Origin of the sequence: Streptomyces sp. NPDC096136, assembly GCF_044763325.1 — a bacterium.
Taxonomy (GTDB): Bacteria; Actinomycetota; Actinomycetes; order Streptomycetales; family Streptomycetaceae; genus Streptomyces.
Map to the genome: position 1 here is coordinate 1 of NZ_JBIWFZ010000017.1, position 115,343 is coordinate 115,343.

Below are 115,343 nucleotides of genomic sequence, written 5' to 3' on the forward strand. Positions count from 1 at the left end.
GGCACGCCGGTGGACTGGCCGGCGGTCCTGGCCGGTCAGGGTGCCCGCCGCGTCGACCTGCCGACCTACGCCTTCCAGCGCCGGCGCTACTGGCTCGAAACCCGGCCCGCCGCCGGGGACCTCGCCGGCGCCGGGCTGGGCTCCGCCGATCACCCCCTGCTGGGCGCCTCGGTCGAACTGGCCGACGGCGAGGGCCTCGTCCTCACCGGACGGCTCTCGCTCACGGCCCAGCCCTGGCTGGCCGAGCACCGGGTCATGGGAGCCGCCCTGCTCCCCGGAACGGCCCTGGTCGACCTGGCGGTCCGGGCCGCCGACGAGACCGGCTGCGACCGGGTCGAGGAGCTCACCCTCCAGGCCCCGCTGGTCCTGCCCGCCCAGGGCGCCGTACAGCTCCAGGTCACGGTGGCCGGCCCCGACGGGAACGGGCGCCGGAGCGTCAGCGTCCACTCCCGGCCGGACGGGAGGGGCCCCGACGAGCCCTGGTCGACCCACGCCGTCGGCGTGCTCGCCCCGCCGGCCGGCACCGCGGCCGCACAGGACCTGTCGCAGTGGCCGCCCGCCGACGCCCGGGCCGTCCCGCTGGAGGGCTACTACGAGCGGCTGACCGAGCTCGGCTTCGGCTACGGACCCCTGTTCCAGGGGCTCCGGGCCCTGTGGCGGCGCGGTGCGGAGGTGTTCGCGGAGGTCTCCCTCCCGCAGGACACCGCGGCCGACGGGTTCGGCGTCCACCCGGCGCTCCTGGACTCCGCCCTGCACGCCGTCGGCCTGGGCGGCCTGCTGCCCGACACCGGCCAGGGGCGGATCCCCTTCGCGTGGAGCGGTGTACGGCTGGAGGCGACCGGCGCGACCGCGCTGCGGGTCCGGCTCACCTCGCCCGCCCCGGACACGGTGTCCCTGTTCGCCGCCGACGGCACCGGGCGGGCGGTCGTCGCCGTCGACTCCCTCGGCCTGCGGACCGTGACGGCCGATCAGCTGCCCGCCGCCGGAGGCGTCGAGCACCAGGACGCGCTGTACCGTCTGGACTGGCCCGTAATGCCGCTGGACGCCGAAGGCGCTTCCCGGGAGACCGCGGCGCCCCTCGTCCGGGTCGAGGACCGGGCGGGCCTGCTCGCGCTGCTGGACGGCCTCGGCGGGGCCGACCGGCTCGCGGACACCGTCCTGGTCCCGGCACCCCGCGGCACCCGCGGCGCACCGGAAGCGGAGCAGGTCCACACGGTGACCCGGGAGGGCCTCGCGCTGCTGCGGACCTGGCTCGGCGACGACCGGACCGCGGGCTCGCGGCTGGTGCTGCTGACCCGGGGCGCCGTCGCCCCCGAGCCCGGGGCCGCCGTCACCGACCCGGCCCAGAGCGCCCTGTGGGGGCTGGTGCGCTCCGCGCAGTCGGAGAACCCGGGCCGCCTGGTGCTCGCCGACCTGGCCCCCGCGCCCGCAGGGGCGTCCGCACCCGCACTCCCCGACGCGGACGCGGAGGAGCGGCTGCTGGCCGCGGCGCTGGCCGGCGGCGAACCCCAGTTCGCCCTGCGCGGCACCACCGCCCGCGTCCCCCGGCTCGCCCGCCGGACCGCCGCCGACGCACTGCGCCCCGCCCCGGGTGCGACGGGCTGGCGGCTGACCACCGGCGCCGCGGGCACCCCCGGCGCGGCCGGCACCCTCGACGCCCTCGCGCTCACCGACAACCCCGCGGCCACCGCCCCGCTCGCCGAGGGACAGGTCCGCATCGCCGTACGCGCCGCCGGCGTCAACTTCCGCGACGCCCTGATCGCCCTCGGCATGTACCCGGGCGCGGCCACCCTCGGCAGCGAAGCCGCCGGCGTCGTCGTCGAGACCGGACCGGGCGCCGCCGGCCTGGCGGTGGGGGACCGGGTGTTCGGCATGATCCCCGAGTCCTTCGGGCCGCTCGCCGTCGCCGACCACCGGATGGTGGCGCGGATGCCGCGCGGCTGGACGTTCACCGAGGCCGCCTCCGTGCCCGTCGTCTTCCTGACGGCCTACTACGCGCTGGTCGACCTGGCCGGGCTGAAGGCCGGGCAGACGCTGCTGGTGCACTCGGCGGCGGGCGGCGTCGGCATGGCCGCCACCCAGCTCGCCCGCCACCTCGGCGCCGAGGTCCACGGCACCGCGGGGCCCGGGAAGTGGGCGGCCCTGGCGGCGGCCGGCGGCCTGGACGCCGGCCACCTCGCCTCCTCCCGCGACCTCGGCTTCGAGGAGCGGTTCCTGGAGGCGACGGCGGGCCGCGGCGTGGACGTCGTGCTCAACTCCCTCGCCGGCGAGTACGTCGACGCCTCGCTGCGGACCCTGGCCGACGGCGGACGCTTCCTGGAAATGGGCAAGACCGACGTCCGCGACCCCCGGCAGGTCGCCGCCGAGCACCGGGGCGCCGTCTACACCGCCTTCGACACCATCGAAGCCGGACCCGACCGGATCGGCGCCATGCTCCACGCGCTCGTCGCGCTGTTCGAAGCGGGCGCCCTGCGGCCCCTGCCCGTCACCTGCTGGGACGTCCGCCAGGCCCCCGCCGCCCTGCGCCACCTGAGCCAGGCCCGGCACATCGGCAAGCTCGTCCTCACCGTCCCGGCCGCACCCGACCCGCAGGGCACCGTCCTGGTCACCGGCGGCACGGGGGCGCTGGGCGGACTCGTCGCCCGCCACCTGGTCGCCGGACACGGCGCGCGCCACCTGCTGCTCACCAGCCGGCGCGGCGCCGCCGCCGACGGGGCCGGCACGCTGCGCGAGGAACTCCTCGCGGCGGGCGCGCGGACCGTCACCCTCGCGGCCTGCGACACCGGCGACCGGGAGGCGCTCGCCGCCCTCCTGGCCGCCGTCCCCGCCGACCGGCCGCTGACCGCCGTGGTCCACGCCGCCGGCGTCCTCGACGACGGCCTGGTCACCTCCCTCACCCCGGACCGGCTGGAGGCGGTCCTGCGCCCCAAGGTGGACGCCGCGCTCCACCTGCACGAACTGACCCGGGACGCGGACCTGTCGGCGTTCGTGCTGTTCTCCTCGGTCGCCGCGACCCTGGGCAGCGCGGGCCAGGGCAACTACGCCGCCGCCAACGCCTTCCTCGACGCGCTCGCCCAGCGCCGGGCCGCCGCCGGCCTGCCCGCCGCCTCCCTGGCCTGGGGTCCCTGGGCCGACAGCGGAATGGCCTCGGGCATGGACGCGTCCGGGCAGGAGCGGATGGCCCGCTCCGGTCTGGTCCCCTTCGGTGCGGCGGAGGGCCTCGCCCTCTTCGACGCGGCCCGCACCGGCGAGCAGGCCGTCGCCGTACCCGTGCGCTTCGCCACCGCGGCCCCGGCCGCCGCGGACCCCGACGCGGGGCGGTCCGTACCGGCGGTGCTGCGCGGCCTGCTGCGGCCGGCCGCCCGGCGCACGGTGCGGGAGTCCGCGCCCGGCGGCGGCCCGGAGGCCCTGCGCGAGCGGCTGGCCCGGCTGTCCGGGCCCGAACGGGACGCCGCCGTACTGGACCTGGTGCGCACCCAGGTGGCGGCGGTCCTCGGTCTCGGCGGTCCGCGCGAGGTGGACCGCGACCGGGAGTTCAAGCTGCTGGGCTTCGACTCCCTCACCTCGGTGGAGCTGCGCAACCGGCTGAACTCCGCCACCGGGCTGCGGCTCCCGGCCACCCTCGTCTTCGACTGCCCGACGCCCGTGGCGCTCGCCGCCCGCATCGGCACCGACCTCGCCCCCGCGCCGGCTCCGGCCCCGTCGGCCATGGCGGTCTTCGGGGAGCTCGACCGGCTGGAGCGGGTCCTCGCCGCCGTGGGGGCCGACGACGACCTCGTCCGCTCCCGGATCAGGACCCGCCTGCACGGTGTGCTCGCGGCCTTCTCGGAAGGCCCCGCGCCCACCGCCGCCCGGCCCGGCGGACCCACCCCCGACGAGACGTCCGACGAGCGGCTCCGCAGCGCCACCGTCGACGACATCTTCGCGCTCGTCGACCAGGAGCTCGACGGCTCCTGAGCACCCGGAAGAGCCCGGACCAGCAGGTGCACACCACCGCGGCCGCACCACCGCACCCTTTCCTGACACTTCTTGACGGGTGAAGAAACATGCAGAACGAGCAGAACGAGAACGAACAGAAGCTGCTGGACTACCTCAAGCGCGTGACGGCGGACCTCAAGCAGACCCGGCGCCGCCTGCACGAGGTGGAGGCGAAGGACCAGGAGCCGATCGCCATCGTCGCGACGAGCTGCCGCTACCCCGGCGGCGTCGACAGCCCCGAGGCCCTGTGGCGGCTGGTCGACAGCGGATCCGACGCGGTCACCGGCTTCCCCGACAACCGCGGCTGGGACCTGGAGGGGCTCTACGACCCCGACCCGGGCGTCCCCGGGAAGTGCTACACCCGCGAGGGCGGCTTCCTCCACGACGCGGGCCGCTTCGACCCGGGCCTGTTCGGCATGTCCCCCCGCGAGGCCCTGGCCACCGACCCGCAGCAGCGGCTGCTCCTCGAAGTGGCCTGGGAGGCCTTCGAACGGGCCGGGATCGCCCCCACCTCCGTCAAGGGCAGCCGCACCGGCGTCTTCGTCGGCCTCGCCTACCAGGGGTACGCGGGCAGCGGCGACACCCGCGAGGAACTGGAGGGCTTCCTGCTGACGGGCACCGCCCCCAGCGTCGCCTCCGGCCGCCTCTCCTACACCTTCGGGCTCGAAGGCCCCTCGCTGACCGTCGACACCGCCTGCTCCTCCTCCCTCGTCGCCCTCCACCTGGCCGTCCAGGCCCTGCGCCGCGGCGAATGCACCATGGCCCTGGCCGGCGGCGCCGCGATCATGGCGGCCACCGGCATGTTCACCGAGTTCAGCCGCCAGCAGGGCCTGGCCGTCGACGGCCGCTGCAAGTCCTTCGCGGCCGGGGCCGACGGCACCGGCTGGGGCGAGGGCGTCGGCATGCTGCTCGTCGAGAAGCTCTCGGACGCCCTGCGCAACGGCCACCCCGTCCTCGCGGTCGTCCGGGGCTCGGCGGTGAACCAGGACGGCGCCTCCAACGGCCTCACCGCCCCCAACGGCCCCGCCCAGCAGCGGGTGATCGAGCAGGCCCTGGCCAGTGCCGGGCTCTCCGCGTCCGACGTGGACGTGGTCGAGGCCCACGGCACCGGCACCACCCTCGGCGACCCGATCGAGGCGCAGGCGCTGCTGGCGACGTACGGGCAGGGGCGCTCGGAGGACCGGCCGCTGTGGCTGGGCTCGCTGAAGTCCAACATCGGCCACACCCAGGCCGCGGCCGGGGTTGGCGGGATCATCAAGATGGTCGAGGCCCTGCGCCACGGCGTCCTGCCCCGGACCCTGCACGCCGAGGAGCCCTCCCCGCACGTCGACTGGACCTCCGGCACGGTCCGCCTCCTCACCGAGCCCGTCCGATGGGCGGAGGACGGCCGGCTGCGCAGGGCCGCCGTCTCCTCCTTCGGGGTGAGCGGCACCAACGCCCACACCATCATCGAGCAGGCCCCGCCGGCCCCGGAGGTCCCGACCGAGCCCGTCGCGGCCGGCGCCCCCGGCCCGCTGCCGGTGGCCTGGACCCTCTCGGGCCGCGACACCACGGCCCTGCGCGAGCAGGCCGAACGCCTCCTGCGGCACGTCCTGGGCCTCGGCGACGTCAGCCCCGTCGACGTGGCGCACTCCCTGGCCGCCTCCCGGGCCGTCCTGGAGCACCGGGCCGCCGTGGTCGGCACCGAGCTGCCCGAACTCGTCGCCGGGGTCACCGCCCTCGCCGCGGCCGAGCCCGCCGCCCAGCTGGTCGAGGGCGCCGGCGGGCGCGAGAGCGCGACCGCCTTCCTGTTCTCGGGCCAGGGCAGCCAGCGCCTGGGCATGGGGCGTGAACTGTACGCGGCCCAGCCGGTGTTCACCGAGGCCTTCGACGCGGTGTGCGCCGCCCTCGACCCGCACCTCGAACGCCCCCTGCGCGAGGTGGTGTTCGGGCAGGACGCCGACCTGCTGGAGCGCACCGAGTACGCCCAGCCGGCGCTGTTCGCCGTCGAGGTGGCCCTGTTCCGGCTGCTGGAGTCCTGGGGGGTGCGCCCCGACTTCCTGGCCGGGCACTCCGTCGGCGAGTACGCGGTCGCCCACGCGGCCGGGGTGCTCACGCTCCAGGACGCGGCGAAGCTCGTGGCCCTGCGGGGCCGGCTGATGCAGGCGCTTCCGGCCGGCGGGGTGATGGTCGCCGTCCAGGCCTCCGAGGCGCAGGCGCGGGAGCTGCTCGCGGGCCTGGAGGACCGGGCCGGCGTCGCCGCCGTCAACGGGCCCGGGTCCGTCGTCGTCTCGGGCGCCGCCGACGCCGTGTCCGCGGTGGTGGACCGGCTCTCCGCCCAGGGCCGCAAGACCAAGGGCCTCGCCGTCTCCCACGCCTTCCACTCGCCCCTGATGGACCCGATGCTGGCCGGATTCCGGGCCGCCGTCGAATCCGTCGCCTTCGCACCCCCGACGCTGCCCGTCGTCTCCACCCTCACCGGCGGCCCGGTCACCGCCGAGGAGTTCTGCTCGGCGGACTACTGGGTCCGCCACGTCCGCGAGGCGGTCCGCTTCGGCGACGCCGTGGACCACCTCGCCGCCGAAGGCGCCGGCACCTTCCTGGAGGTGGGCCCCGGCGGAGTGCTGACCGCCCTCGCCCAGCACCTCCTCGACGACACCCGCGTCCTCGTCCCCCTGCTGCGCGGCGACCGCCCCGAGCACCTGGCCGTCACCACGGCGCTCGCACGGCTCCACGTCCACGGCACCCCCGTCGACTGGGCCGCCGTCCACGCCGGCCGCGGCGCCCGCCGCATCGACCTGCCCACGTACGCCTTCCAACGCCAGGACTACTGGCTCGAACCCGCCGCCCCCGCCGGCCGCCGGCCCGCGATCGAGGACTGGCAGTACGAGACCACCTGGAAGCCGCTGCCCGTCCCCGCCGCCGGCCCCGTCGACGGGCACTGGCTGCTGCTGGAGCCCGCCGACGGCGCCGACCCCGCCGCCGCGCAGCTCGCCGGCGCGCTGCGGGAGGCGCTCACCGCCCGCGGGGCCCGCACCACCACCCTCACCGCGGACCCCGCCGAGGACCGCGACGCCCTCGCGGCCCGGCTGCGGGAGGCCGCGGCCGGCGCCGCACCCCGTACCGTCGTCTCCCTGCTGGCCCTGGACGAGCGCCCCGCCGCCGGCCTGGCCGCCCTCGGCACCGGCGACGCCACCACCCTCACCCTGGTCCAGGCCCTCGGCGACGCCGGCGTCGAGGCCCCCCTGTGGTGCGCCACCCGCGGCGCCGTCACCACCTCGCCCCAGGACCCGCCGACGGCCCCGGCCCAGGCCCGGATCTGGGGTCTCGGCCGGGTCGCCGCACTGGAGCACGCGGCCCGCTGGGGCGGCCTCGTCGACCTGCCGGCGCACTGCGACGCCACCGCCCTGGACCGGCTGCTCGGCCTGCTCACCGCCGCCGGCCCCGAGGACCAGCTCGCCGTACGCCCGGACGGGGTGTACGCACGCCGCCTCACCCGCACCCCCGGCACCGAGGCGCGCAGCGCCGCCCAGTGGCGGCCCCGCGGCACGGTCCTGATCACCGGCGGGACCGGCGCCCTCGGCGGGCACGTCGCCCGGCTCCTGGCCGCCCGCGGCGCCGCCCACCTCGTCCTGGCCGGCCGCCGCGGCCCCGCCGCCGAGGGCGCCGCGGAACTGACCGCCGAACTGGAGGCGCTGGGAGCCCGGGTGACCGTCGCCGCCTGCGACGTCGCCGACCGGGACGCCGTCGCCCGGCTCCTGGGCGACCTGACCGGCCCGGACGCCGAACAGCCCCTCACCGCCGTCGTGCACACCGCCGGCGTCGACACCCCCGGACTGCTGGCCGACACCGACCCGGCCGCCTTCGACGCCGTCCTGGCCGCGAAGGCCGCGGGCGCCGTCCACCTCGACGCGCTCCTGCGGGAGCTGCCCGCCCGCCACCCGCTCGACGCGTTCGTGCTGTTCTCCTCCATCGCCGGGGTGTGGGGCGCGGGCGGCCAGGCCGCCTACAGCGCCGCCAACGCCCACCTCGACGCGCTCGCCGCCGCCCGCCGCTGCGCCGGCCTGCCCGCCACCGCCCTGGCCTGGGGCCCGTGGGCCGACTCCGGCATGGCCGCCACCCCCGAGATCGCCGAGAGCCTGCGCAAGCGCGGCCTGGAACCCCTGCCCGCCGAGGCGGCGCTCACCGTCCTCGACCGGGCGGTCGGCCGCGGCGCGACCGCCGTGACCGTCGCCGACGTCGACTGGGCCCGCTTCGCGCCCACCTTCACCATCGGCCGCCCCAGCCCCCTCCTCGTCGGCCTGCCCGAGGTCCGCGACGCCGGGAAGGGCCCCGCCACGGGCTCCGGCGGGGCCGACGACACCGCCCTGGCCCTGCGCCGCACCCTCGCCCAGGCCGACCCCGCCGACCGGGACCGCACCCTCGTGGAACTCGTCCGCGCCGAGGCCGCCGCCGTACTCGGCCATCCGGGCCCCGAGGCCGTCGAACCCGGACGCGCCTTCCGGGACCTGGGCTTCGACTCCCTGACCGCCGTGGAGCTGCGGGGCAGGCTGGTCCGCGCCACCGGACTGGACCTGCCCACCACCCTCGTCTTCGACTACCCCTGCGCCCTCGACCTCGCCGGCCGGCTCCTCGTCGAACTCCTCGGCACCCAGGAGCCGTCCGAGGACTCCGCCACCCGGACCCCCGCCGACGGGGAACCCGTCGCGATCGTCGCGATGAGCTGCCGCTACCCCGGCGGCGTCCGCTCGCCCGAGGAGCTGTGGCGGCTGGTCGAAGAGGGCACCGACGCCATGTCGGTCTTCCCCGACAACCGGGGCTGGGACCTCGACGCGCTCTACCACCCGGACCCCGACCACCCCGGCACCACCTACGCCCGCGCCGGCGGCTTCCTCTACGACCTGGCCGACTTCGACGCCGCGTTCTTCGGCATCTCGCCCCGCGAGGCCACCGCCATGGACCCGCAGCAGCGGCTGCTCCTGGAAACCTCCTGGGAGGCCTTCGAACGGGCCGGCGTGGACCCGGCGACCGCACGCGGCAGCCGCACCGGCGTGTTCGTCGGCTCCGGCTACCAGGACTACCTGCGGCGCGGCCTGGCCGTCCCCGAAGGCGTCGAGGGCTACCTCGGCACCGGCAACGCCGCCAGCGTGGCCTCCGGACGCATCGCCTACACCCTCGGGCTCGAAGGCCCCGCCGTGACCGTGGACACGGCCTGCTCCTCCTCCCTCGTCGCCCTGCACATGGCGGCCCAGGCCCTGCGCCAGGGCGAATGCGACCTGGCCCTCGCCGGCGGCGTCACCGTCATGTCCAGCTCCGGCGCCTTCGTCGAGTTCAGCCGCCAGCGGGCCCTGTCCGCCGACGGCCGCTGCAAGGCCTACTCGGCCGACGCCGACGGCACCGGCTGGGGCGAGGGCGTCGGCATGCTGCTCGTGGAACGGCTCTCCGACGCCCGCCGCAACGGCCACCCCGTCCTCGCCGTCATCCGCGGCTCCGCCGTCAACCAGGACGGCGCCTCCAACGGCCTCACCGCGCCCAGCGGCCGGGCCCAGCAGCTCGTCATCCGCCAGGCCCTCGCCAACGCCGGCCTGTCCACCGCCGACGTCGACGCCGTCGAGGGACACGGCACCGGCACCCGCCTCGGCGACCCCATCGAAGCCTCCGCCCTGCTCGCCACCTACGGGCAGGAGCGCGACGCCGACCGGCCCCTGTGGCTGGGCTCCCTGAAGTCGAACATCGGCCACACCCAGGCCGCCGCCGGAGCCGGCGGCATCATCAAGATGGTGCAGGCGCTGCGGCACGGCCTGCTCCCCAGGACCCTGCACGCCGACGAGCCCACCCCGCACGTCGACTGGACCGCGGGCGCCGTCCGGCTGCTCACCGCACCCGTCGCCTGGGAGCCCGACGCCGACGGCCGGCCCCGCCGCGCCGGCGTGTCCTCCTTCGGCATGAGCGGCACCAACGCCCACGTCATCATCGAGGAGGCGCCCCGCCCCGACCCCGCCCCCGCGGCGGAGACCGGCCCGGCCGCCGACCCCGGGCCCCGGCCCCTGCGCTCGGCCGCCACCGCGCTGCCGCTCGCCGCCCGCACCGTCGCCGCCCTGGAGGAACAGGCGGCCCGCGTCGCCGCCCTCCTGCGCGAGGACCCCGCCGCCGACCCGCGCCGGACCGGCCACGCGCTCGCCACCACCCGCACCCCCTTCGCCGAACGCGCCGTGGCCGTCGGCGAGGACCGCGAGGAGCTGCTCGCAGCCCTCGACGCGCTCGCCTCCGGCGCCTCCCACGCCGGGGCCGTCCGCGGCACCGCCGCCGCCCCCGCCCAGCCCGTGTTCGTCTTCCCCGGCCAGGGCTCCCAGTGGCCCGGCATGGCCGTCGGCCTCCTCGACACCTCCGAGGTCTTCCGCGACCGGATCGCCGCCTGCGGCCGGGCCCTGGCCCCGCACGTGGACTGGGACCTCGAAGACGTCCTGCGCGGCGCGGACGGCGCCCCGGCGCTGGAGACCCCCGACGTCGTCCAGCCCGTGCTCTGGGCCGTGATGGTCTCCCTCGCCGAACTCTGGCGCTCCTGCGGGGTCCGCCCCGCCGCCGTCGTCGGCCACTCGCAGGGCGAGATCGCCGCCGCCGTCGTCGCCGGATCCCTCACCCTGGACGACGGCGCCCGCCTCGTCGCCCGCCGCAGCGCCCTCCTGCTGCGCCTGTCCGGACAGGGCGGCATGGTCTCCCTCCCGCTGTCGGAGACCGAGGCCGGCGCCCGCATCGCCCCCTGGGACGGCCGCCTCGCCGTGGCCGCCGTCAACGGCCCCCGCACCGTGGTCGTCGCCGGGGAACGCGAGGCCCTGGCCGAACTCCTCGAAGCCTGCGCCGCCGACGGCGTACGCGCCAAGCGGGTCCGCGTCGACCTCGCCTCGCACTGCCCCCAGGTCGAATCCCTGCGCGAGGACCTCGCCGCGGAACTCGCCGCCCTGGCACCCGCCGCGCCCGCGGTCCCGTTCTACTCGACGGTCACGGGCGAACCCCTCGACACCCCGCCGGACGCCGCCTACTGGTACGGCAACCTGCGCCGCACCGTCCGCTTCGAGCGGACCGCACGCAGGCTGCTGGCCGACGGGCACCGGGTGTTCATCGAGATCAGCCCGCACCCCGTGCTGGTCTACGGGCTCCAGGACACCATCGACGACACCCCGGCCGAGACCCCGGCCGCCGTCCTGACGACCCTGACCCGCGCCGAAGGCGGCGCCCGCCGCTTCCTCACCTCCCTCGGCGACGCCCACGCGCACGGGGTCCCCGTCGACTGGACGGCCGTGCTGGGCGACGGCGTACCCGGAGACGGCCCGGCCGTGGCCCTGCCCACCTACCCCTTCCAGCGGCAGCGGTACTGGCTCGACGCACCCGACGCGGCCGACGCCCCGGCCCCCGCCGCCGGATCCGCCGCCGACGCCGGGTTCTGGGCGGCCGTGGAAGGCGGGGACCTCACCACCCTCGCCCGGGAACTGGGCATCGACGAGGACGCCAGCCTGCGCACCGCGCTCCCGGCGCTGAACGCCTGGCACCGGGGCCGCAGCGACGAGGCCGCCACGCAGGCCTGGCGCTACCGCATCGCCTGGAAGCCCGTCGCGGACCCGGCACCCGCCGCCCCGGCCGGGGTCTGGCTCGCCGTCGTCCCCCGCGACCTGCCCGCGGACCCCGCCGTGGACCTGGCCCTGGACTCCCTCGCCGCGCACGGCGCCCGGATCGTCCGCCTGGACGTGGCGGGCGACGCCGACCGGCAGGGCCTCGCCGACGCCCTGCGCGCGGCCGGCCGGGAGGCGACCGGCGTCCTGTCCCTGCTGGCCCTCGACGAACGGGCCCACCCGCGGCACCCGGCCGTCCCGCTCGGCCTGGCCACCACCCTGCTCCTCGTCCAGGCGCTGGGCGACGCGGGCCTGGACGCCCCCCTGTGGTGCCTGACCCGGGGCGCGGTCTCCACCGGCCCCGCCGACCCGGTCCGCTCCGTCCGCCAGGCACCCGTCGCCGCCCTGGGCCGGGTCGCCGCCCTGGAACACCCCGGCCGGTGGGGAGGCCACATCGACCTGCCCGACGGCGTACGGGCCACCGACGGCCGCACCGGCCGCAGGCTGGTCGCCGCCCTCACCGCCGGCGGCGAGGACCAGCTCGCCCTGCGGACCGACGGCCTCCTCGCCCGCCGGATGCTCCGCGCCGACGGAGCCGCCGCCGCCGACGCCCCCGCCTGGCGGCCGCGCGGCACGGTCCTGGTCACCGGCGGCACCGGCCACATCGGCGGCCACGTAGCCCGCTGGCTCGCCGGCGCCGGCGCCGCCCACCTGGTCCTGGCCGGCCGCCGCGGCCCCGACGCCGAGGGCGCCGCGGAACTCGCCGCGGAACTGGAGGCCCTGGGCGTCGGCGTGACGCTGGCCGCCTGCGACACGGCCGACCGCGAGGACGTGGCCCGCCTCCTGGACTCCCTCGACGCGCTGCCCCCGCTGAGCGCCGTGGTCCACGCCGCGGGCACCGGCACCCCCGCCATGCTCGCCGACACCACCGTCGCCGAACTCGACTTGCTCCTGGGGGCGAAGGCCGCCGGCGCCGCCCACCTCGACGAACTCCTCGCCGACCGGGAACTCGACGCCTTCGTGCTGTTCTCCTCCGGGGCAGCGGCCTGGGGCAGCGGCGCCCAGGCCGGGTACGCGGCGGCCAACGCCTTCGTGGACGCCCTCGCCGAGGACCGCCGGGCCCGCGGCCTGACCGCCACCTCCGTGGCCTGGGGCGCCTGGGGCGGCGGAGGCATGGTCGACCGGGCGGCCGAGGAGCGGCTGCGGCTGCGCGGACTCGACCCCATGGACCCCGGCCTCGGCGTGCTGGCCCTGCGCCGCGCCGTCGAACGGGACGACACCACCGTGGTCGTCGCCGCCGTGGACTGGAAACGGTTCGTCCCCGGCTTCACCGCCGCCCGGCCCAGCCCCCTGATCGCCGACCTCCCGGAGGTGCGCCGGCTCCTGGCCGCCGAGGACGGCGCCGGGGACGCCCCGGCCGACGGCGAACCGCCCCTGCTGCGCCGCCTCGCCGCACTCGCGGGGGCCGATCCGGCCCCGACCGTGCTGGAGTTCGTACGCTCCGAGGCGGCCGCCGTACTCGGCCACCCGTCCCCCGACGCGGTGGGGGAGCGGCAGGTCTTCCTGGAACTCGGCTTCGACTCGCTGACCGCCGTCCGCCTCGCCAAGCGGCTCGGCCGGGCCACCGGCATGAAGCTGCCCGCCACCCTGGTCTTCGACCACGCCAGCCCCACCGCCCTGACCGCCCGCCTCCTCGAACTGCTGGCCCAGGGCTCCGGCGGACCCGCCGCTCCGGCCGGGTCGGGCGGCGCCGCCGAGGCCCCCGGGGAGGACGTCCTGGTCGGCCTCTACCGCCGGGCGGGCGAACTGGGCCGCCTCGCCGAGGGCATCGAGCTGGTCACCGCCGCCGCCCGGCTGCGGCCCGTGTTCGACGCCGCCGAAGCCGACGCCCACCGGCCCGTCCCGGTCCGCCTCGCCCACGGCGACGAGGGCCCCCGCCTGGTCTGCTTCGGCCCCTACATGGCACCCTCCGGCGTCCACCAGTACGCCCGCTTCGCCGCGGCGTTCGGCGGCCGGCGCACCATCTGGGGGCTGCCCGAGCCGGGCTTCGCCCCGGGCGAGTCACTGCCCCGGGACGTCGAGGCCCTCGTCGAGGTCCACGTCGGGGCCGTCACCGCCTGCGCGGGACAGGAGCCGGTCGTCCTCGTCGGATACTCCTCCGGCGGCTGGGTGGCCCACGCCGTCGCCTGCCGGCTGGAACAGCTGGGCCGGCCCGTCGAAGGCATCGTGATGCTCGACAGCTTCACCCGCGCCCAGGGCATGGGCGAGCGGTTCCAGGCCGCGGTGGTACGGGAGCAGTCCGACCGCTTCGAGTTCATCTCCGCACCCGGCACCCAGCTCACCGCCATGGGCGGCTACCTCGCCCTCTTCCAGGACTGGGACGCCCCCGAGGCCGCGGCCCCCACCCTCGTCGTCCGCGCCGACGACCGGATGGCGCGGGACGCCGACCCGGCCGCCGACCGCACCGACGACCGGCCGCCGGCCCCCGAGCACGCCCAGACCGTCGCCGAAGTGCCCGGGAACCACTACACGCTGATGGAACGCCACGCCGAGTCCACGGCCACCGCCGTCGACGAGTGGATCCTCAAGCTGCCCTGATCGGCAGCCGCCCCTCCCCTTCCATTGAAAGGACACGGTCCGCTCCGTGAACACCCCGACCACCACCACCGACAGCAGCCTGTGGATCCGCCGCTTCGAACCGAGGCCCGACAGCTCCGTCCGGCTGGTCTGCCTGCCCCACGCGGGCGGCTCCGCCAGCTTCTACCTGCCCGTGGCCCGCGCCATGCCGGACTTCGCCGACGTCCTGTGCGTCCAGTACCCCGGACGGCAGGACCGGCGCGCCGAGCCCCTCGTCGACAGCATCCCAGAACTCGCCGACCAGGTCTTCACCGCCTTGCTGCCCTGGGCGGACCGGCCGCTGGCCTTCTTCGGGCACAGCATGGGCGCCTCCGTCGCCTTCGAGGTCGCCCGCCGCTTCGAGCGGGAGAAGGGCATCGTGGCGGCCGCCCTGTTCGCCTCCGGCCGCCGCGCCCCCTCCGCCTACCGCCACGAGACCGTGCACCTGCGCGACGACGACGGCCTGATCGAGGAGATGAAGAGCCTCAGCGGCACCGACAGCCGGCTCCTCGGAGACGAGGAGGTGCTGCGGATGGTCCTCCCGGCCATCCGCGCCGACTACCGGGCCGCGGAGACCTACGCCCCCGAGCCGGGGGAGCGGCTGCGCTGCCCCCTGCTGGCCATGGTCGGCACCGGGGACCCCAAGGTGACCGTGGCCGAGGCCGCGGCCTGGGCCGAGCACACCGACGGCCCCTTCGACCTGAAGGTGTTCTCCCCGGGCCACTTCTACCTGGTCCGCGACCACGCCGAGGTCATCGGGGCCATGGCCGACGCGCTGCGCACCTCCCTGGGCGGCTGACGGAGCGCCACACCTACGTCCTGACCTGCCCGTCCTCGAAGTAGGCGGCCAGCACCGGATCGAGCGGCGGGACCCTGCGCGGGGTCCCGCCGTCCCGCAGGGACTGCGTGGCCCCGTACCCCGCGGCCACCGCCATCCGCGCGGCGACCGGAGAGGTGTCCGTGGGCCCGCCCTCCCGGACGAACCGCAGGAACTCGTCGACCAGCAGCGGATCCGCCCCGCCGTGCCCGCCCCCCGAGGCGGCCTCCGGCACGGGATGGCGCTCGTCCGGTTCGGCCCGGTAGGACGAACGCCGGGTGTTCCAGACCCTGACCTCGCCGCCCGGGCCGTCCCCGAAGTTCTCCAGCCGCCCCGCGTCCCCGATGACGGTGTAGTTGCGCCAGTAGTCGGGGGTGAAGTGGCACTGCTGGTAGGCGGCGAGGACCCCGTTGCCCAGGCGCAGGTTCATCAGCGACACGTCCTCGACGTCGATCACCGGGTTCAGGTCCCGCTGGCTGCCCGGCGGCCAGTGCCCCGCGTCGGCGTACCAGTCGGCGGCCTTGGGCTCGCCCGGCGCCCGGCGGTGCGGGTTGGCGCCGTAGACCATCAGATCGCCCAGGGCCTGCACGTCCTCGGTGTAGGAGCCCGCCAGCCAGTGCAGGACGTCCAGGTCGTGGGCGGCCTTCTGGAGCAGCAGACCGTGGGTGAAACGGCGCTCCGCGTGCCAGTCCTTGAAGTACCAGTCGCCGCCGTAGCCCACGAAATGCCGGATCCACACCGTCTTCACGGTCCCGACCGCGCCCCGCGCGATCAGCTCCCGCATCAGCCGGACCACCGGCATGTGGCGCATGTTGTGCCCGACGTACAGGCGCGTGCCCGTCTCGTACGCCGTGCGCAGGACCTCGTCGCAGCGCTCCACGTCGATGTCGAGCGGCTTCTCGACGAAGACGGGCCGGCCGGCCCGCAGCGCCCGCCGCGCCAGCCCGGCATGCGTGTGGTCGGGGGTGAGGACCAGGACGGCGTCGATCCCGGGACCCTCGATCACCTCTCCCGGGTCGGCGTACGTCCGCGCGCCCGGGAACGCCCCGGCCGCCGCCGCGCGGGCCCGCGGGTCGGGATCGGCGACCGCGGCCACCACGGAGCCCCGGCCCGGCCGGTGGGCCGTCCGGGCCAGGGCTCCGCGCAGTCCGTAGCCGAGGACTCCGATGCTGAGGTCCGGCACGGCCGCCCCCTCCCTGCTGCTCCCCGACGGTCACGGGTTCCGGCAGCAGGTCTACCACTTCGCGCGGTGGGAACGACAGACCGCACGGGCCCCGCCGGGCGGTGCCGGGGCCCGTGCCCCGCTCAGCGGCCGGCGCCGCTCCGCTGGATCTCGAAGTGGTCGATCCGCTCGCCGGTCTCGGCCAGCGCGCTCACCTTCATCTTCGGGAAGCGCCCCGTCTCCACCTCCACCGCGAGGAAGGAGTAGTTCGTGTACCGCACCCGCGACCACTCCACCGTCTCCGGCGCCTTCGACGCGCCCTTGACCCACCGGAAGGTGTCCACGCTGTCGCGGTCGGCGACGTGCCCCTCGTACGAGTCGGGGACCGGGAAGGCGTACAGCGAGCGACCCGCCGCGCCGGCCGTCACGTACACGATGCCGTCCCGGGTGGGGTCCGTGCGCTCCCCGATCGGCACCTTGCGCCCGACCTTGTTGCCCTTGACGGCGTCGGTCCGCTCGTACACGTGGTTGTGGCCGTTGACGACCAGGTCCACCTGGTGCTTCTCGAACAGCGGCACCCACACGTCCCGCACCCCGCCCTCGGAGGCGTGCGCGCTCGTCGTGGAGAAGGCGCAGTGGTGGAAGAACACCACGATGAAGTCCACGTCGCGGTGGTGCCGCAGCTCGCCCAGCCGGCGGTCCAGCCAGGCGGTCTGCCGACCGCCGCTGATGCCGAAGTTGACGGGGATCTCGTAGGAGACGTCGTTCGCGTCGAGCGCCACCACGCCCACGTTGCCGTGCACGAAGGAGTACGCGCCCGGTTGGTTCACCGGGTCCGGGCCGTTGTCCGGCAGCGACCAGCGGGCCTTCTGGCCGCCGTAGCCCTGCGGCGAGTACCAGGCCTCCATGTCGTGGTTGCCGGTGGTCACCATCCACGGCACGGTCTTGGCGACCGTCTCCGTCTGCGCGAGGAACTGGTCCCAGGCGCGGGCGTCGTAGGTGTCCCCGGTGCCGCCCGCACCGGAGGAGTCGGCGTAGCAGATGTCGCCGGCGTGCAGGTGGAAGGCGGGGTTCTGGGCGAGCAGCACCGCGTCGTTGCCCAGCGCGTGGTAGCTGACGCCCTGGTCGCCGAAGGCGGTGAAGGTGAAGCCCTCGGGGCGCGCGGGAGCCGTGGTGAAGGTGCCCAGCGTGCCCAGGTTGCGGTGGTCGGCCGGGTCGAAACCGTCGTGCCCCACCCCGTAGTAGTAGGTCTGGCCCGGCCGCAGCCGGTCCAGGGCCGCGTGCAGGTAGAACTGCTCCGCCGCGGCGATCTTGCCGCCGTTCAGGACCGGGGTGCTCAGGTGCCGCACCTCCGCGTCGATCCTCACCCCGAGCGCCCAGGGGCTGGTGCCCACCCGCAGGTACGGCTTCTTCACCGCGAACGGCACCTGCCAGGAGACCCGCATCTGCGTCTTCGGGTCGGCCCCGTACTGCAGGTGCCGGCCGAACGGCGCGGCCAGCGAGCCGTCGACCCCGCGCCGCGCGGAGGAGGAGAGCAGGGCGGGGGCGGCGTACGCGGGCGAGGCCGCCCCCGCGCCCAGGCCCAGCCCCGCCGCGGCCGCCGTCACCGCACCGGCGCGCAGCGCACCGCGCCGGGTGAACTTCGCGCGCAGGTACTCGTGCTGCTCGGCCATGCTCATCCGGTCGGCGAGCTTCCGAGGGATACCGAAATCGGGTACGTCGAGGTCCATGGGGGCGAACTTCCTCTCCGGAGGCGACGGGCGGCCCACCAGCAGGTGAACGGCGGTGGTACGAACCCCCATGAGAGTCCACGGAATTGCCCCCGCGCCGCCGCCGCCCCGCCGCCCGCACCCGGCATTCGGTCCGTCCGCCCGGCCCCGGCGTTCCGGTGATACTGGCGCGATGGACGACCTCGTGCGGTTCCTGCGCGGCTGCCTCGACGACGACGAGGCCGCCGCCCGCGCCGCCCCCGACGGCACCTGGGGCGCGCCGCGCCTGCTGGCCCAGGTCCACGCGGCGCGGATGCTGCTCGACGCGTCGAACGCCTCCTGCCCGCCCGGGTGCGCGGTGGAGCACTGCTTCTCCCGGGGCTGCTCCCTCGGCCGGACGGGCCCGGTCCACGAGGCCGGCGGCGAGCGCTGGCTGTGCGACGACACCGGCCGCCGGTTCCCCGTACCGCCGGTGACCTCGGAGTGGGCCCTGCGCGTGCTGGCCCTGCCCTACGCGGGCCGGCCCGGCTACCGGCAGGCGTGGTGGCCCTGAACCGCCCCGCCCGCGGGCTGCGAGAATCGGCGGCATGGGCGAGCACGTCGGCGAGGGTGTGGGCGAGAGCGGCTACCTGCTGGACAACCGGCAGACCGAGGCGGGGGCGCGCTTCGCCGCGCTCGCCGAGCTGTTCGACCCGGTGACGTTCCGGCACGTGGACCGGCTGGGCATCGGCGCCGGGATGCGCTGCTGGGAGGTGGGCGCCGGCGGGCCCTCGGTACCGCTGGGGCTGGCCGCCCGGGTCGGCCCCGACGGGGCGGTCGTGGCCACGGACATCGACCTGTCCTGGACCGCGGGCCTCGCCGCACACGGCGTCGAGGTGCTCCGGCACGACGTGGCCGCCGACCAACCCCCGGGCGGGGAAGGCCGCTTCGACCTGGTGCACGCCCGGCTGGTCCTCGTCCACGTCACCGAGCGGGCCGAAGCCGTACGCCGGATGGTGCGCGCCCTGCGGCCGGGCGGCCGGCTGCTGCTGGAGGACGCCGACCCGGCACTGCAGCCCCTGCTGTGCCCGGAGGAGACCGGGCCCGAGCAGCGCCTCGCCAACCGGCTCCGCGCCGGGTTCCGCACGCTGATGGCCGAGCGGGGCGCGGACCTGTCCTTCGGCCGGACCCTGCCGCGGGTGCTGCGCGAGGCCGGCCTGGAGGACGTCGGCGCGGACGCCTACTTCCCCCTCACCTCCCCGGCGTGCGCCGAACTGGAGGCAGCGACCGTACGCCAGATCCGCACCCGCCTGGTGGCCGCGGGCCTGGCCACGGACCCCGAGATCGACGCCCACCTCACGCACGTCGCCTCCGGCCGCCTGGACCTGGCCACCGCCCCCCTGATCTCGGCCTGGGGCCGCAGGCCCTAGCGGGGCCGTCGGCCGGCGCCCTCGTCGCCGAGCTCCCGGACGACGTCCAGATGGCCGGCGTGGCGGGCGTACTCCTGCAGCACGTGGAACAGGATCCACCCCAGGGTGGGCCGCGCGGTTCCGTCGTCCGCAAAGCGGCCGCCCGCCGCGGCGACGGTGGACAGCGGTGTCCCCGACACGACCGCCCGGGTGTACTCGCCCCCCGCGTGCAGCGCGGCGAGCAGCCCGGTGGCCGTCTCGTCCGGGCCGACGTGCCAGCGGTCCGTCGGCCCGCGCTCACCCCAGGGCTCCGCAACCCGCTCGCCGCTGAAGCCCCAGCGCAGCCAGCGCCGCTCCATGTGCACGAGGTGCTTCAGCAGTTCGAGGGCGCTCCACCCGGAGGGCAGCAGGCTGACGCGCAGCTCCGCGTCGGACATCCCCTCGACCTTCCCGCCGATCACGGACCTGTAGTAGTCGAGGTAGTCGAGCAACAGCACGCCGGGATCGGAGAGTTGCCGGTCCGGCTCGGGCAGGGAGGAGTTCATGCCGCCGAGTCTGCCACCCCCCGGACCCGCCGATCGGTCGGGCGGGGCGGACTCCGGGGCGGACTCCGACCCATCCGCGGCACCGGACTCCCGACCCGGCGCCGGCCGGCGCGGAAGCGACGAGCGACAACCCCGCCCCGTCCCCGCGCCGCAGCAGAGCCCGCGCGGTGTGTGCCTCCTGCGCCACGAACGGGCCGACTGGGGTGCCGCCCCAGCCACCCGTCGCGGCAGGCGGGGCGACGACCGATGAGTTTTTCCGGCGCCGGCAGTCATAATCCACAGCCGGTGCAGCACGGCGGCACGCGTCACCGGAGCGTGCACCGGCCGGACCCGGGCAGACCCATACACGAGATACCGAGGACCCCACGATGCGTACCCTGATCAGCACCGCGTTCATCTCCCTCGACGGCGTCGTGGAGGCGCCGGGCGGCGAGCCCGGCTACCGCAACTCCGGCTGGACCTTCAAGGACGTCGAGTTCCTCCCCGAGGCGTTCGAGATCAAGGGCCGGGAGCAGCAGGAGGCCACGGCCATGCTGCTGGGCCGGGTCAGCTACGGGGCCTTCAGCCCCGTGTGGCCGGACATGGCGGACTTCGCCGGCTACAAGGCGATGCCGAAGTACGTCGTCTCCACCACCCTCGCCGAGGACGACCTGGTGTCGAACTGGGGCGAGACCACGATCCTGCGCTCCGTCGACGAGGTCGCCGCGCTGAAGGAGGGCGAGGGCGGCCCGATCATCGTCCACGGCAGCGCGTCCCTGAACCGGGCCCTCTCGGACGCCGGCCTGATCGACCGCTACCACCTGCTCGTCTTCCCGCTGCTGCTCGGCGCGGGCAAGCGGCTGTTCAGCGCCACCGACAAGGACGCCCAGAAGCTGAAGCTGGTCGAGCACGAGGCGTACGCCAACGGCCTCCAGAAGAACGTCTTCGACGTCGTCCGCTGACCCCCTCCCCGCACCCGGGGCCGGCGGAGACCGCCGGCACGAGGGAGTGCGGCGCCGGACCGTCCCTCAGGGGCGTTCGAAGGCCTGGAGCACGCCGCCGACCGAGAAGCACAGCGCACCGCACAGCGTGCCCCAGTTGGCGATGTCGGCGTTGACCAGGCTCCCGGTGGCGGGCCGGGTGAACGCGGCCAGCGCCGAGACCATGAACAGCACCGACCCGAGCTGGTTCACCGCCACCACCCACCAGCCCAGGCTGCGCGAGCGCAGGCAGGGCCGGGCCCGGTGGCAGATCTCGACGAACGCGAGGTGCCCCGAGGCCAGGAACAGCACGCATCCGACCACGTCCGGCGTCCAGATCAGCCGGTTGGTCTGCCGGACGCTCAGTCCCTGGAGGAAGGAGTCCAACAGGTTGACGCCGAACACGAGCGTCCCGACGAACAGCAGGAACGCGCTCAGCCAGGCCACGCGCATCGGCTCGTACGCCCACCACCGCCAGCCGGCGGTGACCAGGGGGCCGCCCCCGGGGGTGTGGCGGGGCGCGTTCAGCACCTGGAGGAGCGAGGCGTAGCCCCCGGTGTTGAAGAACAGGCCGCCCGCGAAGTAGACGGCGGCGCTCTCCAGGGGGTCGCCCGAGCCGAACTGGGCCACCGCGGCGCCGAGGGCGAAGAGCGCGCCCCCGATGACGAACGCACCCGAGGCGAGGGCGTTGAGCCGGCGCAGACGGCCGAGCGCTTCGGCATCGGCGGCCGGCGACAGCGTGAGGGAGTCTCCGGGCCCGCGCACCGCCAGCGCACCGCGCCGGCGGGCGACCCGCGACTCCCACACCACCGTCGCCCCTTCGGGGCGGTGCCAGGTGAGCCGGGTGGTGAACGGTCCCGCGCCTTCAGCGCGCTGCTCGGGCTCTCCCACGGCCCGAGCGTAGCCCCGCCGACGGCTCCCGGCGGCGCAGGCCCGCCGTGCCGTGTCCTGGCGCCGGTCGGGGACGGCGGGCTCGCGTCACCGGTTTCGGAATCTTCAATTCCGGGGACGGTGTCCCCGCATCCGCCCTGACCGATCTTGCGCCGTGACGGCGCCCGACAGGACAGCAGAGGGAAACGATGGGTCTGAAAGGCGCACGCCGGACGGTGACGTCGGCCGCTCTCGCCGCAGTGGCCGCCCTCGCACTGGCGGCCCCGCCCCCGGCCGCCGCCGCGCCCGGGACCGGCACCGCGGCCGTGCTGCAGGCGGCGGCCTCCCCGAAGCCGTCGCCGCCCCGCCTACCCCGCGACTTCCGCGGCAAGGGCAGGTGGATCGTGCGCGACCTGGGCATCACGGTGCCGTTCACCTGGGAGGGGAGGGGCGGCGACAGCCAGATGACGGCGGGCGGCCCCCAGTACCCGATCTGGTTCACCAACCTGATCCACCACGGCACGCTCTACACGCTGACGTACAAATGGCCCGGCCTGACCGAGCACCCCTGCTCGGTCATCCCGGGCTTCGACCTGGACGCGCTGAACGAGCTGCTCGCGAAGGCCCGGTTCGTCGGCCCGGAGACGCTGCGCCGCACCCCGCAGCGCAAGGTGAACCACTGGAGGGTGGGCGTCGTCCTGCCGGAACTGCCCCCCGGCAACCACCCCCGCCTACCGCTCGCGCTGGGCGACGTCTACGTCGACGAGAACGACCGGGGCACCTTCTGGCAGGTGCTGCAGTTCGGTGTCCAGAACCTCTACGACCCCGCGCTGGATGAGTGGCTGGTCATGGACACCTTCGAGCACCGGTCCGGGACCGTGACGCTTCCCCGGCGGTGCGAGCCGCCCCGCTGAACCCCGCACCGGCCGGCCGGGGCGTTCACCCGTCCGGGTCTCGCCCGCGAGGTTTCCCGGTACGGCCCGAGGGGAGGATCCCGCGCGAGGCGCACTGCCTCGGACCGGCGAGGAAGGGTGTGAGGGGTATGCCTCAGCAGGGGACCGTGAAGTGGTTCAACGCGGAGAAGGGGTTCGGCTTCATCGCCGTCGACGGTGGGGGCCCGGACGTGTTCGTGCACTACAGCGCGATCCAGTCCTCCGGCTACCGGTCCCTGGACGAGAACCAGCGGGTGGAGTTCGAGGTGACCCAGGGTCAGAGGGGACCGCAGGCCGAGGAGGTCCGCCCGCTCTGACCCTGCCGGAGGGGCCGACGCAGCGCCGGCCGGGGCCTCAGGGGCCGTAGACGAGCAGGTGGTCGCAGGTGTCCGTCCCGGAGGGGAGGGACGAGTCGCTGTTGAGGACGTAGAAGCTCCCCGCGAATCCCGCCGCCGTCATCTTGGGCACGACGATCAGGGTCTGGCCGGCCATGTCCAGCCCGAACCTCCGCACCACGTACAGGTTCACCAGGTCGAAGAGGTTCTGCGTGAGCGTGCCGAGCCGGAGGATCCGGTAGGTGCGGTCGCCCGATCCGTCCGCCCCCGTCATGAGTGCCCGGAACTGGGGGTCCCCCCACTGCGACGGCTGCGGGGCGACGCGCCCCGCCGCCTCGAGGTCCTGCAGCCGCCGCTGCGTGCCCGGCAGCACGCCGGCCATGTGGATGTGCAGCTGGTTCATGCGCCGGGCCGCCTGGGAGTTGATCCCCAGACCGATGTTGTCGTAGCGGACGGGGACGTCCCCTCCCCGGCGGGCGTTCTCCCAGGCGTCCTGCCAGTAGTTCGCGACGCTCGTCGTCACGAGGAACGGGCACTCGATGCCGGTGATCCGGCAGCTCGGCAGGAGCAGGTAGTCGTGCTGGTTCTCGGGCTTGCCGTGCAGCACCACGTAGTTGGGCGTCGTCTTGAGGCAGTCCGGCTTCTGCCCCGACGGCGGGACGATCCCCCGGGTGCAGTACTGCACGTCCTGCCACAGCGGGTCGGTGTCGGCGGGGCTGCCGCAGAGGTTCTGCAGGTGGGCGGGAGGACAGGGGTTCTGCCCGCCTCCCGGTGGCGCCGGATCCGTGGGACAGGGGCAGCACGACGCGTCCGCGGGGGCCGCTCCGGGGCCCGTCGCGGCGGACGCGCCGCCGCCGGCGCCGGTCAGCAGCGCGCCCGCGCCGAGGGCGCCGGAGAGTGCCACGAACCGGCGCCGGGGCATGTCGTTCGTCTTGCGGGTGCCGTTCACAGGTGAGCTCCGATGGTCGACGACCGCTGGTCCGCTCACACCGTAGGCGGTCGTCCGTCCTTTTCCCGGCAGGGAAAGGGGGGAGCGGCGGCCATTACCCCGGAAGGCGGTCAGGCCGGCGCCCCCGGGGAGCCCGCGGGGGAGACGGCCACGCCCCGGGCCGACAGGCGGGCCAGGAGGTGTGCGCGGTGCCGGGGGTCGGCGGCCAGGGCGATCGTGGTCCAGGCCATGGCCAGGCCGCCGTCCAGGACGGCCCGGTCGGCGCCCGCGCCGATGCCGTAGCGGGTGAACTCCGGGTTGTGCATGATCGCGTCGCCGCAGTCGTAGCCGATCATCGGGTGGATGGTGGGTACGACGTGGGAGACGTTGCCCATGTCGGTGGAGCCGCCCCTCAGGGTCGGGTCGCAGTCCTGGACGCGGCGGCCCAGGTCGCGGGCGGCCGCCAGGTAGTGGCGGCCGATCTCGAAGTCCTGGCGCAGGTCGGCGTAGTCGTTGCCGACGGTCTCCAGGGCGAGTTCGGCGCCCGTGGCCAGCGCGCCCGCCTCGAAGCAGGCCCGGACGCGGGCCTGGAGTTCGGCGAGCTCCCCGGCGGTGACGGCCCGGCAGTCGTAGTCGGCGCTCGTCCGGGCGGGGATCACGTTCGCGGCCTCGCCGCCGCCGGTCACCACGCCCGAGACCACGGCGCCGGGCCGCATCTGCTGGCGGTACGCGGCGATGGCCACCTGGGCGATCATCATGGCGTCGGCGGCGTTGACCCCGCGTTCGGGCATCGCGGCGGCGTGGGCGGCGCGGCCGGTGTAGCCGACCTTCCAGCTGCTGATGGCCAGCGAGCTCATCCCGACGGAGTCGGAGGGCGCGGCGTGGACCATCATCGCGGCGGCCACGTCGTCGAAGGCGCCCGCGCGGAGCATGTCGACCTTGCCGCCGCCGGACTCCTCGGCCGGAGTGCCGAGGAGCTTCACGGTGATGCCCAGCTCGTCGGCGAGCGGGGCCAGGGCCAGGGCGGCGGCGACCGAAGCGGCGCCGTTGACGTTGTGGCCGCAGGCGTGGCCGATGCCCGGGAGGGCGTCGTACTCGGCGCAGATCCCGATGACGAGGTCCCCGCTGCCGGCGGTGGCGTCGAGGGCGGTGGGCAGCCCGTACGCCTCCCGGGTGACGGAGAAGCCCCCGCGTTCGAGGAGCTCGGCGATCCGGCGGGCCGAGCGGTGCTCCTCGTAGGCGAGTTCGGGGTCGGCGTGCAGGGCGTGGCTGAGGCCGAGGACCTCGTCCTGGCGGGCGGTCAGCTGCGCGCGGGCCCGCTCGCGCAGGGAGTCGGGGGCGGTCATCGGGCGGACCTTCCGGTGGGGTGCGGGGAGCGGTAGAGGAGGCCGAGGGCGGCGCCGGCCAGGGCGACGGCGGTGCACAGGGTCCAGGAGGCGGTGTACGCGCCCAGCTCGGGGAGGGCCTGCCCGGCGGGGGTGCGGGCGGCGAAGACCGTCAGGACGGCCGCGGCGCCGATGGACCCGCCGACGTTGATCAGCAGTTCGTTGAGGCCGGAGCCGACCGAGGTCCGCTCGTGCGGTACGGACTCCACCGCCAGGGTGCGCGTGGAGTGCTGGAGGAAGCCCGTGCCCAGGCCCGCGACCGCCGTGCCGGCCAGGAACGGCGCCTGGTGGGCGTGGCAGGTGAGGGAGAGCAGGTAGCCGGCTGCCATCAGCAGGGAGCCGCAGACCAGCGTGAGCCGGTCGGTGACGGCGGAGGCGACGGCGGGTGCCAGGAGGGCGCCGAGGGCGAGGGAGAGCATGTTGGGCAGCATCGCCAGGCCGGTCGCGAACGGGTCCAGGCCGAGCCCGTAGCCGTGCTCGGCGGGGCTCGTCCCCATGAACACGGGGTTCGCCACCTGGAGGCCGATCATGCCGAAGGTGAAGGTGAGGGTGACCAGGGAGACGACCACGACGCCCCGGTGGCGGAACATCCTTACGTCGATCATCGGCTCGGCGGTGCGCAGCTCCACGCCCACCCACAGGGCGGTGACCAGGACGCCGCCGATCAGGACGGCGAGGGTGCGGGCCGAGGTCCACTCCCAGCCGGGGGTGCCGCCGAGGCCGAGGCCCAGCATCAGGGCGACCAGGCCGATGCAGAGGAGGAGGCCGCCCGCCCAGTCGATCCGGCCGCCGGGCCGGTGCGCGGAATCGGGCAGCAGCGGCCAGCTGACGGCCAGGGCGAGGCCGGTGGCGACGGCCGGCACCCACAGGGCGGCGGTCGGGCTGTCCACCGCCTCGGCGACGAACCCGCTGGCCACCAGGCCGAGGGCGATGCCGCCGACCAGGGCGGCCACCATCAGGCTGATGCCCCGGCGGCTCTCGCCCTCGCCCCCGCCGTCCACCCGGGCGCGGTTGCGCAGGATGCCCACGAGGAGGGGGAAGAAGCCCGCGAAGGCGCCCTGGAGGATCTGGCCGGCCAGCAGGGTGCCGAAGGAGCGGCTGAGGCCGACCAGGACCGAGCCGAGGAGGACGATCGCCAGGTTCCAGCGGAGCACGCGCCGGTGGCCGTACAGGTCGCCCATGCGCGAGAGCACGGGGGTGAAGGCGACGCTGGCCAGCAGGTTGGCGATGCTGATCCAGTTCAGGTCGGCGGCGGAGACGCCCAGGGTGTCCGTGAGCCCGCGCAGCAGCGGGGAGAGGAAGCCCTGGGTGATGCCGCTGGAGAGCTCGACGAGCGCGACGGAGGCGATCACGGCGGTGGCGGGGGTGGCGCGCACGGCCGGTCTGAGGGTGGGCGCGTCCTGGGCGTCCGGGTGCGTCATACGTACCACCTGTTCGGGGAGCGGCCTGGCGGGAGGCCGGGCAGGAAGGGGCGGAGGAAGCTCCGCCGGGGGAGGGGCCGCCGCACCCCCGTCGTCGGCCGGGGGAGCGGCGCAATCCGCACCACAATGTCCGGTGCGCGCCGCACCCCGGGCAATACCGGCCCCCATAATCGGGTGAACGAGGCATGCGGACGGGAGCCGACGGCGGATTCCGGCACCGGAGGCCCGGCCCGGGCGCGGTTCGGACACCCTGCGCGCACCGGTTCCGGCCTGCCGTACGGTCGCCCGGACGGGCCCAGCCCGTCCGCCCGTGCCGCCCGCGCCCGCCCGGCCCGCCCGCCCGCGCCCTGGAGGCAGCAGCCATGACCGTCGAACCCCTCCCGGTGCTGGACGACGTCGACCACCAGGTGCTGCGCGCCCTGCACCGCGACCCGCGGGCCGGGTTCGCCGAGGTCGCGGCCGCCGTCGGAGTGCACGAGCGGACGGTGGCGCGCCGCCTGGAGCGGATGACCGCGAGCGGGCACGTCCGGTTCAGCGCCGCCCTCGTCCCCGAGTACCAGGGCGAGGGGATCACCGCCGAACTGGCCGTCCGCTGCGCCCCCGGCCGGGTCCACGAGACGGCACTGGCCCTGGCCCGGCGGACCGAGACCCGGTCGGTGGAGGTGGCCACCGGCGCCCTGGAGGTCTACGCGGAGCTGCACGCACCCGACCACGAGGCCCTGCTCGTCCTGGTCGACACGGTGGTCGGCCGGCTCGACGGGGTGGTCGACATCCACTCCAGCGTCGTCCTGCGGCTGCTGCTCACCGCCGCGGACTGGGCCCCGTACGACGACGAGCCCACGCAGGCACGCAGGCTGGCGATGGCGGGCGTCCCGCAGCCCGAGCCCCTGCCCGTGGACGAGCTGGACCGCGCCCTGGTGGCACTGCTCCACCGCGACGCCCGCATGTCGACGACCCGCCTGGCCCGCGAGCTGCGGGTCGGCGAGAGCACCGCACGCCGCCGCCTGGCCCGGCTGATGACCTCGCACGTCCTGCACCTGCGCCTGCACGCGGATCCCGCCGTGCTCGGCTACCCCGTCGAGGCCCGCTTCCGCCTCGGGGTGGCCCACAGCCGCCTGGACGCGGCGGTCCGGCGGCTGGCACGGGAGCCGGCCGTACGCCACCTGGTGGTCACCACGGGCGCGGCCGCGCTGCTCGGCTACTCCAGCCACCGCGACATCGGCGACCTGCACGCCTTCACCACCCGGGCGTTCGCCGGGATCGAAGGCGTCACCTCGGCCGAGACGGCCCTGCTGATGCGGACGTACAAACGCGCGGGCATCACCGCCTGAGCCGACGCCCGGCGTCCGACGTCCGACGTCCGACGTCCGGCGTCCGACGTCCGGCGTCCGGCGTCCGGCGTCCGGCGTCCGGCGTCCGACGTCCGACGTCCGGCGTCCGGCGTCCGGCCGCCGACTGCCCGGCGAACGCGCCCCGGACGGAACGGGCCGCAATCAGAACCGCCCCGGACGGAACGGTCCGCGGACGCAACGGGCCGCGGACGGAATGGCCCCCGGACGGAGCGGTCCCCGGACGGAGCGGCCCCCGGCCGGAGCGGTCCCCGGACGGAGCGGGCCGCGGACGGAACGGGCCGCGGTCGTGCGACCAGGCGGGCAGGCCCCGCGTCGGCTCCGCTCCGCCGCAGGTCGCCCGAACGGCGCAAGCAGTCCGAGACCCCACCCGGCGCCGCGTTCCACCTGTTCAGGGGCCGGTCGGGGCGGTGGCCGGCCCGCTCCGTGCGGCACGGTCCGGGAGGTGGGGCGTTCCGGTCCGGCCCTACGCTCCGGTGCCATGAGCCCCGTACACGGCGACCCGCACGGCGGGTCCACGCGTCGCACGCTGCTCACCGCCGGCGCGGGAGCCGCCCTCCTGGCGGGCTGCGCCCGCAGCGGCTCCTCCGGAGCCCCGGCCGCGTCCTCCAGCAGCCCGGCCGCGCCCGCCGGAGCCGGCATCACCCCGGGCGCGATGACGCTGTTCAAGGACCCCGCGTACAACTTCAGCGGGCTCCTCGCACTCGGCGCCTCCGGCGCGGGAGCCGCGGAGGTCGGCGAGGTCCTGACGGCCGTGAACGCGATCAACGGAGCCGGTCTGACCGCGCAGTCGTACGTCAGGACCTTCCGCAGCCTCGCCGACCAGCTCGTGGCGCCGCCCCCGGGCGCCCCCGCCGACGGCCAGACCAAGCGGTTCCGGGCCCTGCGCGCCGCGCAGTACTACGCCCAGGCCCTGTTCTTCGTCCTGGGCTCGGACGACCCCGGCAGCGAGGAACAGCTCTACAAGGCGGGACGCGCCGCCTGGGACACCTTCTGCACCCTGTGCGAGCCGGCCCCGGTGAAGGCGAACGTGCCCTACGGGACCACCCCGCTGCCGGTGTGGTTCTTCCGGCCCGACACCTCGGGCACCGCGCGCCCCACGGTGATCCTGACCAACGGCAGCGACGGCCAGAACGTCGACATGTGGACCTACGGGGTCCCGGCCGCGCTGGAACGGGGCTGGAACGCGCTCGTCTACGACGGCCCCGGCCAGGGGCAGCTGCTCTTCGTGGAGCGCGTGGTGTTCACCCCCACCTGGGAACGGGTGGTCACCCCCCTCGTCGACTGGCTGACGGCCCGCCCGGACGTGGACTCCGGCAAGATCGCCCTGACGGGCCTGAGCATGGCGGGCGACCTCGCCCCGCGGGCCGCGGCGTTCGAGCCGCGCATCGCCGCCCTGGTGGCGATGCCGGGCTGCGTGGAGCCGTGGCTGGGCTTCCCGCCCGAGATCCGGAAGATCCTCACCCCGGACAAGCAGCGGACGAACGACATCTGGAACAAAGAGGTCGCCCCCGCCCTCCCCCCGGACGCGGCCGCCGTCATGAAGAAGCGGTTCGAACCGTTCTCCGCGGCCGCGATGCTCGAAGCCCGCCAGGGCAAGCTGTTCACCGACTTCTACACCCCGGCCACCCGCATCAAGGCGCTGGCCATCACCGACGTCATCGGCCGCATCAAAGCGCCGACCCTGGTGCTGGACTACGAGGGCGAACAGTTCTACCCCGGCCAGCCCCGCCGCCTGTACGACGCCCTCACCGCCTCCAAGGACTACCTGAAGCTGACGGCGGCCCAAGGCGCGCAGCTGCACTGTTCCCCCATGGCCCCGCAACTCCACTGCGAGGTCGTCTTCGACTGGCTCGCCACAACGCTCACGGCCTAGCGCAGGGCCGGGCGAGGCCCGCCCCTGCCCACGTCCCCCCGCCTCTGGCCGGAAAACGAACCGGCCCTCCGCGTCCGGCCGAGACTGGTGGAGGAAGACGATCACCAAAATGAGCAAGAGGCCAGGGCCCCCCATGAATCCGTACGCGTACGTGCCCGCCGACGACCCGCTCTTCGGCGCGGTCCGGATCCGACTCGACCACGAGGCCGGGACGCTGGACGTGAGCGGGGACGGTCTGCCGCCGGTCGAGATCCGGCGGGCCCCGCACACCGTGCCGGAGACCCATGTGCCGATCGGGACGCGGGACCCCGAGCAGCTCACTCTGCGCGTCGGCGGCGCGGAGGAGACCCTGCGGCCCTCCAAGGGATTCCTGACCCGGCGCTCGTACCGGGTCGAGGTCGTCTCCGGGGCGCGGGAGTGCCGCTACCTGCTGGTTCCGGACTCTCTCGGCACCAGTCGGCTGATGCGGGACGAGCGGCCGCTCGGCGTCTTCACCTCGAGCGGGGACGGGCGCGTGTCGGCCGACTGGGAGGCGGCGAGCGGGTCCGACGGAGCCCGGGACCCCTACGACGCCTCCGTGGGGTACGGGCTGGCCGCGGCATTCGGCACGGGCGCCGAACCGATGTGGCAGCTCACGCTGAACGCCGCGCTCGACCTGTGGCCGTGAAAGCGCCTCAGTCCTCCGTCGGGGGCAGCAGGTGGGAGCAGGTCGAGCGGGCCACGAACGCGATGCCGTCGTAGTCCTCGGCAGGGACGAGCGGGGCCGTGTTCCAACGGTAGGAGAACCGTTGCACGTGGGCGCCGAAGCTGCGCTGCGCGTGTGGGGCATGCAGCCAGGCCGCCCCGTCGGCGGGCGAAACCGCGGCGCGCAGGTCCGCGTAGAAGTCCCCGGGTACCGACCGCGCGAGCCGGGCCTCCAGGGAGCGGAACCCGGTGCCGACGCGGCGGCGGGCCGGCGGGTTCTGAAGACCGCCGCCGCGGCGGGCCGGGAAGGAGCCCTTGCCGAAGAGGAGGGCCAGCGCGTAGTAGGCGTCTCCGTACCGTTCGCGCAGACCGCTGCCGAGGGCCGGCACTCGATCCCCGTACGCGCCCTTCGCGATGTGCCCGTTGTGCGCCCAGACCATCACGCGCGCCCCGAGGTCGTCGTCCACGAGCCGTGCGACGGCCTCGGCCATGTAGCGGTCGCGCGCGGCGTACACACCCTCGTCCCCGGCCGGGGCTGCGAGGGGCCGGGTCACCAGATCGGCGGCGCGGACCATGATCCGCGCGTGTTCCAGAGCCTCGTCGGCATCGTCGCCGGATCCCGACCGCTCGACGTGGTCCGCGACGAGGCGGGCGACTTCCTCGGCGCGCCGCATCAGGGCCTGGTCCGGATCCGGAAGCGAGCCCGGGCGGGCCCGGGCCAGCACGTCCAGGGCGCCGACACGTCCGGCCCGATCGGGCGCCGTCCGGCGCAGGAAGGCGGCGACGGCCTCGACCGAGTCGCCGCAGAGCTGGGGGTCCGTTCCCACGAAGCGGACCCGGCGCTCCTCGGGCAGGTCGCGGTTGTGGGCGCGCAGCCACTCGACGAGGTCGACCATCTCGCGGGTGCGCCAGGTCCAGAAGCCCAGCCGGGAGACGAGCCGTCCGGCGGAACCCGCGCCGAACCGGACGTACGCGTCGAGCGCACGGGCGGCGGACTGGCTGGCCTCCATGGCGAGGGTGGTGAACCCCTCCTCACGCACCAGGAACTCCACGATGCGGTGCTTCAGCCGGAAGAACTCGCCCGTGCCGTGGGTGGATTCCCCCAGACCCACGTGTCCCCCGCAGGGCCTCGCCCAGGGGTTTCAAGTCCTCCACGGGCGCGCCGGGTGTCAGGGTCCTCAAGGAGTGGGCGTGCTCGTGTAGCCATCGGGCGATCTCGTCGGGCACCGTCTTCCCCCCTCCTCCCCGCGTGCGTCAGGGTGCACCCTGGCCTACCCCACCCCGCATAGATCAGTTCGTCACATCCCAGCAGGCTGCGAGGACCCCTGGGAGGTCCTGCACGGCGTCCGGCCGATCATGCTCGCACCGTCTACGCAGCGGACGCTACCTCCTGGTACAGGTACGAGGGGACGTCCGGGACCTGCGGATGACGGCTTGCGCAGCCCGGATCACGGACCGATCACCCCGACCACCCCCGTACTCGCCAGCCGTCTTCCTCCTCGGCCCAAGGAGACCGTGTTGAACGTGCGCCGCGCGAGCGGCGGCATTGGCTTCGCCTCTGCGCTGAAGATGACGCTCCCCGGCAAACAGAGGGGCGGCCCGAACCCTCGCCGGCGTGGCCCACGCGCTGGCCGACGCTCATGGCGTCGGGTCGAGGCGCAGGTGACGGGTTTCCAGGCCCTGCGGATCGCCGAGATCTGTGCCGCCCAGGACGTACGCTCTCCCGCCGTCCGAGAGCTGGTCGCCGACATGGCCGCGCGGGACCGCCGACGTACGCTGCCGGAGCTCCACCACTTCAGCCGCCGACTGGGAGTACCCGCGTGACCGAGCCGCAGTCCAAGCCCTTCCTGTACGTCATTGTGTGCGCCGCCGGTATCGCCGGCGACGTCGGCAGACTCATCACCGCGGCGCAGGAACGGGGCTGGGAGGTCGGGGTCATCGCCACCCCGCAGGGTCTGGAGTTCCTCGACGTCCGGGCGATCGAGGAACAGACCGGGTACCCCGTCCGGTCCGCCTGGCGCTCGCCCGGCGAGGCACGGACGTACCCGCGGGCCGACGCCATCGCGGTTGCGCCGGCCACGTTCAACACGGTCAACAAGTGGGCCGCCGGCTTCGCCGACAACCTGGCCCTCGGCATCCTCTGCGAAGGCCCCGGCATGGGCGTCCCCACGGTCCTGCTGCCCTACGTGAACACCGCGCTCGCCGCCCACCGTGCCTACCGGCGCAGCATCGACGAGCTCCGGGAGATGGGCGTGCTGATCGGCAGCTACGAGCCCCACCGTCCGAAGTCCGGCGGCGGGGCGGACCGCTTTCCCTGGGAGGAAGCCGTCGATCTACTCGCGCCACTCCTCCGTGCCGCGCCCGAGCCGCAATGAGCGTGTCGCCATCGCCGCTCGGGGCAGCCAGCCCATCCGAACCGGAGGAGCGACGTGGAGCAGCAGAACGCTGAGGGTCGTCCGGCCATCGCAGCGGCCGTCGTGGTACACGAAGGCGGCGTGCTGATCGTGCGGCGCCGGGTCAGCGAAGGGAGGCTCTCCTGGCAGTTCCCCGCCGGTGCGGTCGAGCCGGGCGAATCCCTGGATGAGGCCGCCGTACACGAGACCCTGGAGGAGACCGGCCTCACCGTGAAGGCGCTGACGGTGCTTGCGGGTTCACCCTGAAACCCGGCCGCTCGATGGCGCACACCGCCTGCGGGGTGGCCGGCGGCACGCGCACGTCGCGGACAGGACACGCACGAGCTGGCCGAGCTCGCTTGGGTGGCCCATGCCGACATCTCTGAGTACATCCCGTACCGCTTGTTCGAGCCAGTGCAAGAACACCTCGACGTCGTCCTGGACGCGGGCGGAGGCTCGACGGACCGCAATGAGCACGGCGAGGAGCTGGGCATCGGTGGTCTGAGCGCCAGAGGACAATCCTGAACGCCTTGCCCGGTCTCTTGGTGTCCAAAAGTCTGCGGGGAGGGCTGCCGCCTACGCGCCGCACCGTTCCAATCCCAAGGTCACGTCTGCCTGGTCCGGGCCGTCCTCGGTCGCCAGTAGTTCCCCCGCTGCGACGACGGCTGACCAGAAGTCGGTGGGCGGGCCCGGCCCAGGTTGGAATTGGGACTTCACGAAGAACAGGGAGAGCCCCCGTGAGCTCACCGCCACGAGACCAGGCGAGAGCAAGCTGCCGGGATAGCCCCCGCGGGCGCCGGCCGCCACCCACAACATGCCGCGGATCCGCTCACCGCGATCGTCCAGCATCCGGTCGCCGACGAATACCTGGCCGCAGGCGAACACTGAGCTGGCGCATTCCTTGAGGGCTGAGCGGGACCGGCCCTGTCCCGTGGCTTATGCCCTGCGGCGGCGGTGCATCAGACCTGCCCGGCATCGTCGGTCGCCTGCCCGCTGGCGGCTTCGGCCGCCCAGGCCTTCTCGCGCATCTTGCGCACCAGCTCGGCCTTCTTGTCGGCGGCGCCCTGGCGGTCGAGGTTGCGGTGCGGACCGTTGTTCTGCCGTTCGGCGCGGGACTGCCTCTTGCGCTGGCCGCCGCCCTGGCCCACGGGGTTGTTGATGTTCTTGCTGTCGGGCACGGGTTCTCCCAGTGGTGATGTGAAGGGACCTACGGATTCATCGGTGGGGGACGGGCCCGGCGACGTCTGAGTACGTCAGCGGGGGCCCGTCACGCTTTCACTCGTAAATCTTCTTATAGAAGGACATGACGAAGACGCTACCCGCTTCTGTCCGCCCCGCGCACCAAGCCTTGCGCCGCCCCGGCACCGGCCGGGTCTCCAGGAGGAGATCTTCTTGAAGTCGTCACCCTCACGGCGCTGACCTGCGGAAATCGCCTGCATAGGCGCCCCGACCTGCGGCGATCAGTCTTTCCGGCCCTTTCGGCGTGCTACCTGTTGATGCGCCCGAACCTCCCCAGCCGCTCCCCAACGGACCTTCATTCTCCCCAGGTTCTCCCCAGCGGCGGCTGCCTCGGATGGAGCGTCGCCTCGCTTCCTCGCCGCGAGCGCGCTTGTGATGCGCACCACGAGTCTGCATAGCCCCCGTTCGGGAGAAAGAGATCAAGTTGGCCGGACCTCGCGTCGTCGACTGAAGGCTTCCTCCCGGTCGGAACGCAATTGTGGGCACCTGGGGCCCCGGTTCGTCAGACATGCCGAGCCGGGGCTGGCGGCTACTGCTCGGTGGAGACCGGGGGGCGGTCGTCGATGATGATGCGGGTCCTGGTGGCATCCCCTTGTGCGGGGAGAGCGTCCGTGATGACGCTGGCTATCCGGCTGTAGTAGGTCGAGGCGAGCGCGCGGTCTTCCCGTGAGGTCGCGTCCGAGTGCTGGGTTGTGTGCAGAGCGCTGAGGACAGCGATCAGGGTACGGCCAGAGAGCGTCACGTTGGTCTGCTCGGCATCGTCACCGCTGGTGGCAAGACCCGGGACGCGGAAGTGAGCGTTTCGGGCACCCTGTTCCACGATGAAGGCCCATGCGTCACGGTGACAGATCAAGTCTGCAGCGCTGACGCCGGCTGCCTGCTCAAGTACGGCGTCCAGCGTCCACTGAATGGCGGGCGTGGAGGCTTGCACCTGAGGTTCGGAGTCTGGCGGGGCTTGCGCTGACCCCTTGTCCAGGACGGGCGGCTGCGCGGTGGTCATGTGCATGGCGGCGGGGACGGATGCCGCAACGGGTGGCATCGGGCCTTCCGCTCCTCCACCGGAAAATTCGGTTCGTGCTTCGGCGGCTTGACGACGTGCAGTCTCAAGCTCCAAGCGCAGAGATTCCGATTCGCGGCGGGCCTCGGTGATTGTCTTGTGGACATCGTTGAGCTCGCGGTGGAGGTCACGCAGTTCATCCCGGACATCCTGCAGGCCGCTCTCCAGCCTGGCGCCGAGCTGCTGGCGGAGGTCAGTGTTGAGGCCGCGCAGCTCGGCCAGACCGGTGCGCAGCTCCTGTCCGAATTCGGTGCGCAGCAGCGTGAGCTCCTCGGCTGTCTCGTCGCGCTGTTCATTGATGGGGCGGCGGAACATTGCCATGCTGGTCCCCCTTCTCGGTGCGTGGTTCGGCAGCCATCCAAGGATCGTGGCGCCGATACGGGTTGTGCGTGGCTTCCTCTAAGTGCTGGCCTGATCTCCCCGTGGGCAGTCCGAAACGCTTTCCATCGTGCCGAGCTCAGAGCTCGTGCCTCTAGATCCCCGCGCAGCAGCGGTCGGGATCGGTCACGGATCGAGAGTGACGGTCCACTCGGTGGCCAGGTTGCGGCTGGATGATGAGGCGCGGGCAACGACGCCCAGGCAGGGTTGAGGGCGGGCGTCGAGGATGCGGCCTAGCTCTGCGGCGGCCTCGTTGGTCATCTGATAACCGGTAAGAATGATCAGCGGCGTCCACAGGCCGTTCGTTGGGTCATGGAGGCGGGCGTCACGGGGATGAGCCAAACCCAGTGCGTCGAGCGCGGAGCGGGCTGATTCGGCGTGCGTACGAGTGGCTTCCAGCGCGCCCTGAAAGGTGGCGTGCTGTGTGATGTGTTGTCTGGCGTAGCCGATGTCCCGTGCAGGAACACCTAGGGCATGCACCTGCGTACGGCTGGAGCGGTACGTATTGGTGAGCCCGAAGGCCAGCGCGCCGAGGATGGGCTGGACTCGGTTGGCAGACCCTTCGATATTGACGAGTCCGACATGCTCGAGATCGGCGAGTGTGATCGTTCCGTCGGAGGTCCAGCCCAGGTGTACCAGGGCCGGGTACGGGGCCGATGGTGCACTCGTCTCGGGTCCGAGGGGAAGAACGTGGTCGCTGAGGCAGCGCCACATCGTGTCGGTTCCTTGTGAGCGGAACGGTGCGATGGCCGGAGCAGCGGTGGACAGGTTCAGCTCGACGGTGCCGTCCACGCGGAGGAGGATCGTATTCACAGCGGGGAGGGAACAATCGGACCTACGAGCCTCCTCCGCAAGGCAGTGCAGTGCCTGATCCATCCTCTGTTGTCTACGAGGGTCAGCGAAGGCCCCGCTCGATAACCGGAACCGAGCGGGAACCGGTTCTCGAGCGCCCGGGTGGGCCTTTGGAGGGAGGTGGAGCCTGAGGGAGGCCCGACGGCGACGCGTCTTTCGGACTGAGGGCAAAGGACTCAGAAGGTCGGAGCGTTCCTCGTGGTCCTCGGTGCCCAGGTGACCGGCGACAGAGGTGCCATTGTCGGCTTCGGGGGTGGTGGTATCCGGTGCCTCGCTACGGGGATTGGCGTCAAGCTCCATGCTGGTGGGCTCGGTGGGCTCGGTGGGCTCGGTGGGCTCGGTGGGCTCGGTGGGCTCGGTGGGCTCAGTGGGCTCAGTGGGGGCCTGAGGGGTGGGTGGGTCTGAGCACGGCGCGAGCTGGTCCAGGAGGGCTTCGATTCGACGGAGGTGGTCGGTGGAGTCATGCTCGTCGGCATGCGGCCGATTAGTGGCAGCAGGCTTGATGGCGTTCAGCCAGGTGATTGCATCACTTGGGGGAAGCTCGCTTGCGACATCGACTGCGGTGCCGAGGAGGATGGCTGGCGCAGCGGTCACAGCACGGGCGATGCTGTTGGTCAGGGCGGGCTGATGTGTGGTGGCGCGTGCGAGGACAGTCATGGCACGGTGCTGCTGGACGGTGGAGAGACCAGTGTCGGGAAGGATGCTGACGACTAACTCGCTGTCGCTGTCGTGGTCTGCTCGAGCAATCAGTTCAGCGGCGAGAATGTCCGGGCTCATTGCTCCCCAGCGTGCTCCGTCCGTCGCCGGGTAGAGATCGGCAAGCATCTGCTCGATACGACGCATCACCTCGTGATTCGGGAGCTGCGGACTGTCGAAGTCGCGGTCGTGGAAGCGAAAGGCTGCCATCACAGCGTTCAATGCGTCTCGGCGCTCTTGGGCCCCGACGATGCGTTGAACGGCGACGAGTTCACGTAGCAAACCCCGTTGGTGGTGGAAGACGTCGTCGAGACCGTGTGAGCGCACGCTGTGCCGCCAGTACCTGCTCTCATGGGCCAGGAGAACATCGACCGGGCGGACGATGTCGGTGGCGGAAGGAACAATGGCGTGTTCCAGGACCTGCGCGAGAGCAGCCATGTGGGTGGAGACGACGAGTTCCTCGGCCGGCCCTGCCGAGTGCTCTTCAGCTAGAGGTTCGGAGACTGCTTCGGGCTCATCGCAACCGGGCAACAGGTCCTCGACTGCGGCAAGGTGAGCGATGCGTTCGCGGAAGGCGTGGGTGGCAATTTCGAAGTTTCGCGCACTACCAGAGCGCGAATGCGCCGCCGCCGCAGTCAGTCGCACCACGGTACCCCTCTCCATCACCGTGGAGCCTTGCCAGTCCATTTGGAGATCCTTCCACCACTGCTGTGCAGATCTGGCTAGCAGCAGTATTCGGACCTTGTCATGGGTGTGACGCGCACCCATGCATAGACGCAGCGTTTCTTCAACCTGGTCCACTCGTGTCTCTGCATAGTCGAGAACCAGCAAGAGCGGCCATATGTTTGTCGTCAGCGATTCCAGCGACCCGCTGGCCCTCTGCACATCGGACAGGAACCCGGCCGTCCACGGTGAGCGCCGTTGGGTCATGCGCCGAATGAGCTCAGTTGCCAGCCTCGTCTTCCCGACACCTCCAGGGCCGAAGACCACGGCCACGTCCACTACTCGTCGGTTTGTGCACCAGGACGTCAGTTCGGCGATTTCCTTCTCCATGCCCATGAACGGCACGACCTCGGCCTGTGGTGAGAGTAGATACGAGGGTGATAAGTGAGGAACGGGAGGGGCGTGGAACAGAGGGCTCTGGTCTGCGGACTCCAAGTGTGGCGTGATGCCGCTGTGCGTGGTCACCGCGGCGGTGAAGGTGGGAAGCGCGAGCAGGCGCCGCACGGGCAGAGCCCATAGGGTTCGGCTTCTCCAGGCTTCTGGGACGGCCTCGACCAGGCCGATGAGGATTTCGTGGCAGAACAACCCAGCGCCCGACAGGCCACTCCAGCCGGTTTTGCCGCCTACATCGCCAGCTAGGGAGTTCGAGACGTCGATGTCGTACTTCGCAGCATTCAGGCTGGTCACCGCACTGACATGACCGACGACTTCCCGGTCGCCGTGCACCACGGATTGACTACCGTCTGGGCGGACGACCGTGCGCCACGCGGCCCGTGGAAAGCCGATGGCCGAGCATGTCGGCTGGACCTTCGGCCTCGAACAGGTCAGTTCGCCCCATCTCACTGGTGCCAGGTCCTTACCCAGCCGTCTCGGGTCTCCAGACAGGAGCACCGCATCCAGATCCCGGTCGCCGACCCACACGACCTCGACCGAATGTTCCTGTCGGTCACGCAGCACCCATACCCGGATCCGCCCACCGGGTGCAGGTGGTCTGTCACCAGCCTGCGCCACGACGTGCAACGCAGTCAGGACCAGACCTGGAGCGATCAAGGTGCCCGACCCGCAACCGCCGCCTGCGCCGAGAACCTCCACAGTCCGCGGCCAGCTCGCAGCCTCCACCGCGCGCCTCGCCTACTCGAACAGGTTCTCGCCGTCGGTTTCCCCGAAACTGGTGGCGTCTCCACTGATCAGCACGTGATCCGAGCCGTCAACCTCAAGATTCACTGTCAACCGATGGGTCCGGGCCCTCGACCACTCACCCTTAGCCTCGGTAGACACGACGAATGCCTTCACCCCGCCCGATGCTCCCCCAGCGGCCCGAAGCTCGATCCCGAGGTCCAAGGTGACCTCTTTGACCTTGAACCGGATCGCGGCCCCATCCCCTTCTTGCTGGGCGGCTGAAAGCCCTGCTCGTACAGCCTTGAGCGCCTCAGCAAGCTCGGTCCCGTCCTGCTCCATGAACCATCCCCCTTTGGTCACGTCCTGATCGATTGTGTGGCAGCAGACGCACCTGCCGCAGTCTTTTCACCGCTTTTCCTATCCGCCGCCAGCCCGAAGCGGCTACACAGCGTGTTTCTCGGGAGTCCGTGTCGCCTGCGAGCGAGAAGGAGGTGTAGTAGCGCCACCACTCCGAGGTCGACCATGAGGGTGGTGCCTCCCTTTGGGTGGCTCACCCCACCGGTCAGCGTCGCGGACGTCTCCGACCTCCCGCCAGCACACCAGGCCAAGAACATCACCCTGACCATCGTCGCCGAGTGTTTCAGCGTCTGGCCGGCCGTGATTTCCTGCTTCGAACGCGGTACACGCCGCGGCGATGACCTCGCGGGCACCTACCGGGACTGGCTCACCGTCACTTGGCTTCGGCAGCCCGACAACTCCTTGATCCCGAGACGTGGGAACGGAATCATGTGACTCGCACGGGTACTTGGCGTCCCTTCAGGAGTTGGGCCAGCGCGTCGATCTCCTCCTCGGGCAGGGCGATGGCGGCCAAGCGGCGGGCGCGGGTGACGGCGACGTACCAGACACGCAGCACCTCGTCGGTGGCCGGATCCGAGGTGGCCCATCGTTGGACACTTCCAAGGTCGGGCAGCAGTAGCAGGACCCCGTCGGCTTCGTCGCCTTTGAGCTGGTGGACGATGTTGGTGCGTACGCCGGTGGCCAGCTGGGAGCGGGCCAGGGTGGGCTTTCCTGCGGGGCGGCCCTTGCCGCCCTGCGGAGCGGCTCCGGGCAGAGGGGGCCAGGCCTTCATGGCCTGCCACACCTGTGGACCCCACTCCTTGTGGGGGGCAGGCAGGCTGTACAGGAACGCGAAGGCCGTGCGGTGGATCTGACCTGCCGATAGGCGGTGGGCAGCCATGATGCGGTCGAGGCCGCCCGTTTCGCCTGGATACCAGTAGCCGAACAGGGTACGTACGGCGATGGCGCAGGCCCGGGCGAGGTCGTCGCTGGAGGCGCCCGTGGTGTGGACAGTGGTTCGGGCCCAGGCCAGGCTGGTGATGGCGTTGGTGTTGGGCTTCTCCCGGGCAATTCCCGGCAGGGTGGCGTATTTGTAGGCGGTCACGAGGCAGTCCTTGGCCTCGATGGCGTACTCCTCGGCGCGTGCACGGAAGACATCGACGATGTTGTCACCGGTCGGAGAGTGCAGGTGACGGCTGCCGGAGGTGGCGAACCGGGTGGGCAGAAGCAGGACAGGGATGTCTTCGTCGCGCATGACGGACGTGTCCGGTGGGCGTTGTCCCGTGCGCAGGGTGGCCGCCAAGTGGCAGATGACGGGAGAGCTTCGCCAGTTGCCCGTCAGGCGGTGAGGAGTGTGGGACAGACGGGCTGCGAAGTTCCCCAGCGCGTGCGGTTCGGCGCCGCGCCAGGCGTAGATGGCCTGGTCCGGGTCGCCGACGAGGATCAGCGGTAGGCCGGCGTCGTGCAGTAGCTGGAGAATTGCCAGGTCGGCGGCTGAGCAGTCCTGGGCCTCATCGACGACGACTTCCGCGAACCGGGAGCGTAGCGGGGGCAGTAGCTTGGCTGAGGCCTCGGCGTTGTGCAGGTTCCACAGGGCCAACAACCGTGCCTCATGCCCGGTGAAGTATCCCTGCTGGCACAAAGACTTGCGGGTGGCGAAGATCTTCTCCTGCCAAGCCATGCGGTCGTAGGTGCTGGCTTCGATGAGCTGCCTGGTGTCGTAGTCGAGCTTGTTCCAGACCACCTCCTCGCGCGCTGGATCGTGCGAAGGGTGCAGGGCCATGGGGAAGCGGTGCAGTGAGATTTCGCGGTCTGTACCCTGCACCGGGGCCTTGATACTTGCCCATGAGTCCAGTAGCCGGGGCACGGGCTCGGCTGGACGCCGAGGCTTGACTAGGAACTCCCACAAGAACGAATCGAGCGTGCCGATGAAGTGTGGTGCCTGGACGAGGTCGGCGCGGCCCGCCTGGCGGCAGCGGCGGGCCATCTGATCCCGCGCTACCCGAGTAAATGAGATCAGTGCCCGGCCTTGGCGTAGCAGCCGTCTGGGCGACTGCAGATGGCGGTTGGTGATCACATGCGTCTTGCCCGCGCCTGGGCAGGCAGGTACGTAGGCCGGAGCGATCACCGTTGTTGCGGTGTTCTGCTGTGCCTCGGCGTCGGCTCGCACCGTATTCGTCTGCTCCGGCTCGCTCATGGCGTGATCACCCCGGCAGCGCTGTCGATGGCGACGATGAAGCGGATGGCGTCCGCCAGGTAGTCGGGCACGGTGAACCCAACTGCCGGATCGCCCAGCACATCGGCGAGCTCCTGGGCGAAGAGGCCCTTGGAGATCTCGGTGCCCTTCACGACCTGCTCGTCCGCGCCCGTGGCAGTCCGACTGGTCTTCGCGACGAACAACTCCCCGAATGCCAGGGCGGGGTCCTTTGCCTGGGCGACTTGCTCCCAGCGTTCCTTCGAGCGCGGCGCACACCGCAGGAACGCGGCCTTCAAGGCGGCGATGTTGTCGGCCGACCACAGCGCCGGTTCCAGCGTGCGGGGTGCCGCGGCCAGGTGTAGCTGACCAGGCGAACCCCAGCGGAGGGGAAGCGCCCGCAGTGACTGCAGCCGGCGCGGTTCCGGCTGGTCGGGTGCCACATCGGTGTCGGTGATCAGTGCCACCCGCCGTCCCAGGCTCATCCCGTCCACGGGTGCCAGAAGTACCCGCAGATAGACCTCGAATCCGACGCCGTCGACGATCACCCGGGTGGTGCCGAAGAAGCGTTCCAGTGCTTCGGAGGCTTCCCGGACTGCTCGTGCGTCTGCACCCGCCGGGGCGGCAAGGACCCGCTCGGCCAGGGCGGGCAGCAGAAGAAGCTCGGAAATGCCCTCCACCAGAATCGCTCGTGAGGCGAATAGCAGGGCGCTCTTCGTGGCATCCAGGTAGCGGTCCAGATGCCTTATCCGATCTGGGCTCAGATGCAGCCGGGGAATCGGCAAAGGATGTGCCTGCCAGCCGCTGGACAACCCGGCCGGGCACCGGGCCATAATCACCAGATTCTCCACACTGGCGGCAGCCGACAGGATCGGGGAATGGGTCGTGACCACCACCTGCAGATGCCCGGCCGGCTGGGACGGGTCACCGGCAGGCCGACAGCGCGAGGCCCGCGCCCGCTGCTGCAGGTAGCGCAGCAGCAGCGTCTGCAGTTGCGGATGCAGGTGCGCTTCAGGCTCCTCGACCAGCAGCAGGGTCAGGTCGGCGTCCGCTGCTGCGTCCAACTCTGCCATCACTGTGGCGATGAACAGGGCGTTGGAGTAGCCCAGCCCCGAGGCCGACAGCGGAAGAGGCTGGCCAACGGCATCACCCAACAGCACCCGCAGCGACCGGGCGATCGACGCAAAGGTAGGCTCAGCCAGGGCGAGTTGACTAGTCTGCGGGTGTGCGCCGATGGTCATGTTCCGCAGAGGGCCATTAATTTTCTCGCTGACTCTAGCCACGTCCGGATCCGCGGCCACCCTCTTCAGATCGCTGCCGATCCGTTCCACGAAGGCATCAACCTGCTCATCGTCTCCCAACAGCCCGCGAAGGATCATCCGCACCCGGTCCCCGCCAGCCGAGGCCAGCTCTCGCTCCGCGTCGCGCAATGCGGGCAGGTAGACATGCCGCACGCCCCCACGAGCGGGAGGATCGCCTGTGACGGGGAGGCCCACGCCCTGCGTCCAGACGGTACTTCCTCGGCGTCCGCCCGGCTGCGGTGGTGTCCAGGACACCTGCCACCGCGCGGTACGGTTATCGGGAGCTCCTTCGGGCAGGAGTGCCTCCAAGTACGCCCCACTGTGCTGCGGACCGATGCCTGCTACGTCCAGTTGCAGGAGAGGGCCGCCCTGCGTGGCCGCAGCCTGCAGGACGTCAGCTTCCTCGAAGTACCGTATTCGGCGCCCATCCAGGGGATCCATGAGCAGTCGGAGCGCGTCGATCACGCTCGACTTACCTGCGTTGTTCTCCCCGACTAGGACCGTAACTTCCGGCCGCAGCGGGATCTCTACCCGCTCGCATGATCGGAATCGCTCTACCAACGCCTTGGACGCGTACACCGCTCGCCCCACCCCTGATCCGTCACCCAGAGCAACAGTGATCATATGATGGTAGGTGTTGTGTGGCGTGATCTGACTGTTATCTCCAGCACTTGTTGCCGCAAGGGTCGAGTCCTGGCCGCGCTCGGCGATCGTTTCCCGGCGTGACATCCGTCGGCAGCCCGACCGGGAGGCCGCAAGCGTCTCCCGCTACGTGCATGCCGCCATGGCGGCACCTCGCTGTGAAGAATGTTGAACGATCATGCTCTCCGGGTTCGATGCGGCGAGGTGAACCCGGCCGTGCGAAAGGCGTTGCGGATCTCCGTCAAGGGTTCGCGGTCGCGGTTGAAGCGGAGCTTGTTGGTGAGGAGGACTGCCCAGCGGTCCTGGGCAGGGCTGATCCAGATGCCCGTGCCGGTGAAGCCGTAGTGGACCCAGACGTCTTCGGCGGGGTCGGTGCCGGGGGCAGGGTGCCAGAAGAGGCCGCGGGCGGGGGTAAGGGTGCCGGTGTGGATGCGGAGGGAGTCCGCGGTCCAGGTGTGGCCGAAGGCGGCCTGGGTGGGGGCGAGCATGTGGCGGAGGAAGAGGGCGAGGTCGTCGAGGACGGAGAAGGTGCCGGCGATGCCGCAGATGCCGCCGAGGAGGCGGGCGGAGAAGTCGTGGGCGGTGCCCTTGAGGTGGGTGCCGGTGGTCTCGTCGTACTCGGTGGGGGCGCAGCGGGCAGCTTCGGCGGCGGGGAGGGGGCCGAAGCGGGTGTGGGTCATGCCCAGGGGGTGCCAGATGCGGTCGGTGGCGAGCCGGTCCAGGGGCTGGCCCGAGAGGTGTTCGGCGAGGTAACCGAGGACGAGGGCGGCCCGGTCGGTGTACTCGACGGCCTCGCCCGGCGGGCGGTGGAGGGCCTCGTGGAGGACGCCGTCGCGGATGTCCTGGGGGTCGGTGCCGTAGAGGTTCTTCAGGTTGGCGCGCAGGGGCAGGCCCGCGGTGTGGGTCAGGAGCTGGTGGGCTGTGGCCCGGGCCAGAGGGTGGCTGGCGACCTCGTCCCAGAAGGTACCCAGAGGGGCGTGGAGGGCGAGTTTGCCCTCTTCGGCGAGGGTGCCAATCGTGGACCAGACGGCGAGGATCTTGGTGAGGCTGGCCACGTCGAATACGGTGTCCAGCCGCATCGGTTCGTCGGGCTGGTCGGGGTCGAGGAGGCCGACGGCTCCGCTAGCGCGGATGCCGTCGGCGTCACCAACCGCCCACACTGCGCCGGGGTGGACCTCCTCGCGAACGCCGGTCTGCAGGAGGTCTTCGATTCGGGCGGTGGAGGGCGTCGTCATGGTCTCCCGATCGTCGTACGGCCGCGGGTGGTCCGTCGGTCAGGGTAGTGAGGCCGCCAGGACTGTTCCGGCTCCGCCACGGGCGGAGTCAGGCGAGCTGGTGGCGGAAGCGATCTCGGCTCGCCTCTTCCTCCGACTCTCGGTGGGGATCTGGGTGACGAATTCGGGTGCGCGAATCGGGGTCGGCGTACCGTGCTGGGGGTGACGGATACGACTCGAGAAGATGCTCTGACGGCAGTGCTGCCTAGCCTGTCCGATGCGTTCGGGCTGGGCGCGGTGAGTGATCGGCGGTTCCTTGTCCACGGCCTGATGAACCGGAACTGGCGGCTTGTGACCGCTGCTGGTGTGTACGCGCTCAAGGAGATCACCGACGTTCCTCTGCCGAAGGTCCGCAGGAACCTTGCGGTCCTCCTGGACCTGGCTCGTGAAGGCATCCCCGTGCCGGCGCCGCTGAGCGCGGCCAACGGTGACCTCGTGGCGGAAGTCGGTGGCCACGGCTACTGCGTTCTGCCGTGGGTGGACGGTGAGCACCTTCAAGGGACGGACCTCCCGCTCGACCAGGTCCGCGATCTCGGTGCTCTCCTGGGCCGCTTGCACGAGGGCTTGCGGCGGCACGGGCCCGGCCCGGTCCCGGAACAGGAACCGGTGGCGAAGGTCCGCGATGTGGCCGAGGCAGAGCAGGCAGCTGCTGCGCTTCTGAGCCGCTTCCCGGCCGATCCGGTGACCGACTTCGACAAGGCCGCCGCCGAGGCTTTGTACAGCCGCCGAGGTCTCCTCGCCCGGTACGCCGATGCCCGGCCGGACGGCGAGGTGCCTGCCGGGCCGTACGGGTGGACGCACGGCGACTTCCAGTACCGCAACCTGCTGCGCCGCGACGGCCGGGTGGTGGCTGTCCTGGACTGGGACCGGCTCGGGGTTCGTCCGTACGGGGAGGAGGTGGCACGGACCGCGCAGGTGCAGTTCGGAGTCGGTGGCGTCTTCGACCTCGACCGTATCGCTGCCTTCTGCGCCGGCTACCGGTCCGTGATCGATCTGTCGGAGGAGGACCTCGCCGACGCCGTGAAGCGGTTGTGGTGGAAGCGGCTGACCGACTTCTGGCAGCTGGAGTTCTACCTCGACCGCCAGGACCCCACCTTCGGCGAGATGTTCCTGACGGACGAGGCACTGCTGAACTGGTGGACCGACCGCGCCGACGAGGTGCAGGCCGCCTACGCGGCCCGTTAGCCGGCGGCTGCTGCCGCCGGGATGAGTCCGGCGGCAGCCAGCTCGGGCAGGCACGGCCGGACCAGCGGCGCTGCCCCGGCGCGGGCCCTCGAGCGAAGGCCGGTCCGGTCGGCCGACTCGATCGCCTGCAGCCAGCCGTCCACGTCGTCGGGGTGGAGGATCACTCCGCCGTCCCTGACCGCCTCGGGAATGCCGCCGCGGGACGAGCCGATCGTGGGGACGCCGTGGAGCCCGGCTTCCACGATCACCCGGGGGAAGGCGTCCTCGACCTGGGAGGGCACGAGCAGCAGGTCGTTCGCGGCGTAGATCGGGCCCATGGCGTAGGTGCGCGGCACCCAGTGCACGTTTGGGTACGCGGTGAACTCGCTGGCCGTGTCCCACCAACCCTCGACGAGGGTGAACCGGAGGGCGGGCAAGCGGCGGATCAGCTGGTGCAGGAGGGCCGCGCCCTTGGCGGGGATGGGATTGACCATCAGCACGCCGCCGGGGACGCGGCCGACTGTGCCGCGCCCCGAGGCAATGAGGGGTCCGGCGCCTTCGGCCGCCGCGAACGGCGGGTAGAAGACGACTACCTTCGTGTCGGCGTGGGCCTGGGCCCGTCCCGCGACGAACTCCGATGTGGCGAGGGCGACGTGCGGTCGGCCGTGGAGGACTCCCATGCTGTTGGCCGAGACCGAGTGCAGCCATCCGGCGACGCGCGAGGACCGGCGGGCAAGTGCGGCGAGGTCGGCGGCCCGTTCCTGCGAGGTCACTACCAGGTCCGGCCGGGCCTCGGTCAGGAGGTCCTTGAGGGTCGCTTCCACCCTGTCCTGCGGCACGGCCCGGCACGAGACGCCGTTCCACCGGTAGCGGACCTCCCCGCCGGCCTCCTCCCACACGGTTCCGTGGGCCCGGAGGTGGGCGCGCAGGTGGCCGATCTGGGCAGACCCGTTCCAGGGAGCCTCGTGGCTGCCGAGGTAGACGACCTGCCACCCGGCCCGGACGAACTCTTCCGCCAGAAGCTGCTGAGAGACCTCCGCGCCCCCGATCAGTAGCGGTGGCGGGGTCCGCCGCCATACGAACACCACCGTCGGGCCGGTCACCGGACACCCGCCCAGTACGTGAAGAGGGCTTGCACGACGGCGGCTGTCTCCTGCCGGTCGCCGTCCCCGGAGGCGATGGCCAACTCCGCAGTCGCCGGGCGGTGGGCCGGGCGGCAGAAATAGTCGCGGAAGTGCGTGAGGAAGGCGGGGTCGTGGAGGAAGTATTCCGGCTCGACCTCGTGGTGTCCGGCGGCCTTGCGCCGCAGGTGTAAGAGCTCGGGCGTCACGTCCAGGTACAGGGTGTGGTCCGGCCTCAGGTGTGGCATCTCCTCGGCCAGACGGGTCAGTTCGGGCAGGACGTCGAAGCCGTAGATCTCGTCCATGGCGTGAGCGTGGGCGAGGAGGGTGTCGACGGTCCGGTCTAGGACGACCAGCCCGCCGTGGCGGCGAGCTGCGTCCACGCGGTTGTCCTCGATCTCCATGAACGTCATGAACGCCTCCACCTGCTCGTCTGCCGACCGGGTGGAGGGGGTGGGGATGTCCTCGCGGCGCGCGAACGACTTCACGTAGCAGGAGAAGAACAACGCGTCCTGCATTGCCGGCACCCCGCGTAGCCGCCCCAGGGCAGAGGTCTTGCCCCCGTACGAGGGGCCTTCCAGGCCGAGGATCATCACGACCCCCCGAGCCGGTAGAAGCGTTCCGCGAACTGGCCCCGCAGGCGGCTGTCCGGGTCGGGCAGCAGGTTGGCGGCGACGGTGTGGGCGTGCCGGATCGGCCGGTACATCTTCCGCGCGGGGTGCATCTGCGAGCCGTGCATGTGCAGCAGGGTCACCTTGTCCAGGACGGTGGCCGTGATGTCCTCCAGCTCCGGTTCGAAGACATCGCGTACCCGCTGCCGGAAGAGGTGTCGGTCGCATCCGGACAGCCTGTAGGTGGACCAGAAGGCGGCGTCCTCCCAGAACCACCGGCAGCCCAGGCGGCGCGCCGCCTCGTGGACGGCGAGGTGGTCCGGGTGGCGCGTAACGGCGGCCGGGGCGAGCAGCTCCGCGTCGTCCATCCCGTCCAGCACCTCGGCGAGTTCGGAGGTGATCCGGTCCACCTGGGCGGGCTCGGGTGCCCGATAGGGCTTCTCGGCGTCCTTGTGCCCCAGGCCAACCCGGGCCGCCCCCAGGGGCAACAGGGACTGGGCGGCTTCGCGGTCGCGGAGTCCGGAGACCGTCTCCACGCTGTTGTAGGTGCTTTCGAGGGAGGGGTGGACGCTGCGGGAGCGGGTGAAGACGGTGACCACGGTCAGCGGTCGGGGACGGGCGAGGAAGGTCCCGGAGGCGGACAGGACGAAGTCGTCGTGGTGAGGTTCGATGACGACCACCGGCCGCCCGGACGGCTTGCGCGGCTCGATCCAGTACGGCGCGAGGGTCAGAGGCGCCGTCAGCGTCATGATCTCCTTCGCCCGGGTCAGGGAGTCCATCCAGGACCGGTGCGCGGTCAGGAGGTCGGTGGGGAAGGTGTAGATGCCGTCGGCGTCCGGCAGGGGAAGGAGGGTCACCTGGGGTTCTCCAATCATCGGACGGTGGTGGCGTACCAGTTGCGCCAGAAGCGGGGCGAGGTCAGGCCGAGGCGGACGACCACGGGGTTCTGCCACCAGAGCATCCGGGCCGTGGACCAGGCGTCGTAGCGGCGGGTGGAGGGCCGCACGCGGAGGTCTTCGAGGACCGCGACCGGCCCGCCCGTGCGGTGGCCGTAGGCGGTCAGGCGGGCGAAGAACTCCATGTCCTCGCTCATGAAGTAGTCCGGCCGGTAGCCGCGTACCGCCTTGAAGGCGTCCCGGGTGCAGAACTGGTTGACGCCCTGGGCGCCCCCGTGACGGGAGCGGTGGTGGTCCCAGTAGGCGCAGAGCAGGCGGGCCCCGAACCGGGCGGGGGTGTAGAGCGGTGGGATCGCCCCGCCGACGGCTCCGGCGTCCATCGCGGCCACGGCGGCCGTGATCCCCTCCAGCGGCAGGGCTACGTCGGCGTCGACGAAGAACAGCATCCGCCCTTCGGCCTCGCGGGCTCCGGTGTTCCGGGCCAGGCCGATGCTGCGGACCAGCTCCGTCACCACCCGGGCGCCCAGGTCCTTCGCGACGGGGGCGGTCTCGTCGGTAGAGGCGTTGTCCACGACGATCACCTCTCCGCGCCGGCCGGAGCCTGCCTCCCAGGCGCGCAGGGACGCGAAGACGGTGGGCAGATAGCGGGGCAGGTACTTGGCCTCGTTGTGCGCGGGGATGATCACCGACAGATCGGGATCGGTCACGGGTCGGTCCTTCCTGGTTGCGGGGGCAGAGCAAGATGCAGGCGGGCGGCCCAGGCGTCGCGGTCGCGGCCTTCCGTGTGGGCGGCATAGGTCCAGCCGCGTACGGCCTGGAAGGCCACGTAGGCATCCAGGAGTCGGGTGTCGACGGGCCGTCCGTAGGCAGCGGCCACGAACAACCGGTCGGACGGCTCCAGGGCGTCGCAGGTCACGAGGGTCTGGGCGAGGTCGTACTCGGGGACCTCCACGGTCGCGGCCTCGAAGTCCACGAGGCAGTCGGGGAGGCGGGGCCGGCCGTGTTCGCCGACGGTGAGGCGTCGGTCGTCTCCGCAGATAACGTTCTCCAGGTGCAGGTCTCCGTGGCACCACACGAGTCGTTCCAGGCGTGCCCCGGCCGCGATGACCTCCAGGGCGGGCGCGAGCCGGACGAAGACCTGCTTGGGGCAGTGGGCGGCCAGAGCGCTGACCTGCTGGCCGATGCCTGGCGCCAGGGGGACCCCGGCCGGGGCCTTGACGCTATGGAAGGCAGCCATGAGCAGGGCGAGCCTCAGCAGTGCCGCCGGACGCGGCATCTGCCCGGCTCGGACGGCATCCCCCAAGGTGCTCGTTCCGGCATCGGTGGTGACCAGGGCAGAGACGGTCAGGCCGGGAACCGGCCCGTACCCGATCACGGTCGGCACCCGCACCCGCCCGGCGGCGGTGACGGCGGCCAGGAGGCGGGCCTCGTCGACAGCGCCGTGGGTGCCGTCGACCGCGAACAGCTTGACCACCACCGGGCGGCCGTCGGCGAGCCGGACCCGGTAGACGGCCGTCTTCGGCCCGCTGCGGACCCGGACCGTCTCGGCCGGAACCGACCCGGCCAGCTCCGCGCAGGCCCGCTCCACCGCCAGGATCGTGCCGCCGGTCACCGTGCACCCGCCCCGGCCAGGTGCCGCAGCGTGCGGTGCATCTGCTGCCGATAGGTGCGCACGTCCTCCGTGCCGGGGCAGGAACGCATCCACGGCTTCTGGCCCCCGACGAAGTGCACCACGTGCCCGTCCCGGCGGGTGACCGGGCGGCGGAGGACCCGGTGGACCCAGTCCCCCCGCTCGAGGAACCGGTCCACCTCGAACCGGTTGAACATTGGCCCGACCGGGTGCGCGGTCCCGGAGGACAGCAGCCACAGGTTCAGGGCGCACTGGTCGTTGTGCTTGATGTACTGCCGCCCGCGGACCAGGGCCCGCTGGACCCCGGCCCGCATGGGGGCGAGCATCGGCGCGGGGACCCACAGCATCCCGGCGTTGAAGTAGGTGCGCCCGACCAGGTGGGGCCAGCGCTCGGCGACGCCGGGCAGTGCCGGGCACTGGCCGACGGCCGGGTTGAACTCGTCCGGCACCGCGCCGATCCGGTCCGCAGGCAGTCCGTCCAGAGGTGCGGAGACGTCGGCGCGTACGTGTACGTCGGCGTCCACGTAGATCAGGAACGGCCGGTCGAGGAAGCCGGGGGTGAACCCGAACCTCAGGTAGGTGGCGACCGAGATGTAGGCGGCGTCAGCCAAGATGCTCTCGGGCGGCGGGGCCTGCCAGCGCAGGTCGAAGGAGCCGAACCCGCAGCGGCGGGCGAAGGACTGCATCACGGCGGCCTGCCCCGGGGACAGGCCGTTGGTCAGTACCCGTACCGCGCTCTCGCGGCGATCGGCCACCGACAGGTGGTCGGCGACCGACCCGAGTGTGACCAGGGCGGGCAACAGGTATTGGGCATCGACGCACATGCCGATCGCGTACACGCGGGTGCCTCCAGGGCGAGGTTCGACGGGACTGGCCGGCAGGGCCGGGGCATGGTGGCCGGCCCTTCGCCCGAATTCGGGGGAGCTGACCGCCTCACCGGTGTCGGCGAGGTGCTGCGGTCGCCTGCTGCGGCCGGGCAGGTGGAGGGCTTCCGGCGCCGACGCCCCAGGCAATCCGGCGCCGGAGGCGGTTCAGACAAGCCGCAGGAGGTCCGTGTTCCGGGCGAGGTGGGCCACCGACTTGGCCAGCAGCCGCAGCGCTATCGCCGGATCGCTCCCGCAATCCCGGGCGACCTTGCGGGCGAACCGCACGGTGCCGGCCGCGATGTCCTTCTCCCGGCTCTCCGGCAGCAGAGCCGCGTACCGTTCGGCGGGCACCGCGAGGGTGTGGACGTGCTCGCGCAGCCGCTCCCGCAGCCGTACGGCCACCTCCCCGGCCGGGTGGTGGTCGGCGAGGGTGAGGGCGGCCTCGACGTCCCCGGCCACGGCGGCAGCCGCGGAGGCGATCACGGTCTTCTGGTTGGCGGAGGTGACCGTGGGCACCTCCGCCGGGGCTGCCGCCATTTCGTGCGCGAGTACGGTCACGATTCCGCTCCCATCCGCCTGCTGCCGGTTCGGCTGTGCGGACAAGTAACCCGTGTCCGAGCCGTGTTGGACATGACGAATCCGCTCGCAGCTACTCGCGTGACCACTGACGAAAAGTCCCGACCTCCGCTACCTCGGATGGCGGCCCCACCCCTACCGTGACTGCATGGTGCGGAAGCGGAACGCGGAATTAGAGACCTGGATGAAGGAACACGGGCTCAGTGCGGGCGCTCTTGCCGAGAAGGTCAACGACGCCATGGCGGACCTCACCGGCCACCGCGGCGCAGTCACCGAACGGACCGTCTACCGGTGGCCCCCAGGACCGCCAGTGGCAGGCCCTGGAGGCCGTCTCCGGGCTTCCTGGGACCGATCTGGGGTTCGTGCCCCGTGCCCGCCCCCGCCCCGCAACGCCCTCAGCACGATTGGAGGACCCTGTGCTTGGCCGTCGAAGCTTCATCTCCGTAGCCACCGGCGCCGCCGTCGCCGTGTCCACCGGCACCGCGACCGCAGCCACCCGACCCACCGTCGGACACTCCGACGTCGACCGGCTGCGGGTCTTGCTGGCCGAACTGTGGCTCCTGGACGACCAGAACGGCGGCGGTCCCGTTCTGGAGAAGCGCGCCGCCGACCTCGCCGCCCGTACGCTCAGCCTCCAGCAGCACGGCTCCGCCAGCCAGCGCGTCCGCTCCCGCCTCTACGCCGTCGCCGCGTCCTTCACGGCCTTCGCCATGTTCTCCGCCATCGACGCCCGCCGGCTGGGGGAGGCCCAGCGCTACCTCGAGCAGTCCGTCACACTCGCAGGGCTTTCCGGAGACGGTCAGGTCCAGCACCAGACATGGCGGTACGCCGCCATGCTCGCCGGGCAGCGGGGCCGATACGCCGACGCCCTTGCCGCGGCCGAAGCCTGCACGGGCACCCGGGCGCACCGCACCGACCCCCTCTACGCCTCGCTGACCCACTCCCGCATCGCCCTGACCGCCGCCAGCCTCGGTGACAAGACCCGCGCCCTCCGAGCCCTGGACCGGGCCCACGGTGCCTACGACCGAGCCGACCCCGCCGAAGCCCGTCCGTCCTCCGTCGCCTTCTACACCCGGGGCGAGCTCCACGGCCTGACCGGCATCACCCATTACCGGCTCGGCGAGGCGGAGAAGGCCGAGTTCCATGCCCACCGGTGCATCGCCGACCTCCGCGACGACCAGCACCGCAACCGCGCCTACTACCTCTCCCAAGCGGCCCTCGCGCAGGTCGCGCAGGGCGATGTCGAGCAGGCCGTGGCCACCGCCACCCGCGTCATCGCCCCGACCGGCGCCGACGCCGGCCGGGTTCCCCACCTCCTGGGCAGCTTCACCTCCGCACTCAACCAGGCGGCCCCCAAGTCCGCCGTCACCCGCCAGTGGAACGACCGCACCCGCACCGCCTGAACCCGCACGCGACGAGGAGCATCATGCCCACCCCGGAGATCACCCTTCACCGCTACGGCACCGACCAGCTGCCCACCATCCGCCCCACCCTGGTCGGCGTGTACGCCGAGGTGTACGAGAAGGAGATCGGCGAGGACCCGTTCTTCTCCGTGGACCGCTTCGAGGGTCGTCTCACCGGCCACTCCTCCCGCCCGTCCTGGGAGGCCGTGGTCGCCTACGACGGTGGCGAGGCCGCCGGCTACGCCTACGCCGCGGCCCTGCCCCAGAACACCGGCTGGTGGGCCCACATGCTCCAGCCGCTTCCCGAGGCGGACACGACCGAGGACGGCACCCGCACCCTCGCCCTCTTCGAGATCATGGTCCGGGCTCCCTGGAGGGGCACGGGCCTAGCGCACCGGATCCACGAGGAACTGCTGGCCGGCCGCACCGAGGAACGCGTCACGCTGCTCGTCGAGCCCGGCCACCCGAAGGTGAAGGCCCTCTATGAGGGGTGGGGGTACCGGCACATCGGTGACCAGCAGCCGTTCCCCGACGCCCCGGTGTACACCACCATGCTCCGCGCGCTCAGGTGACGGCTGTACGTCTGCCGGGCGATCCTGATGCCGGGGACCGCCTTGTGGGTCGCTCGGGCGAGGAAGCTGGCGACGCCGACGATCGACGGCCCTGGCGGCGGTCGCGACGAGCGCGTGCTCGTAGTCGTGCAGACAGACGCTGCACGCTTTGGAGCGCTGGTCGTCTCTGTGGTGCGTCGTCGTGTACGCGCTTTGGCGGGGCAGCGGAGGTGACGCGGCTTCGCACGCAGGCTGCTGCTCATCCCTCGGCTGCGATCCGTCGTCGGTCGCTGCTTGGCGGACCGGTGCCCCCTGGCTCCGGTCCGCTCCCGCCACTCCAGGGGCGGGAGCGGCCGAGACGCTCTCACCTGACGGGGAAGAGCGTCTTGGCCGATAACTTGCTCCGTCTGGAGCTTGGGTAGGCGTCGCCTGCTTGGAGGTTGTGGGGATGCGTGGCAGTGGGTTCGTCCTGTAAAAGCGTGCCTCCTGTTGGTCGGGCTGGAACGGCTTCGGCGTTGAGGGAATGGGGCGGACGAACGCCAGCTCGCCCTGCGACGGATGCGCGGGGGAGCAATGTGACTTTCGGACGAGGCCTACGCGGCGTCCGCTCGGCCGCTGTTGAGTGCATCCTGGACCTTCCGGGTGATCTTGTTCCGGCGGTCCCTGCCGATGGGGAGGCCGCGAGCGCGGACAGCCGTCTCGATGTGGCGGCTTGACGCGCGTCCATCGCGTCCGAGCGGGGCGGTGAGGGCGATGGTGAAGAGCTCGTCGTCGGTGGCGGCGGGCTTGCGACCGGTGCGCTTCTTCGGCGGGACGTGGGCTTCCGCCACTTGGTCGGCCTCTTCCGCCACATCGGCGGATGCGCCCTGTACGGCGTCAGCCGGAGTGGGGCGGTCACCCTCCCAGCCCTCAAACCTTTCCGGGTCCGGACGCGGCGCTGTGGCGGATTGCGCGCGGGGACGATTCAGGCCTGCGGGATGCACTGTGGTCTCTCCTGCCGGAAGGCAATGGTGGCGGGAGTCGTCGGAGGCGACGTGGCGGTGGATCTGCCGCATGAGGACGCCGAAGGCGAAGAGCGCGGCTGCTGGTGGGACAGCGGCGACGACGTAGTCGAGGGCCGGGGCGGGGACGCCGTTGGTGCTGCTGACGCCGGCGACGTTGAGGGCGATGGAGCCCAGTGATCCGGCAGCGGTGAGGGCGATCGCCCACCCGTCGGTTTCCCGGCGGAGGCTGGCGCGGAGCATGAGCACTTCCCCGGCGACGATGAAGGCATCGAGCGTTGCCGGCCACGCCCACTGGCGGGCTGGGGAAGCGCTGAGGCCGTGCTGCCCCGCGACTTCGGCGAGATGGGCGTAGGAAAGCCAGAATTCTGCTGTGGTGAGCGCGACGATGACGCAGCCTGCGACGGCCAGGGCGCACCGCTCGGCCGTCTGCGTGCGGTGGGAGGTGGTGGTCAAGCGGTTGGTGCTCCAAAGGGTTGGCGTGTTCAAGCGCTAGGGAAGGTGCGGCGGCGGTCGGCGCCGTCGAGGATGACCCGGTGGGTCATCTCGGAGAGGCGGGAAGCGACGCGGTCGCCGAGGGCGGTGCGGAGCTGGGGGATGGGAAGGTTGGTCGTGAGCAGGGTGGGGCGCAGGTACTCGTACCGGTGGTTGATCAGCCGGTAGGTCAGCTCCTCCGTCCACTCGCTGCCCTTGGCGGCGCCGAGGTCGTCTAGGAGCAGCAGCGGGCAGCGGGCCAGGGTGTGCAGCTCACGTTCCGCGTCGAGCCCTGGGCGCGGCCTCAGGCGGGCGTACAGGTCGGCGGCCGTGACCGCCTCCCAGCGCAGGCGGACGCCGGCAGCGAGCAGGGCACGGACGGCCCCGTAGGCCTGGTGGGTCTTGCCGGTGCCCGTGGGACCAGCGATTAGGAGCGACGGCCCCTCTGCGATGCCCCGCGTCCCGCTCGGGCCGGGGCGCCCGGCGCACACGATCTCGTCCACCCAGGCGGTGACTTGGGGGTGATCGGCGCGGGCGTGCCGGTATCGCGGGGGGATCCGGGCGTCGGCCAGTTCCAGTGCGCTGACAGGCTCAGGCGTGGGCTCCGGTTCCTCCGAGCCGATGACGGGGTCCATGCCCCGGCGGGCCAGGATGCCCGCCACGGCCCGGACGGCCTGACCGGAGGGCTGGGGCAGGGTGGTGGCGGTCAGAGTGCACCCCCGTAGACAGCGGCGACGTCGGTGGGATTGGTCCAGGGACGGTGGGGGACGGCGATCGTGGGCGCCCCCGCGTTCATGACCTCGTGCACGACACTGGCCAGGGTCTTCGGGTGAAGGCCCTTGGTCCGGTGGCGGTCCAGACCGGCTCGTACGTGGGCGGGGTCGATGCCCTCGGCGAGGAGCTTGGCGGCTTCTCGTCCGAGCTGCCCGAGCACGCTCGTGGGCGGGCGGTGTTCGCAGGCCGCGGTGTACTCGGTGACGAGGTCCTTCGCCGAGACGGTCTGGGGCGCGGGGGCGCTCGCGCCCCCCAACGGGGTAGTTCCTAGTTCCCTGTTCCTAGGTCCTAGATCCGGACGCTGAGGGCTCACGTCAGGCTCCGTGAGCCCTTCCTCAACCGGCTGTGAGGGCTCACTGAACGGCCCTTGACCTGCAGATTTTCGGCTCACGGCAGGCTCTCCGTCTGCTGCCTGACCCGTCCTGGAGGCCTCCGTGATGACTCCGTGCACCGGCAGTGAGGGCTCACGCGGGACGCCGAGGTCGTGGTGCGGGCAGGACGGGATTCTGCTGATGCTGGGGCGGTTGATCTTCTGGTGGAGGGCGAAGGCGACGACGTGCAGGTACTGCCTTCCATCCTCGCCTTCGTAGCGGCAGATCAGGCCGGCCGCGTCGAGCTGCGTCAGATCCTCCTCGACCTCCACCGGGCCGTGTTCGCGGCGTAGCGACCACAGCTGCCCGGCGATGACGGCGGCCTGGTCGCGGATGCGGCCCTTGTCGTCGGCTTGGGTGAGCAGGCCGAAGAAGGTCCGCTCGGCGCTCAGGGACACGGCCGCCAGGGACTCGGAGGCGAAGGCCTCGGGCTTGATGGTGCGGATACGGGCGATGGAGATCGACCGCCTTTCGAAATCGGGGTAGTGAAACCGGCGGGGCCGGGGTGCGTGGACAACACAGCCACACCCAGGGTTCAGAAGTCCAGACTTGGCTCAAGCAGCCGTGAAAGGTTTTCCGGTCGCACGACCGTAAGCCCGAAACGCCGGTCGGCAAAATCACCCGCGATATTCACCGTCGGCACGGGATCGCTCACAGCAGACGGGGAATGCCTTCCCGAACCTCCGGCGGGCAAGCTACAACACACCAATGCCGCCACGCCCTCTCGAAATCGGACCCGCCGGACGCGCCGCCGCCTACGCCATCGAACGCACCCGCGTGGCCCGTGGCTACTCCCAGCGCCAGCTCGCCGCCCGGGTCACCGCACTCGGTCGCCCCATGACCTTCACTGCGCTCTCCCGCATCGAACGCACGGTCCGACGCTGCGACATCGACGACCTCGTCGCCATCGCGGCAGCCCTCGGAACCCATCCGCAGATCTTGCTGGCGACGGCGCCGGTCCACCCGGCTCCGGCCGGGGTGGGCGGAATATAGCCGACGATCCCCGGTTTCCGAAACCGGGGATCCTCCGGACCATTGGTTGTCCTGGACGTCATCGTCACCCATGGGTGGCAGGGCGCTTTCATTCCCTTCTTCTGCCTTAAGGATTCTCGCTTGTCTTCTATCGACGCGCTCTCCTCCGTCAGCGCTGCCACATTCCGTCGCCGCCCGGCTATCGGTCGTGCGTTTCTTGGAGTGCATGACGCAGCTGAATATCTCGGCATTTCACCCAAGATGCTTTACGTCTGGCGTCACCGGCGCCAGGGTCCGCCGAGTTTCCGCATGGGTGCCCGCGGGCGGGTGACGTACCGGATCGATGCGCTCGATGCCTGGATACGGGAGCAGGAGCAGGCGGATTCCCGATCCAACCCCGCTCTCAACCCCGTGAGCGCTGCACCGCAGCGGCGTGCCGCCTACTTGGCAACCGTCTGACGCCTCCCGGCCGCCCCTCCCGACCCCCTACCTGCAAGGAAGCACTTGGCCGGCTATATCGAAGACCGCTGGATCAACAAGAAGAAGGACCCCGTCACCGGCAAGCGCGAGCGCACCGCCCGGTACGGAAAGGGGAGTCGCTACCGGGTCGCGGGCATCCCGGGCGTCAGGGGCATGTCGTTCGACACCCTGGAGGACGCCAAGGCGTGGCTCAGGCGGGCGGGCACCGACAGCGAGCGGGGCGAGTTCGTCGATCCGCGCGACGGCTCCATCACCATCGCCGACTACGTCAGGCACCACTGGCAGGCGGGCATCCGTGGAGCACCGGGCACGGTCAAGCGGGTCGACGAGCGAGTTCGCCTCCACGTCCTTCCGCACATCGGCGAGGTGGCGCTGCGGGACGTCTCTGCGTCCGTCCTGCGCGGCTACATCGCCACGCTCGAAGGCGAGTGCGCACCGCGCTACGCCCGGCAGATCCTCACCACCCTCTCGAACGTCTTCGAGACGGCGATCGACGACAAGCGTCTGGTTCGCAATCCGATGCGCGCCAAGTCGGTGCGCTGGCCCAAGGCTCCCGAGGACCAGCGGGAGGCGTGGCTGCTGGAGACCGCGCAGCGGGTACGGGACGTCATCAACCAGCGGTACCGGATCGCTGTCGTCGTCGCCCTCGGCTGTGGGCTGCGCCAGGGGGAGGTCTTCGGGCTGTCGCCGGCGGACGTCGACTTCGAGCGCGGCCTCATCCGCGTCCGCCGACAGGTCCAGCTCCTGTACGGGCGCCTGTACTTCACCCTTCCCAAGGGTGGGAAGATCCGTGTCGTCGACATGCCGCCTTCGGTGGCCGGCGAGCTGCGCGCACACTTCCTGCAGCATCCGGCTGTTGAGGTCGAGCTGCCCTGGGGTGGCCCCGAAGCCGATCGGGAGAAGCGCTCCTTTCCGCTGGTCCTTGGCACGACCTACGGCAACGCGATCCGCGCCAACATCTTCAACGACGAGGTGTGGAAGCCCGCCCTCGCGAAGGCCGGCGTGATCCCCGTGCGGGAGAAGGGCCAGCGCTGGAAGGCGTCCCGCAAGGACGGCTTCCACGTCCTCCGGCACACCTACGCCTCGATCATCCTTGAGGCGGGCGAGTCCGTGGTCACCCTCGCCCGATGGCTCGGCCACTCCAGTCCGACCATCACCCTCGACCACTACGCCCACTTCATGCCGGAGGCCGGTGGCAAGGGGCGCGCGGCCATCGATGCGGTGCTCGACGTGGTTCCGGGGTATGCACCTGCGCGCCTCGTTACGTCGTGAACAACGGGCAGTACATGCTGTACCGCCTATTTCTGTTGTGTTCTGCAGCCATGAGTTGAGGAAGGACACCTATTTATCGACGACGGTCGGGGACGGCCAGGTGATCCACAGGCAACGGCCTACCCCCGTCCCAGCGGGGAGCACTGGTAGCGCAGGCCTCGGCTCACGATCCTGAATCGGTCACGCCCCTGTGCGGAGAAGGGATTCGGCAGTTCAAAGACCCTGCGGTCCTCGGGGGCGAGGGCGGAGGTGATCAGCAGGATGCGGTAGCGACTTCCGCGTGCGTAGCGGCGGGCCGTTTCCACCTCGGAGGGACCGAGCTCGAACTCCACCCGATCGGAGCTCGGTTCGCTCAGAGCCTTCACCTCGAAGAACCGGGTGGTGTCGCGCCACCCGACTTCGAAGTCGTAGCCGAGGGCGTCGGACGCGTCACCGTCGCCGTTGACGACCGTGGCGTATCCGGATGTCCAGCGCACGTCGGCGTACCGGCGCTGGAGCCATGCGCGGGCCGCCACTTCTCCCACGAGGCCGATGGCCGATCGCTGGTCTTCGTTGGTCTGGTTCATCTTCGCCACGACGATGCGCGGCTTGCGGGAACCCTGGCCGGTGCGCGGCCGGGGCACGTCGACCACGGTGTCCAGGCGTACCCTGCCACTCTGCGCGAGGAAGGTTTCGCCGATCGTCCTCGCCGCGAGGTCCGCGATGGCGGAGAGTTGATCGCGCCCTACGGTGACCTCGTCATGCCCGATGGTGATCGTGCGCGGCGGAGTGCTGCTGGGACCGCCAGAGCCTTGGGCTCGCTTCGTCGTGTGCGCCAGATGCGCGTGGTTCAGGCCCAATCGGGCGAGCTCCGTGGTCTTCGGCATGTCGTCAGGCCAGCCGACCGCGCGTTGTACAGCGTCGAGCAGCTGTTCTTCGATCAGCTCGACCAGGTCGCTCAGTCCGGTTCTGTCGATGCAGTTCTTAGACTCCATCAGTATGGCGCCGTGCCAGCCGGCAGGAGCCTCGACACCTTGCTGATGGCACCACGCGTGGACGAGGGGGATCAGGCGCTCCACGAGAGCGGAGATCGCGGCGGCATTGAGCTCGCGAAGCAGGCTGACGGGCTGGAGGAGCCCTGGCCTGCCCAAGTCGTCGTCGGCGTCGTGCTTGCGCAGCCATTCCTGTGCCCTGGCGCGCATCACCTCCAGTGGTGGAGTCATGTACAGGTCGAGCCAGTCCGGGTCCGGCAGGAGGCTGTGGAGCCCGCGGGCCGCCACGTAGGGAGAGAAATCGCCACCCTCCTCGGCCACGACTGCGTAGTGCTCGCGCAGCCGGTCGATAAGCACGTCGGCGTGGGCGCGTACGAAGTCACCGAAAGCCTGTTCGTGGCGGTCGGGGTAGGTGTATGGGGAGTATCCGGGGCCGAGTGTGGCGAGTGCGGCGTTGAACTGCCGGAAGTCGAGGAGCAGTTCGTCGCGGAGTTCGGCAGGTGTGGTCGACGTCCGGGCGAGGGACACGAGGTCGTCCGAGAGGACGGGCAGGTCCGGTGCGTACCGCTCGATGATCGCTCGGAGTTCGGACTCGTTCGCGGCACGAGCCAACAGGTGCTCCGCCTCCTCGTCCCAGCCGGCGGCGGTGACGCAGGCCAGGACAGGACGGATCAGCCGTACGGCGTCCTGGACGTCGCCGGTGAGGTGGCGTCTGATCTCGGTGACCTTCGCCTTGGTCGTGTCCAGGGCATGGGCGAGGGCGCCATCGTCGATCTGGTCGGGCAGGTGGCCGTCGAAGTGCCGATCCAGTTTCACCAGGACAAGTTCGAGTGCGTCCTGTAGCCAGGGGCGGCCGAGGAGTTGAGCGATGGCCGGCGTCGCCGCCTGGAGCTCGTCCCAGCCCCCGGTGCTCCTCCAGACCACCACGGTGGGGTGGTCGTCGTCGGGCAGTGGAAGCGCCCGGGTGGTCGACGGAGGTTCGGTCGGTGTACCCGCAATGGCGATCTCCACGTCCTCGGCCTGTACGACGCGGATGGTGCGCAGCCGCTCAAGTGCGGCGCGTACGCCGCGTTCGCTGCGCCGTACGAACGCTCCGGACTTCAGTTCCATGGCGAGTGCGACGACGGCGACCAGCCATTCCTTGCGTTCGACGAGTAGGGCAGCCTCTGCGGCGGGGGTGATCGGGGCGCCTTCGCTGTGCCGGACCTGAACGTGGGTGGCAGACGTGCGCTTCACCCTGAGCCCGTTCTCTTCGGCCATCTGGACGATGGCCCCACCGCACTCTGCCGGGGCGACGAGGAGGGGGTGACCAGCTAGCTCAATGAGGGCCTCCTTCAGCGGGTCCTCCTGGTCGCGGACGTAGAGCGTGGCTCCGTCGACGGAGGTGGAGGAGGAAGTTAGGGTGCCGAGCGCGTTGGTGCGGCTGACGGCCAGCCGGAGCTCCTCTCCGGGCACCCAGGGCCAGGTTCCCGTCTGCGCGACATGCGACCAGGCCCGCTCGTAGTGCCGCTTGAAAGAGACACTGAGGTATTCGGGGACCTCGCCGTTGCCAAGCACGTCCCCGAGCTGACGCACGGCCGCCCCTGCGTGCTGCGGATCGTCCCATCTACGCAGGCCGAGCTGCAGGAGGCGGTCGCCGACCGCCTTGTCGGCGAGGAGCCGCCGAATTGACAAGGGCAGTGCGGGGATGAAAGCGGGCAGTTCGCCGTCGGTACTGAACCACGCCTGACGGGGAGCTACGAAGACGGGACCGTCCGGGTATTCGGCTGGGAGCCACTCCAGGCCCCGGAGGAACGAGGCGAGTGGAGTCGGCCATACGTTTTCGTCCTTGAAGGGGTATGTGGGCCTGTGCACGACAAAGGTGAACAGCTCCCGACCCCAGGTGCGGAGTCCGTGGATCAGCAGTTCCGCGAACTCACGCCGTGCGGGATCGGTCAGCGCGGCAACCTCGCTTCCGCCCGCGAGATGGGCAGGTGCCCGCGTGAATTCGTACGGCGTCCACGGGTGGGCAAACTTGGTCCAGCATGTCCGGACGTCGGCGGTCCAGACGGCGGCGAGGCGGTCCTCCAGTCCGAAGCGCACCGCGAGGCTCAGGGGACCCAGGTCGTTGCCGTAGCTGGGCCTGATCCGCTCGCCTACACGGGTTGGCCGAAGGCCGTCGCACACGCCCAGGGCTTTGAGGAACTCGACCCAGCCAGTCCTGTCCTGGACGGCAACGGGCCAATCGTCCGGCTCGCTTATCCACCAGTCCCTCTGAGAGGCCAGTGCAGGTACCCGAGTCCCTCCTTCGTTGAGGAAGCGGTCCAACTTCAGTGCCCCCTCGGTGCCCCAAGCGGGTGAGAAGGAGCATCGCACCGCCTTGTCCCAGGCTTTGGTGGCCAGCGGGACCCGGAACGGAATGCGGCGCAGCCGCCTTCGCTGGGCCTCGGTGAGCACCGGGTACTGCCGGAAGGCAAAGGCGAGGATATCGCGGCTGAGTGCCTCGGAAGGCCGTTCGGACAGCAGGTCCTGCAACGCGTCGAAGACCCGGTCCGGCTCGTAGGGGCGCACGAGCCGGTGGCGCTGAAAGAAGTCGCGTCCCTGGATGTCCCAGGCGATTGCCGGGTGGGTGAAGGCGATGCGACGCCGCAGCGCCTTGAGGTCGCTGGGGACCTGGGCGGCGGAGTCGACGCCAGCCGTGTCGGGGTAGAAGAAGACGATCCCGCCCTTCTGCGGCGACTCGGTCGCGCCGCCGAGGGTGCTTCTCAGCCGCATGTTCTGATCGAGGATGATGCGGCGTCCTCGCAGCGCTTCCGGATCCCTGGCGAAGGCGACGGCGATGTCGCTGTAGAAATCGCCCCATAGGGGGCCGTCGGTCATCTCGTCATCGCGCGGCAGCGTCGTGGCCACGCGTTCGACCCATTCGGCCGTCAGCTGTGCCGGTGCGCGGAGCGGTGTGGACAAGAGTGTCCTGCACAGCTTGTCGAGTCGCGCGTGGCGGACGGGACCGACGGAGGCGGCGAGTAGGGGCGCCCCTGCCTCGGCGAGCGCGTCGGCGGTCAGTACACGCCAGGAGCGCTTTCCTTCCGGCCAGGCAGAGGAGTCCCGTAGGGAACTCCAGGTCTCCCGACCGTGCAGCGGGACGACCGGTTCGGTGCCGAGGTTTCCGTCCATGGCCGCGTTCAGCCGGTGTGGCGCGTCCCAGCTGACGAGGTCGACGACGAGGTCGGCGGCCACGAGGTGCGGCGCCTCGCAGCGAATCCGGCGCATCAGTTCCACCGTCAGGGCCGCGACCTGTGCGAGGAGGTGGTCGTTGAGGGCCACCGACTCGCTGATGTCGAGCCGTGCCAGTTTGGTGAAGAAGGGGGCGTGGACGTGACCGGGGAAGGGGGACCGGACGTCGGTGGCCATGGGGAGGAAGGTGTACATGCGGCCGTACGGAAGCTGAGTGTCCAGCCTGAGGGCAACCGCCACCCAGGCTTCGGCGTTCCAGTTTTCCCAGGCCGAGTCGATCTGCCGGGCTCGTACGCTGCGGCTGACCGCCTTGCGCAGGGAATCGGCCTCCAGGGAACGGCGCGCCAGCAGGTAACGGCCGGCGTCGGCGAGGTCGACCTCCGTGACCCAGTCCGTGTCGCGGGTCGTGACGAGATCCGAGGCGCGCTCGGTACGAGACAAGACCCGCGTGAACGCGTCCGGGGAGTCGTCGCGCACCTCCACGAGCAGTGCGGACACCCGGTCGAGGAAGAGCAGGAGCGGTGCCTCGCCGTTCACCATGTCGCTCATCTGCGCCACGGCGAGTCCCCAGGCGTGCTTGTCTCGCAACGGCAGCCGAACGACGGTCGAGAACCCCGCCGCGGCCAGCTCCTTGAGCAGGGGGTCCGTGGCGTCGGCGGGTACGGGCAGTGCGAGAGGAGAGATGTCCTCGATCGCCCTAGACGCGAGGGCCGGATCGTCCACCAAGGTGTGGACGTCCTCGGGGCGCGCGAACCGGAAGCAGTAGCCGTCGAAGACCAGGGAGTCAGAGGAGGCCTTCGAGTAGATCTCCGGCCAGTCCGTCAGCTGAAGCACACTGCGGAAACCGAGCCCCTTGTTGCCGATGCCCTCGCCCGCTGTCTTGCTCGACAGAGCCACCTCAGTGATGGCGCGGAAGTTCGTCTCGCCGAAGGCCGCGCCTTCGTTGGCGACATAAAGGACGCCGCCGGTCTTCTCGGAGACCGCGAGGACGGAGATGCGCCCCGGACGGTCGCCATCGAGTGCGTCGTGCCCGTTCTGGACGAGTTCGAGCACAGTGCGCCCCTCGTACTCTTGGGCAGTGTCCTCGCTGACGGACTTCAGGCTTTCGGCGAACCGCCACTCCTCGCCAGCGTTTTGGTAGATCTCGATCCGCCGTCGGGTAAGTGCGATCACGATGTCTCGGAAGTCGCTGCCCGCGGTGTCATGCGTCGATGTGATGGCGGTTCCCCTCGTTCCCACAGGCGCATCCGTTGCGTGTACCTGACCGGCGCCGAATCCGGTGGTGACATCAAACCGGATCGTGGATCACATCATCCGAGGATTCCGCATTCTGGCCTGCGGGTCGGATGCATCCGCGCACAGGTTGACTATTGCTGGTGGGGCTGGGGGCGGCAGTCCCTTCGCCGACAGCGACGGGGTGTAGGTGTAGTCGGCTTCGATGTGGCGGCATTTGGGCTGGGCATGGCGGAGTGGTGGGGATGGGGCGTCGTCCTTCCGCGGACGAGGGCGGCTCAGTGGAGGCTGTGGTCGTCGGGGACTGTGTGGACAGATGCGTGCCATACATGGTTGACGGGCGTGTGCGTTCGGTGAGGAGGCCCATGGGTTGCCCCATGAACTGGTTGAGGCGGTCGACGTGCTCAAGTCGCCGCCGGATCGTGGCTGCGGTGATCGAAGGGGTGAACAGGTGAGGGGTGGAGTGTCCCCCTCGCGGTGGCCGTTCGGGGTGCGCGAGCAAGCGGGTGGCTCCCCTACGTGCGAAAGGAAGGGGAGTGAAGCCATACCAGGGTGGAGGGCCCCGGTCGCCTGGACCCAAGAGGCGCGGCAGGTCTTGAGCAGCAGGTGGAGGGTGGAAAGGCTGCTCCTCAGGGACGCGCGTTCTCCCCAGATTCTCCCCAGGGCCTCGAAGGCAATGCTTCGTGATCTTCGCTGCTGTGAATTTGATCAATGGCCCCGATCTTGAATCTACAGCCAGTCTCGCCGCTTGAAGATGACGTACAAGCTCGTGCAGACCACTGCCATCAGCAGGATCGCGAAGGGGTAGCCGGCCGCCCAGTGCAACTCCGGCATGGTTTCGAAGTTCATGCCGTAGATGGTTCCCACCAACGTGGGTGCAAACAAGATGGCGGCCCACGACGAGATCTTCTTGATCTCACGTTGCTCGGCGCCTTCAATGCTGTCGGTCGACCGCCTTTGTGCTGTAGGTGGAGCGATCCGAAGTCGTGGGTGTTGACGTTGTGGATCGCATCGTGGACCCGGTCCGGGCTGGTGAGTGTGAACGGGGCGATCGGCCCCGGCCATGTCCTGGGCGCCCCGCGCCGGTGTACACGGCAGGAGACCTGCCGGTCGCGCCACCGGACCGCCGAAACGGCAGCCCTAGAAGATGCCGGCCGGTGTGTTGCGTGTGAGGTTGTTGGCGATCTCCCGGAGCCATGGGGTCCGGACGGCGGGTAGGCGGGCCAGGGTGTTCAGGAAGGTTCCCGAGTCGACTCGGAACGGGTGGTGGCAGCGCGGCGGGAGGGCCGGATAGTCGTCGGGGAGCATGCCCGCGGGTATCCGGCTCGTTGTCGTGGTGGTGGTCGGGTCCGGCTCAGGGAAAGCCAGTGACCGCCACACGCCGAACGGCAGCGGGACCCGGTATGCGGACGTGGCCGGGGCGTCGGGGGTCCAGGTCTGCCCGCTCTGCGGATGGGTGGGTACGAGAAGGATGCCCGCAGTCGTGTCGGGGGCCGGCAGGCCGGGGCCGGCGAGCACGGCCTGTCGGGCCGGCGGGCCCGCGGGCAGTAGGGCGTCGAGGGCGTCTTGGAACACTTCGGCGGTCAGGCCGTCCGGGACGGATACCGGCTGCCCGTCCGAGGCCACGAGGAGGTGGGCGAGGGCCCGGCCCGCCGCCGCTTCCCACGCGGGGCTCCACGACGACCACCACTTGACCGTCCCGGGCCCGCAGCCCCAAGGGTCGATGGACTCGAACGGGGGAGTGGCCTCCCGCGCCTCCATCAGCTCCGGCCAGGTGAGCGGCGGCGCTTCACCGCCACCGGCGGGGACGCGGCGCACGGCGACGGGGTCGAGCCACACCGCCTGCCAGAGCGAGCAGTCGTCGATCCGGGTCGCCACGGGCCGGCCGCAGGCCGCGCACCCCATGTTCGGGCCGCCCGCCCCGTCGAGGCCGCAGCAGGAACTGCTGCCACGGTTCTCCGGGATCAGGACGGTGCCGTGGGCCTCGCCGGGTGCGATGACGACCGCGCCGGGCGCGTTGTCGGAGAGCGCGTGGACGGGCGCGTAGATGCCGCGCGCCTGCGCCTCGCCCGGATCGATCTCCGCCCATCTCCTCCAGGGCGGTCCCCAGGGCTCCGGCTCCACGGCGAAGGTGCCGGGGTCCATCAGTACCGGGAGCTGGGCTCCGTTGCCGTACCGCTGGTGGGCGTGGACCGGCAGGGCGACGTGGGACAGCGGGGCGGTCAGGTCGGCGTCGCACCCTGCGCATACAAAAACGAACAAACGTCCTCCGTCCGGGAAACGTCGGCATCATCGCATGACCGGGCACGGCCGCCCCGCGTGTACGGTCGGCGAATGAGTGCCACTCCCCAGCCGGCTCCGGATGAGATCGAAGACCGTTTCGCTGCGCTCGTCGAGGGCCGGCTCACGCGGGACGAGGTGGACCGCTGGGCCGCGCGGTGGGTGGCACAGGACGAGCTGGACTGGGACGACCTCTCCTGGTGGGCACTGAACCTGCTGCACGGAATCGACCTTCCAGCGGGTCCGGGCGGCGGCTTCCTGCACGACGACGAGCAGGTGCGGCTCTGGCTCGCCGAGTTGAGGAGACGTCGGGCGGGAGTGCGAGACCGGCCCCGAGCCGGGGCGGGTGCCGCGCCGAGCCGGTCGTGAACAGGGCCGGAGAGGCCGGCCCGGTGAGGCGATATCGCGGCGGTGGCCCGGGTGTCGGGAGCGACCGCCCGCACCCTGCGCCACTACGACGAGATCGGCCTCCTGCGCCGGCACGCATCGGAGCCCATGGCCACCGCCACCACCGACGGCGCCAGCTGTCGCTCCTGCAGCAGATCCTCGTCCCGCGGGCGCTCGGCCTGGGGCTGGAGGACATCGGGCGGGTCCTGGCCGAGCAGCTCGACGAGGTGGAGGCGCTGCGCGCCCACCACCGGCGGCTGCTCGCCGAACGGGACCGGCTCGACGCCCCTGGCCGCCACCGTCCCCCGCACCGTCGCCGAACTGGAGCAGTCCAGGAAGGACGGCACGCCCATGACCGTCAACCGCCCCGAGAACCTCGTCGACGGCGTCGGGCCCGACCAGTACCAGGACAGCCTGCGCGGCTTCCCCGAGCACGCCGAACGGGTTGCCGACCGCGTCGCCGCCATGAGCCCGCAGGACATCGAGGCGGGACAGCGCGAGCCTACCGATGGGATGATCCGGCTCGCCGGGCTCATGACCATCGGCCACCCCGCCGACGGCGAGCCGGTGCAGAGCGAGATCGACGCCCAGTACCGGGCGGCATCGCGCCGGGCATCGGAGCCGTCCGGCGCGGAGACCGTTCCCCAACCGCCGGTCGGCGGAGGCCTCTCCGGCGTTCGTACCCCGCATAGGGTCGCGACGTCCCCGCGTCAGTGACCCCTCGCGTGAGAGGTCGCCGGGATGTGGGAGTGTCGTGTGCATGTCGTTCTGTACGTTCTGCCGGCTCATCCGCGAAGACCGTGCGCGCTGGGTGGCCCGTGGGCCCCGGGCCTGCGCGTTCACTCCGCTCGACCCTCTTGCTCCGGGGCACACCCTGGTGGTGCCGACGGCCCACTTCGCCGACCTCTTCGACACGCCGGCCGAGGTACTGGCCGAGACGACGGCGCTCGTCCGACGGGTGGCCGAGGCGATGCGCTCCGAGCTGGGCGCGACCGGCGTGAACGTCCTGAACGCCAGCGGCCCGGGCTCGGAGCAGTCGGTGCGCCACCTGCACTTCCACGTCGTCCCGCGGTGGCCACAGGACGGCATCTCCACGTGGCCGTCCGGCCGGTCGCTGCACCGGTTCGCCGGTGGTGATCCCGCCGCGCGGCTCGCCGAGGCACTGGCCACGGAGGAGAACCCGGAGAGCTGAGTCCGAGACCGGAGCCCGACACGGCTCCGGCGCGGACTTCACGGAGCGGCCGCGGAGGCCGGCGGGGTCCCGGTGTGTCCGGGGACGGGGGCCGGCGGCGTCCCGGTGTGTCCGGGGACAGGGGCCGGGAGGCTGCGCCCCTCGGCGTTCCCGCGTCCCGGTCCGCCGCGGCACCCGCCGCCCGGAGCGGCGTCCCGTCGAAACGGGCCGGGAGCGTGAGGTGGCTCACCTTCGCGTTTGCTGCGGTGAATGCCGGGCAGGCGGGCGCTGGAGCGGAACTCCGCGCTCCGGCTCTTCGGGCCGGCGCGGGGCGCGCACGGGCCGATCCCGTCCCGCTCCACGGCTCGCCGCCCCCCGGTCCTCCGGAAGGCGGCGAGTCGTTTCAGGTACGACCCGTGAGGTGTATGTGTCCACGCTCCAGACCGAGCACGTGTACAAGGTGTTCGGCAGGAACCCCGACGACTCGGCGTCCGCGGTCCGCGCGCTCGAAGGCGGCGCCGACCGCGAGGCGCTGCGCGCCGACGGCACGACGGCCGCCGTGATCGACGTCTCGTTCAGAGTGGAACCGGGTCAGATCTTCGTCGTCATGGGCCTGTCGGGATCCGGCAAGTCCACCCTGCTGCGCATGCTCAACGGGCTCCTCGAGCCCACCTCCGGGCGCGTCCTCTTCGACGGCGAGGACCTCACCGCCCTCGACCCGCGCGAGCTGCGCCGCGTCCGCTCCACCAAGATCAGCATGGTCTTCCAGCACTTCGCGCTGTTCCCGCACCGCAACGTCCTGGAGAACGCCGGCTACGGACTGGAGGTCCAGGGCGTCCCCCGGGCCGAGCGCGAGCGCAGGGCCGCCGAGGCCCTGGAGCTGTGCGGGCTCGGCGGCTGGGAGAATTCCTGGCCCGACGAGCTGTCCGGCGGGATGCAGCAGCGCGTGGGGCTGGCCCGCGCGCTGGCCACGGACGCCGACCTCCTCCTCATGGACGAGTCCTTCAGCGCCCTCGACCCCTTGATCCGCCGCGACATGCAGGACCAGCTCCTCGAACTCCAGCGCACCCTGAAGAAGACCATCGTCTTCATCACCCACGACCTCAACGAGGCGATGCGCCTGGGCGACGGCATCGCCGTCATGCGCGACGGCCGCGTCGTCCAGCAGGGCACCGCCGAGGACATCCTCACCCGCCCCGCCGACGACTACGTCGCCTCCTTCATCCAGGACGTCGACCGCTCGCGCGTCCTCACCGCCGACGCCGTCATGGCGCCGGCCCCCGCCGGCGCCGACCTGTGCGGCTGCCCCACCGTGAGCGCCGACACCCCGCTCGCCGACGTGTGCGCCGTCAGCGTCCGCGTCCCCCACCCGGTCGCCGTCACCGCAGCGGACGGCTCCGTCGTCGGCTCCGTCCCGCAGGGCCGCCTCGTCGGCTTCATCGGCGACGAGCGGCGTCCCCCGGTGCGCTGCACGGAGGTGGCCGCCTGATGCCCCGCCTGCACCTCGGAGCCTGGGCCGACAGCGGCGTCGACTTCCTCCAGCGCCACCTCTCCTGGCTCTTCGACGCCATCGGCTCCCTCGTCACCGGCCTCGACGACGGCATCGAAGCGGTGCTGTCCGCACCCGCCCCGCTGCTGTTCGCGGGGATCCTGGCCGTCGTCGCCTGGTGGCTGCGCGGCCTGCTCGCCGGTCTGCTCGCTTTCGCCGGTCTGGCGCTCGTGGACTCCCTCGGACTGTGGTCCGAAGCCATGTCCACGCTGTCCCTGGTCCTGGTCGCGACCCTCATCACCCTGGTGATCGCCGTCCCGCTCGGCGTCCTGGCCGCGCGCTCCGACCGGGTCAGCGCGCTCCTGCGCCCGGCCCTGGACTTCATGCAGACCATGCCGGCCATGGTCTACCTGATCCCCGGCGTCATCTTCTTCGGCGTGGGTGTCGTCCCCGGCATCATCGCCACGATCGTCTTCTCGCTGCCGCCCGGTGTCCGGATGACCGAGCTCGGCATCCGCCAGGTCGACGGCGAACTCGTCGAGGCCGCCGAGGCCTTCGGTACCACCCCGCGCGACATCCTGCTCCGCCTCCAGCTGCCGCTGGCCCTGCCCACGATCATGGCCGGCGTCAACCAGGTCATCATGCTGGGCCTGTCCATGGTCGTCATCGCCGGCATGGTGGGCGGCGGCGGGCTCGGCGGTGCCGTCTACCGGGCCATCGGCAACGTCGACATCGGCCTCGGCTTCGAAGCGGGCCTGTCCATCGTGATCCTGGCCATGTACCTCGACCGGATGACCGGCGCCCTGGGCCGCCAGGTCTCCCCGCTCGGCCGCCGCGCCCTGGCCAAGGCCCGGTCCGCCGCGGGCGGTGCGGCCCGGCTCTGGAGCCACCGCCCCCAGCCCGCCCACGCCGTGACCGGGGTCGTCGTCCTCGCCCTGGCCGCCGGCGCCCTCCACACCTTCGCCGGATCCGGGCAGGCCCAGGCCGGCCCGGCCGGGGCCGCGAACACCGGCAAGGGCCGCACCGTCTCCCTCGGCTACATCCCCTGGGACGAGGGCATCGCCTCCACCTTCCTCTGGAAGGAACTCCTGGAACAGCGCGGCTTCAAGGTCGACGCCCGCCAGCTGGAGGCCGGAGCGCTCTACACCGGCCTCGCCGGCGGCGGCATCGACTTCCAGACCGACTCCTGGCTGCCCGTCACCCACGCCCAGTACTGGCAGAAGTACGGGAACAAGCTGGAGGACCTCGGCTCCTGGTACGGCCCGACCTCCCTGGAGCTGTCCGTCCCCTCGTACGTGAAGGACGTGCGCTCCCTCGCCGACCTCAAGGGCAAGTCCGACCGGTTCAAGGGCAGGATCATCGGCATCGAGCCGAGCGCCGGCGAGATGTCGATCCTCAAGGACAAGGTCCTCAAGGAGTACGGCCTGGACGGCGAGTACCAGGTCGTCGACGGTTCGACCCCGGGCATGCTGGCCGAGCTGAAGCGGGCCTACGAGAAGAAGGAGCCCGTCGCCGTCGTGCTGTGGTCCCCGCACTGGGCGTACTCCTCCTACGAGCTGACCAAGCTCCAGGACCCCGAGGGCGCTTGGGGCAAGGGCGACGGCATCCACACGCTCGCCCGCAAGGGCTTCGCCGAGGACGAGCCCGAGGTGGCGCGCTGGCTGCGCGACTTCAAGCTCACCGAGGAGCAGCTCACCGGGCTGGAGGCGAAGATCCAGCAGACCGGCAAGGGCAAGGAGCAGCAGGCGGTCCGCGCCTGGCTGAAGGAGAACCCCGACGCCGTGAAGCTCTCCTGACGTCCGGCTGACGTCCGACCGGCATCCGGCCCCCGCAGACCGCTCCGACGGCGGCCGGTGCGCCGAGGGCGCCGCACGCGGGAACCCGTACGGGACCCGGGCGTGCGGCGCCCTCGCACGTACGGGCCGCCGCCGGACGCCGCCGCCCCGGCGCCTCGGCACCCCCGGCGGCTCGGCCCCCGGCGGCTCAGCGGCCCGCGGCCTCCGCCCGGCACTGCGGGTCGGCGGCCGCCCGGGTGCACAGGGATCCCTCGACCTTCTCCAGCAGCCGCAGCAGCTCGGCGCCCTCGGCGTCGTCGAGTCCGGCCAGGGTCTGGCGTTCCAGCTCCGCCCAGGCCTCCCGGACCTGCTGGAGCAGCTCGCGGCTGCTCTCCGTCGCCTCGACCAGGGAGGCCCGGCGGTCGGCCGGGTCGGGGCCCCGGCGTACGTGCCCCGCCTGTTCGAGGCGCTGGAGCATCTTCGTCACGGTGGACGGATCCAGGCCCATGCTCTTGATCAGCTCCGACTGGCGCACGGGCCCGTTGTCCCACAGGTGCATCATCACGAACTCCTGCCCCGGATGCAGGCCCAGGTCCCGCAGCAGCCGCCCGGCGGCGATGCGGTGCAGCCGGGCCACCCGGCTCACGGCGTGGCTGACCGGCCCGTCCCGTACCGCGCTCGGCGGACCCGGACAGGCCTGCGCCGCCGTGCCGCCCCGCTCCTGCGTGACGTGCGTCGTCATCGTTCGGCTCCTCGTCCCGTCGTCGGCCGTTCGCGTTCCGGGCTCCAGCATCTCCCACGCACCCTGGTCGGATTTTACCTTGGCCGACCAATGAATGGGTGTATGGTGAGCGTCGAGGTCAATCATTGGCCGACCAAATAATCTTGTGAGGGTAGACATGACCAGCGCATTCGAGTCGATCGGCCTCGGCGGCACCGAGCTCGCCAACCGCATCGCCATGGCCCCGATGACCCGCAGCCGGGCGGCCGCGGGCGGAGTCCCCACCGAGCTCATGGCCGAGTACTACGCCCAGCGCGCCTCGGCCGGGCTCGTCATCTCCGAGGGGATCCAGCCCTCGGTCGTCGGCCAGGGGTACCCGTTCACCCCCGGCCTGCACAGCGCCGAGCAGGTCGCGGGCTGGCGCCGGGTCACCGACGCCGTGCACGCCGCCGGCGGCCGGATCTTCGCGCAGCTGATGCACACCGGCCGGATCGGCCACCCGTCCCTGCTGCCGGAGGGTCTCGTGCCGGTCGGCGCCTCTCCCGTCGCCGCCACGGGCCGGGTGTTCACCGCCGACGGCCCCCAGGACTTCGTCACCCCGCGCGAGCTGACCGCAGCCGAGGTGCGCGAGACCGTCGCCGACTACGCGACCGCCGCCCGCAACGCCATCGAGGCCGGCTTCGACGGCGTCGAGCTGCACGGCGCCAACGGCTACCTGATCCACCAGTTCCTGGCCCCCGGCAGCAACCGGCGCACGGACGAGTGGGGCGGCACCGTCGAGAACCGCATCCGCTTCGCCGTCGAGGCCGTCAAGGCCGTCGCCGCCGAGATCGGCGCCGACCGCACCGCACTGCGCGTCTCGCCCGGCAACCGGTTCAACGACATCGACGAGCCCGACCCGCGCCCCGCGTACGAGGCCCTGGTCAAGGAGCTCGACCAGCTCGGCCTGGCATACCTGCACGTCATGGAGCCCGCCGGCACCCGCGAGATCACCCTGGCCCTGCGCGCGCAGTTCTCCGGCCGGCTGGTCCTCAACCCGGCCACCGAGGGCCCCACCGACCACCGCGCCCTCGACCTGATCGACCAGGGCGTCGCCGACGTCGTCGCCTTCGGCAGCCTCTTCATCGCCAACCCCGACCTCCCGGCCCGGCTGCGCGCCGAGGGCCCGTACAACACCCCGGACACGGCCACGTTCTACGGCGGCGACGCCCGCGGCTACACCGACTACCCCGCGCTGTAGCACGGCGCGGGCGGCACCGCCCGGGGGCCGGGGGAGCTCCTGACGGCCCGGCCCGGCCGCCCCGAGGGACACGGGAGGGCCCCACCGCCGCACGGTGGGGCCCTCGTGCCGCTCGTACCCGTACCCGTACCCCCGGGCGGGCCCGGTCGCGGTCGTCGGGAACGGGCCGCGGCCCACGCCGGCGCGGGCGGATCCGCCGTCAGGGGGTCAGGACGGCAGCCAGCCCGGCCACCACGGCGGCACGTTGTCCGGGCCGCACAGCCCGGACTCCCCGCGGTAGCCCGCCAGCGTGCCCTGGGCGGCGAAGTACCAGACGACCACCACCGCCAGGACCAGCACCACCGCCGCCACGCCCACCGCCGGGCTCACGCGCCCGGCGAGCAGCCAGACCAGGGCGGCGAGCACCGCGCAGCCCGGGACGAGCATCAGGACCATCTCGAGGAGCAGCTCGAACCGGCCGCCCGCCTCCCAGCCCGCGTCGCAGTAGGCCCGGGCGTTGGAGGCCAGAAGGTACGCCAGGAAACCGGCGAGGGCGCCGCCCAGCGCCGCCACCGCCACGGTCCACAGGCGCACCCGCTTCCCGGCCGCCGGGGCCGGCGGCTGAAGGGGTGGCGGGGGAACCGGCGGCCCGAATCCGAGCGGTGGCGCGCTCCGCGGGGGTGCGGCCTGCGGTGGCCCGGAGGGAGTTCCGGACGCAGCCCCGGGCGGAGTTCCGGGAGGAAGATCATTTCTTGTCACATCCGGTCGTGACGCACCCGCCGTCCGCCGCGGTTCCACGGACCGCTCCCCGATCTCCCGCAGCGGGTCCGGCAGTTCGGCCCGCCGCGTCCCCGGTGCCCCGGACGGCCCGGACCGCACGGCGGCCCACGGCCCCCGCCCGACCGTTCAGCTGCGCTCCACCGAGCCCGTCCGCGTGCCGGCCCCGCGGTGCGGCCAGGGCGCGGACGCGTCGGCGGGGTCCGGGTGGAAGCCCAGGCCGTGGAGTTGGTTGACCGCCATCATGGCGGTGAACACGGCGTTCGGGTTGGCGCCCCCGATGCCGAGGTCGGCGACGCTCCTCGCGTACGCCGCGGCGAAGGCGCGCGGCTCGACCCGGCGGGTTCCGCGGGTGACGTCCAGGGCCGCCCGCTGGAGGGCGACGGCCTGCGCCAGGAGCCCGTCGAGGTGCGCCACGGCCTCCGCGCCGCGGCGCACCGCGAAGGTGTGCCCGTCGGTCAGCAGCGCGGCCCCGCCTTCCTCGAACAGCCGCGCGACCGTACCCAGTACGGTCTGGATCTTCAGCTGGTCGGCGTCGGCCATCGCCCCGCACGCGCCGTTGTCCTCGTCGGACAGGTGGAGCACGCCGGAGTCGCGCAGGTGCACGATCACGTGCCCGGCGCAGTGGCCCTGGCTGCGCAGCACCCGCACCGCGCCGTCCGCGAAGGTCCAGCCGGAGAAGCGGAGCGAGCCGATGCGGATGTGTTCCGGCGGCAGCTCCTCGTACGTACGGGTCGACGCGCCGAACGGCCGCATCGGCTCGAACAGGGACAGCAGCCTCCGCGCCGCCCGCTCGGGCGGCGCGCCCGGCTCGGTGAACGGGGCGATCCGCTCGAAGGCCCGTGCCCAGTAGGCGACCGGGTCGCGCATCTGGTCCAGTTCGCGGGCCGGGACGTAGTGCTCGGCCGGGACGCCGAGCTCGTCCACGAGGTCGTTGTTGCCGATGTGGTCGGGGTGTCCGTGCGTGGTCAGGAGCAGCGCCCGGGACCAGGGTCCGACCCGGCGGGCCGCGTCCCGCAGGGCCGTGCGGAAGGGTTCGGTGACCCCGGTGTCGACGAGTACGACGGTGTCCCCCGCCCGGTGCACGAGCGCGTTGCCCACGTCCGGCCGGCCGTGCTCCACGTCGAGTTCCCGCCCCGCGACCAGCACGGTGCGGTCGTCGAGGTCGATCAGGTCACCGAGCGCGGTCATGGACCCTCCCGCGGTTCCGTCCGTCCGGGCCGATCCCCGGCCGCCCTGGGCCCCCTGCCGGCGAGCGTACGCCGCACGGGACCCGGCACCACCGCGACACCCGGCGGGGGGAGGGTCAGTTCCAGTTGAACGTGCGGGCCACGAACGCGAAGGTCAGCCGCGGGCCCTGGGGCTCGTGCGCGGCCTGCGGCGGCACGCTGCCGGCGGCAGCCGGCGGGACCGGCGCAGCCGGCTCCTCGACGGCGAACAGCGACTCCGCCCCCGCCGACTCGAAGAAGGTCACCTGCTTCAGCGCCTCCGCCACCGGCGCCTGCTCCCCACCCTGGTGCCGGTCGCACGGACCCCCACCTGAGGCGATCACGCACGGCCTTCCCTTGGCGTTGCGCACCCGGCAGCGGACCTCGGGGTCGTGGACGTGGCACAGCCCCGACGGCCGGGCCTCGACATGGCACCGGGTGCCCTTCTTCGTCGCCGCGCGGCACTGACCACTGCTCATGATCTTGGAGGCTACCCTGCCCGCGCCGGCTCCGCAGCCCCCGGGCGCGCGTCGGTCGCGGGCCGGGGATCCTGCGCCAGCCGGCATGTTCAGCACGTGTGGAACGTGCAGAGGCGCACGTCGACGACCCCGGGCAGCCGTCGGACCTGCTCCCTGAGCGCCTCCTGGCTCTGTCCTGCCGTGAAGTGCTCGGGCATCTTCACGACGAGTACGAGCCGGCCGGGCTCCGTCTCGACCATCTCGGCCCCGAGGGCCCCGAAGTCCCGCAGCCGCTCCTTGCGCCGGCCGAGTTCCCGGTCGTGGAACCGGTCCGTGGAGTCGAGCGCCGCGTGGAGCGAGGGCGGCGGTTCGTTCTCCGAGTTCGGACGGTGGGGCTGAGGGGTCAGGAGGGCTGCGGCCACGACGGCCGTGAAGGGCGCGATCACCGAGAACCAGGGGCCGGGCCGGTTGCCGGGGTTCGCGAAGGCGGCGACGAGCAGCAGGAGGGCCGCCGGAACGAACAGGAACATGCCCAGGGCGGCGGCGGCCAGCCCGAAGGTGAGCAGGCCCAGTCCGATGACGAGGCAGGCCCGGGCGAACGTCCGGGGGCCGTCCTGCAGCAGCATCGGCAGGGTGGTCGCGATCGCGGTGACCGCGAAGACCGCGAACAGCCTGTCCGGCTGGGCCTCGTGGACGATCAGGGAGGCGACCGCGCCCCACGCCGCCAATGCCCCGGCCGCCGCCCAACCTCGTTGCCGGACGGACACCTTTCGGTGTTCACTCATGCCGCCCCCTCCTTGAACGCGTTCAGTTGAACGTGTTCAAGGTACTGCATCGATGCGGGTGCCGGGCGAACTCCCTCACGATCAGGGCGACTCGGCCGCTTCGGCGGCCGGCCGGGGTGCGGATCGGTGGCGGACCAGGCTCGTCGTGAGGACCAGGGCCGCGGCCGAGCCGTAGGCGAGGTCGGCCAGCGTGGTGCGGTAGCCGAAGGACGGGCCGAGGACGTAGACGGCGGCGCCCGCCAGGGGGACGCCCAGCCATTCCCAGCGTCCGTCCAGGGCGACGAGCGCGATCAGGAGCAGGGCGTACCAGGAGTAGCCGGGGGTGAGGAGGAGGAAGGACCAGCCGGTGACCAGCAGGGCGCCGCTCCACGGGCGCCGCGGATCGCCCCGCCGCATCACGTACACGGAGACGGCCGCCACGACGGCGACCAGCACGGGCAGAGCCCAGCTGTCGGGCAGGACCAGGCGCAGGAGCGAGTACCGGGACCCGGCCGAGGGGTCGTCGTAGCCCTCCTCCGCCACGTAGCCGCCGAGGTAGCCGAAGACCGAGCCGTGCGAGAGGAGGACGTAGGGGAGGTAGGCGAGTACCGCGAAGGCCGCTGCGGGCAGCAGGACGGCGGCCGCGTCGCGGACGCGGCGGACGCCGGACAGGGCGCCGGGCAGGACGACGGCCGGCATCAGCTTCGTGGCGACGGCGGCTCCGATCAGTACGCCGCCCGCCGCCCGCCGGGTCAGGGCCCGGGAGGCGACGAGGCCCAGTCCGGCGACCGTGAGGAGGGTGCCCAGGACGTCGACGTGGGCGTTGTTGACCGCTTCCAGGGGGACGGCCGGGCACCAGGCCCAGTACGCGGCCCAGCGCGGGTTCCCGCCGCGGCGCCGGAGGATGAGGAGGAGCACGCCCGTCACGCCGAGCGAGGTCAGGGCGCCGCCGATCTGGACCGCCTTGTGCCGGGCGCCGGCGGGGGAGAGCCGGTCGACGGCCAGGAAGTACGCCTCGGCGACGGGAGGGTAGATGGTGTGGACGGCGGGCCTGTTGATGCGGGTGCACCGCGGTGTGCCGCCGGTGTGGGGGATCGGGGCGAGGTCGGGGCCCTCGCACTCGGTTCCGGAGGGGAAGAGCCAGGGGTCGCGCAGCCGGGCGAGGGCCGGGTCCTGCGGGGTGTGGTCGTACGGGGAGACGCCGGCGGACTGGACGCGGCCGTCCCAGACGTAGCGGTAGGAGTCGCTGCTGGTCCGGGGCGGACCCAGCAGCCCCGTCGCCGCGATCGCGACGGCACCGGCCGCGATCAGCGGAACGAGGCGGCGGGCCGGTGCCCTGCGCAGCACCGCCAGGGCGGCGGCGAAGAGCGCCCAGCAGGCCGCGTACCACCAGAACAGGGCGACGGGGTCGCGCAGGGAGCCGCCGTACCGGACGGTGAGGGCGAGTACCGCGGTGAGGGCGGCGAGGGCGAGGCCGGTGGCGGCCGAAGCGGTGCGAGGGGTGAGCGGCTTCACCTGCGAAAGCGTTCCAGACGACGGCCCTCCCACGGCCGCCGGCAGCGCGGGCGTCCGCGTTCCGTAAGGAGTTCGGGCACCCCGGGCGGGCCTCGTCCGGGTTGTGATGGAGGGTATGCGTCTCACCCTGCCTCCGGGGCCGCCCTTCACCTTCAAGGCGCGCCTCCACGATGCCCGTACGGCGACCGCGATCGGTCGCTTCCTCGGCCTGGCCATGGCCCTCTGCTTCGCCACCGGTGTCCTGAGCCACTTCCTCCAGCACCCGCCCGGATGGCTCGCCGACCGGTTGCCGAGCCGCCCCTCCTGGGGCTACCGGCTCACCCAGGGCCTGCACGTGGCGTCCGGGACCGCGGCGATCCCGCTGCTGCTGGCGAAGTTGTGGGCGGTCTACCCGCGGTTGTTCGCCTGGCCGCCGGTGCGCTCCGTGCTGCACGCCCTGGAGCGGATCTCCGTGGCCGTGCTCGTCGCGGCCGCACTGTTCGAGCTGTCCACGGGACTGCTGAACACCTTCCAGTGGTACCCGTGGCCCTTCGACTTCGTCGCCGTGCACTACGCCGTCGCCTGGCTCCTGCTCGGCTCCCTGCTCCTGCACCTGGCCGTTCAATGGCCGGCGATCCGCGCCCACTTGACCCGCCGCTCTCCCGGCACCCTGTCCCTGCCGGAGGCCGACGGGCCGGACCGGCGCCGGTTCCTCCTCGGCGTGACGGCCGCGGTCGGATCCGTGACGCTGACCACGGCCGGCCAGTCCGTCACCGCGCTCGGTCCGCTGGAGCTGTTCGGCCCGCGCAGCCCCGCCCACGGGCTCCAGGGGCTGCCGGTGAACCGGACGGCCGCCGCCGCGGGCGTCACCCGGGTCGCGCCGGCCGACTGGCGGCTGACCGTGGACGGGCCGCGCCCCTTCACCCTGACGCTGGCGGAGCTGCGCGCGATGCCCCAGTACGAGGCGACCCTGCCGATCGCCTGCGTCGAGGGCTGGAGCAAGTCCGCGCACTGGGCCGGGGTACGGGTGCGCGACCTCCTCGAACGCGCGGGGGGCGGCCCGGGCTCGCGGGCCCGGGTGGTCTCCCTGGAGGCGGCGGGTGCCTACCGGGTGATGGAGATGGGCCGGCTCTACGCGCAGGACCCGCTCACCCTGCTGGCGCTGCGGCTGAACGGCCGGGTGCTCTCCCTGGACCACGGCTATCCGGCACGGATCATCGCGCCGAACCGGCCCGGCGTGCTCCAGACCAAGTGGGTCGGCCGGCTGGAGGTCGTGTAGTGGGAGGCCGTGTGACGGGATGGCGGGGGGTGACGGGCGGGCTCGGGCTGGCGCTCGCCGGCTGGGGCGGGTGGCTGCTGCTCCGGCAGCCCGAGCCGTGGCGGATCGCCGTCTGGCTCGGGGGAGCGGTCGTGGTGCACGACGGGTTCGTCGCGCCGCTCGTGATCGCGATCGGCGCGCTCGCCGCCGCCGCGGGCCCGCCCCTGCGCGGGGCCGCGCGCGCTGCCCTGATCGTCGCGGGTTCGTTGACGGTGATCGCCCTCCCCCCGCTCCTGCGTCCCGGCGGCGTGGCCAACCCCACGGTCCTGCCGCTGGACTACCTGCGCAACTGGCTGCTGGCCATGGCGGCCGTCGCCCTGTTCACGGCCGTCCACGCGGCCGCGCGTGCCCTGCGGCGCCGAGCCGGCCGCCGGGCCTGACACAGGGCCCCGTGCCGGAGCCGTCGGGTTTGACGCGGCCCGGTGCCGGAGCCGTCGGGTTTGACGCGGCCCGGTGCCGGAGCCGCCTGGTCTGACGCGGCCGCGTGCAGGAGCCGTCTGGCCCGACGCAATGTTCCGTGTAGAAGCCGCCGGGGCCGGAATCCGCATCCCGTGCGGATTCCGGCCCCGGCGGTCGTCCGGCGCGCACCGGTCAGCGGGTGAGGTGCACGAACCGCCTCCCCGCGACCTGCCAGGTGTCGTACGGGGTCCAGCCCGCGTTCCTCGCAGCGGCGCACAGGGCGCGGGCGCCGAGCCTGGCCCACCAGAAGGAAGCGCCGCGGCCGCCGCAGCCGTCCTCGACGTGGACCTCGACGCGCTCGTCGACATCGGCGGTCGCCACCTCGACCAGCAGGGAGCCGCGGGGCACGGTCAGCTCGCCCGCCCGGCGCAGCAGCCTGCCCGGATCGCCGCCGATGCCGATGTTGCCGTCCATGAGCAGGACCGTGCCCCAGCCCCCTTCGCCGGGGAGCGGGTCGAAGACCGACCGGCACAGGGCGCTGCCCCCGGCCCGGACCGTACGGGCCACCGCCTCGGGGGTGACGTCCACACCGAGGGCGACGTGCCCGAGCCCGGCGAGGGCGGCCACCAGGCGGCCCGGTCCGCAGCCGACGTCGAGGACGGGACCGGTGCACCGGGCCAGCACCGTGTCGTCGGCCGTGTCGGGCCCGGCGCACCAGCGTTCGACTTCGAGCGGGAGCAGCCAGCCGTCGTGACGCCGCAGGTAGAGCGGTCCCCGGCCGGCGCGCAGCGCGTCGGCGTACGGGTCGGCCTGCCAGGCCCGCGCGGCCGGCCCGGTGAGCTGGGCCGTCATCGCGCGACCGCGCACAGGTCGGAGTGCAGTGCGGCGAAGCGGGTCCACGGTGCGGTGGCGGCGACCCGCCGCGCATCGGCGGGTGTGTCCACGTCGCAGAGCCCGGGCAGGTCCCGTACGGCCAGACCCGCACCGGTCAGCCGCCGGCGCTGCACCTCCCCGGTGTGCGCCGCGGACATGGGGACGCCGAGCAGGAGGGCCGGGTCGGGGTCGGCGAGGCCGAGGGCCCAGAACCCGCCGTCGTCGGCGGGCCCGTACCAGGCGTCCGCCTCCTGGAAGTCGAGGCCGGGCGCAAGGAGGGCGGGGGTGACCTGCGGGGTGTCCATGCCGATCAGCAGCGCCGGACCGTCGGCCAGGGCGAAGGCCGCGGCCAGCCGGACGTCCAGGCCGCCGGCGCACTGCGGGGCGACCTCGACGCCGGCCGGGACCCAGGGGCCCGGCTGCCCGTCCAGGACCAGGACCCGGCGGCGGGCCGGGGTGGCGAGGACCGCGTCGAGCGTGTCCGCGAGTGCGGCCGCGGCCAGGTCGGCCGCCTGCTGCGGGGTGAACCGCGTGGTCAGACGGGTCTTCACCCGCCCGGCGACGGGGGACTTGGCGATGACGAGGAGGGTGCTCATGCGGAGATCCCCCTCGCCGGTGCGGGCCGGGCGGCCGGCGGCTCGGCCAGGACCCGGCGCATGTCGCGGACGGCGTGCCAGGTGCCCCGCCAGGTCCCGGTGACCTTGGACTTCCCCGACCTGGGCAGGTACGGGACGTCCGTCTCGGCGACCCTCCACCCCGCGTCGGCCGCCCGTACGACCATCTGGAGCGGGTATCCGCTGCGCCGGTCGGTCAGCTCCAGGCCGAGCAGCGCCTCGCGGCGCGCGACCCGCATCGGCCCGAGGTCGTGCAGCCGCAGCCCGGTGCGGCGGCGCAGCATCCGCGCCAGGGCGATGTTCCCGGCCCGGGCATGGGCGGGCCACGCTCCGCGTCCCCGGGGGCGGCGGCGGCCCAGCAGCAGGTCCGCCTCGCCCGCGGCGACCCGCTCGGCCATGGGGGCGAGCTGGCCGGGGTCCATGGAGGCGTCGCAGTCGCAGAAGCAGACCAGCTCGGCGCGGGCGGCGAGCAGCCCCGCGTGGCAGGCGGCCCCGAAGCCGCGCCGGGTCTCGTGCACGACGGTGGCGCCGAGGCCGCGGGCGATGTCGGCCGAGCCGTCGGTGGAGCCGTTGTCGACGACGATGGCCCGCCATCCGGCCGGCACCCGTGCCAGCACCCAGGGCAGGGCCTCCGCCTCGTCGAGGCAGGGCAGTACGAGGTCCGCGCGGAGCGGACCGCAGGCAGAAGGAGTCACCCTCCCCACCGTAGGAACCGGACGGCCGCCACGGGCGGTCCGAGACCTTACGAAACGCGGACACCGCGCCGTACGGCGGCAGCCCCGGGGCCGCTCCCGGACGGTTGGGTGTCACCCTGGAGGCATGGCACCCAGCACCGAGGCCGTCCCCGGCCGTCCCTCCGCAGACATCACCGGCCGCGTCCTGGTGGTGGACGACGACCCGACCGTCTCGGAAGTCGTGACCGGCTACCTGGAGCGGGCCGGGTTCACCGTGGACCGCGCCGAGGACGGTCCCGCCGCCCTCGACGCAGCGGCCCGGCACCGGCCGGACCTCGTCGTCCTGGACCTCATGCTGCCCGGCATGGACGGCCTGGAGGTCTGCCGCCGGCTGCGGGCGAGGCCGGACGGGAGGCTTCCCGTACCCGTGGTGATGCTCACCGCGCGCGGCGACGAGGACGACCGGATCCTGGGGCTGGAGGTGGGCGCGGACGACTACGTGACGAAGCCCTTCAGCCCGCGCGAACTGGTCCTGCGCGTGCGTTCGGTCCTGCGCAGGGCGTCCGCGGCCGCCCCCGCCGAGGAGCCGCTGCTCGCGGCCGCCGGCCTGGCGGTGGACCCCGCCGCCCGCCGGGTGACCAAGGAGGGGGTCGAACTCCCCCTCACCCTCAGGGAGTTCGACCTCCTCGCCTACTTCCTGCGCCACCCGGGCCAGGTCTGCGACCGGGAGCGTCTGATGCGCGAGGTCTGGGGATGGGACTTCGGCGACCTCTCCACCGTCACCGTGCACGTCCGCCGGCTGCGGGCCAAGATCGAGGACGATCCGGCCGACCCGCAGCTGATCCGGACGGTCTGGGGCGCCGGGTACCGCTTCGAGGCGGGTCCGTACCCGTCCGTCCGGCCGCTGCCCGCCGCGGCCGGGAGCCGGGAGGAGGGCAGCCGTGCGTGACCTGCTGCTGATCGCCCTGTACGCCTTCCTCGGCGCGGCCGCCACCGGGCTGCTCGGCGCGGTCGCGCTGCGGGTACTGCGCCGGCGGAGCATCGCCGTGTCCCTCACGGTCGTCGCCGCCGTCGCCGTGTCCGCGATGCTCGCCGGGACCCTCTCCGTGGCCCGGGCGATGTTCCTGTCCTCCCACGACCTCGGCGTGGTGACCACGGTCGTGGCGATGGCCGCCGCCGTGTCGCTCGCCACCGCCCTGCTCCTGGGCCGGCAGGTCGTGCGGAGCTGCCGGGAACTCGTCGGCGCGGCCCGTGACTTCGGGCAGGACGGCACCTTCGCCGCGCCCGCCGCACCGGCCCCCGCCGAACTCGCGGCGCTCAGCCGCGAACTGGCCGCCACCGGCAAACGCCTCGCCGCCTCGCGCGCACGCGAGCGCGCACTGGAGAGCTCGCGCCGCGAGCTCGTCGCCTGGATCTCGCACGACCTGCGGACCCCGCTGGCCGGCCTGCGCGCGATGTCGGAGGCCCTGGAGGACGGCATGGTGGCCGATCCGGCCCGCTACCACCAGCAGATGCGCGCCGAGGTGGAACGCCTCAACTCCATGGTCACCGACCTGTTCGAGCTCTCCCGCATCCACGCCGGCGCGCTCTGCCTGAGCCCGACCCGGATGTCCCTCTACGACCTGGTGGGCGACGCGCTCGCGGGCGCCGACGCCCTGGCCCGCGCGCAGGGGGTGCGGCTGGTGGGCGGGGGAGTGGAACCGCTCCCGGTCGAGGTCGACGGCAAGGAGATGACGCGGGTGCTGTCCAACCTGCTGGTCAACGCCATCCGCCACACCCCGGCCGACGGCACCGTCGCGGTCGCCGCCGAACGCCGCGCGGACGCGGTGGTCCTGTCCGTCACCGACGCCTGCGGAGGGATCCCCGAGGAGGACCTGCCCCGCGTCTTCGACACCGGCTGGCGCGGGTCACCGGCGCGCACCCCGCCCTCGGGCGCGGGCCTGGGCCTGGCCATCGTCCGCGGCATCGTCGAGGCCCACTCCGGCCGGGCCGACGTCCACAACGTGCCCGGCGGCTGCCGCTTCGAACTGACCCTGCCGGCCCCCGCGTAGACGACCCGGCCCCGCCGCCCCGGCCCCTGCGTAGACGACCCGGCCCCGCCGCCCCGGCCCCTGCGTAGACGACCCGGCCCCGCCGCCCCGGCCCCTGCGTAGACGGCCCGGGGCCCCGCCGACCCGGCCCCTGCGTAGACGGCCCGGGGCCCCGCCGCCCCGGCCCCTGCGTAGACGGCCCGGGGCCCCGCCGACCCGGCGCCGCCGTTGCGGCCCCGGCCGACCCGGCTCCGCCCCGGCCGACCCGGCTCCGCCCCGGCCGACCCGGCTCCGCCGCGCCAGGTCGGCCGCTGGCGATGAAGCGGGGACGGCGTCAGCGGACGGCGCCCGCCGACGGACGCTGGCCGGCCCGGGCGAACGCGGCCATCCCTTCGGCGAAGCCCACCTCCGGACGCCACCCCAGCTCCTCGCGCAGCCGGGCGGAGTCGGCGGTGATGTGCCGGACGTCGCCGAGGCGGAACTCACCCGTGACCACCGGCGCCGGCCCGCCGTGCGCCGCGGCGAGCGCCGACGCCATCTCGCCGACCGTGTGCGGTTCCCCGCTTCCGGTGTTGTACGCCGCCAGCCGCCCGCCCGGCATCGCGCCGACCGCCTCCAACGCCACCACGTTCGCCGAGGCCACGTCCGCGACGTGGACGAAGTCCCGCCGCTGCGCCCCGTCCTCGAAGACCCGGGGGGCCTCGCCCCTGGCCAGCGCGGAGCGGAAGAACGAGGCCACGCCGGCGTACGGGGTGTCGCGCGGCATCCCCGGGCCGTACACGTTGTGGTAGCGCAGCGACACCGCACGGCCCTGCGTGCACCGCGCCCAGGACGCCGCCAGGTGCTCCTGGGCCAGCTTCGTCGTCGCGTACACGTTCCGCGGGTCCGCCGGCGCGTCCTCGCCGACCAGGCCCGGCTCCAGGTCCGCTCCGCAGTCGGGGCAGCGTGGCTCGAACCGGCCCGCTTCGAGGTCCGCGGCCCGCCGCGGCCCGGGGCGTACCGTTCCGTGGCGCCCGCAGGTGTACCGGCCCTCCCCGTAGACCACCATCGAGCCGGCGAGCACGAGTCGCCCCACACCGGCTGCGGCCATCTCCGCCAGCAGCACCGCCGTCCCGAGGTCGTTGCAGCCCACGTAGTCGGGGGCGTCCGCGAAGTCCTTCCCCAGCCCGACCATCGCCGCCTGGTGGCACACGGCGTCCACTCCGCGCAGCGCCGCCCGCACCGCGTCGGCGTCCCGTACGTCGGCGCGCACGAACCCCGCGTCGGGCAGGGGCGGGCTGCCGGGGTGGGCGGAGGGCAGCAGGGCGTCGAGGACCACGGGGTCGTGCCCGCGGGCCGAGAGGGCGGTGACGATGTGGGAGCCGATGAACCCGGCCCCTCCGGTGACGAGTACGCGCATGCCCCGGACGGTACGCAGCGCGGCGCCTCCCGGAGGCATCCCACGCGTGCACGTAAGACTTCCGTCATACGGGAGCCGACGGTACGGCCCCGCCCGCGCCGCGCTCGCCCCGCGGCGGGCGAGGAAGGCGCCGTGTCGTCGACGCGGCAGGTCCTCTCCGAGCGGGGATGTCTGGTACATCCTGGTATGCGGAATTCCAGGAGGTGTCGTGTGAATGCGGACGGCGGCAAGCCGGGCAGCGGGCCCCCACCCCCGGAGGCCGGTCCACCGGCCGCACCCGGAGCCGCCCCGCGCCCGGAACCGGGTACGGGCCCTCCCGGGCCGACACCGCCCGCCCGCATCCGCGCCGCCCTGGCACCCGCACGGCGGTTTGGGCCGCCGCCGGGACCGTCCCGTCCCCGGTTCTGGCGCAGCCCCCTGCGGGGGCCGTGGCTGACGGCGGTCCTCGGGCTGGTCCTGCTGGCCGGCATCACCGTCCTGTTCGTGACGGGCCTGCTGTCGTACGCCGCGTACAACCCGGATCTGGCGGCGGTGAACGACCAGACCCCGGACAAGGGGCTGCTCGGCTTCTACCTGTTCCCCTGGCCCACCTCCCCGTACTGGCTCTACCGGATCACCCAGGGAGTGCACGTCACGCTCGGCGTCGTGCTGGTGCCGGTGCTGCTGGCGAAGCTGTGGTCCGTGATCCCGAAGCTGTTCGAGTGGCCGCCGGTGCGCTCGCCCGCCCACGGCATCGAGCGGCTGTCCCTGCTCCTGCTGGTGGGAGGAGCGGGCTTCGAGTTCGTCACCGGCATCCTCAACATCCAACTCCACTACATCTTCCCGGGCTCCTTCTACACCCTGCACTTCTACGGGGCCTGGGTGTTCATCTCCGCCTTCGTGGTCCACGTGGTCTTCCGGCTGCCCCGGGCGCTGCACGCCGTACGCCGGCTGAGGCGGAATCCGCCGGCCGGTGCGCCGGAGGCCGCCGGACTGGTCTCCCCGCGCCCGGCGCCGCCGACGATCTCCCGCCGGGGTGCGCTCGGCATGGTGGGGCTGGGTTCGTTCGCGCTGCTCGTGGTGACCGTCGGGCAGAGCGTGGGCGGCCGGTTCCGGCAGACGGCCCTGCTCGCCCCGCACGGGCAGGACCCCGGCTCCGGGCCGAACGGCTTCCAGATCAACAAGACCGCCGCCTCGGTCGGCATCCGGCCCGGCGACATCGGCCCCGCCTGGCGGCTGACCGTACGCGGCGGCGGCCGGCAGGTCGACCTGACCTACGGCCAACTCCTCGCCCTGCCCCAGAGCGAGTCCTCCCTGCCCATCGCCTGCGTGGAGGGCTGGTCGACCCCGGACCAGCAGTGGAGCGGGGTCCGCCTCAGCGAGCTGGCCGCCCTCGTCGGGCTCGGCACGGACACCCCGCGGGTGCTGGTCGAGTCGGTGCAGCGCGGCGGGTCGTTCGCCTCCGTGGTCCTGCGCGGCAACCAGACCCGCGACGCCCGCTCACTCCTCGCCGTACGCGTCAACGGAGCCGCTCTCTCTCCCGATCACGGATACCCGGCCCGCGTGATCGTCCCCGGCGCCCCCGGTGTCCAGAACACCAAGTGGGTCACCCGCCTCACCTTCGGGGAGCCGGCATGAGGCTCCCGCACCCGGACGCGGGCGCCTTCCGACGCCGCTACGGCGCCTCCCCGCTCCATCTGCTCCTCGTCCTCGCCTCCTTCGCCCTCGCCCTCTACGCGGGCGTGCGACTCCTCACGGGGGACGCCGTCGGCGTGGCCCTGTGGTTCGTCGGCGCCGCGCTCCTGCACGACCTGGTGCTGCTGCCCCTGTACTCGGTGACGGACCGGGCGGTGCAGGCGCTCTTCGGGCCCGCCGCCGACGCGGGCGGACCCGGGGTGCGGGTGAGCGTCAACCACGTCCGCGTACCGGGGTTCATCGCCGGCGTCCTGCTCCTGGTCTGGTGGCCGCTGGTCCTGCGCCGGGTGGACCACTTCACCGTCACCACCGCTCTTCCCGCGGACGTGTTCCTGCCGCGATGGCTGCTGATCACCGCCGCCCTCTTCGCCGCCTCGGCCGCCGTCCTCCTCGTCCGCACGGGGTGGGGGACGAGGGGGAGCAGGCGGGCCGCACGCGCCCGGGCACGGGCGCGCAGGGCCACGGAGCGACGGCGCACGTAAGACTTTCGTCACCAGGTCGGAGCTGGTGCCGACGGTCGCCGGCCGCGTTGAATACGGGCGACGGACCGGCGAGGGAGGACAACCGCAGTGACCGAGACGAAGCGAGGCGGCCGGCGGTGGGCCGGGCTGCTCGTGGCGGCCGGGCTCGTACTGGGCCTGGGCGTGTACTGGTTCCGGCCCTGGAAGCTCTGGCAGGACGCGACCGTCCACGACGCCCTCCCGACGGCGGCGCCCACCGCCGCCGCACCCGGGCACAAGGCCCCCGCCGAGCCCCCGGGGACTCCGGCCGGCCCGCAGACCCTGGCCCGGGGCACCCTGATCAGCCACGAGCACACCACCACCGGCACGGTGAAGCTGATCCGGCTCCCCGACGGCTCCCGCACCCTGCGCCTGGAGGGCCTCGACACGAGCAACGGCCCGGACCTGCGCGTCTGGCTCGCCGACGCCCCGGTGAAGCAGGGGGTGGCCGGCTGGTCCGTCTTCGACGACGGCAGACACGTCAGCCTGGGCAGGCTCAAGGGCAACAAGGGCGACCAGAACTACGAGATCCCCGCCGACGTGAACCTGTCCGACTACCGCAGCGTGACCATCTGGTGCGACCGCTTCGACGTCTCCTTCGGCGCGGCCGCCCTCACCACCGCCTGAGCGCACGGAAGGCACCGGCGGCGGCACCCGCGGGCACCGGCGGCCGAAACGGGACCCTGCCGGCCGCCCCCGCAGCCGGGCCCCCGACTCCCGTGCGGCGGATCATGGTTGAATGCCGGGCGTGACAGAGTCCACCGGCCCCGCCGGAAAAGGGAGTTCACCGGTCAGGCCGCTGCGCCCCGGCGATCCGCAGAGCGTCGGCCCCTACCGGCTGGAGGGACGGCTCGGCGAGGGCGGCATGGGCCAGGTATTCCTCGGCACCTCGCCGGGCGGCCGCCGGGTCGCGGTGAAGCTCATCCGGCCCGAGCTGGCCGGCGCCCCCCGGTTCCGGGAGCGGTTCGCGCGGGAGGTGGAGGCCGCACGGCAGGTCGGCGGGTTCCACACCGCACAGGTCGTGGACGCCGACCCGACGGCCCAACCACCCTGGCTGGCCACCGCGTTCATACCGGGCCCGACGCTCCGGCACCTGGTGGACGCCGACGGCCCCCGTGACCCGGCGGCCGTGCTCCGGCTCGGCGCGGGCATCGCCGAAGGGCTGGCCGCGATCCACCGGTGCGGCCTGGTGCACCGGGACCTCAAGCCCGGCAACGTGATCGTGGCCGAGGACGGGCCGCGCATCATCGACTTCGGGATCGCGCACGAGGCGGGCGCGGACGCGCTCACCCGGACCGGATCGGTCATCGGGACGTACGCCTACATGTCACCGGAGCAGGTGAGGGGCGAGACCCTCTCGCCCGCCGGCGACGTGTTCGCCTTCGGCTCGGTCCTCGCCTTCGCGGCGACCGGCCGCAGCCCCTTCGAGGCGACCACCGTGCCGGCCATCGTGCACCGGGTCGTCACCGAACCGCCCCGGCTCGACGGACTGGCCTCCCCCTTGCGCGAGCTGGTCGAAGCCTGCCTCGCCAAGGACCCCGCCCGGCGCCCCCGCACCGACGAGGTGCTGGCCCGCCTCTCCGTCACCGGGCCGGGCCCGGCGCCCGGTGCGCCCGGCGGTGCCTCGGGGCCCGCGCCCGCCGTCGCGCTCCACGCCCTGGCGACGCAGCCGGCCACGCCACCACCGGGCCCGCCCGGCCCGCCCACCGCACCCCGGCCCGCCAAGGGCGTGTCCCGCCGTGGGCTGCTCCTCGGCGGGACGGGCGCCCTGGCGGCCGCCGTCGCCGTACCCGCCTACCTGTTCCGGGACTCCTGGTCGGGACCGGCCGCGGAGCAGGACCGGACCCGGCCCGTGGCCCGGCTCGAAGGGCACCCCCAGTCGCTGGAGTGCCTCGCCTTCAGCCCGGACGGCCGGACCCTGGCCGCCGCCGGCTCCGCCGGTGAGCTGTGGCTGTGGGACACCGTCACCCGCCGCGCGACCACCAAGTTCGCGGGAGAGCCCCCGCACGTCATCGGCCTGGCCTTCACCCCCGACGGGCGGACGCTGGTGGGCAGCTGCCGGGACGGAACGCTGCGGCGCTGGGACGCGCGGACCCGGACACCGATGCCCGCGGTCTCGGGGTTCGAGGCGTTCTCGGTCCCGACCCCGTACTCCCTCGCGGTCAGTCCCGACGGGGCGGTGCTCGCCGCCGCCGGCGGGGGCACGCTCCAGCTCTTCGACCTGGCGGGCGGACGCCGCACGAAGAAGCTCGACGCGGGCGAGCCCTCCGGCGTGCTGTTCAGCCCGGACGGCAAGGCGGTGGCCACCGCCTCCCGCCAACGCGTCCTGCTCTGGGACGTCGACGGCGCCGACCAGCCCCGGACCTTCACGGACGACTCCGTCGAGTTCCGCTTCAACCGGGTGCTGATCAGCCCGGACGGAAAGACCATCGGCGGCGCGGGACCCGGCGTCCACCTGTGGGACCGGGCGAGCGGGCGGCCCACCGCCACCCTCACCTCGCCGCACCGGCGCATCGAGGAGGCCGCCTACCGGCCCGGCCACCCGGTGATCGCGGGCGGCGGCTTCGGCCTCGGCCCCGGCGACGACGTCAAGGACCAGGCCCGGGCCGCCACCGGCGGCACGATCAGCCTGTGGGACCTCAAGACCGGGCGGGTCGCCCTGACCCTCACCGCCGACCTCCGGCAGGCGACCGCCGCCCCCCTGCTCACCGCCCTGGCGTTCAGCCCGGACGGCAGGACGCTCGCGGCGGCCTTCAGCCCCACCGACAACACCATCCAGCTCTGGCAGCTCGCCTGACCGGCACCGGCTGCCCCTCCCCACCTCCCGACGGACGGTACGCATGGACGCGTTGATGCCCCACGACCCGCGATGGGTCGGCCCCTACCGGCTGGAGGGACGGCTGGGCGAGGGCGGCATGGGCCAGGTCTTCCTCGGCACCTCACCGGGCGGCCGCCGGGTCGCGGTGAAGCTGATCCGCGCGGAACTGGCCGGCACCCCGCAGTTCCGGGAGCGGTTCGCGCGGGAGGTGGAGGCCGCACGGCAGGTCGGCGGGTTCCACACCGCGCAGGTCGTCGACGCCGACCCGACGGCCGAATCCCCCTGGCTGGTCACCGCGTTCATACCGGGCCCCACCCTCCACCGCGCGGTGGCCGAACACGGACCCCTCGGTCCCGCGGCGGCGCTGCGGCTCGGCGCCGGGCTCGCCGAGGGACTCGCGGCGATCCACCGGTGCGGCCTGGTCCACCGGGACCTCAAACCGGGCAACGTGATCGTGGCCGAGGACGGGCCGCGCATCATCGACTTCGGCATCGCCCGGGCCGTGGACGCGAGTTCCCTGACCGCGACCGGATCCGTCATCGGCACCTACGCCTACATGTCGCCGGAGCAGATCCGCGCCGACCGGGCCGGCCCCGCCAGCGACGTCTTCGCCCTGGGCTGCGTACTCGCCTTCGCCGCGACGGGCCGCGGCCCCTTCGACGCACCCTCCCTGCCGGCCGTGGTCCAGCGGATCCTGGACGAACCGCCCGCCCTCGACGGCACCGGCGGCGAACTCCGGGCCGTCCTCACCGACTGCCTCGCCAAGGACCCGGCCGACCGGCCCGCCGTCGAGGGCCTGCCCGCCCGGTTCACGGCCGCCGTCGCGGGTGCGGCGCGGGTCCGTCCGCCGGCCCACGAACCGACCGTGGCGCCGGCCCCACCCGGACGGACCACCCCGCATCCGCCCACGGAACGGGCCCGGGCCCTCAGCCCCGGACAGGCCGTGACCCCCGCACCGGCCACGGTCCCGGGCGCGGGCCAGGACCCGCACTCCCCGGCCGCGGCAGCGACTCGGACCCAGGCGCCACCGCCGGCCCCCGCGGCGCCGGAACCCGCCGCGGCCTTGAGCGGCCCCGGCAGCCCCCCGCCCGGGCGGGAGACCACCCCCGCGACCGGTCCGGCCCGCCGCGGGCCCTCGCGGCGTGCACTGCTCATCGGCGGCGCCTCCGCCGCCGCGGTCGCCGCGGTCGGCGTCCCCGCCTACCTGCTGCTGCGCGACGGCGACGCCCTCGACGGCCCGAGCAGCACCTACGAGCTCGCCTTCAGCCCCGACGGGACGACACTGGCCGCTGCCGGAGGCAACGGCGAGATCTGGCGCTGGTCACTGCCCGGCAGGAAAGCGGTCGTCACCCGGATCGGCATCGCCCCGTACATGCAGCCGCACGTCTTCAGCCGCGACCTCGGGACGCTCTACCGGGCCGAGGAGCACAAGATCCTCAAGTGGGACGTCGCCACGGGCCGCGCCGTCGGGACGTTCACCGGAGAGACCACGGGCCGGGCCCAGGACGGATTCGTACAGGGCCTGGGGCTCAGCCCCGACGGGAAGACGCTGGCCGCGAGCAGCGGCCGGGGCCTCTACCTGTGGGACACCGGCTCCGCATCCCGCCGCGCCCTGTACGAGGACGTGAAGTTCGGCCCGGCCGCCTACAGCGCGGACGGGGCGATGCTGGCCGCCGGATCTCCGCTCCAGCTGCGCAAGGGCACGGCCGACGGCGTCCTGGCCACCCTCGACGCCAGGATGGCGACCGGCGCGGTCTTCAGCCCCGACGGCCAGCTCCTGGCCTTCGGCGACCAGGGTGACGGCGTGCGCCTGTGGAACACCGCCACCCGCCAGGACGTCGCCACCCTCGAAGGCCACGCCTCCCCGGTCCAGGCGGTCGCCTTCCACCCGGACGGGACCACCCTGGCCACCGGTGACCGGGACGGCACCGTACGGGTCTGGTCCACCACCTCCGGCACCACCACCGCCACCCACGAGCCCGGCGCCTCCGTAGAGGCGCTGGCGTTCAGCCCGGACGGGAAGTCCCTGGCCGCCGGGTGCAGCGGCGGCACGAGCGCCAGGAGCAACGACACCGTCTGGCTGTGGCAGACCGGGTGATGCCGGGCCCGGGGCGGCGCGGGCCCGGGACGGCGCGGGCCCCGGGGCGTGCCTCAGCTCACCGCCCGCTTCACCAGGGCGGCGATCCGCGCCTCCACCTCGGCCGTCACCTCGGTCAGGGCGAAGCCGGCCGCCCACATCGGGCCGTCGTCCAGCTGCGCCCGGTCGCTGAACCCGAGCGTGGCGTAGCGCGCCTTGAACTTCTCCGCGGACTGGAAGAAGCAGACGATCTTGCCGTCCCGTGCGTAGGCCGGCATCCCGTACCAGAGCTTCGGCGCGAGGACCGGGGAGGCGGCGGTGACGACCGCGTGGACGCGCTCGGCCATGATCCGGTCCGAGTCCTGCATCTCGGCGATCTTCGCGAGGACGTCCTGCGCCTCCTGCGCCGCCTTGTCCGCCTTCGAGCCGCGGCGCGCCGCCGTCTTCCTGAGTTCCTGCGCGTGGTCCTTCATCGCGGCCCGCTCCTCGGCCGTGAATCCCTGGTGCGTGGTGACGTCGGTGCTGCTCATGGTGGATCTCCCTGGAGGTTGTGGAGGGGTGGACCTGGAGGTGCGGATATCGCCGGGCGGGGTGCTCGTCAGCCCTGGACCAGTCCGAGGAGGTTGCCGTCGGGGTCGATGACGGTGGCCACCAGGCGGCCGCCGCCGACATCGTGCGCGGGCTCCTTGGCCGTGGCGCCCGCGGCGGTCACCTCGGCGACCTTCGCCTCGACGTCCGGGACGTGCCAGTAGGCCACCGGCGTGGTCAGGCCCTGCGGTCCGCCGCCCGGGAGGAGGCCGATGTGCTGGCCGGCGACGTCGAAGCCGACGTAGTGGGGCCCGTCGGTCTGCGGCTCGACACCGAGCAGCGCGGCGTACACCGCCTTGGCCTGGGCGAGGTCGGACACGGGGTGCAGCACGGTCTTGACGCCCTGGGTGGAAGAGGCGGTCACGGTCACTCCTGTCATCGCGGGTTCGGGTCGGCCCGGTGGTCGCCGGGCCGTTCCCTGTGACCACAGCTTCCCCCGGCCGCGGTACGGGACGCCTCCGTGCCGACCACGGAAAGGACCACGGAAAGGACCACGGAGGGGACCGCGGAAGGACCGTGGAAGGACCGTGGAAGGAACACGGAAGGACCGCGGAAGGACCGCGGAAGGACTGCGGGAAGGAGTACGGATAATGACCCGGTGGCCACTCCAGTGATCTCTGCCCGGGAAGCCGACGTGCTCGCTCTGCTCGGGGAGCACCTGAGCAACGCGGAGATGGCCGCGCGGCTCTTCATCTCCGTGCGGACGGTCGAGTCGCACGTCTCCTCGCTGCTGCGGAAGTTGGAGGTGCCGGACCGGCGGGCCCTGTCCCGTCGGGCGCCCGGACCGGCGCGCGCCGAGCGGGCCCGCCCGGCACCCGTTCTTCCGGCCCCGCTGACGGCGTTCGTCGGCCGTACCCGGGAACGCGCGGACCTGGCAGCGGCGGTGACGGGGCGTCGGCTGGTGACCGCCGTCGGCCTGGGCGGGGTGGGCAAGACACGGCTCGCCCTGACGGTGGCGGCCCAGGTGGCCGACGAGTTCGCCGACGGGGTGTGCTTCGTCGACCTGGTCCCGGTCACCGACCCCGGGCGGGTGGGCGCCGCGGTCGCCGCGGCCATGGGCGTGGGCGAGCAGCCCGGACGGGACATCGACGACGCGCTCACCGCCGCGTTGACGGACCGCCGGGCCCTGCTGGTGCTGGACAACTGCGAGCAGGTGCGCGACGGGGTGGCGCCCTTCCTGGAGCGGCTCCTCGTGGCCTGTCCGGGGATACGGGTGCTCGCGACCAGCCGGGCCCGGCTGATGGTGCCGTTCGAGTGGGTCTTCCCCGTGCCCCCGCTCTCGCGGGTCGGCGGCGGCGGGTCGGAGGCGGTCGCCCTGTTCCTGGAGCGGGCGGCGGCGGTCGGCCGGGCCCCCGGTCCGGCCGAACGCGACCGGATCGCGGCCCTGTGCGAACGGCTCGACGGCATGGCCCTGGCCATCGAACTGGCGGCGGCGCGGTGGTCCACGCTCGGTCTGGACGGCCTGACCGCCGGCCTCTCCGACCAGCTGCGGATCCTCGCCGGCGGCCCCCGCGCCGACGGCAGGCACCGGTCGGTGCGGGCCGTCCTCGACTGGAGCCACGACCTGCTCGCACCGCAGGACCGGGCCCTGCTGCGACGGGTGTCGGCGTTCGTCGCCCCCTTCACCGCCGAGTCCGCCGCCGAGGTGGCCGGGTTCGCCCCGCTGGAGGCGGCCGCGGTCGCCGACGGGCTCGGCCGGCTCGCCGAGCAGAGCCTGCTCGCCGTGACCCCCTCCGGGACCGGCACCCGCTACCACGCCCTGGAGACCCTCCGCCAGTACGGCACGGAGCGGCTCACCGACGCCGACGAGCTCACCGGCGTCCGAACACGCCATCTGGCCTGGTGCCTGGCCGGTGCGGCCGGCCTCGAGGACGCGGGCACCCCGCACTGGCGGGCCCGGTTCGACGCGGTCGCGGAGGACCTGCGGGCGGCCCTGAGCTGGGCCGCGGACCGGCCCGAGCAGCGCGCGGACGCCTACCGTCTCGCCCTGTCCCTGGCCGGACTGTCCTTCACCCGCAACCTGCTGGGCGAAGCCCAAGAGCGCTACGAGCAGGCGGCCTCGCTCGCCGCCACCGACACCGGGGCCGCCGCCGCACTGCGACAGGCCGCCGGGGTGGCCGGTTGCCGCAGGCTCGGCGACGACATGTACCGCCTGCACCGGGCCGCGGCCGAAGCCGCCCTCCGGGCCCGCGACACCGCCGGGGCTGCCTGCGACCTGGCGGCCGCCGCCACGGCCGCGTACCGCTTCTCCAGCACCTTCGTCCGGGTCCCGCCCGTGGACGAGGTGACCGGCCTCCTCGCCCGGGCGCGCGAGCTGGCCGGTCAGGACGACCCGGCCGCCGTGGCGGCCGTCGCGCTGGCCGAGGCGGCGGTGACCGCCGACGCGTTCGGCGCCGTCCAGGGCGCCCCGGACAACGCCGCGCCCGACACCGTCGCCTCCGCCCGACGGGCCGTCGAACTCGCCCGGCGCGCGGGCGACCCGGTGGCACGGTCCGCCGCCCTCGACGCGCTCTCCGGCGCCCAGAGCTGGGCGGGTGACACCTTCGCCGCCGCGGCCGCCGCCCGGGACCGGATCGACGTCCTGGCCCCGGCGCCGAGCACCCCCGCCCGGACGCACGAGCTCATCGACGCCCTCGCCATGGCCGCCGCGACCGCCGTCGGCGCGGGCGAGCTGACGGCGGCCCGCCGCTGGGGCGCCCGGCTCGCGGACCAGCCCCAGCTCGCCGACGTGGGGGACCACGCCACCTCCTGGCTGCTCGTCGCCGACGCCTTCGCGGGCCGCGCCGACGAGGTGCTCACCGCCGGCGTGCGCTTCCTCGACGGCTGGGAGCGCACCGGCCGGCAACGCTCGTTCTCGCTCGGCCCGGCGGCCGCCGCCGTCGCGATGGTCCACGGCCTGCGCGGGGACGACGAGGCCCGGGCGACGTGGCTGGCGATCGCCGACCGGACGGCCGGCGAGGAAGACCGCCTCCTCGGCCACGGCGCCGTCTTCGACGCCATGGTCCTGCTCCATCAGGGGAACGCACGCGCGGCCCTCGACCGCGTGGCGCCCGACGCGCAGCAGGTGTGGAAATGGGTCTGCTGGGTCTGGCTGCACTGGTACGAGGCGCTCCGCGCGGAGGCGGCCGCCCTGGCCGGCCACCCGGACGCCCGCGCCCGGATCACCGCCGCCCGCGCCGTGGTCACAGGGAACCCGGTCGCCACCGCCCTGGTGGAACGCGCGGAGGCGCTCCTCGACGGCGACCGGCCGCGCCTGCTGGCCACCGCGGCGGCGTTCGACGCGGCCGGCTGCCGCTACCAGTGGGCGCGCACCCTCCTGCTCGCCGGAGGCGAACACACCACGACCGGGACGTCCGCCCTGGCCGACCTCGGACTCGCGCCCATGACCGTGGCCCCGGGGCGAGGTGCGCCGCGGTTGTAGGGTCTCCCCGTGGACGTCAACGGCTGGTTCGAGGTGGAGGACCCGGAAGAGTACGGCGAGGAGCCCTGGGACTTCGACGAGGCCGAACGGGCGTTCCTGGCAGCCGTGCGGGCCCGGGCCGCCGACTGGCGGGTGCCGTGGGCGCCCAGTCAGGTCGGACGGCCCGAGGACGGGTCGTCGTTCCTCCTCCACATCGGCCTGCTCGATGAGCAGCACCGGCTGGTGCTCGGCGAGTGGGCCGTGCACTTCCACGGCACGCACGTACTGGCCGGGAAGGTCCGCGACCAGCTCCTCAGTCTGCACGGGCCGCCCCAGCCCGGCTCCTTCCGGGCTTCCGGAACCGTCGAGGAGCTCGCGGAGCGGTGCGCCGGATGGTTCGAGGGCCTGCTGGGCCGCCCTGTCGTCCGCGTGGAATGGCCGCTGAAGGACGGAAGGTCCGCGACCCACTGGGAGTTCGCCGACACGGGCGAGGTCCTGGCGGTGCGCGGCTCCGTCCCCGCCGACGGCTCGTCCCCGGCCCACCGCATCCCGGTCCGTCCCTGATCCGCCGGGCGGTCTCCCCGTGCCGCAGCACGGCCGGCCGCACCGGAGCGGGTCGGCCGCGGCGCGCCCACTCCTCGGCCGGCGTGCGGATGCTGCACACCCAGGGCGCGCATCCGGTGGCGAGCTCGCGGGCCGCATTGCCGTCCTCCGCAGCGCTGACCCCGTGCATCGGCGGTGGGGCCGTCCACCACCGAGGGCACTCCAGCGGCTTCGACAAAGCACCGGCGCCTTCCGCTCCAAAGCCGTCTGACCCCGCCCACCGCCGCCCGGTTCCGCCCGCCGGCCGGGCTCCCTCAGGCGCCGGCGGTGAGCTGGAGGACCGCGATGCCCGCCAGGACGGCGACGCTGGCGGTGATGCGCCGGTGGCCGAGGCGTTCGCGGAACACGACCGCGCCGATCAGGGCGCCGAAGACGATGCTGGTCTCGCGCAGTGCGGCGATGGTGGAGAGGTCGCCGCGGGACTGGGCCCAGACGACCAGCCCGTACGCCAGCAGCGAGAGCAGTCCGCCGGCCAGGCCCCGCCCGCACAGCGGCCGCAGCGCGGTGAACAGCGAGGGGCCCCGGCGGGCCCAGGCGACGAGCGGGAGGACGAGCCCCTGGCAGAGGAAGAGCCAGGCGATGTAGCCGAAGACGCTGCCGGAGACCCGTACGCCCGTGCCGTCGACGAGGGTGTAGGAGGCGATCATCACGCCGGTGCCGAGAGCGGCGGCCAGCGCGGGCAGCTGGGCGCGGCCGGGTATGCCGTCCGCGAGGGCGAGCCCGGCGAGCCCGCAGGCGACGACCGCGATGCCGAGGGCCTGGCCGGCGGGCAGGGAACGGCCCAGGAGGGTGGTGGAGACCAGGGCCACCACGACGGGGGAGGTGCCCCGGGCGGTCGGGTACATCTGGCCGAAGTCGCCGAGCTGGTAGGCGCGCAGCAACAGGACCTGGTAGGCGGCCTGGAGCGCGGCGGAAGCGGCGATGTACGGCCAGGCCGCCGGGGCGGGCAGCGGGGCGAGCCAGACGAGGACGGCTCCGCAGCCGGCGGAGGCGAGGCTGATGAGCGTGAAGCCGGCCAGCTTGTCACGCAGGCCGTGGGTGAGGGCGTTCCAGACGGCGTGCAGCACCGCCGAGGCGAGGACGACGACGGGTACGGAATTTATTTCCATACTAGAATCATTACATGGAACAGAATTCCGCCATGAGGGGCGGGCTCGCCGCCCACATCCGCGCCCACCTGTCCGAGCTGCGGGACACCGAGGCCAGGGTCGCGCAGATCGTCCTGGACAAGGGCGAGGACGTGGTGCACCTCAGCGTCAGCGATGTCGCGGCGCTGGCCGGCACCGCGCCGTCCTCCGTCGTACGGGCCTGCCAGCGGCTGGGGTTCCGCGGGTTCCAGGAGCTGAAGATCGCCGCCGCCCGGCAGGCGCCCGCCCAGGAACCCTCCCGGGAGCGCGACCCGGCGGCCCGCGCCCTCGCGGAGACGGTCCGCGCCGCCCGGGAGGCCCTGGACGGGCTGGCGGCGACGGTGAGCCCGGAGCGGCTGCGCACCGCGGCAGGACTGATCGACGCGGCCCCGCGGGTGCTGGTGGTCGGCGCCGGACTCTCCGGCGCGGTCGCCCTGGACACCGCCTACCGCCTGCGCGCCCTGGGCTGCGCGGTCGACGCCCCGGCCGATCCGCTCACCGCCCAACTGGCCGCCGCGCAGCTGACCGCCGCCGACGTGTGCCTGGCCATCAGCCATACCGGCGCCACCCGCACCACCGTGGACATCGCCCGGGGTGCGCGGCGGGCCGGGGCCCGGGTCCTCGCCCTCACGAGCTACGCCCGCTCGCCCCTGAGCGAGTCCAGCGACTGCACGCTCGTCGCGGGCGGCCAGGACCTGGTGTTCGGACTCGAAACCGTCGCCAGCCGGCTGGCCCACCTCACCGTGGTCGACGCCCTCACCCTCACCCTGCTGGAGCTGCGCGGAGCCCCGGCCGAAGCGGCGCTGCGCCTCTCGGCCGACGTCACCGTCGACCACTCGTACTGACGGCCCGTACTGACGGCTCGTACTGGCGGCGGACCCGGCACGCCGTGGCCGCCCGCACCGGGGGACCCCGCGCGGCGCGTACACGGTGGCAGGCCCGCCGACGGCGGAGGATGGTGGAGGTGTGGACGACCCCCTGCTCGGGTCCGTGCTGGCCCGCCTGCTGGAACGGTGCCACGACGCCGCCCCCGGCGAGCTCTCCGACCTCATCGAGGGGGCGGCGCGTGACCTGGGCCTGGCCCGCGCCGTGGTCTACCTCGCCGACGTCCAGCAGATGGACCTCGTCCCCCTCCACCGGCAAGGCGGCACGGGGGAGGCGCTGGCCGTGGACGGCACGCTGGCCGGCTGGTGCTACCGCACCCGATCGCCGCGCCTGGCCGAGGACCCCCCGCACCTGGTGCTGTGGCTGCCCCTGGTCGACGGCATCGAGCGCATGGGCGTCCTCCGCCTCGCCGCGCCGGCCCTGGACCCCGGCGCGCTCGAACGCGCCAGAGCGCTGGCGTCCCTGACCGCCCTGCTGGTGGTGTCCAAGACGCCCTACAGCGACGACCTGCTCACGGCGGTGCGGACCCGCCCGATGACGCTGCAGGCCGAACTCGCGTGGGCCTTCATGCCGCCGCGCACGCTGGGCACCGCGGCGGTGACCTCCAGTGCCGTGCTGGAGCCCGCCTACGAGATCGGCGGCGACGCGTTCGACCACGCGCTCGGCGAGCGGAACCTGCACCTGACCCTGGTCGACGCCATGGGCCACGACACTGCCTCCGGCCTGTGCGCGGCACTCGCCCTGGCCGGCTGCCGCTCCACCCGCCGCACCGGCGGCAGCCTGGCCGACATCGCCCCCGTCGTCGACGAGGCCCTGTCCCGCTGGGTCCCGGACCGGCTCCTGACCGCCGTCTTCGCCGACCTCGACCCCGTCACCGGAGAGCTGGAGTGGGTCAACTGCGGCCATCCGCCGCCGCTGCTGATCCGCCACCAGCACGTGGTGGCCGGCGCCCTGGCCCGACGGCCCCACCTCCCCCTCGGCCTCGGACCCGGCCAGGCGGGCCCCGCCCCGCCGGTGGAGCGCTTCCAGCTCGAACCCGGGGACCGGATCCTCATCCACACCGACGGGGTCACCGAGGCCCGTTCCCCGGCCGGAGGGTTCTTCGGGGAAAGCCGCCTGGTCGACACCGTGGTCCGCGCCACCGCCGCGGGCGAGCCCGCACCCGAGGCGTTGCGCCGGCTCCTCCACGACATCCTCGCCCACAGCGGGCGCCTCACCGACGACGCCACCATCCTGCTGGCCGAGTGGCACCCGTCCCGCAGCCCTGACGGGCGTACCGGGGGAGGGGCCTGACGGTCCGTCCGGTCAGCGGTGGTCGGGGCGCAGCCGCGCGGCGGCTGCGGAGACGAAGGCCGTGGCCGCTTCCTTGGCCGCGTGCCGCAGGGTGTCCAGTTCGGCGCGGCTGGTGGCGTTGCGCAGCGCGTACGTCGCATCGGCGGCCCGCTGGGCGGCGCGGGCCAACTCGGGGACCAGGACCTGGAGGCGGACGTGGGGCGCGGTGACCGCCGTCCGCGTGTCGTGGGACTTGGTCTGGGCCTCCACCTCGTGCTCGGTGCCGGCTCCGAGCAGGGTCAGGCGCTCGCGGTGGAAGAGCGCCGAACGGTGCGCGTCCAAGGCGGCGGCGAAGTCGGTGACGGCACCGAGCTGGTCCCGGCGGTGGTCGTCGGCGCGCTGCTCGGCACGTGCGGTGCGTGCGGCGCGCTGCTGGAGGAGCCCGGCCGTGAGGGCGCCGGCCAGGGTGCCGAGTACGGCGATGATCGAAGTCCACAGGGGCACGGGCTGTCGGGTCCTCTGCGGGTTCGGTCCGGTCGGACGGCCCGGCGGGGCGGCGGAGGGGGCGTGCAGCGAACTGTAGATCAACACACCGGATCGTGGGACGGCTTCGGCACACGGGGACGGCCCCCGGCCGGCCCCGTCCGCTTGCGCGGTTCCCGGTCGACACCTGGCGGTGGCCGGGGGACGATGGACGGAGCGGGCCCCCCGGGGACGTACCCGGCCGCCCCGCTTCCCCCCCCTCCTTTCCTCCGCCCGTCTCCCCGGATGGGAGTTTCCTGATGCACGGACGTACTCGGCGTGCCCTGGTGACCTCTCTTCTCGTGGCGTGCGGCGCCGCCGTCACACCGCACGCCGGCGCGGCCGCCCTGCCCGCCGCGAGTTGTACGGTCAGGCCGTCGCCGGACGGAACCTCCGTAACGATCTCCGGCGAAGGGTTCAGCGCACCCCGCAACCTGAACGACGGCGAGACCACCGAGCGCCTGAACGTGGACGCGAACGGTACGTTCCTGCTCAAGCGGTTCCAGAAGAACGCGCACTACACGGTGCTCGCGGTCAACGAGGACCAGGACTTCGTCTTCGTGAACTGCAAGGTGGTCAACCCGAACACGCCCACCCCGGTCCCCAGCCCCCACCGCTTCGGCTCCCGGCAGGACCGCGTGCAGGGGCTGCAGGACGGCGCCCAGGCGGGCCTGGCGGCAGCGGCCGACAGCTGTTCCGCTCCGCCGGTGGCGGACAAGAGCGGCGCGCAGCGCAGTGACGCCTACTGGCAGTCCTGGACCCGGGCGGCCGACCGCGTCTTCCACCGGGCCTGCGGCGGCTGAGGGCCGGGCCCGGCCGCTCCGCCGTGCGGGTGGAAACCGCCCCGCCTAACCTGGGAAGGACTCGATGCCCCGGTCGGGTAGGAGGCAGACGTGAGCCATGCAGACAAGCGACAGCGCCTCTACCGGACGGCCTGCGTAGGGCTCGCCACGGCAGGCCTCCTCGCCCTCCCGGCCGCCGGCGCCGTCGCCCGCGCCCCGCAGCCCGCCCCGCAGCCGACCGCCTCGGCGCCCCCCTCGCCCGCAGGCGGCTTCCCCGTCCTCGACGACGCGATGGACGCCCGACTGGACCGGACCGTCCAGGACGTGCTGAAGAAGACCGGCGTCCCGGGCGCCATCGTCGGCATATCCGCACCCGGCAAGGGCGAGTACACCCGCGCCTTCGGCGTCGCCGACAAGGCCACGGGACAGCGGATGACGCCCGGCCTGTACTCGCGGATCGGCAGCGAGACCAAGACGTTCACGGTGACGGCGCTGCTCCAGCTCGCCCAGCAGGGCAAGGTGGGCCTCGACGACCCCATCGGCAAGTACGTCACGGGCGTCCCCAACGGGGACAAGGTGACCCTCAGGGAACTCGCGGGCATGCGCAGCGGACTGCTCAGCTACACGGCGACGCAACCCTTCTACAAGGCGTTCACCAGCGACCCGACGCGGCACTTCTCCCCCCGGGAACTGCTGGACTACGCCTTCGACGCACCCCAGCCGGTGATCTTCGCACCGAACGCGAAGTTCAACTACTCCAACACCAACCTCATCCTGCTCGGCCTCGTCGTCGAGAAGGCGTCCGGGCAGCCGCTCTCCGCGTACATCCACGACCGGATCCTGCGCCCCGCCGGGATGGACCGCACCAGCTTCCCCGACGACGCCGCGTTCCCCAGCCCGCACGCCCAGGGCTACACCCAGCAGACCGCGTCCGGGAAGACCGAGGCCGCCACCGACTGGAACCCCTCCTGGGGCTGGGCCGCCGGAGCGATGATCTCCGACCTGCACGACCTGCGGATCTGGGCCAGGACCGTGGCCACGGGCGTCTTCCCCGACGGCACGCGCATGGTCAGCCCGGAGATGCAGAAGCAGCGGCTCACCACCCCGCCCACCGCCATCCCCGGCGCGGGCTACGGCCTGGGCATCTTCGACGTGCAGGGCTGGATCGGCCACAACGGTTCGCTGCCGGGCTACCAGTCCCTCACCATCTACCTGCCCGAGCAGCGGGCGACCATGGTCGTGCTGCTCAACACCGACATCCCGTACGGGCCCCAGCAGGAGGAACCCAGCACGGTCTTCGGGCAGGCGCTCACCGAGGTCGTCACCCCCGGACACGTCTACGACCTGCCGGCGGCGGCGCAGAAGGACACGACGCCCGCGCCGACGCCCTGACGCGCCCGGACCGGCGCCTCAGGCCCGGTGGGCGTACAGGTCCCGGAGCAGGCAGACCTCCGCCCCGTGGTGGATCACCTCGCGGTTGACGTGCAGGACGAGCGTCGCCATCGACTCCCGCGCGTACGCCCCCTCGGCCTCCCCGCACGGCCGTGCCAGCCCCCGCGCGCCGAGACCGCGCACCCCGCCGACCCAGCGCGCATGGGCCGCGTCGAGCCGTTCCAGGGCCTCCGCCGCGGTCCGCGGATACGGGTACGTGGCGTAGTCCACGGGCGGCCCGCCGAAGTGCGAGGCGCTGCGCGCGCCCAGCACGCCCACGAGGACGTGGGCGAGGCGCCAGGCGATCGTCGTGACCGGCGCGGGAACCGGCTCCGGACGGGCCCAGTCGATCGCGAAGCCACCGGAGAGGCCCCCCACCGGGTCGGTGCCGCCGCCGCGCGGCCGTACCGACCAGCAGTCCGGTACCGGCTCCCAGAAGAGCTCGTCGTCGCTGAGGCCGTCCAGACGCGCGCGCAGCTGGTGCCGCCAGTGCCAGTCGAGCTGATCGGCGAGGAGCGAGCTCCAGTCCAGTGCCATGGCCCCCACGCTAGGGCGCGACCGCGGGCGTCGCCGGTGTCCGTGTGGTCCCGATCCGCCGCACGGAGCAACCCCGCTGGCCGCGCGGCCGCCCGGTGCGAACAGTGGCGGAGACGGCTGGAGCGACGCAACGCCACGGCGCGGACCTGGCGGGGAGTAGGGGAGCACATGGCGCAGGCACGTCGGTCGAAGGCGGCCCGGACGGAGATCGCCGCGGCCAACGAGGCGGTACGCGTGCGCTACCCCTTCGACGACACCCGGGACTTCGACGACGCGGCACGCGGCTTCCTCGGATCGCCGGACGACAGCCGCATTCCCGGTCCTCAGGGCGAGAGCGTGTGGGACCTCGACGCCTACGCGTTCCTGGGCCAGGACTGCCCGGAGACGGTCAACCCGAGCCTGTGGCGGCAGGGACGGCTGGTGACCCGCCACGGCCTGTTCGAGGTGACCGAGGGCATCTACCAGGTCCGCGGCTTCGACCTGTCGAACATGACGCTCGTCGAGGGGGAGCGCGGCGTCCTGGTGATCGACCCGCTGGTCTCCGCGGAGACCGCGGCGGCCGGACTCGCGCTCTACCGCGCCCACCGCGGCGACCGCCCCGTCACCGGCGTGCTCTACACCCACAGCCACGTCGACCACTTCGGCGGCGTCAGGGGCGTGGTCACCGACGCCGACGTGGCGGGCGGCGTGCCGGTGATCGCCCCCGAGGGCTTCCTCGCCCACGCCGTGAGCGAAAACGTCTACGCCGGGACCGCCATGGCCCGCCGCGCCGCCTACATGTTCGGGGCGGCCCTGCCCAAGGGGCCGCAGGGCCAGATCAGCGCCGGCCTCGGCCAGACCGCCTCGACCGGGTCGGTGGGACTCATCCCGCCGACCCTCACCGTGGCCCGCACCGGGCAGAGCGAGAGCGTCGACGGCATCCGCATGGTGTTCCAGATGACCCCGGGCACCGAGGCCCCCGCCGAGCTGAACATCCACTTCCCCGACCGGGCCGCCCTGTGCATGGCGGAGAACGCCACGCACAACCTCCACAACCTGCTGACCCTGCGCGGGGCCGAGGTCCGCGACGCACGCGTCTGGGCGCGCTACCTCACCGAAGCCATGGAGCTGTACCTGGCCGGGACCGACGTCGCGTTCGCCTCGCACCACTGGCCGGTGTGGGGCCGCGAGCGGGTGAGGGAGTTCCTGTCCGAGCAGCGCGACACGTACGCCTACCTCCACGACCAGACCCTGCGCATGCTCAACCAGGGGCTCACGGCGCCGGAGATCGCCGAGCTGATGGAGATGCCGCCCGCGCTGGAGCGCGCCTGGCACACCCACGGGTACTACGGCTCGGTCAACCACAACACCAAGGCCGTCTACCAGCGCTATCTCGGCTGGTACGACGGCAACCCCGCCCGCCTGTGGGCGTACCCGCCGGTCGAGTCCGCCCGACGGTACGTGGAGTTCATGGGCGGCGCCGACGAGGTCCTGCGCCGGGCCGGCGCCTCCTTCGCCGAGGGCGACTTCCGGTGGGTCGTCGAGGTCGTCAACCACGTGGTCTTCGCCGACCCCGACAACGCGCAGGCCCGCGCCCTGCAGGCGGACGCCCTGGAACAGCTCGGCTACGGCAGCGAGAACGGCACCTGGCGCAACTCCTTCCTGATGGGCGCCCTCGAACTGCGCCACGGCCCGGTCGGCACCCCCACCGTGGCGGTCGTACCGGACCTGCTGGCCGCCCTCACCCTCGACCAGCTCTTCGACGCCCTCGCCATCCGCGTCGACGGCCCCGGCAGCTGGGACAAGGAGGTCACCGTCCGCTGGAACCTGGACGACGGCCGGCGCGTCACCCAGTGGCTGCGCAACGGGGTCCTGGTCCACAGCTTCGGCGACGGCGGCCAGGACCGGGACCCGGACACCGAGATCACCCTGGCCGAAGCCGACCTGCGCGCGGTCCTGCTGGGGACGCTGCCCCCGCCGGAGCTCGCACGGCACGCCCGGATCACCGGTGATCCGTCCAAACTCGCCGAACTGCTCGGCTGCCTGACCGAACCCGACCCGGACTTCGCGATCGTCACGCCCTGACGGCCCCCCGTGTGCCGTTCTCCCAAGGAGGAGATCATGACCAGCAAAGCCGCCATCGTTTTCGCCCACGGACTCTGGGCCGACGGATCCTGCTTCGGCAAGCTCATCCCCACGCTCCAGGCCGAAGGCCACGAGGTCTTCAGCTCGCAACACGGCCTCGACTCGCTCGAAGGCGACGTCGCCTGCGTCACCCGCGCCATCGACCACGTGTCCGGCCCGGTCGTCCTCGTCGGCCACTCCTACGGCGGGACCCTGATCACCAAGGCCGGCGTCCACGACCGCGTGGGCGCCCTGGTCTACATCGCGGCGCTCGCCCCGGACGAGGGCGAGACCTCGCAGGACCAGCAGGAGAAGTTCCCCCGTACCCCCCTCTTCGACCACATCGAGGTCGCCGACGGCCGCATCTGGCTCCTCGAATCGGGCATCGGCGACTTCTGCGGTGATCTGCCGGCGGCCGAGCAGAAGCTCGTCCTCGCGACGGGCGCCGTACCGGTCCCCGACCTGTTCAACCAGCAGGTCCCCGGCACCGCCTGGCACACGAAGCCGAGCTGGTACATCGTCGCGAACGACGACCGCACCGTGCACCCCGACCTGGAGCGGGCGGCCGCCGAGCGCATCGGCGCGAAGACCTACGCCGTCGACAGCAGCCACGTCCCCATGCTCTCCCACCCCGACTTCGTACTGGACGTCATCCGCGACGCCGCGAGGACCCTCGAGGCGTAGGGCCGCCGCCGGCCCGGTCCAGGACGCGGACGCCGACAGAAGTGGAGGAGCATGGCCGAGTTCAGCACCCGGCAGGTCGGTGACCTGTCCGTCACCGTGGTCGACGTCACCGGCACCCTGGCCTGCGGGGCGACGGGTACCGGGGCGCTGACGCGGGTCGTCGCCGGGCTCCTCGAAGAGGGACGGACCAGGATCGTGGTCAACCTCGTCGAGGTCACCGAGGCCGATCAGCACGGGTTCCGCGAGCTCGCCGACTGCTACGTCCTCGCCTCCCGCGGGGGTGCCCGGCTGAGGCTGGCGGCCTTCGACCCGCAGGTCCGTGAGCTGCTCGCGGCCGGCCACTTGGGCAGCATCTTCGAGGTCTTCGGTTCCGAGGAGGCGGCCGTCGGCAGCTTCGTCTGAAGAGCCCCCGGCCGCGCTCCGGGATCCGGTGGGTCACCGGTGGCGTGCCGTCAGCTGGCCCTGTGCGTAGGGGTCGGCGTCGGGGGTGTACGGGCCGCCGTGGCCGGCTAGCACCTCGGTGATCCGGTGCCATTCCGCCAGGGCCGCCCGCGCGGCGGCGTCGGCCCCCGCCGTGGGGCCGACCGCGTCCAGGACGCGTTCGAGGGCGGCGGCCGCCTGATGGTGGGTCATCCCCACGGCTTCGCTCCGCACCCGGTCGCGGGCTTCGACCTCGTCCGGGGACGGCTCGTGCGGTTCCAGAGCGGCCTCGACGACGGCCTCTGTTTCCTCGGACATGGCGCCTCCTGTTCCCTCTTCCGTGGCCGCCCTTACCCCGGGGGCGGCCCGGCAACCCCCCTTCCGGCGCGCGGCGCCGGCCGGTCGACCCCGCGCCGGCCGGCGGCCCGACCCGCCGGCGTACGGTCACGGCGACCGCCGGGCCGGCCGCACCGGCCCACCGAGGGGTCAGGAGGACAGGGCCGCCGAGACGACCGAGCGCGCCGCTTCCTGGACCTCGGCGAGGTGTCCGGGGCCCCGGAACGACTCCGCGTAGATCTTGTAGACGTCCTCCGTGCCCGAAGGGCGGGCCGCGAACCAGGCGTGCTCGGTGGTCACCTTGATCCCGCCGAACGCCGCGCCGTTGCCCGGGGCGCTGATGAGCACGCCGGTGACGGCGTCTCCGGCCACGGTGTCCGCGGTGACCTGCTGCGGGGACAGCCGGCCGAGGACGGCCTTCTCCTCCCGGGTGGCCGGTGCGTCGACGCGGGCATAGGCGGGCGTGCCGAACCGGGCGGTGAGGACGTCGTACCGCTCGGAGGGGCTCTGCCCCGTGACGGCGAGGATCTCGGAGGCGAGCAGGGCGAGGAGGATGCCGTCCTTGTCGGTGGTCCACACGGAGCCGTCGCGGCGGAGGAACGAGGCCCCCGCGGACTCCTCGCCGCCGAACCCGAGGGTGCCGCCGGCCAGGCCGTCGACGAACCACTTGAACCCGACGGGGACCTCCACCAGTTCCCGGCCGAGGTCGGCGGCCACCCGGTCGATCATCCCGGAGGACACCATCGTCTTGCCGATGCCCGCGGACGCCGGCCAGCCCTCACGGTGGCGGTAGAGGTAGTCGATCGCGGTGGCGAGGTAGTGGTTGGGGTTCATCAGCCCGCCGTCCGGGGTCACGATGCCGTGCCGGTCGGCGTCGGCGTCGTTGCCGGTCGTGACGTCGAACCGGGCCCGGCCTTCGATCAGCGAGGCCATGGCGTGCGGGGAGGAGCAGTCCATCCGGATCTTCCCGTCCCAGTCCAGCGTCATGAACCGCCAGGTGGGGTCGGTCTCCGGGTTGACGACCGTCAGGTCGAGCCGGTGCTCCTCGGCGATGCGCCCCCAGTAGGCGACCGACGCCCCGCCGAGCGGATCGGCGCCGATGCGCACGCCGGCCGCCCGCACGGCGTCCAGGTCGAGGACGGAGGGCAGATCGCGGACGTAGGCCCCGAGGAAGTCGTACGCGGCGGTGGTGGGGGCCGCGACGGCCCGCGCGTACGGCAGCCTCCGGACCCCCTTCAGCCCGTCGGCGATGATCTCGTTGGCCCGGTCCTGGATCCAGCCGGTGGCCTCCGACCCGGCGGGCCCGCCGTGGGGCGGGTTGTACTTGAACCCGCCGTCTCCGGGCGGATTGTGCGAGGGGGTGACGACCACGCCGTCGGCCAGGGCGCCGGTGCGCCCGCGGTTGTGGGTGAGGATGGCGTGGGAGACCGCGGGCGTGGGGGTGTAGCCGTCCTCCGTGTCGACGAGGACGTGGACTCCGTTGGCGGCGAACACCTCGAGCGCCGTCACCCGGGCCGGTTCGGAGAGCGCGTGCGTGTCGGCCCCGAGGAACAGCGGGCCGCCCACGCCCTGCCGGGCCCGGTACTCGCAGATGGCCTGGCTCGTCGCCGCGATGTGGTCCTCGTTGAACGCGGTGGCCAGGGACGAGCCGCGGTGCCCCGAGGTGCCGAAGCCGACCCGCTGGGCCGGATCGGCGGGGTCCGGGTGCAGGGCGTAGTACGCGGTCACCAGCCGGGGCACGTCGACGAGGTCATCCGCCCGCGCCGGCCGCCCCGCTCGCTCGTTCGACATCCGTCCGTTCCTCCATACCGCTCGGGACCACCGATGGGGTCAGTGCCGTGCCGTGTCGTACCGTGCCGTGGCCGTACCGCAGACGGGAGCGACCGTGCCCCCGCCCGCCGCTACGATCCTCCTGCCCGTACGGCCTACCCAGCGGGGACCGCTCTTATCGGCCAGACGTCTCTAGCCGCTCCGGCGGGCGGTGAGGAGCAGGTATTCCCACTCCATGGCGCCGTCGCGCAGCGCGCCGGCCGCCAGGTCGGTGAGGGCGTCGTCCAGCTCGGCGGTCCGCCCGGGGTCGTCGGCGATGCTCCGGTAGACGGCGATGGTGGGCCCGTAGGCGGCCTTGAAGAAGTCGCGGAAGGCCTCCGGCTCCTCGAAGGCGTCCACGCGGATCGTCCGGCGGCGCGCGTCGACGTCGGTGACGCGGTCGCCGAGGAGCGTGCGCACGTGCTCCTCCTGCCCCCACAGGGGCGGCGGCTGGGCTCCGGGGGGAGGCGGCGGTGCGTACGGCTTCATGGTCGCGAACATCCGTCCGATGAAGCCTTCGGGGGTCCAGTTGAGCAGGCCGATGGTGCCTCCGGGCCGGCAGACCCGCACCAGTTCGTCGGCGGTGGCCTGGTGGTGCGGGGCGAACATGACCCCGACGCAGGACATCACCGTGTCGAAGGCGCCGGTGTCGAAGGGCAGGGCCTCGGCGTCCGCCTCCCGCCAGTCCAGTGTGACGCCGTGCGCCCGGGCCGCTTTGCGCCCCTCGGCCAGCAACTCGGGTGTGAGGTCGGAGGCGACCACGTGGCCGCCGGCCAGGGCGGCCGGGATCGAGGCGTTCCCGGACCCGGCGGCGACGTCCAGCACCCGGTCGCCGCCCTTGACGGCGCAGGCCTCCACCAGGGCGGGGCCGAGCGCCGCCACGACCTGTGTGGCGACCGCCGGGTAGTCGCCGAGCGCCCACATCGTCCGGTGCTTGGCCTTGAGCGCGAGGTCGGCGTCCCGTGCGTCCGATGTTCCAGTCACCTTTAATGCCCTTCACTGCGCTATGTCCTGGTTTGTTCTCCTGAGAGCATAGGGCTCGGTGCCGTCTTCTGCGTACGCTTCCACCAGAACGGACGCGGTGGGGGCGGTGCACATGAAATCGGAAGCAGCAGAACACCGGTGGGAGTCGACTCTCGATTCGGTGGTGGTGTACGCGCAGGGCGCGCTCTGCAGGCGCCTGGCCCGCGGCAGTGTGCCGCCCGACGGCAAGGTGCGGGTCACGGGACTGCCCCGGTCGCTGGAGCCGGGCTCGCTGCGGGCCCGGGTCCTGGGCGCCTCCGGAGCGCGCGTCACCGAGGCGCGGGTGGAGGTCGAGGCCGGCGCGCCCGGTGCGGGGACGCCCGACGGGCTGCGCCGCGAGGTCGAGCGGCTGACCGAGGCCCACGCGGCGGCGCAGGCCCGCCGGGACCGCCAGCTCGGCCTGATCGCCGAGGTCGGGGGCCTCAAGCCGGTGGCCCCCGCACGGAGGGAGGACGACCCGCCGCACCGCCGCACCCCGGTCGACGCATGGCTCGGCCTCGCCGACTTCGTCGACGAGCGGCTGGAACGCCTGCACGCCCGCCTCGCCGAGCTGGAGCAGGCGCTGGACTCCGTCGCGCACGAGCTGGCCGTCGCCGGCGACCGCCTCGCCCGCGCGTCGACCGACGCGCCGTCAGCACACGTGGGGACAGCGGTCTGCGCGGTCCTCTCCCTGGACCTCGCCGGGGGCGTGAAGGAGGAACAGGAAGCGGAAGCGGAACCGGCGCCGGACGTACGGCTGGAACTGGAACTGGAGTACGCGGTCCCGGGGGCGCTGTGGGTGCCGGCCTACCGGCTCAGTTGCCACCAGGGCGACACCGACGGCCGTCTTCTGATGCGTGCCTCGGTCGCCCAGCGCACCGGCGAGGACTGGTCCGGCGTACGCCTCGCCCTGGCCACCGCCGACCTCCGGCGCGGCAACGACCTGCCCAGGCTCCGCTCGATCCGCCTCGGCCGCCGCCAGGCCGCACCCGCGCCGTCCGGCTGGCGCGAGCCCCCCGCCGGGCTGGCGGACCTGTTCTCCGGATACGACGCGGCGGGCCCCCGCCCCCGTCCCCGCGTCCCGGGGCGGCCGGCCGCCGCCGCGGGCACGCCCGCCGGCTTCGGGGCCCGGCCCGGGGCAGGCGCCCCCGCGCCGACGCCCGCCCCGCCTGCGGCCCCCGCGCCGCCCCCCGCCCCCGCCGCTCCGGGCGGGGCCGCCGCTGCGCCGCCCGAACTCCCGCCGTCCGCCGCCCCGTCCCCGCAGCCCCCGGCCCCGCAGGGCTACGGCGCCGCGCCCGGCACCGCGCCGCGGGCCCGCTCGGCGCGGCCCGCGGGCCGCCCGCGCGCCGGCGGCGCCGCCGCCTCCTTCGCCGGGGCACCCGCCCCGGCGGGGCCGCCCGCGGCCCCCGGCGGCTCCCCGGTACCTCCAGCGCCCCCGGCCCCCGCGGCCGGACCGCCGCGGCCCGGCGGCGCCGACCTCGACTACGCGGCCCTCGTCCTCAGCGGACCCGACGAACGGGGCGCACGCCGGGGCCTGCTGTTCCCGGGCGCCCCCTCCGACCCGGTGGCTCAGGCACACCGGCGACGCGCCGAGGAGGTGGCCTCGCTGCCGCTGCCCGGCCACGCGGTGCGGCCCCGCGAGTCGGCGGGCTCCTTCGACCACCGGTTCGACGCCGCCGCCCGCACCGACATCCCGTCGGACGGCACCTGGCACACGGTCACCGTCACGGAGATCCCCGTCGGGCTGCGCACCGAACACCTCGCGGTGCCCTCCGTGGAGCAGACCGTGTACGCGACGCTGGTGCTGTCCAACGCCACCGACCAGGCCCTCCTGGCCGGCCCGGTCGAGGTCACCGTCGACGGGGAGTTCCTGCTGACCACGGCCCTGCCCACGCTCGCCCCCGGCGCCGTCCGCCGCGTCGGGCTCGGCCCCGCCGAAGGCATCCGGGTCACCCGCCGCACCCATCTGAACGAGTCGACGTCGGGCCTGCGCAACAACACGACCGTGCTCGACCACCGCGTCCACGTCGAGCTGGCCAACGGACTCGCCGGGCCCGTCACCATCGAGGTGCGCGAACGGATACCCGTCACCTCGGAGCCGGACGTCCGGATCGAGGACCGGGCCGACTGGAAGGCACCCGAGCCGGGCGCCGGGCCCGAGCACCACGCCCCCGGCACCCGCCTCTGGCGGCTCGACCTGCCCGCAGGCGCCACCGCCGCCCTCGAAGGCCGCTACGAGATCCGCATCCCGACCGGCAAGGCCCTGGCCGGCGGCAACCGCAGGAGCTGACCACCGCCATGACCACGGCCCCGAAGCCCATCGCCCTCCCCGTCACCGCCGTCACCTGCCTGGAGGACCGCGCCCACGTCGAACGGTCCGCCGTCCTCGACCTGGAGGCCGGCGTGCAGAAGCTGCGCCTCGGTCCCGTCAGCGCGCTCGCCGTCGACCGGACCCTCCACGCGGGGCTGACCGCCGACTTCCCCGCGACCGTGCTCGACGCGCGGATCGTCCGGACCTGGACGCCCCGCGGGCCGCTGCCGTCGGCCGGGGAGGATTCCGCCCTGCGCCTGCGCGTGCACGAACTCGAAGAGGAACGCAAGGACCTCGACCTGCAAAAGGACCGGTTGCACGCCCGCCTCGACGCACTCGGCCACCTCGCCGCCGACCTCCTGCGGGACATCTCCGAAGGCGCCGGCACGGGCGAGACCGACCCGGCCCGCTGGGCCGCCGAACTGGACCGCGTGGACGCTGAGCGCGACACCCACGGAGAGCGACTGCACACCCTCCAGGCCCGGTTCACCGCACTCGAATCCGAACTCGGCGCCACCCGGCGCGCGATGCTCCTCGCCGAGAAGGAGCCCGCGGAGCTGGTCGGCCACGTCGAGCTGACCGTGCACGCCGAGACCGCCGGCCGGGCCGGGCTGCGCCTGACGCACCTCTCCCCGTGCGCCATGTGGCGGCCCGCCTACCGGGCCGTGCTCGACGGGGACTCCCTGACGCTGGAGACCGACGCGATGGTCTGGCAGCGCACCGGCGAGGACTGGTCCGGCGTACGGCTGACCCTGTCCACGGCCCGTTCGGCGCGGACGACCACGCCGCCGCGGCTGGGCGAGGACAGGCTCACCCTCACCGACCGCTCCGCGGCGGAGCGCCGCACGGTCGACGTCGAACTGCGCGAGGAGGAGATCGCCGACCTCGGACCGACGCCCGTACGGGGCCTTCCGGGTGTCGACGACGGGGGCGAGACGCGCGTACTGGGCGCCCCCGCGCCGGTGTCCGTGCCCGGGGACGGACGCGCCCACCGGGTGCCGCTCTCCGCCTTCACGACGGGCACGGGCAGCGAGTACGCCTGTTCACCCGAAGCGGCGCCCCTGGTCACCCAGGTGGTGCGGTTCGACAACCTCTCCGGTCACGCCCTGCTGTCCGGTCCCGTGGACCTGGTCCGCGCGGGCGGGTTCACCGGCCGGGGCACGCTCGACATGACCGCGCCGGGAGCGCCCGTCGAACTGGCCTTCGGCAGCCGCGACGACCACGCGGTGGTCCGGCGCACCGAGGAGACCCGGGACACCACCGGGATCCTGCAGAAGACCGTGGTCACGCGCACCGTGCGGGTACACCTGTCCCGGTTCTCCGCACCCGGCGAGCAGGGCGACCGGGTGGTGGTCCTCCGCGAGCGGATACCGGTCTCCGAGGTCTCCGCGGTGGAGGTCCGGCTCCGCGAGGACGCCTGCTCCCCGGCCCCCGACACGGTCGACGCCGAGGGCATCGTCCGCTGGGCCGTCCCCCTCCCGCCCGGCGGCCGCAGGACGGTCACCCTGGTGTACGAGCTGACGGCGAACTCCAAGGTCACGGGGGTCTGAGCGGCCCGACCCCGGATGCGGCCCGCCTCCCACCAGCAGGGGCGGGAGGCGGGCCGGTACGGCCGCACGGGGCGCTTCCCGGTGACCCCGGCGGTCTACCTGGGTGCGACCGCGATGACGGCCCGTGTTCGTGCGCCACCCGCGTCGTGCGTTCCCCGCCTGTCGCTGGCTGACCGTGTCCGAGGCTTTCCCCGCGGAGACCCGCGCCGTGGCCATCGCGGAGCGCCGCTCGCTGGAGGACGTCGCCGAGCCGCCGTCGGCGGCGCAGCCCTCGGAACGGCACCCGCTGACACCGCGCGTACGGTTCGCCCGCGCCGCGGCGGACTACCGCCGCAGGCCTGCGCCCCTCCGCGCTCCGGGCGTTCGGCGTACGGATTCATCCCATCGGTGCTCGATATCCCGCCGGATCAGAAGCCGTCCGCATAACGCGATCAACCCCGGGGAGGTCTCGCGCGTAGTGCCACCACGGAAGGGAAGCACGACTCGTGACGACTGCACGACGCGCAGGCAGCAGGCTGAAGATCTACAACGACCACGTCTACGTCCACACCACGCTGGTCCGTCACCAGGGCACCACCGTCGCCCTCGCCCTCGACTCCGCGCGCCGCCTGTACTACAGCGTCCTGGACCTCGATGCGGCCGCCGCCCTGCCCGCCGGCGAGGACGAGAGCGGCAATCCCGACCTCGACGTCCGGCACTGGGCGGAGGACCCGAAGGAGCTGCCGTTCCCCCAGGAGATCACCCGTGCCGGCTACGCGGCGCTCGGCGCCGACCTGCTGCCGTGCGTGCGCAAGGGCAGCCGGGCCGAAGAGGGCGAGGACGACTACTTCCTGGACGAGGAGATCGACCCGTTCCTGTCCTCCACGGCCCGGCTCACCGCTGCCGTGCCGTTCCAGGCCCTCTCCGACGGCCGCCACGTCTTCGTCTTCCGGCAGGCCGTCGCGGCCTCCCATTCCGACGCGCTGCACCGTACTCCCGACGGTGACGTCACCGGAACCCCGGACGGCAACCTCGACATCGCTGCGGACGCCCTGCTCTGTGACCGCTTCGTCCTCGCCGGCGGCGACCTCAAGCCGGTCCAGGAGGTGCGCTACCGCCGCAGCCGGCACCGCGACCGCCCGGAGTCGGCCAAGGACAGCCTCGGCATCATGGACATGGACGGCAAGCCGTTCCTTGAACCCACCCTCGAACTCGGCTTCGTCGGCCGGATCACCGAAGGCCGGTTCTCCGCGCTGCTGGTCCCCACCGCCGTCGCCGATGTCCGGCGCTGGCAGTTCTTCGTCCACAACGCCAAGTCCCAGCGAATCGACGCGATCAACGTCGAGCAGGGCGAGGACGGCCTCTTCCACACCCAGGGAACCCGCTTCCACACCAGCCCCGACCCCCAGTACCAGGACTCGGTCCTCGAACGCTCCCCGGGCACGTGCCCCTTCACCGGCAAGCCCCTGATCCAGGTACCGGTCAAGGCCGAGTTCGCCGAATCCGCGATGAAGTTCTGGCGGTCGACGACCGATCCTTCGAAGAACACGGCGCACCTCG

At 73.2% G+C, this 115,343-nt stretch carries 89 protein-coding genes and 5 pseudogenes (1 of these 94 running past the window's edge); 47 read left to right on the forward strand and 47 right to left on the reverse strand.

The features are described 5' to 3' along the window. The 3 genes and pseudogenes from ACIRBY_RS28305 to ACIRBY_RS28315 all read left to right on the forward strand — a co-directional run. Positions 1-3,957: SDR family NAD(P)-dependent oxidoreductase (locus tag ACIRBY_RS28305; RefSeq protein WP_403905593.1), on the forward strand; the 3,957-nt coding region annotated here is incomplete at its 5' end. A 146-nt stretch (positions 3,958-4,103) separates the two neighbouring features. After that, a pseudogene (locus ACIRBY_RS28310) lies at positions 4,104-14,162 on the forward strand (type I polyketide synthase); the annotation flags it as partial. A 46-nt stretch (positions 14,163-14,208) separates the two neighbouring features. Further along, positions 14,209-14,979, forward strand: coding sequence for a thioesterase II family protein (locus ACIRBY_RS28315; protein ID WP_403905595.1), 771 nt, complete (start codon positions 14,209-14,211; stop codon positions 14,977-14,979). A gap of 13 nt (positions 14,980-14,992) precedes the next feature. Here ACIRBY_RS28315 and ACIRBY_RS28320 read toward each other — a convergent pair whose 3' ends face one another. Both ACIRBY_RS28320 and ACIRBY_RS28325 read right to left on the reverse strand, forming a co-directional pair. After that, positions 14,993-16,180 (reverse strand): Gfo/Idh/MocA family protein, encoded by a 1,188-nt coding sequence (locus ACIRBY_RS28320; protein WP_403905598.1) that lies wholly within the window; start codon positions 16,178-16,180, stop codon positions 14,993-14,995. A 122-nt stretch (positions 16,181-16,302) separates the two neighbouring features. Then, on the reverse strand, positions 16,303-17,889 hold the full coding sequence (locus tag ACIRBY_RS28325) for a purple acid phosphatase family protein (protein ID WP_403905601.1): 1,587 nt from the start codon (positions 17,887-17,889) through the stop codon (positions 16,303-16,305). A gap of 172 nt (positions 17,890-18,061) precedes the next feature. Here ACIRBY_RS28325 and ACIRBY_RS28330 point away from each other — a divergent pair, with 172 nt between their 5' ends. Beyond that, complete coding sequence (locus ACIRBY_RS28330; protein WP_403905603.1) at positions 18,062-18,421, forward strand: DUF6221 family protein; 360 nt, start codon at positions 18,062-18,064, stop codon at positions 18,419-18,421. Positions 18,422-18,455: 34 nt separating this feature from the next. Beyond that, entirely contained in the window at positions 18,456-19,277 is an 822-nt protein-coding gene (locus ACIRBY_RS28335) for a methyltransferase domain-containing protein (protein WP_403905606.1), read from the forward strand. Here ACIRBY_RS28335 and ACIRBY_RS28340 read toward each other — a convergent pair. Then, entirely contained in the window at positions 19,274-19,801 is a 528-nt protein-coding gene (locus ACIRBY_RS28340) for a DinB family protein (protein WP_403905608.1), read from the reverse strand. The two genes, ACIRBY_RS28335 and ACIRBY_RS28340, sit on opposite strands and share 4 nt — an antisense overlap. Before the next feature lie 368 nt (positions 19,802-20,169). Here ACIRBY_RS28340 and ACIRBY_RS28345 point away from each other — a divergent pair, with 368 nt between their 5' ends. Beyond that, positions 20,170-20,742 (forward strand): dihydrofolate reductase family protein, encoded by a 573-nt coding sequence (locus ACIRBY_RS28345; RefSeq protein WP_403905610.1) that lies wholly within the window; start codon positions 20,170-20,172, stop codon positions 20,740-20,742. 66 nt (positions 20,743-20,808) lie between these two features. Here the strand turns inward: ACIRBY_RS28345 and ACIRBY_RS28350 are convergent, their stop codons facing one another. Continuing rightward, positions 20,809-21,651, reverse strand: a complete 843-nt coding sequence (locus ACIRBY_RS28350; protein ID WP_403905613.1) for a hypothetical protein — start codon at positions 21,649-21,651, stop codon at positions 20,809-20,811. A 215-nt stretch (positions 21,652-21,866) separates the two neighbouring features. On the opposite strand from ACIRBY_RS28350, the gene ACIRBY_RS28355 reads away from it, so the two are divergent. Next, positions 21,867-22,544, forward strand: a complete 678-nt coding sequence (locus ACIRBY_RS28355; protein ID WP_403905616.1) for a hypothetical protein — start codon at positions 21,867-21,869, stop codon at positions 22,542-22,544. Between the two features lie 128 nt (positions 22,545-22,672). Further along, positions 22,673-22,879 carry a cold-shock protein gene (locus ACIRBY_RS28360; protein ID WP_390690784.1) on the forward strand — a complete coding sequence of 69 codons (207 nt, stop codon included), beginning with the start codon at positions 22,673-22,675 and terminating at the stop codon, positions 22,877-22,879. A gap of 37 nt (positions 22,880-22,916) precedes the next feature. Here the strand turns inward: ACIRBY_RS28360 and ACIRBY_RS28365 are convergent, their stop codons facing one another. The 3 genes from ACIRBY_RS28365 to ACIRBY_RS28375 all read right to left on the reverse strand — a co-directional run bounded on the left by ACIRBY_RS28365 (position 22,917) and on the right by ACIRBY_RS28375 (position 26,631). Then, positions 22,917-23,846: a CDP-diacylglycerol diphosphatase gene (locus ACIRBY_RS28365; RefSeq protein ID WP_403905619.1), complete on the reverse strand. Its 930-nt coding sequence runs from the start codon at positions 23,844-23,846 to the stop codon at positions 22,917-22,919. Positions 23,847-23,956: 110 nt separating this feature from the next. Beyond that, entirely contained in the window at positions 23,957-25,171 is a 1,215-nt protein-coding gene (locus ACIRBY_RS28370) for an amidohydrolase (RefSeq protein ID WP_403905621.1), read from the reverse strand. After that, complete coding sequence (locus ACIRBY_RS28375) at positions 25,168-26,631, reverse strand: MFS transporter (RefSeq protein ID WP_403905624.1); 1,464 nt, start codon at positions 26,629-26,631, stop codon at positions 25,168-25,170. Before ACIRBY_RS28375 ends, ACIRBY_RS28370 begins: the two co-directional genes overlap by 4 nt. A 362-nt stretch (positions 26,632-26,993) precedes the next feature. On the opposite strand from ACIRBY_RS28375, the gene ACIRBY_RS28380 reads away from it, so the two are divergent. From ACIRBY_RS28380 to ACIRBY_RS28390, 3 genes are all read left to right on the forward strand, one after another. Then, a complete protein-coding gene (locus ACIRBY_RS28380; protein ID WP_403905627.1) occupies positions 26,994-27,962 on the forward strand; it encodes an Lrp/AsnC family transcriptional regulator in 969 nt (322 codons plus the stop codon). 499 nt (positions 27,963-28,461) lie between these two features. Continuing rightward, positions 28,462-29,856 (forward strand): alpha/beta hydrolase family protein, encoded by a 1,395-nt coding sequence (locus ACIRBY_RS28385; RefSeq protein WP_403905630.1) that lies wholly within the window; start codon positions 28,462-28,464, stop codon positions 29,854-29,856. Positions 29,857-29,965: 109 nt separating this feature from the next. Next, the gene (locus ACIRBY_RS28390) at positions 29,966-30,523 is read left to right on the forward strand and encodes a hypothetical protein (RefSeq protein WP_403905633.1); all 558 of its coding nucleotides are present in this window, start codon (positions 29,966-29,968) and stop codon (positions 30,521-30,523) included. Between the two features lie 7 nt (positions 30,524-30,530). Here the strand turns inward: ACIRBY_RS28390 and ACIRBY_RS28395 are convergent, their stop codons facing one another. After that, entirely contained in the window at positions 30,531-31,652 is a 1,122-nt protein-coding gene (locus ACIRBY_RS28395) for an erythromycin esterase family protein (protein WP_403905636.1), read from the reverse strand. Positions 31,653-32,202: 550 nt separating this feature from the next. Between ACIRBY_RS28395 and ACIRBY_RS28400 the strand changes: the two genes are divergently transcribed. The 3 genes and pseudogenes from ACIRBY_RS28400 to ACIRBY_RS28410 all read left to right on the forward strand — a co-directional run. After that, positions 32,203-32,364: a hypothetical protein gene (locus tag ACIRBY_RS28400; protein WP_403905639.1), complete on the forward strand. Its 162-nt coding sequence runs from the start codon at positions 32,203-32,205 to the stop codon at positions 32,362-32,364. After that, complete coding sequence (locus tag ACIRBY_RS28405; RefSeq protein WP_403905641.1) at positions 32,361-32,915, forward strand: flavoprotein; 555 nt, start codon at positions 32,361-32,363, stop codon at positions 32,913-32,915. Before ACIRBY_RS28400 ends, ACIRBY_RS28405 begins: the two co-directional genes overlap by 4 nt. A gap of 54 nt (positions 32,916-32,969) precedes the next feature. Next, a pseudogene (locus tag ACIRBY_RS28410) lies at positions 32,970-33,380 on the forward strand (NUDIX hydrolase); the annotation flags it as partial. A gap of 512 nt (positions 33,381-33,892) precedes the next feature. Here ACIRBY_RS28410 and ACIRBY_RS28415 read toward each other — a convergent pair. The 8 genes and pseudogenes from ACIRBY_RS28415 to ACIRBY_RS28450 form a co-directional block, all read right to left on the reverse strand. Then, positions 33,893-34,111, reverse strand: coding sequence for a DUF6243 family protein (locus tag ACIRBY_RS28415; protein WP_403905644.1), 219 nt, complete (start codon positions 34,109-34,111; stop codon positions 33,893-33,895). Positions 34,112-34,701: 590 nt separating this feature from the next. Continuing rightward, the gene (locus ACIRBY_RS28420; protein WP_403905646.1) at positions 34,702-35,550 is read right to left on the reverse strand and encodes a hypothetical protein; all 849 of its coding nucleotides are present in this window, start codon (positions 35,548-35,550) and stop codon (positions 34,702-34,704) included. Between the two features lie 183 nt (positions 35,551-35,733). Beyond that, positions 35,734-38,997, reverse strand: coding sequence for a trypsin-like serine protease (locus ACIRBY_RS28425; protein WP_403905649.1), 3,264 nt, complete (start codon positions 38,995-38,997; stop codon positions 35,734-35,736). 12 nt (positions 38,998-39,009) lie between these two features. Beyond that, positions 39,010-39,336, reverse strand: coding sequence for a trypco2 family protein (locus ACIRBY_RS28430; protein WP_403905652.1), 327 nt, complete (start codon positions 39,334-39,336; stop codon positions 39,010-39,012). 445 nt (positions 39,337-39,781) lie between these two features. Next, complete coding sequence (locus ACIRBY_RS28435) at positions 39,782-41,530, reverse strand: UvrD-helicase domain-containing protein (RefSeq protein ID WP_403905654.1); 1,749 nt, start codon at positions 41,528-41,530, stop codon at positions 39,782-39,784. Continuing rightward, positions 41,527-42,981, reverse strand: a complete 1,455-nt coding sequence (locus tag ACIRBY_RS28440) for an ATP-dependent nuclease (protein WP_403905914.1) — start codon at positions 42,979-42,981, stop codon at positions 41,527-41,529. The genes ACIRBY_RS28435 and ACIRBY_RS28440 overlap by 4 nt, the downstream gene beginning before the upstream one ends. Before the next feature lie 291 nt (positions 42,982-43,272). Continuing rightward, positions 43,273-43,557 (reverse strand): annotated as a pseudogene (locus ACIRBY_RS28445) (AAA family ATPase); the annotation flags it as partial. An 89-nt stretch (positions 43,558-43,646) separates the two neighbouring features. Continuing rightward, positions 43,647-44,705, reverse strand: coding sequence for a serine hydrolase domain-containing protein (locus ACIRBY_RS28450; RefSeq protein WP_403905657.1), 1,059 nt, complete (start codon positions 44,703-44,705; stop codon positions 43,647-43,649). 201 nt (positions 44,706-44,906) lie between these two features. Between ACIRBY_RS28450 and ACIRBY_RS28455 the strand changes: the two genes are divergently transcribed. Continuing rightward, positions 44,907-45,929 (forward strand): phosphotransferase, encoded by a 1,023-nt coding sequence (locus ACIRBY_RS28455; protein WP_403905660.1) that lies wholly within the window; start codon positions 44,907-44,909, stop codon positions 45,927-45,929. Here the strand turns inward: ACIRBY_RS28455 and ACIRBY_RS28460 are convergent. From ACIRBY_RS28460 to ACIRBY_RS28490, 7 genes are all read right to left on the reverse strand, one after another. Then, positions 45,926-47,011 (reverse strand): glycosyltransferase, encoded by a 1,086-nt coding sequence (locus ACIRBY_RS28460; protein ID WP_403905663.1) that lies wholly within the window; start codon positions 47,009-47,011, stop codon positions 45,926-45,928. The two genes, ACIRBY_RS28455 and ACIRBY_RS28460, sit on opposite strands and share 4 nt — an antisense overlap. Next, complete coding sequence (locus ACIRBY_RS28465; protein WP_403905666.1) at positions 47,008-47,547, reverse strand: hypothetical protein; 540 nt, start codon at positions 47,545-47,547, stop codon at positions 47,008-47,010. The genes ACIRBY_RS28460 and ACIRBY_RS28465 overlap by 4 nt, the downstream gene beginning before the upstream one ends. A gap of 74 nt (positions 47,548-47,621) precedes the next feature. Continuing rightward, positions 47,622-48,515 carry a PIG-L deacetylase family protein gene (locus ACIRBY_RS28470; protein ID WP_403905668.1) on the reverse strand — a complete coding sequence of 298 codons (894 nt, stop codon included), beginning with the start codon at positions 48,513-48,515 and terminating at the stop codon, positions 47,622-47,624. Then, entirely contained in the window at positions 48,512-49,243 is a 732-nt protein-coding gene (locus ACIRBY_RS28475) for a glycosyltransferase (protein WP_403905671.1), read from the reverse strand. The genes ACIRBY_RS28470 and ACIRBY_RS28475 overlap by 4 nt, the downstream gene beginning before the upstream one ends. Beyond that, a complete protein-coding gene (locus ACIRBY_RS28480; RefSeq protein ID WP_403905674.1) occupies positions 49,240-50,148 on the reverse strand; it encodes a phosphotransferase in 909 nt (302 codons plus the stop codon). The genes ACIRBY_RS28475 and ACIRBY_RS28480 overlap by 4 nt, the downstream gene beginning before the upstream one ends. Continuing rightward, the gene (locus ACIRBY_RS28485; RefSeq protein ID WP_403905678.1) at positions 50,145-51,005 is read right to left on the reverse strand and encodes a glycosyltransferase family 8 protein; all 861 of its coding nucleotides are present in this window, start codon (positions 51,003-51,005) and stop codon (positions 50,145-50,147) included. Before ACIRBY_RS28485 ends, ACIRBY_RS28480 begins: the two co-directional genes overlap by 4 nt. A gap of 192 nt (positions 51,006-51,197) precedes the next feature. Beyond that, positions 51,198-51,590, reverse strand: coding sequence for a hypothetical protein (locus ACIRBY_RS28490; protein WP_403905681.1), 393 nt, complete (start codon positions 51,588-51,590; stop codon positions 51,198-51,200). A 434-nt stretch (positions 51,591-52,024) separates the two neighbouring features. Here ACIRBY_RS28490 and ACIRBY_RS28495 point away from each other — a divergent pair, with 434 nt between their 5' ends. Together ACIRBY_RS28495 and ACIRBY_RS28500 are read left to right on the forward strand one after the other, a co-directional pair. Continuing rightward, entirely contained in the window at positions 52,025-53,011 is a 987-nt protein-coding gene (locus ACIRBY_RS28495) for a hypothetical protein (protein WP_403905683.1), read from the forward strand. A gap of 23 nt (positions 53,012-53,034) precedes the next feature. Beyond that, on the forward strand, positions 53,035-53,583 hold the full coding sequence (locus ACIRBY_RS28500; RefSeq protein ID WP_109777612.1) for an N-acetyltransferase: 549 nt from the start codon (positions 53,035-53,037) through the stop codon (positions 53,581-53,583). Between the two features lie 572 nt (positions 53,584-54,155). Here ACIRBY_RS28500 and ACIRBY_RS28505 read toward each other — a convergent pair. The 3 genes from ACIRBY_RS28505 to ACIRBY_RS28515 all read right to left on the reverse strand — a co-directional run bounded on the left by ACIRBY_RS28505 (position 54,156) and on the right by ACIRBY_RS28515 (position 56,637). Continuing rightward, on the reverse strand, positions 54,156-55,019 hold the full coding sequence (locus ACIRBY_RS28505) for a DUF2637 domain-containing protein (RefSeq protein ID WP_403905687.1): 864 nt from the start codon (positions 55,017-55,019) through the stop codon (positions 54,156-54,158). Between the two features lie 29 nt (positions 55,020-55,048). Further along, positions 55,049-55,672 carry an ATP-binding protein gene (locus ACIRBY_RS28510; protein ID WP_403905917.1) on the reverse strand — a complete coding sequence of 208 codons (624 nt, stop codon included), beginning with the start codon at positions 55,670-55,672 and terminating at the stop codon, positions 55,049-55,051. Positions 55,673-55,743: 71 nt separating this feature from the next. Beyond that, positions 55,744-56,637: a hypothetical protein gene (locus ACIRBY_RS28515; RefSeq protein ID WP_403905919.1), complete on the reverse strand. Its 894-nt coding sequence runs from the start codon at positions 56,635-56,637 to the stop codon at positions 55,744-55,746. Between the two features lie 253 nt (positions 56,638-56,890). Here ACIRBY_RS28515 and ACIRBY_RS28520 point away from each other — a divergent pair, with 253 nt between their 5' ends. The 3 genes from ACIRBY_RS28520 to ACIRBY_RS28530 all read left to right on the forward strand — a co-directional run bounded on the left by ACIRBY_RS28520 (position 56,891) and on the right by ACIRBY_RS28530 (position 58,906). Further along, positions 56,891-57,175 carry a helix-turn-helix domain-containing protein gene (locus tag ACIRBY_RS28520; RefSeq protein ID WP_403905689.1) on the forward strand — a complete coding sequence of 95 codons (285 nt, stop codon included), beginning with the start codon at positions 56,891-56,893 and terminating at the stop codon, positions 57,173-57,175. Between the two features lie 120 nt (positions 57,176-57,295). Then, complete coding sequence (locus tag ACIRBY_RS28525) at positions 57,296-57,613, forward strand: helix-turn-helix transcriptional regulator (RefSeq protein ID WP_403905691.1); 318 nt, start codon at positions 57,296-57,298, stop codon at positions 57,611-57,613. 45 nt (positions 57,614-57,658) lie between these two features. After that, positions 57,659-58,906 (forward strand): tyrosine-type recombinase/integrase, encoded by a 1,248-nt coding sequence (locus tag ACIRBY_RS28530; protein WP_403905693.1) that lies wholly within the window; start codon positions 57,659-57,661, stop codon positions 58,904-58,906. Between the two features lie 119 nt (positions 58,907-59,025). On the opposite strand, the gene ACIRBY_RS28535 is transcribed toward ACIRBY_RS28530, so the two are convergent. The 3 genes and pseudogenes from ACIRBY_RS28535 to ACIRBY_RS28545 form a co-directional block, all read right to left on the reverse strand. Beyond that, entirely contained in the window at positions 59,026-64,329 is a 5,304-nt protein-coding gene (locus tag ACIRBY_RS28535) for a sacsin N-terminal ATP-binding-like domain-containing protein (RefSeq protein ID WP_403905696.1), read from the reverse strand. Between the two features lie 723 nt (positions 64,330-65,052). Next, positions 65,053-65,244, reverse strand: a pseudogene (locus ACIRBY_RS28540) (CorA family divalent cation transporter); the annotation flags it as partial. Positions 65,245-65,463: 219 nt separating this feature from the next. Then, positions 65,464-66,585 (reverse strand): hypothetical protein, encoded by a 1,122-nt coding sequence (locus ACIRBY_RS28545; protein ID WP_403905699.1) that lies wholly within the window; start codon positions 66,583-66,585, stop codon positions 65,464-65,466. Between the two features lie 72 nt (positions 66,586-66,657). Here ACIRBY_RS28545 and ACIRBY_RS28550 point away from each other — a divergent pair, with 72 nt between their 5' ends. The 5 genes and pseudogenes from ACIRBY_RS28550 (at position 66,658) to ACIRBY_RS28570 (ending at position 71,446) form a co-directional block, all read left to right on the forward strand. Next, entirely contained in the window at positions 66,658-66,972 is a 315-nt protein-coding gene (locus tag ACIRBY_RS28550; RefSeq protein WP_403905702.1) for a hypothetical protein, read from the forward strand. Between the two features lie 33 nt (positions 66,973-67,005). Continuing rightward, positions 67,006-67,590: pseudogene (locus ACIRBY_RS28555) on the forward strand (MerR family transcriptional regulator); the annotation flags it as partial. A 160-nt stretch (positions 67,591-67,750) separates the two neighbouring features. Next, positions 67,751-68,182 (forward strand): HIT family protein, encoded by a 432-nt coding sequence (locus tag ACIRBY_RS28560; protein ID WP_403905705.1) that lies wholly within the window; start codon positions 67,751-67,753, stop codon positions 68,180-68,182. A gap of 406 nt (positions 68,183-68,588) precedes the next feature. After that, complete coding sequence (locus ACIRBY_RS28565) at positions 68,589-69,650, forward strand: glycine betaine/L-proline ABC transporter ATP-binding protein (RefSeq protein ID WP_403905708.1); 1,062 nt, start codon at positions 68,589-68,591, stop codon at positions 69,648-69,650. Continuing rightward, a complete protein-coding gene (locus tag ACIRBY_RS28570; RefSeq protein ID WP_403905711.1) occupies positions 69,650-71,446 on the forward strand; it encodes an ABC transporter permease/substrate binding protein in 1,797 nt (598 codons plus the stop codon). Before ACIRBY_RS28565 ends, ACIRBY_RS28570 begins: the two co-directional genes overlap by 1 nt. A 187-nt stretch (positions 71,447-71,633) precedes the next feature. Here ACIRBY_RS28570 and ACIRBY_RS28575 read toward each other — a convergent pair whose 3' ends face one another. Next, positions 71,634-72,167 (reverse strand): MarR family winged helix-turn-helix transcriptional regulator, encoded by a 534-nt coding sequence (locus ACIRBY_RS28575; protein WP_403905713.1) that lies wholly within the window; start codon positions 72,165-72,167, stop codon positions 71,634-71,636. Between the two features lie 157 nt (positions 72,168-72,324). On the opposite strand from ACIRBY_RS28575, the gene ACIRBY_RS28580 reads away from it, so the two are divergent. After that, positions 72,325-73,386 carry an alkene reductase gene (locus ACIRBY_RS28580; RefSeq protein WP_403905715.1) on the forward strand — a complete coding sequence of 354 codons (1,062 nt, stop codon included), beginning with the start codon at positions 72,325-72,327 and terminating at the stop codon, positions 73,384-73,386. A 207-nt stretch (positions 73,387-73,593) separates the two neighbouring features. Here ACIRBY_RS28580 and ACIRBY_RS28585 read toward each other — a convergent pair whose 3' ends face one another. From ACIRBY_RS28585 to ACIRBY_RS28605, 5 genes are all read right to left on the reverse strand, one after another. Continuing rightward, the gene (locus ACIRBY_RS28585; RefSeq protein WP_403905717.1) at positions 73,594-73,959 is read right to left on the reverse strand and encodes a hypothetical protein; all 366 of its coding nucleotides are present in this window, start codon (positions 73,957-73,959) and stop codon (positions 73,594-73,596) included. A gap of 312 nt (positions 73,960-74,271) precedes the next feature. After that, entirely contained in the window at positions 74,272-75,333 is a 1,062-nt protein-coding gene (locus tag ACIRBY_RS28590; protein ID WP_403905719.1) for an MBL fold metallo-hydrolase, read from the reverse strand. 115 nt (positions 75,334-75,448) lie between these two features. Further along, positions 75,449-75,829 carry a hypothetical protein gene (locus ACIRBY_RS28595; protein WP_403905721.1) on the reverse strand — a complete coding sequence of 127 codons (381 nt, stop codon included), beginning with the start codon at positions 75,827-75,829 and terminating at the stop codon, positions 75,449-75,451. Between the two features lie 89 nt (positions 75,830-75,918). Beyond that, the gene (locus ACIRBY_RS28600) at positions 75,919-76,593 is read right to left on the reverse strand and encodes a hypothetical protein (protein ID WP_403905723.1); all 675 of its coding nucleotides are present in this window, start codon (positions 76,591-76,593) and stop codon (positions 75,919-75,921) included. Positions 76,594-76,674: 81 nt separating this feature from the next. Next, on the reverse strand, positions 76,675-78,087 hold the full coding sequence (locus ACIRBY_RS28605; RefSeq protein ID WP_403905725.1) for a glycosyltransferase 87 family protein: 1,413 nt from the start codon (positions 78,085-78,087) through the stop codon (positions 76,675-76,677). A gap of 115 nt (positions 78,088-78,202) precedes the next feature. Between ACIRBY_RS28605 and ACIRBY_RS28610 the strand changes: the two genes are divergently transcribed. Next, entirely contained in the window at positions 78,203-79,345 is a 1,143-nt protein-coding gene (locus ACIRBY_RS28610; RefSeq protein WP_403905728.1) for a molybdopterin-dependent oxidoreductase, read from the forward strand. A gap of 11 nt (positions 79,346-79,356) precedes the next feature. Next, positions 79,357-79,764: a hypothetical protein gene (locus ACIRBY_RS28615; RefSeq protein ID WP_403905730.1), complete on the forward strand. Its 408-nt coding sequence runs from the start codon at positions 79,357-79,359 to the stop codon at positions 79,762-79,764. A 211-nt stretch (positions 79,765-79,975) separates the two neighbouring features. Here ACIRBY_RS28615 and ACIRBY_RS28620 read toward each other — a convergent pair whose 3' ends face one another. The 3 genes from ACIRBY_RS28620 to ACIRBY_RS28630 are packed head-to-tail and all read right to left on the reverse strand — an operon-like array spanning position 79,976 to position 81,965. After that, positions 79,976-80,635 (reverse strand): methyltransferase domain-containing protein, encoded by a 660-nt coding sequence (locus ACIRBY_RS28620; RefSeq protein WP_403905921.1) that lies wholly within the window; start codon positions 80,633-80,635, stop codon positions 79,976-79,978. Further along, on the reverse strand, positions 80,632-81,252 hold the full coding sequence (locus tag ACIRBY_RS28625) for a DUF2064 domain-containing protein (RefSeq protein ID WP_403905732.1): 621 nt from the start codon (positions 81,250-81,252) through the stop codon (positions 80,632-80,634). The genes ACIRBY_RS28620 and ACIRBY_RS28625 overlap by 4 nt, the downstream gene beginning before the upstream one ends. Then, positions 81,249-81,965: a glycosyltransferase family 2 protein gene (locus ACIRBY_RS28630; protein ID WP_403905735.1), complete on the reverse strand. Its 717-nt coding sequence runs from the start codon at positions 81,963-81,965 to the stop codon at positions 81,249-81,251. The genes ACIRBY_RS28625 and ACIRBY_RS28630 overlap by 4 nt, the downstream gene beginning before the upstream one ends. A 124-nt stretch (positions 81,966-82,089) precedes the next feature. On the opposite strand from ACIRBY_RS28630, the gene ACIRBY_RS28635 reads away from it, so the two are divergent. Next, positions 82,090-82,893: a response regulator transcription factor gene (locus ACIRBY_RS28635; protein WP_403905737.1), complete on the forward strand. Its 804-nt coding sequence runs from the start codon at positions 82,090-82,092 to the stop codon at positions 82,891-82,893. Then, positions 82,886-83,995 (forward strand): sensor histidine kinase, encoded by a 1,110-nt coding sequence (locus tag ACIRBY_RS28640; protein ID WP_403905740.1) that lies wholly within the window; start codon positions 82,886-82,888, stop codon positions 83,993-83,995. Before ACIRBY_RS28635 ends, ACIRBY_RS28640 begins: the two co-directional genes overlap by 8 nt. A 313-nt stretch (positions 83,996-84,308) precedes the next feature. Here the strand turns inward: ACIRBY_RS28640 and ACIRBY_RS28645 are convergent, their stop codons facing one another. Further along, positions 84,309-85,373 (reverse strand): NAD-dependent epimerase/dehydratase family protein, encoded by a 1,065-nt coding sequence (locus ACIRBY_RS28645; protein WP_403905742.1) that lies wholly within the window; start codon positions 85,371-85,373, stop codon positions 84,309-84,311. Between the two features lie 339 nt (positions 85,374-85,712). On the opposite strand from ACIRBY_RS28645, the gene ACIRBY_RS28650 reads away from it, so the two are divergent. From ACIRBY_RS28650 to ACIRBY_RS28670, 5 genes are all read left to right on the forward strand, one after another. Next, positions 85,713-86,990: a molybdopterin-dependent oxidoreductase gene (locus ACIRBY_RS28650; protein ID WP_403905923.1), complete on the forward strand. Its 1,278-nt coding sequence runs from the start codon at positions 85,713-85,715 to the stop codon at positions 86,988-86,990. Next, positions 86,987-87,529 (forward strand): hypothetical protein, encoded by a 543-nt coding sequence (locus tag ACIRBY_RS28655; protein WP_403905744.1) that lies wholly within the window; start codon positions 86,987-86,989, stop codon positions 87,527-87,529. The genes ACIRBY_RS28650 and ACIRBY_RS28655 overlap by 4 nt, the downstream gene beginning before the upstream one ends. Before the next feature lie 87 nt (positions 87,530-87,616). Continuing rightward, positions 87,617-88,174, forward strand: coding sequence for a DM13 domain-containing protein (locus ACIRBY_RS28660; protein WP_403905747.1), 558 nt, complete (start codon positions 87,617-87,619; stop codon positions 88,172-88,174). Positions 88,175-88,295: 121 nt separating this feature from the next. Continuing rightward, the gene (locus tag ACIRBY_RS28665) at positions 88,296-90,344 is read left to right on the forward strand and encodes a WD40 repeat domain-containing serine/threonine protein kinase (RefSeq protein ID WP_403905750.1); all 2,049 of its coding nucleotides are present in this window, start codon (positions 88,296-88,298) and stop codon (positions 90,342-90,344) included. A gap of 43 nt (positions 90,345-90,387) precedes the next feature. Beyond that, positions 90,388-92,463 (forward strand): protein kinase, encoded by a 2,076-nt coding sequence (locus ACIRBY_RS28670; RefSeq protein WP_403905753.1) that lies wholly within the window; start codon positions 90,388-90,390, stop codon positions 92,461-92,463. A gap of 53 nt (positions 92,464-92,516) precedes the next feature. On the opposite strand, the gene ACIRBY_RS28675 is transcribed toward ACIRBY_RS28670, so the two are convergent. Continuing rightward, the gene (locus ACIRBY_RS28675) at positions 92,517-92,972 is read right to left on the reverse strand and encodes an iron chaperone (RefSeq protein ID WP_403905755.1); all 456 of its coding nucleotides are present in this window, start codon (positions 92,970-92,972) and stop codon (positions 92,517-92,519) included. A gap of 68 nt (positions 92,973-93,040) precedes the next feature. After that, positions 93,041-93,394: a VOC family protein gene (locus tag ACIRBY_RS28680; protein WP_403905757.1), complete on the reverse strand. Its 354-nt coding sequence runs from the start codon at positions 93,392-93,394 to the stop codon at positions 93,041-93,043. A 234-nt stretch (positions 93,395-93,628) separates the two neighbouring features. Between ACIRBY_RS28680 and ACIRBY_RS28685 the strand changes: the two genes are divergently transcribed. Both ACIRBY_RS28685 and ACIRBY_RS28690 read left to right on the forward strand, forming a co-directional pair. Continuing rightward, the gene (locus ACIRBY_RS28685; protein WP_403905760.1) at positions 93,629-96,451 is read left to right on the forward strand and encodes an ATP-binding protein; all 2,823 of its coding nucleotides are present in this window, start codon (positions 93,629-93,631) and stop codon (positions 96,449-96,451) included. Between the two features lie 9 nt (positions 96,452-96,460). Further along, entirely contained in the window at positions 96,461-96,994 is a 534-nt protein-coding gene (locus tag ACIRBY_RS28690) for a hypothetical protein (protein ID WP_403905762.1), read from the forward strand. Between the two features lie 293 nt (positions 96,995-97,287). On the opposite strand, the gene ACIRBY_RS28695 is transcribed toward ACIRBY_RS28690, so the two are convergent. Then, a complete protein-coding gene (locus ACIRBY_RS28695; RefSeq protein WP_403905764.1) occupies positions 97,288-98,142 on the reverse strand; it encodes an EamA family transporter in 855 nt (284 codons plus the stop codon). A gap of 14 nt (positions 98,143-98,156) precedes the next feature. On the opposite strand from ACIRBY_RS28695, the gene ACIRBY_RS28700 reads away from it, so the two are divergent. Together ACIRBY_RS28700 and ACIRBY_RS28705 are read left to right on the forward strand one after the other, a co-directional pair. After that, positions 98,157-99,005, forward strand: coding sequence for a MurR/RpiR family transcriptional regulator (locus tag ACIRBY_RS28700; RefSeq protein ID WP_403905767.1), 849 nt, complete (start codon positions 98,157-98,159; stop codon positions 99,003-99,005). A gap of 121 nt (positions 99,006-99,126) precedes the next feature. Beyond that, complete coding sequence (locus ACIRBY_RS28705) at positions 99,127-100,338, forward strand: PP2C family protein-serine/threonine phosphatase (RefSeq protein ID WP_403905769.1); 1,212 nt, start codon at positions 99,127-99,129, stop codon at positions 100,336-100,338. 12 nt (positions 100,339-100,350) lie between these two features. Here the strand turns inward: ACIRBY_RS28705 and ACIRBY_RS28710 are convergent, their stop codons facing one another. Further along, complete coding sequence (locus ACIRBY_RS28710; protein ID WP_403905772.1) at positions 100,351-100,821, reverse strand: protein kilB; 471 nt, start codon at positions 100,819-100,821, stop codon at positions 100,351-100,353. Between the two features lie 278 nt (positions 100,822-101,099). On the opposite strand from ACIRBY_RS28710, the gene ACIRBY_RS28715 reads away from it, so the two are divergent. Then, a complete protein-coding gene (locus tag ACIRBY_RS28715; protein ID WP_403905774.1) occupies positions 101,100-101,642 on the forward strand; it encodes a hypothetical protein in 543 nt (180 codons plus the stop codon). Positions 101,643-101,732: 90 nt separating this feature from the next. Then, positions 101,733-103,013, forward strand: coding sequence for a serine hydrolase domain-containing protein (locus tag ACIRBY_RS28720; RefSeq protein ID WP_403905776.1), 1,281 nt, complete (start codon positions 101,733-101,735; stop codon positions 103,011-103,013). A gap of 18 nt (positions 103,014-103,031) precedes the next feature. Here ACIRBY_RS28720 and ACIRBY_RS28725 read toward each other — a convergent pair whose 3' ends face one another. Then, positions 103,032-103,589, reverse strand: coding sequence for a DinB family protein (locus ACIRBY_RS28725; RefSeq protein WP_403905779.1), 558 nt, complete (start codon positions 103,587-103,589; stop codon positions 103,032-103,034). 168 nt (positions 103,590-103,757) lie between these two features. Between ACIRBY_RS28725 and ACIRBY_RS28730 the strand changes: the two genes are divergently transcribed. The 3 genes from ACIRBY_RS28730 to ACIRBY_RS28740 are packed head-to-tail and all read left to right on the forward strand — an operon-like array spanning position 103,758 to position 106,778. Further along, positions 103,758-105,653 carry an alkyl/aryl-sulfatase gene (locus ACIRBY_RS28730; protein ID WP_403905781.1) on the forward strand — a complete coding sequence of 632 codons (1,896 nt, stop codon included), beginning with the start codon at positions 103,758-103,760 and terminating at the stop codon, positions 105,651-105,653. A gap of 36 nt (positions 105,654-105,689) precedes the next feature. After that, positions 105,690-106,376, forward strand: a complete 687-nt coding sequence (locus ACIRBY_RS28735) for an alpha/beta fold hydrolase (RefSeq protein ID WP_403905783.1) — start codon at positions 105,690-105,692, stop codon at positions 106,374-106,376. Positions 106,377-106,427: 51 nt separating this feature from the next. Further along, a complete protein-coding gene (locus ACIRBY_RS28740) occupies positions 106,428-106,778 on the forward strand; it encodes an STAS domain-containing protein (RefSeq protein WP_403905785.1) in 351 nt (116 codons plus the stop codon). A gap of 33 nt (positions 106,779-106,811) precedes the next feature. Here the strand turns inward: ACIRBY_RS28740 and ACIRBY_RS28745 are convergent, their stop codons facing one another. The 3 genes from ACIRBY_RS28745 to ACIRBY_RS28755 form a co-directional block, all read right to left on the reverse strand. Next, positions 106,812-107,114: a hypothetical protein gene (locus ACIRBY_RS28745; RefSeq protein WP_403905787.1), complete on the reverse strand. Its 303-nt coding sequence runs from the start codon at positions 107,112-107,114 to the stop codon at positions 106,812-106,814. Positions 107,115-107,282: 168 nt separating this feature from the next. Further along, positions 107,283-108,923 carry a phosphoglucomutase (alpha-D-glucose-1,6-bisphosphate-dependent) gene (pgm, locus tag ACIRBY_RS28750; protein ID WP_403905789.1) on the reverse strand — a complete coding sequence of 547 codons (1,641 nt, stop codon included), beginning with the start codon at positions 108,921-108,923 and terminating at the stop codon, positions 107,283-107,285. Between the two features lie 171 nt (positions 108,924-109,094). Then, positions 109,095-109,925, reverse strand: a complete 831-nt coding sequence (locus ACIRBY_RS28755) for a class I SAM-dependent methyltransferase (protein WP_403905791.1) — start codon at positions 109,923-109,925, stop codon at positions 109,095-109,097. 112 nt (positions 109,926-110,037) lie between these two features. Here ACIRBY_RS28755 and ACIRBY_RS28760 point away from each other — a divergent pair, with 112 nt between their 5' ends. The 3 genes from ACIRBY_RS28760 to ACIRBY_RS28770 form a co-directional block, all read left to right on the forward strand. Next, complete coding sequence (locus ACIRBY_RS28760) at positions 110,038-112,233, forward strand: DUF4139 domain-containing protein (RefSeq protein ID WP_403905794.1); 2,196 nt, start codon at positions 110,038-110,040, stop codon at positions 112,231-112,233. A gap of 8 nt (positions 112,234-112,241) precedes the next feature. Next, a complete protein-coding gene (locus ACIRBY_RS28765; protein WP_403905796.1) occupies positions 112,242-113,804 on the forward strand; it encodes a DUF4139 domain-containing protein in 1,563 nt (520 codons plus the stop codon). A gap of 485 nt (positions 113,805-114,289) precedes the next feature. Next, positions 114,290-115,343: the 5' portion of a LamG-like jellyroll fold domain-containing protein gene (locus tag ACIRBY_RS28770; protein WP_403905799.1), read on the forward strand. Its footprint extends 5,930 nt past the window's final position; 1,054 of the gene's 6,984 nt are visible here — the first part of the coding sequence; its start codon is at positions 114,290-114,292; the stop codon falls past the right edge of the window.

What these genes read in the sequence shown, in the direction of transcription:
- ACIRBY_RS28595 (WP_403905721.1), bottom strand. Translation starts at nt 75,829, where the DNA reads ATGAGCAGTGGTCAGTGCCGCGCGGCGACGAAGAAGGGCACCCGGTGC.
- ACIRBY_RS28345 (WP_403905610.1), top strand. Translation starts at nt 20,170, where the DNA reads ATGCGTACCCTGATCAGCACCGCGTTCATCTCCCTCGACGGCGTCGTG.
- ACIRBY_RS28380 (WP_403905627.1), top strand. Translation starts at nt 26,994, where the DNA reads ATGACCGTCGAACCCCTCCCGGTGCTGGACGACGTCGACCACCAGGTG.
- ACIRBY_RS28370 (WP_403905621.1), bottom strand. Translation starts at nt 25,171, where the DNA reads ATGACCGCCCCCGACTCCCTGCGCGAGCGGGCCCGCGCGCAGCTGACC.
- ACIRBY_RS28390 (WP_403905633.1), top strand. Translation starts at nt 29,966, where the DNA reads ATGAGCAAGAGGCCAGGGCCCCCCATGAATCCGTACGCGTACGTGCCC.
- ACIRBY_RS28340 (WP_403905608.1), bottom strand. Translation starts at nt 19,801, where the DNA reads ATGAACTCCTCCCTGCCCGAGCCGGACCGGCAACTCTCCGATCCCGGC.
- ACIRBY_RS28760 (WP_403905794.1), top strand. Translation starts at nt 110,038, where the DNA reads ATGAAATCGGAAGCAGCAGAACACCGGTGGGAGTCGACTCTCGATTCG.
- ACIRBY_RS28385 (WP_403905630.1), top strand. Translation starts at nt 28,462, where the DNA reads ATGAGCCCCGTACACGGCGACCCGCACGGCGGGTCCACGCGTCGCACG.
- ACIRBY_RS28550 (WP_403905702.1), top strand. Translation starts at nt 66,658, where the DNA reads ATGAGTGCCACTCCCCAGCCGGCTCCGGATGAGATCGAAGACCGTTTC.
- ACIRBY_RS28335 (WP_403905606.1), top strand. Translation starts at nt 18,456, where the DNA reads ATGGGCGAGCACGTCGGCGAGGGTGTGGGCGAGAGCGGCTACCTGCTG.
- ACIRBY_RS28670 (WP_403905753.1), top strand. Translation starts at nt 90,388, where the DNA reads ATGGACGCGTTGATGCCCCACGACCCGCGATGGGTCGGCCCCTACCGG.
- ACIRBY_RS28560 (WP_403905705.1), top strand. Translation starts at nt 67,751, where the DNA reads ATGTCGTTCTGTACGTTCTGCCGGCTCATCCGCGAAGACCGTGCGCGC.
- ACIRBY_RS28745 (WP_403905787.1), bottom strand. Translation starts at nt 107,114, where the DNA reads ATGTCCGAGGAAACAGAGGCCGTCGTCGAGGCCGCTCTGGAACCGCAC.
- ACIRBY_RS28330 (WP_403905603.1), top strand. Translation starts at nt 18,062, where the DNA reads ATGGACGACCTCGTGCGGTTCCTGCGCGGCTGCCTCGACGACGACGAG.
- ACIRBY_RS28715 (WP_403905774.1), top strand. Translation starts at nt 101,100, where the DNA reads ATGCACGGACGTACTCGGCGTGCCCTGGTGACCTCTCTTCTCGTGGCG.
- ACIRBY_RS28420 (WP_403905646.1), bottom strand. Translation starts at nt 35,550, where the DNA reads ATGGCAATGTTCCGCCGCCCCATCAATGAACAGCGCGACGAGACAGCC.
- ACIRBY_RS28675 (WP_403905755.1), bottom strand. Translation starts at nt 92,972, where the DNA reads ATGAGCAGCACCGACGTCACCACGCACCAGGGATTCACGGCCGAGGAG.
- ACIRBY_RS28465 (WP_403905666.1), bottom strand. Translation starts at nt 47,547, where the DNA reads ATGCAGGACGCGTTGTTCTTCTCCTGCTACGTGAAGTCGTTCGCGCGC.
- ACIRBY_RS28725 (WP_403905779.1), bottom strand. Translation starts at nt 103,589, where the DNA reads ATGGCACTGGACTGGAGCTCGCTCCTCGCCGATCAGCTCGACTGGCAC.
- ACIRBY_RS28695 (WP_403905764.1), bottom strand. Translation starts at nt 98,142, where the DNA reads ATGGAAATAAATTCCGTACCCGTCGTCGTCCTCGCCTCGGCGGTGCTG.
- ACIRBY_RS28500 (WP_109777612.1), top strand. Translation starts at nt 53,035, where the DNA reads ATGCCCACCCCGGAGATCACCCTTCACCGCTACGGCACCGACCAGCTG.
- ACIRBY_RS28580 (WP_403905715.1), top strand. Translation starts at nt 72,325, where the DNA reads ATGACCAGCGCATTCGAGTCGATCGGCCTCGGCGGCACCGAGCTCGCC.
- ACIRBY_RS28325 (WP_403905601.1), bottom strand. Translation starts at nt 17,889, where the DNA reads ATGGACCTCGACGTACCCGATTTCGGTATCCCTCGGAAGCTCGCCGAC.
- ACIRBY_RS28470 (WP_403905668.1), bottom strand. Translation starts at nt 48,515, where the DNA reads ATGATTGGAGAACCCCAGGTGACCCTCCTTCCCCTGCCGGACGCCGAC.
- ACIRBY_RS28655 (WP_403905744.1), top strand. Translation starts at nt 86,987, where the DNA reads ATGAGGCTCCCGCACCCGGACGCGGGCGCCTTCCGACGCCGCTACGGC.
- ACIRBY_RS28590 (WP_403905719.1), bottom strand. Translation starts at nt 75,333, where the DNA reads ATGACCGCGCTCGGTGACCTGATCGACCTCGACGACCGCACCGTGCTG.
- ACIRBY_RS28635 (WP_403905737.1), top strand. Translation starts at nt 82,090, where the DNA reads ATGGCACCCAGCACCGAGGCCGTCCCCGGCCGTCCCTCCGCAGACATC.
- ACIRBY_RS28610 (WP_403905728.1), top strand. Translation starts at nt 78,203, where the DNA reads ATGCGTCTCACCCTGCCTCCGGGGCCGCCCTTCACCTTCAAGGCGCGC.
- ACIRBY_RS28520 (WP_403905689.1), top strand. Translation starts at nt 56,891, where the DNA reads ATGCCGCCACGCCCTCTCGAAATCGGACCCGCCGGACGCGCCGCCGCC.
- ACIRBY_RS28735 (WP_403905783.1), top strand. Translation starts at nt 105,690, where the DNA reads ATGACCAGCAAAGCCGCCATCGTTTTCGCCCACGGACTCTGGGCCGAC.
- ACIRBY_RS28765 (WP_403905796.1), top strand. Translation starts at nt 112,242, where the DNA reads ATGACCACGGCCCCGAAGCCCATCGCCCTCCCCGTCACCGCCGTCACC.
- ACIRBY_RS28450 (WP_403905657.1), bottom strand. Translation starts at nt 44,705, where the DNA reads ATGACGACGCCCTCCACCGCCCGAATCGAAGACCTCCTGCAGACCGGC.
- ACIRBY_RS28375 (WP_403905624.1), bottom strand. Translation starts at nt 26,631, where the DNA reads ATGACGCACCCGGACGCCCAGGACGCGCCCACCCTCAGACCGGCCGTG.
- pgm (WP_403905789.1), bottom strand. Translation starts at nt 108,923, where the DNA reads ATGTCGAACGAGCGAGCGGGGCGGCCGGCGCGGGCGGATGACCTCGTC.
- ACIRBY_RS28625 (WP_403905732.1), bottom strand. Translation starts at nt 81,252, where the DNA reads ATGAGCACCCTCCTCGTCATCGCCAAGTCCCCCGTCGCCGGGCGGGTG.
- ACIRBY_RS28730 (WP_403905781.1), top strand. Translation starts at nt 103,758, where the DNA reads ATGGCGCAGGCACGTCGGTCGAAGGCGGCCCGGACGGAGATCGCCGCG.
- ACIRBY_RS28570 (WP_403905711.1), top strand. Translation starts at nt 69,650, where the DNA reads ATGCCCCGCCTGCACCTCGGAGCCTGGGCCGACAGCGGCGTCGACTTC.
- ACIRBY_RS28360 (WP_390690784.1), top strand. Translation starts at nt 22,673, where the DNA reads ATGCCTCAGCAGGGGACCGTGAAGTGGTTCAACGCGGAGAAGGGGTTC.
- ACIRBY_RS28740 (WP_403905785.1), top strand. Translation starts at nt 106,428, where the DNA reads ATGGCCGAGTTCAGCACCCGGCAGGTCGGTGACCTGTCCGTCACCGTG.
- ACIRBY_RS28600 (WP_403905723.1), bottom strand. Translation starts at nt 76,593, where the DNA reads ATGAGTGAACACCGAAAGGTGTCCGTCCGGCAACGAGGTTGGGCGGCG.
- ACIRBY_RS28510 (WP_403905917.1), bottom strand. Translation starts at nt 55,672, where the DNA reads ATGGACCCCGTCATCGGCTCGGAGGAACCGGAGCCCACGCCTGAGCCT.
- ACIRBY_RS28575 (WP_403905713.1), bottom strand. Translation starts at nt 72,167, where the DNA reads ATGACGACGCACGTCACGCAGGAGCGGGGCGGCACGGCGGCGCAGGCC.
- ACIRBY_RS28645 (WP_403905742.1), bottom strand. Translation starts at nt 85,373, where the DNA reads ATGCGCGTACTCGTCACCGGAGGGGCCGGGTTCATCGGCTCCCACATC.
- ACIRBY_RS28430 (WP_403905652.1), bottom strand. Translation starts at nt 39,336, where the DNA reads ATGGAGCAGGACGGGACCGAGCTTGCTGAGGCGCTCAAGGCTGTACGA.
- ACIRBY_RS28620 (WP_403905921.1), bottom strand. Translation starts at nt 80,635, where the DNA reads ATGACGGCCCAGCTCACCGGGCCGGCCGCGCGGGCCTGGCAGGCCGAC.
- ACIRBY_RS28435 (WP_403905654.1), bottom strand. Translation starts at nt 41,530, where the DNA reads ATGAGCGAGCCGGAGCAGACGAATACGGTGCGAGCCGACGCCGAGGCA.
- ACIRBY_RS28700 (WP_403905767.1), top strand. Translation starts at nt 98,157, where the DNA reads ATGGAACAGAATTCCGCCATGAGGGGCGGGCTCGCCGCCCACATCCGC.